The sequence below is a fragment of the Streptomyces lacrimifluminis genome, from assembly GCF_014646095.1.
GTDB classification, from domain to species: domain Bacteria; phylum Actinomycetota; class Actinomycetes; order Streptomycetales; family Streptomycetaceae; genus Streptomyces; species Streptomyces lacrimifluminis.
Map to the genome: position 1 here is coordinate 115,344 of NZ_BMMU01000014.1, position 99,036 is coordinate 214,379.

Sequence of the window (99,036 nt, forward strand, 5' to 3'; positions counted from 1 at the left end):
AGCGCATCGCGCCGTACGACGTCGTCCATGTCCAGGAGGACTTCAAGTACCACGCCACTCTCTACGCGGCGGACACCGCACACGCCTACCGCACCGCCACCAGCGGCGGCGCCGGCATCGGCAGCGGTCTCAACACGCTCGCGAAACTCCCCTACGACGAGGACGACTTCGAGCGGGTCGGCTGGAACTCCTGCACCTACGGCTCCGGTGACTGCCTGACCCCCAAGGGCTTCACATTCATGCGTGGCGCCTCGCCGAAGGCGTCTAAGCAGTGGACCCTCAACTGACCTGCGCCACCACATCGCACGTCGTCGGACCGGTCCCATGACCGGCTCGGCGACGGACGGTGTCGTCCGCCGGTGAGTGTGAGCAATCGGTGTACGGGGGCCAGGCCGACGGGTCCGTCGACACGGGCCGTGGCACGGGCGGTGGGGGCAAGTCACCGACGCCCTCCTCACCCCTGACTGTCAGCCGGGGAAGGGCCGGGCCAGATGGCCGAGGCGTCGTCGCGGTCGGGGTCCGGCAGGCGGACCGGTCGGACCGGGACGGTGTGGGTACGGCCCTTCGACGTGACCGTCCACGGGACGGCGTGGCCGGAGTAGCACAAGGTGGTCAGGACGAAGACGCCGTCGGCGTAGACCTCGACGTACTCGCCGATGGTGAGGATACGCAGGGCCGCGGCGGGTTCGGTCAGCACCGTCTCGCCCAGCCGGCTCCCGTGGGGGCCGGTGATCCAGAGGCTCTTGCCGTCGCAGCCGACGAGCAGCGCCGGACCGCCGCCGTCGAGGGTGTCGGTGCGCAGGGTGATCTCGACCCGGCCGGTGAGGGCGACGTCGCCGACCGCGTGCAGTGCGGCCTGTTCGGTCTCCTCGCCGAGCCAGGCGTCCAGGCCGGGCCACCATTCCAGGCGGGGTGCCTCGTCCGGGGAGGTGACCAGGAGTTTGGGCTGGGCGAGCATGCCGCGGCAGCGTTCACCGGAGTCGGTGAGGTTCACGCGTCGGGGGGTGGTGTGCAGTACGACGCGGGAGCCGTCGGGCGCGGGGACGACGCGGGGGGCGTAGGAGCCGGTCGGGCCGAGCGGGCCGCGGCGGGTCCACGGGCCCCGCAGGCGTGGCGCGGTCCATGCCTCGAAACCACGCGTCGAGCCGATGGCGCCCAGCAGGAGCCAGCTGCCGTCGTCGAGACGCTCCAGGACGGGGCACTCCAACTCGTCGATGTCGCCCGGGGATATGAGCGGCGGCTGGACGGTCCAGTGCTCCAGGTCGTCCGAGGTGGCCCAGGCGACGCATCCGCCGGCCTCGACGGGCAGTGCGGCGTCGGCGGCGCAGACCACCATGACCCAGCCCTCGGACTCGTCGTCGCGCACGACGAACGGGTCGCGCCAGCCCATGCGTTCACCGGTGCGGTACCAGCGCGCATCGGCCTCGACGACAGGCCTGGTGCCGTGCCGGCGCCAGCCGGTGCCGTCGGTGCGGTCGGAGTACGCGAGACCGACCGACTGCAGCGGCCACCCCTCCGGGGTGAGGCCGAGGACACCGGTGTAGAACATGGCCATTCCGTCGCCGTGCCGGACGGGGTGCATGGTCCACACGGCCTGCTGGTCGAAGCGGCCGGGCAGACCGTTGCCGAACGCGGTGCCACGGGGCTGCCAGGAGACCAGGTCGGTGGAGGTGGCCCTGCCGTAGGAGGTCTCCATCCGCAGGTGGTCGAACTCGGCGGTCCAAGGGCCCTGCAGGTGCAGTACGGCATAGGTGCCGTCGTCGTCGCGCAGCAGGGCGAAGTCGTTCACGCAGAGGCCGGGCGGGGCGTATCGCATGCATTTCCTGTCGGCTCGCAGCGCTCAAACGCATGCGCTGAGCATTGACAACGAAGGTCTCGCTTGAGAATCGGCCCCAGTAAAACTGAACGCAAACGCTTGCGCAACAGCGAGGCCGGGTTTACGGTCTCGTCACCCACAGATCACACCGGTGTGAAGCCGAGGGAGGAAGAAGCCGTGACGGTCAGCATCACCGACGTCGCCCGCGTCGCCGGGGTCTCCGCATCCACCGTGTCCCGCGCGCTGCGCGGTCGGCCCGGAGTCTCCGACGAGGTGCGGGCGCAGATCGCGGCCGTCGCCGGCCAACTCGGCTACACCGCCTCGCGGTCGGCCTCCAGCCTGGCCAGCGGGCGCACCTTCACCATCGGGGTCGTCGCCCCGCACATCGGCCGCTGGTTCTTCGGCACCGTGCTCGACGCGGCCGAGACGGTGTTCAGCGCGGCCGGCTACGACGTACTGCTGTACAACCTGGGTTCACCGGAGGCACGCAAACGCTTCTTCACCAGACTGCCGGTGCGCAAGCGGGTGGACGCCGTCCTCTCGCTGCTCATCCCCGACCTGGAGGAGGAAGAGGCGCTGCGCTCCCTCGGAGTGCCGCTGGCCACCACCGTCGGCGGCGCCCGGGACGGCTTCACCGTGGTCGGCATCGACGACCACGCCGGTGCCACCAGCGCCGTACGGCACCTGGTCAATCTCGGCCACCGGCGCATCGGCATGATCTCCGGGGAGAGTGAGCCGCTGCACTGGACCACTCCGATCGCCCGCCGTCAGGGATACCTGGACGTGCTGGCCGAGGCCGGCATCACCCACGACCCCGCGCTGGAGGCGGACGGTGGCTACACCGTCGAGGGCGGCGAGCGGGCGATGACCGAGTTGCTCGCCGTCTCCCGCCCGCCGACCGCGGTGTTCGCGCAGTCCGACGAGATGGCGATGGGTGCGCTGCGTGCCCTGCGCCGACATCGGCTGAGGGCGCCCGACGACGTGTCCGTGATCGGCTTCGACGACCACGAACTCGCCGAGGTCGTCGGGCTGACCACCATCGCGCAGCCGGTGCCGGCGCAGGGCGCGGAGGCCGCCCGGCTGCTGCTGCGACAACTCGACGAACCGGTTGCCGAGCCGGCCCCGACAGGCCATGTGCGGATGCCCATCCGCCTGGTGCTGCGCGAGACCACCGCTCCGCCGAGCCCTCGCAGTCCTCTGTGACCGCGGCCGTCCGTCAGTCACCGGACCGGCCCTCAACGAACCCAACTCTCCACACCCGCGCACCTCTAAGCGTCGAGCACCCGAACCCTCACCCAGCACGGAGGCACCGTCCATGAACACCGGAAGCAGAAGGCTCCGCCGCACGGTCTGTACGAGTCTGGCCCTCACCCTTCCCCTGGTCGCGCTGGCCGCCTGCGGTGGAGGTGGTGGCAGCGGCGCCTCCGCCGAGGAGGGCAGCGGCAAGGGGACGATCAGCGTCTGGGCCCACCAGGGTCAGGCGAGCGAGGCCGCCGCGCTGCAGAACGCGGTGAAGTCCTTCAACTCCTCGCAGAGCGCCGTCAAGGCCGAGCTGAAACTGATCCCCGAGAACGACTACACCAAGACCATCACAGCAACCAGCGCCTCCGAGCTGCCGGACGTGGTGGAGTTCGACGGCCCGACCATGGCCAGCTTCGTCTACAACAGCAAGCTCGCCCCGATCGACGACTACGTCTCCGCCAAGACCCTCGACAACGCCACCGACGCCATCAAGGCGCAGGGCGAGATCGACGGCAAGCACTACGGCCTGGGCATGTTCGACTCCGGCCTCGGCGTGTGGGGCAACAAGAAGCTGCTGGACGCGGCCGGAGTGAAGTACCCGACGAGCGTGTCCGACGCCTGGACCGCCGCCGAGTTCACGGCCGCTCTCAAGGCACTGAAGGCCAAGGACGCCGACGGCAAGGTTCTCGACGTCTCGGAGCAGTACGGTCTGGCCTCCGAGTGGGGCACCTACGGGTTCTCCCCGGTCGTCTGGTCGGCCGGCGGTGCCCTGCTGAAGGACGGCAAGGCCGAGGGTGCCCTCGACAGCCCTCAGGTGGTCTCGGCGATGAAGACCTTCCAGTCCTGGAAGACGGATGTCGACGCCAACACCGACGGAAACGCCTTCGCCAAGGGCAGGGTGGCGTTGAGCTGGGTCGGCAACTGGACGTACCCCGCCTACAGCGAGGCTCTCGGCTACGACCTCGTCGTCCTGCCGCTGCCCGACTTCGGCAACGGCCCCAAGACCGGCCAGGGCTCCTGGGCCTGGGGCATCGGCGCCGGCACCAAGAACGCCAAGGCCGCGGGCGCCTTCCTGGACTACCTCCTCAACGACACCAACGTCGGTGCCATGACGAAGGCCAACGGCTCGGTCCCCGCCACCAAGTCCACGCTCGCCAAGAGTGAGCTGTACAAGCAGGGCGGTCCGCTCCAGCTCTTCGCCGACCAGCTCGCCAAGCCGTGCGGCGACCGTGACATCAGTAAGTCCTGCGTCGCCGTCACCCGTCCGGTGACCGCCGGATATCCCACGGTCACCGCGAAGTTCTCCCAGGCCATGAACTCGATCTACAGCGGTACGGACCCGAAGTCGGCCCTGGAGAAGGCCGCCCGCTCCATCGACCAGGACTTCTCCGACAACGCCGGATACAAGATCCCGTAGGAACCGACGGCCGGGGCGGGCCCGCGACACGCCATGCCCGCCCCGTCAGGAAAAGGACCCACACCCGTGAATACCGTGGAACCCGCGCACACCGCGGCACCGGGCGCGGAGCACGCCTCCTCCGGGCCGTCCGTGAAGCTCCCGAGGGCGGGGCGCAAGAACCGGGACTGGCTGCACGGACTGCTCATGTCGGCCCCGGCCGTCGGCGGGCTGATCGCGTTCGTCGGCATCCCCTTCGGTTACGCCGTCGTGCTCTCCTTCTACAACGTGCGGCTCGGCTCCCCGCTGGAGCCGTCCTTCTTCGGCCTGGAGCACTACCGGCGCCTGTTCACCGACCCCGACCAGTCCGGCCCGTTCCTGCGGGCACTGCTGAACAACCTGACCTTCGCCGCGGTGGTCGTCCCCCTGCAGACAGGTATCGCCCTCGGCCTCGCGATCCTGCTCAACCGCAAGCTCAAGGCCATCGGCCTGTTCCGGTCCCTGTTCTTCATGCCGGTGGTCTTCCCGATGGCGCTGGTCGCCGTGATCTGGCGGCTGATCCTCGCGCGAAGCGAGCAGGGCATGCTCAACTCCCTGCTGGACACGGTGAGTTTCGGCAACTGGGGCGCCTTCGACTGGCTCGGCGACGGGGCCACCGCGATGGCCTCGATCATCGTGCTGTCGGTGTGGCAGGGCGTGGGCTTCCAGATGGTCATCCTGCTGGCCGGCCTTCAGCAGATCCCGGGTGAGCTGTACGAGGCCGCCGACCTGGACCGCGCGAGTCGCCTGCAGCAGTTCCGGCATGTCACCCTGCCCGGCATCCGCGGCACGCTCGTCTTCGTCGCGTTGCTGACCTCGGTGATGTCCTTCCGGGTCTTCGACCAGGTGTACATCCTCATCCGCGGCGGCGGTCTGGCCGAGGACGCCGCCCGCACGGTGATGTACCAGGCCGTCACCACCGCCTTCGACCAGAACAACGTCGGCCAGGCGTCCGCGATCACCGTCGTGTTCTTCCTGATCGTCCTCGTCCTGACGATCGTCCAGCGCCGCCTCGTCCGGCCCGACAACGAGGACTGACATCCATGGCCATGACCCGCACCCCCGTGCGCCTCGTCCTCGACTACGCCGTCCTCGGAGTCCTGGCGTTCGTCTTCGCCCTGCCCGCTCTCTACCTGTTCCTGGGCAGTCTCAAGCCGTCCGACGAGGTCCTGAACGGTCTGTCCGGCTTCCTGCCCACCGACCTGTCCTTCGACAACTACTCCGCCGTCCTGAGCAGCCTCAACTCCGACAGCACCGGCTACTTCTGGCAGTTCATGGGTGTCTCGGTGCTGCTGGCCTTCGTGGTGGTGACAGGCGGGCTGTTCGTCAACTCGATGGCGGCGTACGGCCTTTCCCTGCTGACGGGACGCGGCCGACGGGCCCTGTTCACCCTCGTCCTGCTGCTGATGCTGGTCCCGTTCGAGTCGGTGGCCGTTCCGCTCTTCTACATGTTCAACGGCCAGCGCAACACGACCTACATCCAGGCGCTGCCGTTCATCGCCAACGCCTTCTCCGTCTACCAGTTCCACACGTTCTTCCGGCAGATCCCGCCGAGCATCGAGGAGGCCGCCCGGCTGGACGGCGCGGGACCGTGGCGCACCTTCTTCGCGATCATCGTCCCGATGTCGAAGCCGGTGTTCGCCTCGGTCGCGATCCTCACCTTCCTCATCCAGTGGGGCTCCTTCCTGTGGCCGGTCCTGATGGTCTCCGATCCCTCGGTGCGCCCGCTCCCCCTGGAGATCAGCGTCTTCCAGGGGCAACAGCCCCCTGACTGGGGCCAGATCCTCGCCTTCGGGGTTCTGCTCGTGCTGCCCGTACTGGTGGTCTTCGTCTTCTTCCAGCGCTGGTTCGTCCAAGGCGTGGCCAGCTCCGCGGTCAAGGGCTGAGCGAGAGCCGACGTATCCCGTCGTAGCCGAGCGACCCGGGCGGGTAAGGACCGGGGCGGCGCCCCTATGACCTGGCCGGCGAACCGGGGGACGGATCTGCCCCTTTCATCAGGGCGATCCAGCCCCCGGTCGTCCTCGTCAGGCGTAGGGGTCGAACGTGATGTCGCTCGGCTTGGCCTTGTCGAGGTGGCCGGCGAACTTGGAGTCCTGGAGGGGGAAGTTCGCGTCGCCCCAGGCGGAGGCGTTCAGCGTGTCGCGCAGGTTGGACGCCAGGTTGTCCCAGGTGAGCAGGTTCTCCTGGTGCCAGGCGCCGGTGTCGTTCTCCGGGGTCTCGCCCCACTTGGCGAAGCGGAAGGCATGGGTGCTCGCGCCGTCCTTGTGGTAGACGATCTCGACGCGCGCGCCGCTCATCGGGACGTCGGCGATCGGGTGGGTGCTGAAGCCGCCGTGCGCGGAGGCGGACAGGTAGGACGGGTTGTCCGCGCCCTGCTGGGCCCAGACGACGACGCACTCCCAGTCGTGCCGGTGCCCGATGCCCGGCGAGGCCTCGTCCTTCTCGAAGTAGCTGGCGTAGACGATCCCGCACCAGCCGTTGTTGCACTTGGCCCGCGAGTAGGTGTTGGCGTGGCCGAGGTGGCCGTCGCGGCACTCGCCGGTGACCGGGCCGGTGGGCTTGAGTCCGCCGTTGAGGTTCCCGGCCGCGTCGACGGCGGCGGCCGGGTAGCAGCTGTCCGTGTCGTAGTCGTACACGGGCTCGAAGTACTGCTGGAAGGTGGTCGCGTTCTCGGGAAGGTTCTGCAGGACTCCCGCGGAGGCGCTGAAGGGCAGGGCGACAGTCAGGACGACTGCGCTGCCGACGACGGCGGCGGCTCTGGCGGGGCGAAAGGTCCGTCCGCTGCTGACGACTCGGGGCAAGGGGGGCTCCAGTCTTCGATCCGTTCATCCCGGACATGACATCCGGGTCGGGATGGAGACTGGCAGGCCGAGCGATCGATGGAAGGGCTTTCTGCCGAACTCACAGCGGCTCTTGACCCAACGGATCGGCGCGGGCGACCGCGCCGCACCGGCGGGCGAGCGGGTGTCTCGCCGGAGGCCAGTTGCCCGGCCGGTCAGCCGGTCGGCCCCCGCCCAGCTTGATCACCCGCCCATGAATGCTCACCGTCCGGTCGAGCGCTGCGCCATGTGCGTGCGGACGTCCCCACCCCTCGATGACCGAAGGCCGTCACCCGGTTTCGGCGCGGTAGTGTCCACCGGCGGTGGACGCCGCCGCGGATCGGCTGCGGCACATCATCGCCGAGCAGCCGACCAGTGCGGACCCACAGCCCCGGGGCTGCCGGTCCGGGGCTGCCTGTCCTGCGTGTGGCCACCGGCTCGCCGTACGCAGGACCGCCGAAGTACAGGCCGCCGCCGACATGCTCGGTGGCCTCGATGTCCCCTCTTGATCACGCCAGTCGGCAGAGACCCGCTGCACCGACTGTCCTGCGGGGAGGAGTACGGGGGTGACGTGTCGCGCCATGCTGCGAAGGGCCCGAGAGACCTTCCTGCTCGGCGCTCGCGAGCCGGACCTGCCTCTCGAACCGGCCGTTCCCGTGGTCGACACGCCAACCGGGTACCCAAGGAAGCGGCCCCTTCGGGCAGTCGACCTCCCGCGCCGTCGCCGAAGGTCCCAAACAGAACGACGAGCGCCCGCCCCAGCCTGCTCAGCAGCCACCACTACTGCACCGCCCTGCTGCCGGCGACATCAAACCCCTCTCCGAGTCCCCGACCCCACAGATCCCGACCCCGCCCCGAAACGCGATGAGCGGCCCCCGTCCGCGGTTCCTGGACGGCGACGCAGCGCCCCACCGACCCGACGCACCAGGAGTCGCGGTCCGGTGGTTCCCGTAGGACAACCTCAGCCCACGGCTACGGCTACGGCTCCACGGCGGCCAGTACCGGAACCAATCCACCTCCCCGATCCTTCATCGAACCGGTTCGCCGAAGCTAGCACCGAGGAAACCGGTCAGCAATCCCCTCGACATGAGTCTCGTGGGCCGGACACAGTCGGCCCACCCGGCCGGGCCGGGGTGTTCCCATCCACCGAATCTGCTCCCCAGCCCGTCGGCGAACAGGTGCACACCCAGGCAAGACAGACATTACTGCCCCACACGCCCACGTTTCCGGGCCGTTACAGGAAATGCGGTGAGAGGCGTTGACACTCGTTCGAGTTACTCCTACCTTCACTTCACGCGAACCGGTTCGACGGTCAGCGCCTGGCCGATTTCGTTCCCGAAATCATCGAACCGGTTCGATTCTCTCTCGGCAAGGAGTCCCGTGAACATCGGTGAGATCGCCCGGCGGGCCGGTGTCTCGCGAAGCACCGTGTCCTACGCCCTGAGCGGGAAACGCCCCGTGTCCGAGGACACCCGCCGGAAGATCCAGCAGGTCATCGACGAGCTGGGCTACCAGCCCAACGCGAGTGCACGGGCCCTGGCCAACGGCCGGACCAGCACCATCGGTCTGGTCTTCCCGCCGGCCGGGAACCACTACACCGGTATGCAGCTCGACTTCATCGGCAGTGTCACCGAGGCCGCAGCCGCGTACGACTACGACGTGCTGCTGTCGCCGAGCGGCGTGGACAGCGACCGGTCGTTCCAGCGGCTGCTGGGCGAGCGGCGGGTCGACGGCGCGATCCTGATGGAGATCCGGCTGCAGGACGACCGGCTCGACCATCTCACCGCGGTGGATTTCCCCTCCGTCACCATCGGCCGCACCGCCCGGCCGGAGGGCAGCTGGTGGGTGGGCCTGGACCACACGGCGCTGGCTGCGGCCTGTGTGCACCACCTCGCCGATCTGGGGCACCGCCGGATCGCCTTCGTCAACCGGCCCGAGCAACTGCTGCGGGCCGGGTACGAGTCGGCCCAGCGTGGGCTGGACGGGTTCACCAAGGCCGCGGCGGAACGCGGCCTCACCGTCCGGACGTACTGCTGCGGGGACGACGCCACGTCCGGCCTGACCTGTCTGGAACGGATCCTGTACGACGACCCCGCCACCACAGCACTGGTGACGCTGAACGAGGCCGCGCTCGGCGGCTTCTACCGGGGGCTGGCCCAGGCCGGCCGCCATGTGCCCCGCGACTTCTCCGTCACCGGAGTGGTGGCCGGCAGGTGGGCGGAGGCGGTGACCCCGCAGCTCACCGCGGCGGACGTGCCGGCGGAACAGATGGGCCGCCTCGCCGTCGACCTGCTCGTCCAGCGGCTCGACCACCCCGAGACACCGGCACGGAATCACCTGCTGGCGCCGCCGATCTCGTTGCGAGCGAGCACCGGACCCGTCGGCGCCGGACCCGCCGACCTGGCCCCGGACTTCGGCACGCCCACCCACCCCTGACCCTCGCCCCGCCCGCTCCTCCTCCTCAGCCTCAGCGCCATGTACCCGGTCGGCCAAGAAGCCCACCGCGCGGACTCAGCAAGCCCAGCAGCCCTCGATCACCCTCCTACGGCACACCTGTGTCGATCCCAGGGCACACCCGTGCCAAAACCCATGAGGAACACGCCATGAACCGATCCGCCAGAAGCCGTCTCACCGCCGCAGCCCTGACCGTCGCCGCCGTCACCGTCGGTGCAACCGCCTGCTCCTCCGGCTCGGGCGGCACCTCCACGAAGGCCGCGGACGGCGGCACGTACACGATCTGGGACCCGTACCCGCAGTTCGACAAGAGCTCGGCCTGGGCGAAGCTGCTGGCCGGCTGCGGCACCGAGGCCGGCGTGAAGATCAAGCGGACCTCGTTCGACACCAGTGACCTGACGAACAAGGCACTGCTTGCGGCCCAGCAGGACAACTCCGCGGACGTGCTCATCGTCGACAACCCGGTCGTGTCGACCCTGGCGGAGGCGGGCGTGCTGACCACGACCGACGACAACAAGCTGGACACCTCGCAGGCAAGCCCCAACCTCCTCGCGGCCGGCCAGTCGGGCGGGAAGACGTATGGCACGCCGATAGGCGCGAACACCCTTGCCCTGTACTACAACAAGGCCGTGCTGAAGGAGGCCGGAGTCGACATCGCCTCGGTCAAGGACTGGAAGTCGCTGACCGCGGCGCTCGCGAAGGTCAAGGCGGCGGGCAAGAAGGGCATCACGTTCTCCGCGATCGGCACGGAGGAGGGCAGCTTCCAGTTCCTGCCCTGGTTCTGGGGCTCCGGCGCCCAGCTGACCGCACTCGACTCCGACAGGGCCGTCTCCGCGCTGTCTCTGTGGAAGACCTGGCTGGACAAGGGCTACGCCCCCAACTCGGTCATCAACAACACCCAGACGACCAGTTGGCAGGAGTTCGCGAGCGGCGACTACGCGTTCAGCGAGAACGGCACCTGGCAGCTCGCCAACGCCGACAAGGCCGGCTTCGAATACGGGGTCATCCCCGTCCCGGCCGCCACGGGAGGCGACGCCGCGGCCCCGACGGGCGGTGAGTTCGTCACGATCCCGGTGCAGGGCGACACCGGCCGCTACGCCACTTCGCAGAAGCTCGTCTCCTGCCTGACGAACAGCCAGAACCTGCTCGACACCGACACGACGCTGTCCTACGTGGCCCCCACCACGGAGGTCCAGGACAAGCAGGTGGCCGCCAACCCGAACCTCCAGCCCTGGGTCGACGCGGTCAAGGCCGCCAAGGGGCGCACCAGCGACGACCTGGGCACCAAGTACCCGAAGATCTCGGAGCAGTTGTGGAAGGCGGTCCAGTCCGCCCTCAGCGGGTCGGCGTCGCCGAAGGACGCCCTCGACTCGGCACAGTCCGCCGTCAAGTAGCCAGGACTCCGACCAGCCGATGAAGCACACGACACAGTCGCCGGACCGTCGGCCGGTGCAGAGCCGGAACGGGGCGGCGACCGCCGCCCCGCCCCCGGCCCGTACCACGACCCGACGCCGGCCGGCCTCCCAGCAGTGGGCCGCCTGGGCCTTCCTCACCCCGGTCACCCTCTACCTCGTTCTCTTCTACGCCTATCCCCTCTACCGCAACATCGACCTGAGCCTGCGCAACTACACGGTCCGCTCCTTCGTCCAGGGCGACGCGCCGTTCACGGGCCTGGCCAACTACCGGACCGTCTTCGACGACCCGACCTTCGCCCCCGCCCTGCTGCACACCGTGGTGTTCACCACCGTGTGCCTGGTCCTCCAGTACGCGATCGGCCTGGCGCTCGCCGTCTTCTTCCACCAGCACTTCCCGCTCTCCGCCACCCTGCGCGCCCTGTTCCTGGTCCCCTGGCTGCTGCCGCTCATCGTGTCGGCCTCCACCTGGTCGTGGATGCTCAACAGCGACTCCGGCATCGTCAACGCCACCCTGCACGCCGTCGGCATCGACCCGGTGAACTGGCTGACCTCACCGTCCTGGGCGCTGACCTCGGTGATCATCGCGAACATCTGGATCGGCGTCCCCTTCAACCTGGTCGTGCTCCACAGCGGTCTGCAGTCCATCCCCACCAGCCTGTACGAGGCCGCCGCCCTCGACGGCGCGAACGCGTGGCAGCGCTTCTGGCGCATCACCTTCCCGCTCCTGCGCCCGGTGTCCGCCATCACCCTGCTCCTGGGCCTCGTCTACACGCTCAAGGTCTTCGACATCATCTGGATCATGACCAAGGGCGGCCCTGCCGACTCCTCCACCACCTTCGCCACCTGGTCCTACCAACTCGGCTTCGGCAACCTGCTGCCCGCCTTCGGCCCCGGAGCGGCCGTCGGCAACCTGCTCGTCGTCGCCGCCCTGGTCTTCGGCCTGATCTACGTGCGGGTCCAGCGAAAGCAGGCCATGTCATGACAGGAATCGCCATGAACCGACGCGGCCGTACGTGGAGCAAGACGACCGTCGGCGGGCGCACCTGGGGAAAGACGGCCCTGGGCCTCCTGCTGACCGCGGTCATGCTCTTCCCGGTCTACTGGATGCTCAACGTGTCCTTCACCCGCGACCAGGACATGCGCAAGTCCCCGCCGGACCTGTTCCCCGCCCACGCCACCCTGGAGGGCTACCGGGCCGTCATCGACCAGCAGCTGCCCTACCTCGGCACCAGCCTCGTCATCGGCCTCGGCACGGTGGCCCTGACCGTGGCACTGGCCGCGCCCGCCGGCTACGCGCTGGCCAAACTGCGTCCCCGCGGCGGCGGAATCCTCAACTTCGTCCTCCTGGCCGCCCAGATGATCCCCGGCATCATCATGGCGATGGGCTTCTACGCCATCTACCTCAGCCTCGGTCTGCTCCAGTCCGTCCCCGGCCTGATCGTCGCCGACTCCACCCTCGCCGTCCCCTTCGCCGTGCTCATCTTCACCGCGTTCATGTCGGGCATCCCCGGCGAGCTCCTCCAGGCCGCGAAGACCGACGGCGCCGGGCCGCTGCGCACCTTCTGGTCGATCGTCCTGCCGATGAGCCGCAACTCGATCGTCACGGTGTCCCTGTTCGCGTTCCTGTGGTCCTGGTCCGACTTCGTCTTCGCCAGCACCCTGGTCAACGGCGGCGCCCACGAGCCGATCACCCTGGGCATCTACCACTACATCGGCAACAACAACCAGCAGTGGAACGCCATCATGGCCACCGCGGTCGTGGCCTCGCTGCCGGCCGCGGTGATCCTCGTCCTGGCCCAGCGCTACGTCGCCGCCGGCGTGACCGCCGGTGCGGTCAAGGACTGAACCCTTCTCCGCAGCCGCCACCGGTCTCCCCCCTCTCGCCGGTACCGCGACGCCATGCCCGCGCGCGACGCGCCGGGGGAGGTTCCACCGCTCCGGCAGACCCCGGCCCCACCCACGAAGAAACGAGTAACTCCTCATGACCGCCGCCCGATCCGGCCCGGCCTTCGCCATCCATGACATTCCGTTCAGCACCTACGGATCGTGGTTCGACATCTCACCCGTGGTGGCGGAGAAGACCTACGCCGAGGACCTTCACCTGGTCTCCCACCAGAACGGCATGCACGCGGTCCTGCGTCTGGTCCCCCTCGACGTGGCGACGGGCGACCGGGCCGAGACCCAGGTGGAGACGACACCCGGCCTGCTCAGCTGGACCGGGGCGGGCGGGCGGGTCGAACTCGCCTACGCGGCGCCCGACACCGTACGTCTGCGCGGCGACGGCCTGGGCCTGCGCGTCACCGCGGCGGCCGAGGCCCTGACCCCCTTCTCCGGCACCTACTTCTTCCGCGACCCGGTGGACGGCGCCCACGTCTTCACCTCGTACGAGACCGGGCGCCGCTACCGGATCACCGTGCTGACCGGCGCCGCCGAGGTCTCGGGTACCCAGGACCTGGGCAGTGCCGAGCGCGGTCTCATGGTCACCGCCGGCGCCGGCCCCGACGGAACATGGGAGATCGCCGTCGAGGAACTCGACAACACGCGCCGGCCGTACACCGCGTCGTCGACGTTCAGCCAGGTCGTGGCGGCGGCGGAGCGCGCCTTCGGGGACTTCGCCGACGCGGTGGCGCCCTGGCGCTCGTCCGAGACCCCGGCCGCCGAACTCGCCGCGTACGTCCTGTGGTCGGCGGTGGTCGACCCGGCGGGTTTCGTCACCCGTCCCGCGGTGCTGATGTCCAAGCACTGGATGGACAAGGTCTGGAGCTGGGACCACTGCTTCAACGCCCTCGCGCTGGCCCCTGGGTCCCCCGCGCGGGCCTGGGACCAGTTCTCGCTGCCCTTCGACCACCAGGACGACAGCGGGGCCCTGCCGGACTCGATCACCCACTCCGAGATCCTCTACAACTTCGTCAAACCACCCATCCACGGCTGGACCCTGAACCACCTGCGCCGACGCCTCCCCGACCCCGTCGGCCGGGCGGAGCTCACCGAGACCTACCGCCGGCTGGAACGCTGGACCGACTTCTGGCTCACCGCGCGGCGCGCGCCGGGGGCCGCTTTGGCCCACTACCAGCACGGCAACGACAGCGGCTGGGACAACGCCACCACCTTCGACCCCGAGCGGGTGATCGTCACCGCCGATCTGGCCGCCTTCCTCACCCTCCAGCTGCGTGAACTCGCCGGTCTGGCCGCCGAACTGGGCCTTCCCGAGGATGCCCGCCGCTGGACACGCACCGCCGACGCGACCCAGACGGCGATGCTCGACGAGCTGTGGACCGGAGAACGGTTCGTCGCCCGCTCGGCCCAGGACGGCAGCACCTGGAGCAGCTCCAGCCTGCTCGATCTGATGCCGATCGTGCTGGGTGAGCATCTGCCGGAGGGCGTCAGCTCCGTGCTGGCCGACCGCATCGGGGCACACCTGACCGCGTACGGCCTGGCCACCGAGCTGCCTGCCTCACCGCACTACCTGCCCGACGGTTACTGGCGCGGGCCGATATGGGCCCCCGCCACCGTCCTCATCGAGGACGGTCTGCGCCGTGCCGGCCACCAGGGCCTCGCGGACGAGATCAGCGCCCGCTTCCGCGCCCTGTGCGAGACCAGTGGCTTCGCGGAGAACTTCGACGCCCTGACCGGGGCGGGCCTCCGTGACCGCGCCTACACCTGGACCGCCAGCAGCTACCTCCTCCTCGCCGAGGCCCACGAGCTCCGCCGCGCCGCGAAGACCGCGTCGGTCGGCGGATGACAGACCACCCGGGCGTCACGCCCGGGCCGCACTTCCCCTAAGAGACCCGCACATGCACACGCCCCGTATCCTTCCCCCGCCGGGACACACCGCCAGAACCGGCACCGGCGGAAGCCGTCGCCTCCGCGTCTTCCCCACGATCGCCGCACTGTGCGTGTCGCTGGCCGCCGTCACCCTCCCCACCACCGCGGCACAGGCCGCGGACACCACGGTCAGCGTCGACTTCGCCACCGCAGGAGGTGCCCCCGGCCATGGGGCCTCGGGCACGATCTACGGGATGACCGTGGACGGTTCGCTGCCGCAGGACCACTTACAAGGACATCAAGTGGAAGCTCATGCGGGCCGGCGGCGCCCAGCTCAACAGCGGCGGCTACGGCACCAGTGTGGCCGCCTACCAGACCCGCTGGGCCGCCACGCTCACCCAGTACAGCGGAGGGCCTGCGCGCCAACTGGGCCTCCGCCGGCAACCTGAACGACTTCCAGGCCAATCTGCTCACCAAGACCGGCAACCAGTACCTGCCCCTGGGTGAGTGGTTCCTGTACCGCTACTACGGCTCCCAGACCGGCAACATCGTCAACGTCATCCCGGGCAGCGGCACCGACGCCCTGGCCACCAAGGACAACACCGCCAGGAACGCCAAGATCCTGCTCGGCAGCAACGCAACACCGGCAACGTCACCGTCGGCCTCAGCCGGCTCGACACCACCTCGGTCGTCGAGAACGGCCGGGTCCGTGCGATCGTCCAGCGCATACCGAACAACGGGGGCGGTGCCGTGAGCGGCCCGGTCACCGTCTCCGACCAGACCCTGACCGTCAGCGGCAACGCCTCCTCCGTCAACGTCCCGTGGACGGACTCCAAGGACGGCTACACCGTGACCCTGCTCCCGCCGTCCAACACCGCGATCTCCACGGTCGCCGTCGCCCAGCACAGCAACCAGTGCCTGGACGACACCAACCTGTCCACCGCCAACGGCACGCAGTACCAGCAGTACCACTGCGAGGGCGGCTACCAGCAGATGTTCGACTTCAAGCCGGTGAGCGGCAAGCCGAACACCTACACCGTGGTCAACCAGCACAGCGCCAAGTGCCTGGACGTTGCAGGCGCCTCCACCACCGACGGCGCCGCGGTCGTCCAGAACACCTGCGGCAGCGGGACCACCCAGCAGTTCGCGCTTCACCCGGTGACCGCACTCGGCAACGGCAAGGACTACCAGCTGGTGTCTGCGCACAGCGGCAAGTGCGTCGACGTCAGCGAGATCTCCACCACGCCCGGCGCGAAGATCCACCAGTGGACCTGTGACGCCGCAAGTGCCCTGGCCACCAAGAAGAACCAGATCTGGCGTCTGCCCGGCAAGGCGTGACCAGCACCGGATCCCGCTGAGTCTGCCGGCCGCACCCACGGCAACAGGCCATCGGCGTTCTCGGGTCCGGTGACACACGACGCTGTGCAACTCCGTGAGGGGCAGTCGAATGATCCCGGCTGCCCCTGACCTCTTCTTCGGCGGTCCGGCGTCACGCTCCGGACCAGCGGACAGGAGCATCAGGGCGGTACGGAGATCCGTAGCGCCCGCGAGGACGCCGATGACGTCCGGCTGCTTGGCGGCCAAGCGGATCACACGTCCGGACGGCGACGCGCCTCATGACGAGGTCACCCGCCATGCGCACGACCAGGATGGCGACCGTGAAGGCGGTAGGGATCCCGGCAGCCGAAGCGGCGTTCGCTCCAGCGGTGTCGGCGGCACAGATGGCGGTCGCCAGCAGCAGAAGCCCGAAGGTCGCGGTGCTGATGGCCAGTTGCACTTCTGGAGTCACCCCCGGTGCAGCGGACGCCGAACCCAGCAGGCCGCCGACGAGCACCCTGCCGCTCCAGGCGTGGAAGAACGGCGCCGTGCGCCGAAGCGGGTGGCAGACCCTCACGGGTCCAGGCGTTCCGTCGGCCGGGTGGGTTGTCAGTGGTGGCAGGCAGGATGACGGGTATGACAACACCAGCTGCAGTGATCGTGGATGCCACCGCCTACGCGCAAGCGGTCGAGGACGCGACGAAGGCGTCGGCCGCCTACTACACGGGCGGCACCTCCGTGCTCGACGACGACGCCTACGACCGGCTGGTGCGCGGCATCGCGGCATGGGAGGCCGGCCATCCCGAGCAGGTGCTGCCCGATTCGCCGACCGGGAAGGTTGCCGGCGGCGCCGTGGACGGAGATGTCCCGCACACGGTCGCGATGCTGAGCCTGGACAACGTCTTCTCCCCCGATGAGTTCACCGCCTGGACGACGTCGCTGGCCAGACGTATCGGCAACGACGTCACCCGTTTCAGTGTCGAGCCGAAGCTCGACGGGCTCGCGATCGCCGCCCGTTACACCCAGGGTCGCCTCACCCGGCTGATCACACGCGGCGACGGGACGGCGGGGGAGGACGTCTCGCACGCCATCGGCACCATCGAGGGTCTGCCCGCCGAGCTCGCGGAACCGGTGACGGTCGAGGTGCGCGGCGAAGTTCTCATGACCACCGTCCAGTTCGAGTACGCGAACACCGCACGGACCACGCACGGCGGCCCGCCGTTCGCGAACCCGCGCGGCGCCTCGGCCGGCACCCTGCGAGCCAGGGACCGCGCCTACACCGTGCCGATGACGTTCTTCGGGTACGGGCTGCTCCCCATGCCGGGTACCGAGAAGGCGCTGGCCGGTCGGCTGGGTGAGCTCGCGCACAGTGACCTCATGGCCCTGGCCGGCGAGCTCGGGGTGAACACCACCATGACCACCGCTGTGCCGGGCATCACCGCCGACACCGTCGAGCAGGTGCTGGCCCGCGTCAAGGAGATCGCCGCGCTGCGGGCTGAGTTGCCGTTCGGGATCGACGGGATCGTCATCAAGGCCGACCTCGCCGCCGACCAGCAGACCGCCGGATCGGGGTCGAGGGCCCCGCGCTGGGCGATCGCCTACAAGCTCCCCGCCGTGGAGAAGATCACCCGCCTGCTGGCGGTGGAGTGGAACGTGGGCCGCACCGGGATCATCGCCCCGCGCGGCGTGCTGGAGCCGGTCGAGATCGACGGCGCCACCATCACCTACGCCACGCTCCACAACCCCGGCGACATCACCCGCCGCGACCTGCGTCTGGGCGACCACGTCATGGTCCACCGCGCCGGCGACGTCATCCCGCGCGTCGAAGCCCCTGTCGCCCACCTGCGCACCGGAGACGAGCAGCCCATCGTCTTCCCCGAGGTGTGTCCGCGGTGCGGGGCCGGCATCGACACCAGCGAGCAGCGCTGGCGGTGCGAGAACGGCCGTAACTGCCATCTGGTGGCTGCGCTCTCCTACGCCGCCGGCCGGGACCAGCTCGACATCGAAGGCCTTGGCCACACCCGTGTGGTCCAGCTCGTGGACGCCGGGCTGGTGAAGGATCTCGCCGACCTGTTCGCCCTCACCCGGGACCAGTTGCTCGGCCTGGAGCGGATGGGTGAGACGAGTACGGACAATCTCCTCGCCGCGATCGGCGCGGCGAAGGAGCAGCCGCTGTCGCGGGTGCTGTGCGCGCTCGGGGTGCGCGGCACCGGCCGCTCCATGTCCCGCCGGATCGCCCGGTACTTCGCCACCATGGACAACATCCGTACCGCAGACGCCGACACGATGCGGCAGGTCGAGGGCATCGGCGCCGAGAAGGCCCCCTCCATCGTCACCGAACTCGCCGAACTCGCCCCGCTCATCGACAAACTCGCCGCGGCCGGGGTGAACATGATCGAGCCCGGTGCCACCCCACCCGCCCCTGCTGTCGACGGCACCGATGACATCGCGGAGGCCCCTGAGCGGACGGATGGGCCGCTGACCGGGATGTCGGTCGTGGTGACCGGAGCGATGACCGGCGTGCTGGAGAAGCTCAGCCGCAACCAGATGAACGAACTCATCGAACGGGCCGGGGGCCGCTCCTCCTCCAGCGTCTCGAAGAAGACCAGCCTGGTCGTCGCCGGCGACGGTGCCGGATCCAAACGCGCCAAGGCCGAAACCCTCGGCATCCGACTGACCACCCCTGACGAATTCGCCGCCCTCATCACGGACTACGTCGACTGACCGGACTCCCGGTGTCGCAGGGTGCGCCGGCTCACACGGCGTTGGGTGCCAACGGCGGAACATCCAGTGGCGGTTGCCCGTTCTTCTGTATGTGGCTGCGGAGGGGACAGTGTCCCCGGGCCTCACCTATAGCCCATGGGGAAGATCGTTCGGCTGAAGCCCCATGGAGCCTCTCGCCGCGAGGCGACCGCCCTCCGCACGCCACCACCTACCGCCCCGGCTGGTCTCCCCCGTCCAGCCGGGGCTTCGTCCGTACCGCAGCGGTCCTTCGACGGCGAGCGCCGTATGCCGTGTACACCATCCCTACGGCTTCCGCGCCGACACCCGCCACATCAGCGTGGCGCCGCCACCCTCGGGATTGCCGAGGTCCCCGCCGTGGCCGGAGCGCTCTGTACAAGCACCTCGGGCCGGAGGAACCCGACGCCTCCACCGGCCTGATGGACCTGAGCGGGACGGAACTCCCCGACGGCGCCACGGCGTTCCCGCTCGGCCCGCTGCCCTTCACGCACGAGGTACGCGGACAACTCCTCCACGCCGGGGTCCCGGCGACGCAGCCGCCAAGGGGGCTTCGGACCCGCCCTCTGACTGCCCGACACGAGGGCCCGAGGAGGCGAAGGGCACGGAGGTCATCGACCGGCTCCAGGACTGGCTGCGCCACCACACCCACGGGGCCACCCGCACCTGGACCTGCGGGAACAGGGGGAACAGGGGGAACAGGGGGACACGAGGGTCAGCGAATGCGGGAGGGGCAGCGATCCCCCCGCAGCGGCGCCCGCCGGTGTCCTTCATCACCCGGGCCAGGAGATCACCGAGGATGCGGGTCGGCTCGGGCAGGGTGGTGCCGGGCTTGTCGACGGTCACGGCGAACTCGTCCAGCGGTGCGACGGGCAGGTCGCGCAGGAGCAGACCGCCGTTGGCGTACGGGGTGGCACCGAGCCGTTTGGTGCCGTCGGGGACGCAGGCGAGGACGTCTGCGGCAGGGCTGCCGTCCCGGGCCGAAGAGCTCCTGGGGCCGGTACGAGCGCAGCCAGGTCTCCAACTGCCGCAGGCGGTCGGGGTTCTCCGGAAGACGTCGGCTGGGGGTCATCCGGCGGCGGAACGGGTTCGGGTGACGGGTACCCGGCTGGTCGAGAGCAAGCCCACCCAGGGGGACTGGTACGACAACGACATCTCCGAGGCACTCCGGTACGCCGTGGAAGGCGACGGCAAGCGCCGGGCGCGGTGGCCGGGATCCGCCACCTGCGGCCGTGCGCGCACTTCCACGGGGTCACGTCCGCTCGGGTACGCCGGGCAACTCACCGCATGCGCGGAGTGGTCATGCGAAAGCCCGGGATGTCCGGGTGGAGGAGCATGACGCCCCGAAGATCACCGAGCCCACCCGTCACATCGCCGCCTATGGCGTTGCGTCTGACACTGCGTCAGACTTGCCCTCCCCCTGGCACCTTGACGCAAGAGAAGAGAGGTCTCTCATGGCTGCAACTCAACGCAGGAGCCGGAGAATCATGATGACGCCGGCGGAGCTGGACGAGTTCCTCGCCACCCAGCGCATGTGCCGAGTGGCCACCGTCTCGAGGGACGGTGCTCCGCATGTCAGTGCCCTCTGGTTCGCATGGGACGGCACCTCGTTGTGGCTGTATTCCATCGTGCGCAGCAAGCGATGGGCCGACCTTCGCCACGACCCGCGCGTCGCTGTCGTCGTCGACTCAGGCGAGGGGTACGGCGAACTGCGCGGGGTCGAACTGTCGGGCGCCGTGGAGTTCGTGGGCGAGATCCCCCGCAGCGGAGAACCCTGCGCCGAACTCGACGCGTTGGAGCCGGTGTTCGCCCGCAAGAACTTCGGTCTGGAGGCGATGCCGCACGACGGTCGGCATGCGTGGACCCGCCTGACTCCTTCGAAGACCGTCTCCTGGGACTTCCGCAAGCTGTAGAACCCCGCGTCCTGCCTGCCGGCCAGATGACGTTCGGGGACTCCCATGGCCGTTGGGCCGGACGCCGTGGCCGTTGCCTCCCGGAGCGGGCTCCCCCATATACCCTCACTGATACATCAACCTGCGCTCCCACACCCCCGCCCACGCTTTCCTCCACATTGCGCAAGAAGCGTAGGACGTGGACAACGACGGGCACCTCTTCGACGGAATGTCAGTACGAACGTTTCCGCTCTGGGCGTCGAACGAATCGGCCTCTCTTATCTGCACCGCGCCGACGTGCCCTGCCCGACCGGGGAAAGCGTCTCAACTCTCGAAGAAATGCGGAGAGAAGGGAAATCCGGGCGGATCGTGATTTCCCATGCGACTGCGTCTCGGAGTCGGCCTGGAATAACGATTTCCTCCGTGTACGCCGATGACTCTGTCGCCCAGGTGGGGCCGCCCGTATGATTGATGGCCAACGACCACGTTCGGCGCCCGGCGCCCCCCTGCGGCTGTCCGGTCGGGACAGACGGCTGGAGTACCTCGGCGTCGGCCGGGCACCTGGTTGTTCGGGCTCGTTCAGCAGCCCATGACGTTCCGCAATCATGGTCCAGTGGGAGATTCGGCGTGACACTCGGCGGCATACCTGCACCCCCCGCTCGCGACACCGCGCTTGATGCGGAAGCGCGCAAGCGGCGCCTGCGCCGTCGCCTGGAGCGACTGATAGGCGTGGCCGCCACCGAAGGCAACGAGCTGGTGCCCCTGCGCAACGGTGACGAGATCTTTCCCGCGATGCTCGGGGCGATCCGGTCGGCTCGGCACACCATCGACATGATGACGTTCGTTTACTGGCGTGGTCAGATCGCCCACGACTTCGCCGCCACCCTGGCCGACCGTGCCCGCGAGGGGGTACGTGTGCGACTGCTGCTCGACGGCTTCGGCGCCCAGAGGATCGAGCGGCGTTTGCTGGACCTCATGAGCACCGCGGGTGTCGAAGTGGCCTGGTTCCGCAAACCCGCATGGCTGTCACCGTTCAAGCAGAATCACCGCTGCCACCGCAAGGCCCTCGTCATCGACGAGCACACCGCCTTCACCGGCGGCGTCGGCATCGCGGAGGAATGGTGCGGCAATGCGCGCAACCCTTCCGAGTGGCGGGACACCCATGTCCAGGTACGCGGTCCGGCGGTCGACGGCATCGCTGCCGCGTTCGCGCAGAACTGGGCCGAGTGCCACAACGAACTCTTCGACGACCGTGACCGCTTCACGGACCAGCCGCAGGCCGGCTCGTCGGTGGTGCAGGTCGTTCGCGGCTCCGCGAGTATCGGCTGGCAGGACATGCAGACTCTGATCCGGGTCATGCTCAGCTCCGCCGAGGAAAGCTTCCGGCTGGCCACCGCCTACTTCGCTCCGGACCCCTATTTCATCGACCTGCTGTGCGAAACCGCTCGTCGCGGCGTGCGTGTCGAGATCCTGTTGCCCGGGCCTCACACCGACCAGCGCGCCTGTCAGCTCGCCGGTCAACACCACTACACACGCCTGCTGCAGGCCGGTGTGCGCATCCGTGAGTACCAGCCGACCATGATGCACGCCAAGACCATCACCGTGGACTCGGTTGCCACTCTCATCGGATCCACCAATTTCAACCGTCGGTCCATGGATCACGACGAAGAGGTGATGCTCGCCGTGCTGGACGAGGAGTTCACCGCTTCGCTCGAACGGGACTACGAGGCGGACCTCAAGAACAGTGTGGACATCGACGTCACTCGATGGAGGCGGCGAACGATGGTGCAACGCGTCAAGGAAGCCGCAGTAACCCCGCTGCGGCGCTTCCTGTGAGCTCAGAGTCCGGGCCCTTCTCCCCTACGGCACGGCTCCCCTACGGCCTGGCGGTTCCCGCCCGGGAGCCCGGTTCTGACGGGGGTTCACTCCGCCCACAGCACTTCTGACGCACGCGTTCAAGCCGCCCCGCGTACAAGGTCCGTATCGGCGTCGCCGCGGCCGGGAGTCACCCAAGGGACTTCCCCGGCCTCGCGCGCGTCGGCCGGGCGCGCGGCCGGCGGCGAGGCCGGGGACGGGTACAGGGCAGGAGGTCGCACGGGTTCCAGCGCGCGTGCCCGTCCCGCCCCCGACTGCCAGACGACTACCCCTGCCGCCGTTCGCGACTCCTGTGTACGGTGCAGCGTCCTCCACCCCGATCCATCCCCTCCACGTCCGGCATACGACGGGGCCCGGCCGCCATGTCGGCCGGGCCCCGGGATGAAGCCTCGCGTGCGGGTCAGATCAGATCAGGTCACCATCGGTACCAGCGGCCTCGGCCGCCACCGGCGGTGCTGGAGCGCATGACGAACCCCAGAAGCCACAGCACCAGAACAGCGACGGCTACCCACCAGAGAATCTTGACGGCGAAGCCGACACCGAAGAGGAGCAGGGCGAGGAGCAGAACAATCAACAGGGGAACCATGGCTATCAACCTCCTGCACCGTCGACTTCCCTGCAATTCCACGGCCATTCACCGATGAATCCGTGTTTATGAAGAGAATGCGGGGGCACTAGCGAGTTACCGCGACCGCGGTACACGATCTAGCAGGAGGTGCTTTTCCATGACTGCCGGCGAGAAGGCCAAGGCAAAGATCGAGCAGGCCGAGGGCAAGGCCAAGGAAGCCGTGGGAAGCGCCATCGGAAACGACCGTCTGGCCGCTGAGGGTCAGGTGGAAAAGAGCACGGGTGATGCCCGTGAGGCCAAGGAAAAGGTGAAGGACGCCTTCAAGCGCTAACTGCGCTTTCTCCCCTGAGAACCACGAAAGGGGCCTGCCCGGCGCGCTTCCGGGAAGGCCCCTTTTCGGGGATGTCGCCCGCTGGAGCGGTAATCCGATACACACAGTCGGGCGGCGGCACACGAAGGCCTGGACAAGTGACCGGAAAACGGAGGGTGGGAGCATCCGCGCCATGGATGATGCAGACGGTCACGGTCATACGGCTCGCTGGTGGACGGCACTGCGCCGGACGCCGGTGGCCGTCTGGAACGACGACGTCACGGACTGGGCCGCCGCGCTGACCTATTACGCGGTTCTGGCCCTCTTCCCGTTGCTGCTGGTGATCCTCTCGATCCTCGGTCTCGCCATGCCCACGGCCAAACCCGAGGTCATCGACCGTATGACGCAGGCCGTCCCGGTCGAGTCCCGCGCTCTGCTGCGGAGCACCCTGCGGGAGATGGCAGGACAGTCGTCAGCGGCATGGACGTTGATCTTCGTCGGAGGGACGGGAGCCCTGTGGTCGGGATGGAGCTACCTGAGCGTCTTCCGCCGGGCGATGTACTCCATGCACCGCATCGACGCGGACCGGCCGGTCTGGCGTACTGCTCCGCGCATCCTCGTCACGGCCCTGGTCCTGGTCACCCTGCTCCTCATGTCGACCCTCGCGTTGCTGCTCACCGGCAACCTGGCCCGGCGTCTGAGCGCGGCACTGGATCTGGGCACCGGACTCCAGTCGACGTGGGACGCACTGCGGTGGTCGGTGATAGCGGTCGTCGCCGTCGCCCTGGTGCTCGTCCTGTACCGTTCGGGCCCATCGCTCGCTCGCCCTGTCGGCCGGATGGCACCCGGCGGCACATTGGCGGTCGCGCTCCTGCTGGCCGTCTCACTCGGCTTCGCCGTCTACACATCACATGTCAGCACCTACGACCGGCTGTACGGCTCGCTGGCAGGCATCGTGGTCTTCCTGGTCTGGCTGTGGCTGTCGAACCTGGCACTTCTGGTCGGCGCCCAGTTCAACGCGGAGCTCGCGAAGCCGGAACAGGGGGAATGACCCGGTCTTCCGCGTTGCCTGCCTGAGGCAGACGGCCGCCCGTTGCCTCGGGCCGGATCCCTTGGACGCGACTGCGGGATCCTGCACGACCGGCAGGATCCCGCTGGGTCACTACTCACTGGCCGTCAGTGGGTGCTGAGCATGCCTTCGCGCAGACGGGCAAGGAGGCGCGTGATCAGGCGTGAGACATGCATCTGGGAGACGCCGAGGCGTTCGCCGATCTGCGCCTGGGTGAGCTCGTCGACGAAGCGCCAGTGGATGATCTGCCGGTCACGTTCGCTCAGTTCGGCGATCATCGGGGCGAGAGCGTGGAAGTCCTCGACCAGTCCGAGAGCCGCGTCCTCGTCACCGATGAAGTCCGCCAGCGCGGCCTCGCCGTCCTCGCTGCCGCTGATCGCCGCGTCCAGTGAGGCCGACCGGTATCCGTTGGAGGCCAGTTGGGCCTCGACGACCTCTTCCTCCGGAAGGCTCATCAGCTCGGACAGTTCACTGATCGTCGGCGTCCGCCCCAGCCGGGTGTGCAGCTCCTCGTTGGCGCGAGCCAGCTGGACACGGGCTTCCTGCAGACGACGGGGCACGTGCACGGCCCAGGAGGTGTCGCGGAAGAAGCGCTTGATCTCACCGACGATGTACGGCACGGCGAAGGAGGCGAACTCCACCTCACGGGTCAGTTCGAAGCGGTCGATCGCCTTGATCAGGCCGATCATGCCGACCTGGACGATGTCCTCCATCTCCTCCGGACCGCGACTGCGGAACCGGCCGGCCGCGTAGCGGACGAGGGACATGTTCATCTCGATCAGCGTGTTGCGCGCGTACTGGTACTCGGGCGTGCCCTCCTCCACCACCGTCAGCTGGTCGAAGAACACCTTCGACAACTCCCGCGCGTCCTTCGGCGCGACCTTGGAAGGGTCCGCGATCTCTGGAACGTCCACCCTCTGCTCGGCGGTCTGCACGGTGGTCGTCGTCATGATGCGCCCTTCCCGGTCGATCGGTATCGTCTTGGCCGGCCTTCGGCCGACACGCTCGCGCATACCCCGGTCTCCGAACCGCATTCCTCGAACTTTCGAATTTTTCGGTGCACCCTGCCCTCCCTGCCTCCGCACGGCTTCCGGGCCCGCGGTACGGAAGGCAGGCGCACGCCATCTTCGAGGTCGGCGGGATCCGTCACGCGAACCCGGCGATGTCCCGGAACTGACCACCAGGTGACCTGAGTCCGCAGGTCGGCGGCCCGGCGCATCAACGGGTACCGCGGTGCTCGTGATGCCGAACGGTCCGCTTTGCAACGAAAGATCACGAAGGATGGCGAAGCATGGCGAAGGATGGCGAAGGATCGATTCAGCGGAAGGTGGTGAGCAATGTGGAGGAGACGTGTGCTTGATGTGATTGAATCATGCAGAACTTGGCCAAGTGGCTTGATCTGATTGCCCGGCTGCCCCTGCCCCGTACTGCCGGCAGGACTGCCGTGCGCCGTGGTCATGTCAGCCCGAGGCCGGGCAGCTGCGTACGCCACTCCGAGTCGACGGTGCCGCCTGTCCTCGCGCACATGAAGGGACTTCGCATGACCGCCACCGTCTCCAACTTTCACTACGGTGCCGTGACCCCCGTGGCCGCCTACCTGATGGCCTGCCTCGGTGCGGCACTTGGTCTGCGATGCACGACGCGGTCGCTGCGGCGCTCCCACCGCAGAGCCGGCTGGCTGGCGCTGGGCGCCGTATCGATCGGCTGCGGCATCTGGACCATGCACTTCATCGCCATGATCGGTTTCAGCGTCCAGGGCGCTCTGGTCAGCTACGACCTGACGAAAACACTGCTCAGCCTCGCGGTCGCGATCGCCGTCGTCGCCGTCGGTGTCTTCCTCGTCGGCTACCGGGGCGGCTCACCGGTGAACCTGGGGATGGCGGGCACGATCACCGGGATCGGGGTCGCGGCCATGCACTATCTCGGCATGGCCGCCATCCACACCAACGGCAGCCTCCACTACAACGGCGGGACCGTGGCGCTGTCCGTCGGGATCGCCGTCGCTGCCGCCACCGCGGCGCTGTGGGCGGCGGTCTCCATCCATAAGCTGTGGGCCAGCCTGGGTGCGAGCCTGGTCATGGGCGTGGCCGTGACCGGTATGCACTACACCGGCATGGCCGCGGTCTCCGTCCACCTCACCGGCCAGTCCGCCGTCTCCCAGTCGTCCACCAGCCTGATGTCGTTCCTCCTGGCCATGCTCGCCGGCCCACTCACAGTGCTCCTGGTCGCCGGCGCGATCGTCATGTTCGACCCCGACATGATGCTCGGCGACGACGAATGGGACCGGCCGGCGTACACCCGCTACGGCGCCGGTGACGACCTTCCCGGCCACTCGGGTGCGTCGAGGGGCAACGCGGCTCTGGCGCGCTCCGTGACGCCCAGGGTCCCGAGGTAGGCGCGAACCGCCTGTGCGCGGCCCGTGCGGTCGGGGTGCCCTCGTTTCGCGGTTCGACCAGCCCGGGGAGGGGTTTGCCGTCGGTGGTGACGCCGACGAACGGCCTGTTGGTGGTCTGCTCGACCGGCGGCAGTCGGTGTCGCCGACGAGCTCCAGCATCGCCGCCACCCCGACTGCGTCCGAGAAGTCGACCGACCCGCGCCGCAGTGGCAGGTTCGCCGGGCGGGGGCCGTAGCCGAGCGCGCTCGTCGCGCCGTCGCCTCCGGCGCTTCCAGCCTGCTCGGGCCGGTGTGATCGTCGCCGTTCACGCTGAAGTGCACCCCCCTGCCCCAGGGCTTGTCCGGCTCCGGGACAGGTGCCGGCACAGCCAGGTGCTTTCCGGCACGTTGCCCGCGTCGTACCGCCGGTGCGGCACCCCTGCCGGAAGCATGACCAGCGTGTCCGGACCGACGGCATGCTTCTCGAGGACCACCTCGATATCGAAAGCAGCGCCAGCAGCGTCGTGATCACCGGTGCGAACAGGGACAGAACCAGCCGCGGGATCCATTCGGTGCTCCAGGCTATTTCTGAAACATCAGTCCGACCTCTATCCCATGGGCACCTCAGGGCTGCACCCAACTCCTGTAGATCACAACACCGCCATGGTTCATGGCGTCCGGATCAGAGGTGCGTCGGTGCGGGCGGCGATGTCCTCGGCGGTGACACCCGGCGCGCATTCCACCAGGGTGAGGCCCTCGGGTGTGACGTCGAGGACTCCGAGGTCGGTGATGACGCGGTGGACGCAGCGTTCGCCGGTGAGCGGGAGGGTGCACTCCCTGAGGATCTTCGGGCTGCCGTCCTTGGCGGTGTGTTCCATCAGGACGATGACCCGGCGGGCGCCGTGGACGAGGTCCATCGCGCCGCCCATGCCCTTGACCATCTTGCCGGGGATCATCCAGTTGGCCAGGTCGCCGACGGCGGAGACCTGCATCGCGCCGAGCACGGCGGTGTCGATGTGGCCACCCCGGATCATGCCGAAGGACAGGGCCGAGTCGAAGAAGGAGGCCCCCGGCAGCACCGTGACGGTCTCCTTGCCCGCGTTGATCAGGTCGGGGTCGACCTCGGCCTCGGTCGGGTACGGGCCCGTGCCCAGGATGCCGTTCTCGGAGTGCAGGACCACATGGACGTCGGGGGGAAGGTGGCCGGGGATGAGGGTGGGCAGACCGATACCGAGGTTGACGTAGGAACCGTCGGTGAGTTCGGCGGCGGCGCGGGCGGCCATCCGGTCCCGGGTCCAGCCCAGCCGCCTTCCGCTGGTGGTGCTCATGCGCGTACGGTCCCTCGAGCCGAAGACGTGGAAAGGGAAAGGTGCTCGATCTGCTTGTCGGCGGCCTCGGCCGGGGTGAGGACCACGATCCGCTGGACGAAGATGCCCGGCAGGTGGACTTCGTCCGGGCTCAACTCTCCCGGCTCCACGAGCTGTTCGACTTCGGCGACGGTGATCCGCCCGGCCGTCGCCGCGAGCGGGTTGAAGTTGGCGGCGGACTTACGGAAGACCAGGTTTCCGTGGCGGTCGCCGCGCCAGGCCCGTACGAGGGCGAAGTCGGTGGTGATGCCGTGCTCCAGGACGTACGCGCGGCCGGCGAAGTCGCGCGTTTCCCTGGGCGGGGAAGCCAGGGCGACCCTGCCGTCGGGCCGGTAGCGCCAGGGCAGGCCACCGCGGGCGACCTGGGTGCCCACCCCTGCCGGGGTGTAGAAGGCGGGGATGCCCGCTCCCCCGGCGCGCAGGCGTTCGGCCAGCGTGCCCTGCGGCACCAGCTCCACCTCCAGTTCGCCCGACAGGTACTGGCGGGCGAACTCCTTGTTCTCGCCCACGTAACTGCCCGTGACACGGGCGATCCGGCGGTCGGCCAGCAGGACTCCCAGTCCGCGCCCGTCCACACCGCAGTTGTTCGACACGACCTCCAGGCCGGTGGTGCCCTGGGCGTGGAGTGCCTGGATGAGCACGCCGGGGATGCCGCTGAGGCCGAAGCCGCCGACGGCCAGCGATGCGCCGTCGGGGATGTCGGCGACCGCGTCGGCGGCGTTCGCGCGGACCTTGTCCATGGGAGGAAGGGCCTTTCTGTCGTGTCTGTGGTGCCGTGCTCGCCGGCTCAGGCGTCCGCGCGGAGGGTGTCCGAGATCGACTTGGCGCCGCCGTGCGCGGTGAGGCCGCCGTCGACCGGGATCTCGGCCCCCGTGATGAAGGACGCCTCGTCGGAGAGAAGGAAGGCGACGAGCGGGGTGATCTCATCGACGGTTCCGGTGCGGCCGAGCGGTGTCTCGCGGATGTTCGCCTCTCGGAACGCGGGCACCGCGGACGCGGTCATCTCCGTCTCGATGAAGCCGGGGTGGATGGTGTTCACGCGGATACCGCGCGGGCCCAACTCCGTGGCTGCCGCCTTCGACAGGCCGCGCAGCGCCCACTTGCTGGCCGTGTAGGCGACCGGGTAGTGGCCGGTGAGCGCGGCGGACGAGCCGACGTTCACGATCGAGGAGCCGGGCGGCATCAGCGGGGCCAGGTGCTGGACGCCCAGCAGCGGGCCGGTGACGTTGACCGCGTGGACCCGGGCCATGTCCTCGGGGCGTACGTCACCGACGCGGGCGCGCCAGGTGACTCCGGCGTTGTTGACCAGGCCGTGCACCTGACCGTACGACGCCCGTAGCTCGGCGGCGAGTTCCGCCCAGTCCTTCTCGCTCGTGACGTCGAGACGGCGGCAGCCGGGTGCCTCGGTCACGTCGGTGGCGATCACCCGGGCGCCTTCGCGGGTCAGTGCCTCGGCCTCCGCGGCGCCCTGACCGCGGGCCGCACCCGTGACGACCACGACCTTGCCGAGGAGCCTCCTGGGCTGCTGATCGCTCACGGCCGTTCCCTCGTGCGGCGGCGGGCGACGGGAACGGTCACGGGCTCCGCGCCGGCCACCACGGTGTTGGAGACCGAGCCGATGCCCTCGACGGTGAGGGTGACCGTGTCACCGGGCTGCAGGGGAGCCGGGGACTGCTCACCCCGTCGCCCCCACAGCTCGGCGAGGCAGCCGCCGTTGCCGCAGGTCCCGGAGCCGAGGATGTCGCCGGGGCGGACGACGGTGCCGCGTGAGGCGTAGGCGACCATCTCCTCGAAGGTCCAGCTCATGTTGGACAGCAGATCCTCGCCCACGACCTCGCCGTTGATCTCGGCGGTGAGCGCCAGGCGCAGGAAGCCGTCCGCGTCGCGGTACCTCCCCAGCTCGTCGGCGGTGACGAGGTACGGACCGAGCGTGGTGGCGGTGTCCTTGCCCTTGCAGGGGCCGAGGCCGACCTTCATCTCGGCGGACTGCAGGTCCCGGGCCGACCAGTCGTTGAAGACGGTGTAGCCGACGATGTGGTCGCGGGCCTGCTCGGGGGTGAGGTCGCGGCCCTCCTCGCCGATCACGGCGGCGACCTCCAGCTCGAAGTCGAGCACGCTCGCCCCCGGCGGCATGGGAATGTCGTCGTGCGGCCCGTACATCGCGTAGGGGTTGCCGAAGTAGAACGTCGGGGCCGCGTACCACCGCTCCGGTACCCCGGCAGCCCCGTCCACGGACCGCCGTACGCCCTCGACGTGTTCCTCGAAGGTCACGAAGTCCCGCACGGTGGGCGGCTGGAGCGGCGGCAGCAGCCGTACCTCGGAGACGTGGGGACCGGCCGGGACGTCGAGGACCGCGGAGCCCGAGTCGAGCAGCCCGGGCAGGCCGCCTCCCTCGGCGAGCAGGCCGGTCAGTGAGCTGACGCCGGGCAGGGTGTGGAGCGTGCCGTCCTCTTCGACGACGGCCACCTGGCGTCGGTTGCGGTACTCGTACGTGGCGAAACGCATGGCGGTTTCCTGTCGGCGGTCAGCTGTCGGCGTGCGGGTGGGCACGAAGGCCGGGGGCGCGGCATGGGAGTCAGGGCAGTGACAGGGTCACCGCGCCCCCGGGGACTCGGGGCGTCGCCGGTCAGACCGGCGGGGCGACGAACACGCCGCGGTCGACGTCGTTGAAGGACTCCTTGGTGACCAGTTCGTTCATGGGGTTGGCGGTGCCCCACTGGTCGGTGACCTCGGGGTTCGAGAAGTCGTAGACGTGCGGGTGCCAGGTGTCCTCGTCCAGCACCTCCAACTCCGTCGTGTACTCGACGGTGTTGCCGTGCGGGTCGAGGAAGTAGGTGAAGGTGTTGTCGCCCGCCATGTGCCGGCCCGGACCCCAGATCTTGCGGGCACCGGAGCGCATCACCCGGCCGGAGCCGCGCATGTACTCGTCGATCCCGCGCATCTCGAAGGAGATGTGGTGCAGCGAGGTGTGCGGGCCCTTGGCGACGGCCATGGAGTGGTGCTGGTTGCTGATCCGCATGAAGTGCATGACGTCGCCGATGTGCGGATGGCCGAGCGTGTCGGACAGCCGGAAGCCGAGGTGCTCCTCGTACCACGCCTTGGTCCGGTCCAGGTCCGGCGAGTTGAGGACGACGTGCGACAGCTTGACCGGGATCGACTCCTTCTCCTCGATCTTGCGGTGCTGTCGGACCTCGACGTCGGCCAGGACCTCGATGGTGCGTCCGTCGACGTCGAAGAAGCGGAAGCCGTAACCGCCGCCGGGCGTTTCCACCTTGCCCGGCTGGGAGATCAACTGCACGCCACCGGCGAGGAGTTGTTCGGCCAGCGTGTCGACGTCGGCCGGGCTCGCGGCGCCGTAGGAGACGAGGTCGAGGCGCTTCTCGTCGGCCTTGCGCAGCCGCACGACGTACTGCTCGGGGCTGCCTTCGGCGGCGAGGAAGGAGATGCCGGAGTCCTCGGCGACCTTGGTCAGGCCCCAGACGCCGGCGTAGAAGTCGAGTTGTTTGTCGTAGTCGGGTACAGCGAGGTCGACGTGTCGGAGGTGGGTGAGCAGGCGGTTACTCATGGGGGGATCCTTTTCGGACGAGGTTGAGCAGGGCGGCGGCGTTTCCGCCGCGGACGGCATGGACGTCGTGGTCGGGCAGGTCGGCGGCGCGCAGCGCCCCGAGCGGATCGTCCGTGCCCATGTCGAAGGGGAAGTCGGAGCCGAGCAGGACCCGGTCGGCTCCGGCGTTCCGGATCAACTCCCGTAGTACGTGCGGGCCGTGGACGAGGGAGTCGAAGTACAGCTGCTTCAGATAGCTGCTCGGTTCCCGCTCGCAGCCCCGGGCGTCGGGGCGGACCCGCCAGGCGTGGTCGGAGCGGCCGATGTGGGTGGGCAGGTAGCCGCCGCCGTGCGCCGCGATCAGCTTCAGGTCCGGATGGCGGTCCAGGACGCCGGAGAAGATCAGGTGGGAGAGGGCGACCGCGTTCTCGGTTGGCTGGCCGACGGTGTTGGACAGGTACCACTGGTCCAGGCGATGGTCGAGGGTGCAGCCGAACGGGTGCAGGAAGAGGAGGGCGCCCGTCTCCTCCGCACAGGACCAGAGGGGTTCGTACACCGGATCCGACAGCTCGCGGCCGGGCGCGTGCGAGGAGATCTCCACGCCCCTCAGTCCCTGGTCCAGGGCGTGGTCGAGCAGGTCGACCGCGAGGTCGGGATGCTGGAGCGGTACCAGGCCCAGGCCGTGCAGCCGGTCGGGAGCCTTCGCACAGTGTGCGGCGGTGCCCTCGTTGGCCAGCCGACAGACCCTCTCGGCCAGTTGGGGCTCGGCCCAGTAGTGGTAGTGGGACGGCGAGGGGCTGACCAGTTGGACGTCCACGCCCTGCGCGTCCATGGCCGCCAGGCGCTCCGCGACGTCCGTCAGCCTCGGCACGCGCGCGCCGACCATCGGACCGTTCACGGTCAGGGCCGCCGGGCCGTTGCGGCGGGCGTCCAGGGCGCGGGCCTCGGCGAGGCCCGGGTGGCCTGCGACAGCCTCCTCGACCTCCGGGAGCATGAGGTGGGCGTGGACGTCGATGGTCGGCGCGGAGGATGCGGTGGCGGTCACGGGCGCTCCTTGAGGAGGTTCATGGTGCGGCCGACCAGCCCGGGCATGTCGGCGTCGCGCACGCCGTCCAGCTGCCACTGGCCGATCTGCATGGATGCCGCGACGACGGTGCGCACCCGGGGAATGCGGCGGTCGTGGTACGCCTGGAGCAGTTCGCCGTCCCAGTCCCGTCTGCTGGTGAGCAACTCGGCGAGGACGAGGGCGTCCTCCAGGGACATCGCGGCGCCCTGGGCCAGGGTGGGCGGGCAGCAGTGGGCGGCGTCACCGATGAGCACGACCCGGCCCCGGTGCCAGGAGTCCTCGACCAGCAGGTGGTCGAACCTGGTGTAGTTGACCTTCTTCGGGTCGGTGATGTGCTCGGTGATCTCCGGCCAGACCCCTCCGTAGCTCTGCGCCAGGCGGCGCATCTCGTCGGCGTAGGTGGCCGGGTCGATGGAGGCGCGGTCTCGGCACCCTTCGACGAGGTACGCGTAGATGGTGTTCTCGCTGGTCGGGCAGTAGCCGGCGATGTAGGCGGGGCCGCCGTAGGCGAGGTCGGTGCGAGTCACGCTCTCGGGCCGCGGGGCGGCGATGCGCCAGATGGCCATGCCGGTCGGCTCGGGTTTGTCCGTGATGCCGATCTCGGCGCGGGTGGCGGAGTGGAGACCGTCGGCGCCGATCACCAGGTCGTAGCGGCCCTCGCTGCCGTCGCTGAAGCGCACCGAGACGCCGTCGGCGTCCTGCTCCAGCGATCCGGCGGTGGTGCCGAGGCGAACGTCGGCACCGGAGGCGAGGACCGTGTCGATGAGGAGCTGCTGCAGCTGGGGACGCTGCATGCCGAGGGTGGCGGGCAGGTCCTCCCCGCCGGTCTGGATGTCCTCGGCGACGAACATGACGGTGCCGTCGGGGGCCGTCACGCCCAGCGAGCCGAAGGCGTATCCGCGTGCTTCCACCTGTTTCCACACGCCCAGTTCGCGCAGGACCCGCAGGGCGTTGCCCTGAAGGGTGATGCCGGAGCCGGTGGTGGCGTTCCAGTCGGGCTTGGCCTCGATCAGGTCGACCACGATGCCGGCCCTGCGCAGCAGGATGGTGACGGCGTTGCCCGAGGCGCCGCCGCCGATGACCAGGACGGTGGGTGTCCCGGGCGGAGGCTGGGGGAGAGTGCGGCTGTCAGCCATGTCGGGGATTCCTCCCGGGGTTGGGCCGCGCGACTTCGGGCGGCGGGGACTCGGTTCGCCCGCTGGGAGCACGGGCCAGAGGTGGGGACGGAGTTGGGGACGGGGGTGCGGGCCGGATGCGCCGATGCTGTCCGGGGAACGGCGCATCCGGCAGTAGTGCGGGTTACTTGACGGCGATCGGGCTGACCGGGGAGCCGACAGCTCCGGTGATGGGGAGGGGAGCGGCGGAGAGCCAGAACTCGTACACGCCGTCCGCCGCGCAGTCCGCAGCCAGCGCGTCGAGGTCCCACATCTCGCCGATCAGCAGGCCCATGTTGGGGATGACGACCTGGTGCAGCGGCTGGAAGGCGTTGTCGAACTCGTTGGGGCGGACCTCGAAACCCCAGGTGTCGGTGGCGATCGCGGCGATGTCGCTGCCGTGCAGCCATCCGGCGGTGGTGAACGACAGCCCGGGCGCGGGGCCGCCCGCGTAGTCGCCCCAGCCGTCCCTCCTGGCTCGTGCGAGCCGACCGGTACGGACAAGGACGATGTCGCCGCGGCCGACGGTCACCCCATGGGCCTCGGCGGTCGCGGTGAGGTGCTCCTCGGTGATGGCGAACCCGTCGGGCAGCTCGCCGTCCGTGCCGACGACCAGGCCCACGTCGAGCAGCGTGCCGCGGCCGGCCACGTACGGTGCCATGTGCTCGATGCCGGTGACGAGGTCGCCGTCTGAGGTGACCACCTTTTCGGAGTCCCGGCCGTTCCATGCCTTGCCGTGGTCGAAGATGTGGCCGAGCCCGTCCCACTGGGTCGAGCACTGCAGCGGCATGCTGATCACGTCGTCGGCGCCGCCGATGCCGTGCGGGAAGCCCTGGTTGCCGAGGGCGGCGTCGGTGCCGGTGTCGAGCATGGTGTGCACCGGGTTGGTGCGCCGGCGCCAGCCCTTCTGCGGCCCGTTCATGTCGAAGGACTGCGAGAGCGAGAAACTGGCGCCGCGCCGGACGAGCGCGGCACCTTCCCGGCGCTTGGCCTCGTCGAGGAGGTTCAGGGTGCCGAGCACGTCGTCCTCGCCCCAGCGCCCCCAGTTGGAGTACGCCTTGGCGGCCTCGGCGATCGCGCCCTCCGGGTCGCGCGGGTCCGGGATCATGCCGTTCCCTCCGCGACACAGCGGGTGCGCTGCACGCCCAGACCGGTGATGGATCCCTCCATGACGTCGCCGTCGCGCAGCAGGCGTCCCCAGTGGATGCCGTTGCCGGCCGGGCTGCCGGTCAACACCAGGTCACCGGGCAGGAGTTGGGCTGTCTGCGAGGCGTACGACACCAGCCGTGCGACCCCGAAGAGCATGTCCTTGGTGGACTCGTCCTGCATGGTCTCGCCGTTCAGCGTGAGCGTGACCCGCAGGTCACCGGTGTCGGCGATCGACTCGGCAGGTACGAGCCACGGGCCGAGCGGTGTGAAACCGGGAGCGTTCTTGCTTCGCAGCCAGTCGGTGCCGATGGCCTTCATGTCCCGGCGGAACACGGTGGCGCGGTCGGTGAGGTCGTTGGCGATGGTGTACCCGGCGACGTACTCCAGGGCCTCCTCGACCGTCACCCGGTAGGCGGGCCTGGCGATGACGGCCGCCAACTCCAGCTCCCAGTCCGGCTTTTCGGCCCAAGCGGGCAACGTGACGTCGTCGTAGGGGCCCGTGATCGCGCTCGGCAGACCGATGAACACGTACGGCAGGTCCTCGGCGGCCCGCCGGTCCATGACCGCAGCGATCTCCTCGCGCGCCTCCTCGACCGTACGGGGGTCGTCGGGAGAGCGGTGGGCGACCTCCAGGTCGATCACGTGCTGACGGTAGTTGGCGCCGGACTGGAAGATCTGCCGCGGCTCGATGGGGGCGTGCACCCGCAGGCCCTCCAGCGGGCGCCGGTCAAGGGCATCGTCGTCCGCCAGGGCGCGCAGGACGGGGAGAGTCTCCTCCCACCGCTCCACCACGGCGCGCAGACCCGACGGCGCCCAGTCCAGGGTGCTGCGCAGATCGAGTACCTGGTCCTTGACCAGGAGGCCGGGAAACGGCTCCCCGTCCTGGGCGGAGAACGTGCCGAGCGCGAACGGGCCGGCAGGTTGCGCGAGCATTGCCATCAGATTTCCTCCTGCTGGGTTGCGGTCTACTCTGGCCCCGATCGGCCAATCACGGAAATTAATCCTGTGGATGCGTCGAATCCATGCCATGGATGACTCTTGCTGCTAGGTGGTTGCCCGGTGAACCTGTCCCGACTCGACCTCAATCTGGTCCTCGCCCTTCGCGCGCTGCTGGAGGAACGCAATGTCACCCGGGCCGGCGAGCGCATCGGCCTCAGCCAGCCCGCCATGAGCGCCGCGCTGTCCCGGCTGCGCCGCCATTTCGACGACGAATTGCTCGCCCGGACCGGCAACGCCTACGAGCTGACTCCGCTCGGCGCCGCCCTGCGCGACCGCAGCGCCACCGCGTGCGACCTGCTGGAGCGGGTCTTCGCCAGCCAGGCCGACTTCGACCCGGCGGCGGAGAGCCGGGAGTTCACCCTCCTCGCCTCCGACTACGGGGCGGCCGTGTTCGGTGCCGCACTCTCCCGCACCCTCCACGAGGAGGCACCCGGCATCCGGATCACCTTCCAGCACCCGGCACCGTCCGTCGTGGAGAACACCGCCGCCGTGCTGAGCACCGTCGACGGACTCCTGATGCCGCACGGGGTCATCGACGGCTTCCCCGCCGTCGACCTCCACCAGGACCGCTGGCTGTGCCTGATCGCCGATGACCACCCCGAGGTCGGCGACGAACTCACCCTGGACCAGCTGGGGCGTCTGCCCTGGGCCGTCTACCAGCGTCCCTACGACGCCCCGGCGGCCCGCCAGCTCAGCATGATAGGGATCAGTCCCCAGGTGGAGGTGTCCGTGCAGACCTTCCAGCTGCTGCCGCCCATGGTCGAGGGCACCCGTCGGGTCGCGATGATCCAGGAGCGCCTGGCGCGCAAGGCGGTCCGCTCCGCCGCGGTGCGCGTCCTGCCCTGCCCCTTCGAGGCCGTACCGGTACGGGAGGCGATGTGGTGGCACCCGGTGCACGCTCAGGACGCGGGCCACATCTGGCTGCGGCAGAAGGCCGCGGAGGTGGGCGCGACGCTGGCGGGCAACGACTACGGCTACGACAAGGGCCCGGGAAAGGCCGTCTCCGCCGAACAGGACGCCGGGCCGCCGCCGGAGGGTCGGCTCTGATCCGGCCCGGCGGCAGCCCGTGAGTGACGCGTCCTCGGCGGTCGGCCCGCGCACCCTCAGGCCAACTGCTCCGGCAGCGGCCGGGGATCGACGGCGCCCGCGCGGCGGCGGGCCGCCCACAGCCCCGCCGCGACGAGGGCGGCGGCCAGCCCCAGCAGGCCCACCGCACCGGCGAGACTGCCGACCGCCGACTCCCCGGCGAGCAGCACCAGCGGGCAGACGAACTCGCCGCCGAAGAAGGCGGCCGTCCACAGCCCCGTGCCACGCCCACGGTCCTCGAACGACAGCCGGGACATCGCACTGGTCAGGAGGGCCGGCAGCAGCATGCCGGTGCCCACACAGTTGACCACCGCCCCGATGACCAGCAGCGGTGCGCTGTCCGCGAGGAACATCACGCCGAAGCCGGCCGCGCACACCGCGAGAACGGCGGGCAGCATCGGGTCGGGAGAACGCTTGAGCCGGGCGAAGGTGATCGCACCGCCCACGGTGGAGGCACTGGCGATCGCGGTGGCCAGACCGATCACGCCGGGGTTCTCCACCCCGAGGTCGTCGAGCAGGTACGCCATCTCCACCGGGACGGTGTAGAAGACCATCGCCCCGAAGAAGGTGAGGGCACAGATGCCCTCCAACTGCCGCCAGGGGAACGGGCGGCGGGCCTCCACCTCCGCCTCGGCCGGGGCCTCGTCGCCGGCCGCGCGGGCCGCCGGGTTGGGCAGCACGACGGCCATCAGGGGGGCGAGCACCAGGCTCACGGCGTACACCCAGAACGGCACACGCCAGCCCGCCGATCCGGCGGCGCCGCCGATCACGAAGAAGGCGGTGGCCGACGCCGAGGCGCACATGGTCTGCAGGGCGAGGTACTTCACCCGCTGCCGACCGGAGTAGTAGTCGCCGATCAGGGTCGTGCAGCAGGTCATGATCGCCGCCTCGGCGACCCCGACCAGGGCGCGGCTGGCGATGATCCCGCCCAGCGAGTCAAGCCACAGCGGTGCCGTGCCGAACAGCGCGTACAGGACGGTCGCCACGACCAGCAGGCGTTTGCGGCCCACCCGGTCCACGATCACACCGGCGAACGGGGCCAGCAGCGCCAGTGCCAGCGCCGGAACGGTCAACGCGAGGGGCACCAGTGCCTTGGCCCCCGGAACCGACGCGAAGTGGTCCTGCATTTTCGGCAGCACCGGGGCGATCAGTACCGCCCCCAGGATCGGCAGACAGCTGCCCGCCATAAGAAGGGTCACCCGCAGCAGATGGGCGCGGCCCGACGCGGCGACGGCTGACGGAGCGGGGGCCTCGACCGCGGCGGGAGGCGGCGGGGACACGGAACCAGGCATGGCGACTCCAGGGGACGGTGTGAGGGAGCGGGCATGCCTCACGTGCGCCGACGACGCACGGCATGCTGGGGAGCTCGCACGCCGGCGGTATCCGGACAGCGGCGTGCGGTAGCGACGACTATGGGGGCGCCGAGGCGCCGGTGCCATCCCCGGCGCGATCCGAATCCCGTATCCGGGCTATCCACGTGGTGGATGGGATGGGCAACCGTCACCTGAACGGAAGGCGTGCACGGGCCGCTCCGGCGCGCGAACAGCGGCGTCCTGGAACTCGGGACACCGCCCGCAGCGCCCGAGCCCGCAGCCGACACGGTCGCGCCCGCCAGGGCGTCAGCGGACAGGCAGCGGCAGGACGCGCCGATAGACGGCACTGCCACGGCCTCCACCTCGACGTGCACGACCATCAGCGCCGCGACGGCCAGCGGCCCCACTGCCGGGCCGGGCGTGTCGCCGACGAGCAGCGACAGGTCGGACGCGAACGACACGACCACGGGCACGGGCACCAGCCGCCGCAGCAACCCCACCGGGTTCCTGGCGACGCGACGGACGACCGCCCAGCCGATGGCGCCGAGAACGACGCCGGTCACCGTCAGCGGCGCGTACGCGGAGAGGTGCAGGGGACGGCGTAATGGGATCCGGTCGGTGGGCGGCCTGCCGGCACTGTCGTGCCGCCCGTCCGGTGATGATTCACTCGGATCACGGCTGTCAGGGCGGATTCAACCAGTCAGCAATTCGCCACCCTGACAACGGAGTTCGGCGCCGTTCTGCCCATCAGCCGCACCGGGCAGCCCCACAGGGCCCCCGGGAGATCCGGTACCTGCACGGCACGGCACGTGGCGGATGACCACCATGGACCACAGGTCACGCAGTTCCTCGCTCGGGGAAGCTCGCGATCAGGCGATGAGCTGATTGACGTGATTCGTTACCGTGTACGAGTTCACCCGTCCATCGCGCAAAGTCCCGAAAGATTGTCAACCGGCTTGAAATGCGATAAAAGCACCATCGCCGCGAGCCGCGAGCCGCGAGCCGCGAGCCGCGAGCCGCGAGCCGCGAGCCGCGAGCCGCGAGCCGCGAGCCGCGAGCCGCTGACCGGCTGCGGGAGCTGGTTTGTTAGAGGCGGCTGCCGTGTTCGGTAGCCAACCGCTTCGCGTGCCCGTGGGGCACGACGCCCACCGCTGGAGCACCTTCCACGGCGAGCGCACTCTTGTCGTCGCCGCCCGTACTGTCACCTCGACCGTACGGGTCCTCGAGACACTGCCCTCGCTCCTTCGCGACGACACCCGCGTGACCGTCGTCTTCGCCTTCGATCCCACCTCCGCGTTCAACGACGGCGTCCTCGACCTCCTCCGCGCCGCCGGGTGCCGAGTCGCCCCCTGGGAGCAGTTGGGGCACATCGCCCCCGACCTCATCCTGTCCGCCAGCGAGAACCTCGACGTCCCGGAGGGCGACTGCCCGGTGCTGGTGCTGCCGCACGGCGTCGGCTTCCAGAAACGCGTGCCGGATTCCCGGAGTCCGCACGAGCGGCTCTCCGGGGTCGTACCGGACTCCCTGCTGGAGACGGGACGCGCCTGGCTGGCGATCTCGCATCCGACGCAGGAGGAGCAACTGCTCGCCACCCACCCGAAGGCGGCCGGGCGCACCCTGCTGGTGGGCGACCCGTGCTTCGACGAGCTGGTCGGCAGCCGGTCGCACAGGAAGGCCTACCGAGAGGCGCTGGGTGTCGCGGAGCATCAGCGCCTGGTCATGGTCAGTTCGACCTGGAGGCGCACCTCGCTGCTGGGGAGTCACCCGGACCTGCTCCCCCGTCTCCTCGCCCAGCTGCCCTGTGACGAGTACCGGGTCGGCGCGATCATCCACCCCAATGTGTGGTCGGCCCACGGTGCCTGGCAGATCCGCTCCTTGCAGGCCGCCGCGCTGGACGCGGGACTGCTGCTGATGCCGACCGTCCACGCCTGGCGGCCCGCGCTCGTCGCAGCGGACGTCCTGGTGGGTGACCACGGCTCGGTGACGCTGTACGGGGCGGCGGCCGGTACACCGCTGCTGCTGGCCGCGTTCGGCGGAGACGCGGTACCCGGGACGGCCGTCCATGCCCTGTCGGCCGTCGCGCCCCGGCTCGACACCCGCGGAGACCTGCGCCGACAGGTGGAGGATGTCGTGCGCGAGCACACCCCCCAGCGGTACGCGGCGGTCGCGGCGCAGGCCTTCGCCGAGCCGGGACACGCCCTGGCCCGGCTCCGCACCGCCCTCTACCGTCTGCTGAAGCTCCCGGAGCCGTCCTCTCCCCCGCCGGCTCCCCTGGTGCTGCCGGTCCCGGATCCGTCCGCCACGCCGGTCACCTCGTGGCAGGTCACCACCGACGTCACCGGGGACAGCGCGGCACCGGCCGTCACCGTGCACCGCGTTCCGGCGACCGTCACCGCGTACGACACGACCCGCCCGGATTCCCCCACCAACTTCACCCACCTGGCCTGCGCGGACGACGAACGCGACCACCGTCTGACCGAGAGCGCCTCGGTACTCGTCCAGCGGCACCCGGCGCCCACGCCGATCGAAGCGCTGCGCTGGATCGAGGACACGCTCACCCAGCGGCCCGGAAGCCTTCTCGCGGCATCGGCAGTGCGCAGGGGCGCCTGTCTGGTCGGGCTCAGGGACGGCCGCATCGTGGAAGCGGCCGTCACCGGCCCGCTACTGGATCCGGGCCTGTCGACCGCGGTCGTCTACGCCTGCCTGCGCACGGGACTTCCGCTGGATGACGCCCAAGTGACGCTGCGGATCGGTGACATGCGGGACGAGGACGTCGTCCTGCGGCTTCGTGCGACCCAGCCGATCAAATGACCAGATGCCCAGATGGCCACCCTGCCGGGCGTCCGTCCGGAGGACCTGCCTCAATCGTGGAGGTCCTCCAGCCGCCGCCGCAGCTCCGCCGCCCTGGAGTGGTTGCCGAGCGCCTCGTGGCCGCTCCGCACTCCGCGCCCCGGCGGCGATCGGCGGCGTGTTCGGTCTCGTCCGTGTCAGGTGCCCAGTGCCGCGAGCACCACGGACCTGGCCTCCTCCTGGATCCGGTGCAGATGGTCCGGGCCGAGGAAGGACTCGGCGTAGATCTTGTAGACGTCCTCGGTGCCCGAAGGGCGGGCAGCGAACCAGGCGTTGGCGGTCGCCACCTTGATCCCGCCGAGGGCGGCGCCGTTGCCGGGGGCCTCGGTGAGCACCTTGGTGACCGGCTCGCCGGCGAGGGTGTTGGCGGTGACCTGACTCGGGGACAACTTGGCGAGCAGCGCCTTCTCCTCGCGGGAGGCCGGGGCGTCGACGCGCGCGTAGGCGGGGGCGCCGAAGCGGTCGGTGAGCTGCGCGTAGTGCTGCGACGGGGTCCGGCCCGTCACCGCCGTGATCTCGGAGGCGAGCAGAGCCAGGACGATGCCGTCCTTGTCGGTGGTCCACACCGAACCGTCACGGCGCAGGAAGGACGCGCCCGCCGACTCCTCGCCGCCGAAGCCGAGCGTTCCGTCGGACAGTCCGTCCACGAACCACTTGAATCCGACCGGGACTTCGACCAGTTGCCGGCCGACGTCCGCCGCGACCCGGTCGATCATGCTGGACGACACCAGCGTCTTGCCGATCCCGGCGCCGGCGGGCCACTGTTCCCGGTGCGAGAACAGGTACGAGATCGCCACGGCCAGATAGTGGTTGGGGTTCATGAGGCCCCCGTCCGGCGTGACGATGCCGTGCCGGTCGGCGTCGGCGTCGTTGCCCGTGGCGATGTCGAACCGGTCGCTCTGCTCGATGAGCGAGGCCATGGCGTACGGCGAGGAGCAGTCCATGCGGATCTTGCCGTCCCAGTCCAGCGTCATGAAGCGCCAGGTGGGGTCGGCGAGCGGGTTGACCACCGTCAGGTCGAGCCGGTGCTGTTCGGCGATCCGGCCCCAGTAGGCGACGGAGGCTCCGCCCAGCGGATCGGCGCCGATGCGCACGCCGGCGGACCGGATCGCCTCCAGGTCCAGCACGTTCGGCAGGTCGGCGACATAGGTGCCGAGGAAGTCGTGGCGGCCGGTGCCGGGTGCGGCCAGGGCGCGGGTGTAGGGGACGCGCCGTACGTCCTTCAGGCCGCCGGTGATGATCTGGTTGGCGCGGTCCTGGATCCAGGAGGTCGCCTCGGAACCGGCGGGACCGCCGTTCGGCGGGTTGTACTTGAAGCCGCCGTCGGCGGGCGGGTTGTGCGAGGGGGTGACCACCACGCCGTCGGCGAGGCCGGAGGTGCGACCGCGGTTGTGGGTGAGGATGGCGTGCGAGACGGCCGGGGTGGGCGTGTAGCCGTCGGTCTGGTCGATGAGGACGGTCACGTCGTTGGCGGCGAACACCTCCAGTGCCGTGATCCGCGCGGGTTCGGACAGAGCGTGGGTGTCGGCGCCGAGGAAGAGGGGGCCGTCGGTGCCCTGGGCGGCGCGGTACTCACAGATGGCCTGGCTGGTGGCCGCGATGTGGTCCTCGTTGAACGCCGCCGCGAGGGACGAGCCGCGGTGTCCCGAGGTGCCGAAGGCCACCCGTTGCCCGGGGTCGGCCGGGTCGGGGTGCAGCGCGTAGTACGCCGTGACCAGACGGGCCACATCGATGAGGTCCTGGGGTTCGGCGACCTGTCCCGCTCGCGCGTCCTGCATTTCCCGCTCCTCCGCAAGGGTCGACCGTTGGGTACGGCCCCATTCTTCCCTGTCCGGCCCGCCGGACGCCCACCGGGCGGCCGTTGTGGCCCGCGCCCGGCGGGTGCGACGATGCACATCGGCGAATGAAGGGACACCGACGTGAGTCACGAGGGCCAACGGCCGCCCGCCGCCGTGCTGTTCGATGCGCTGGGCCCCGACTACGAGAAGGCGTTCGCCCATGCGCCGGCGCACCTGGCCGCGCTGGACTGGCTGATCGAGCGGCTGCCGCCCGCCGCGCGAACGCTGGACGTGGGCAGCGGCACCGGTCGGCCCACCGCAGCCGCGCTCGTCGAGGCAGGGCACACGGTGCTGGGGGTCGACGTCTCGCCCGTCATGGTCGAACTCGCCGCCCGTCAGGTTCCCGAGGCCGAGTTCCGCTGTGGCGACATCCGGGATCTCCTCCTCGACGCGGACTCGCTCGACGGCGTGTGCGTGTTCTTCTCGCTGCTGCAGATGACCCGCGCCGAGCAGTCGGCCCTGACGCGGCGTCTGACCCTGGCCCTGAGGCCCGGCGGGCATCTGGTGCTGGCCACCGTGCCCGTGGACGTGGAGGACGTCGAGGTGGTCTTCATGGGACGGCCGGTCCGCGCAACGAGCTTCGGCGAGGAGGACTTCGTCGGCATGGCGGAGGCGGCGGGGCTGACGGTGCTGGCCCGGCACAGCACCGTCTTCACCCCGGACCACCCCGCCGCCGGTGCCGAGCCCCACCTCTTCCTGCACTGCCGACGCGACGGGACCGGGCGCTGACTCCGGTGCACTGTTCCCACCGGAGGATCACCGGCCTCGGCCTGTCGGCGGGGCCCGCGGCGGACCGGGCGACCTCGCCGGCTCGCCGCTGTCGGTGTGTGCCTCGGCCGCCCACCGCCACGACAGCCGGGCGCTGCTCCCTCCTCATGTGCGGGATCCCACCGACCCGCTCGCGCTTCGGCCCGTGCCGGGGAGGCCCGACAGAGCCTGCCGCGGACAGGGGGGCGGACGCTGCGGCGGAGCGTGGTGCGACCTCCGCGTTCCGGCGAACGCTGCGGCGTGGAGGGCGTCCTGTCCGCGGTCGTGCACCCCGGAGCCGGCAGGCGTCCCGCAGCGGGCGGGACGGGTCGTCCCCGGACACCTCCGAGGTGGTCAGGACCGCCCTACCTGGTGAGGATGGCACCGTTCCTGAAGGAGTCACCGCTGCCGCTGGACCGGTAGTGCCAGCCACCGACGGTCAGCTGCTTGCCGGAGGACACCACGGAGCTGACGCCGAGGGGGAACTGCGGATCGTTCTCGGGCAGGCCGAGCGACCGCCAGCCCTCGGTGGGCGTCCAGCTCATGCCGACAGCCGCGTCGTCGTTGCCGCCCACGACGGCGATTCCGCCGTTCGGCCGCAGGGTCACGGCCTGCAGTGAGAAGGTGCCCGCGGGCAGGGGCACCTGGGTCCACGAGGTGCCGTCCCAGTGCAGGGCCAGCCCCGCCGGGCGCTGCTTGTCGGTGTCACGGGACCATCCGACCGCCCAGACGTCCGTCGGTGTGCGGGCGGTGACGTCGAAGAGGACCGCCGAGTCGGGGAACGCCGGGGTGGGCGTCCGTGTCCACCGGTGTCCGTCCCAGTGCATGGCGACGGACTGGCCGGTGTCGTAGTCCATGCCGACTATCCAGACGTCGTTCGGTGCCAACTCCTCGACCTGGGTCGGGAGCCAGTTCGCCGACCCCGGTATCCGCACGGACCGCCACCGTCGGCCGTCCCAGTGCTGGACGACCGGAACGTGGGTGAAGGTGTCCTCCGTGTAGCCCTGGCCCACCGCCCAGGCTTCGCGGCCGGAGACCGAACTCACCGACAGCAAACTGGCGTGGACCGTCCCCGCAGGCAGACCCGAGTCGGCGGTCAGTTGCCAGGCGCCCGCCACATAGCGCCCGATCAGAGCGCCCCCGCCGTCCGGTCCCTGGTCACCGACGAAGAAGGCCGAGCCGTCCGCCGCGGTGGCGATGTCGTTGATTCTGCTGTCCCATGCGTCGGCCCCCCGCAGCACCGTCTGCTTCCACGCCCCGCCTCGGGCGAGGTCACGCTCGTACATGGTGGGCGTGAACCGGACGGAACCGTCCTCGGGATTCTCCACGACCTCGGCGCCACCGGCCCACGTCTTCGACGGGCTCGGCTGGGCCACAGTCATCACCGAGACCCGGCCCGTCGACGTCTCCGTCCACGAGCCGCCGTCGGCCGGCCCGGCCACGGCGGTTCCGCTGATCACCATCGTGATCGCCCCGACTGCTGCCAGTTGCCCCGCGATCCTTCGTCTGACCTTCATCGTGTTCTCTCCCGTCCCGGAGGAACCGCTCCCCCACATGTACTGATGCGACGGGGGAGGCGTTGTGTTTCACCTGCGCCCGTCCAGCGGCCGACCCGCCGTCAGTTCCCTCTCGTCGGCCATTCACGTGCAGGACAATCACCTCTGCGCGCGCAGGCCTGGACCAATGCCGTGCGAACCCTCATGATGACGACGCCATGACAATTCACCGTGCACGTCTCAGGAGGGTGACCGTGCCCCGAACCTTCGTCAGGGCCAGGGCCGCACTGGTCGCCGTTCTCCTCCTCGTGGTCCTGGCGCCCGTTGCCGAGGCGGCAGCCGGTCGGGAGCCCGCCCCCAGGGCCGGCACCCGACCCGAAGGCGTCGCGCCCGCGCCGGACTGGACGGCGCCGCTCAGCACCCGGGGTCGTTGGATCGTCGACGCGGACGGCGACCGGTTCAAGCTGCGCTCCGGTAACTGGCACGGAGCCAGCGGCACGTGGAACGGCTCGGGCAGCCCGGACGCGGACGCCGACCACCACGCGGGGGAGAACTCCGGCAGGATGCCGCTCGGCCTGGACCGTGCCCCCATGGCCGAGATCATCGCCGGTTTCCGGGAGATCGGGATCAACAGCATCCGGCTGCCCTTCTCCAACGAGATGATCCACGACAGCCGCCCCGTCACCGACGGTTCCGTGGCCGCCAATCCCTCCCTGCGCGGCATGACCCCGCTCCAGGTGTACGACGTCGCGGTACGGGAACTCACCGCCGCCGGGCTCGCGGTGATCCTGAACAACCACACCAACACCACACGCTGGTGCTGCGGAGTCGACGGCAACGAACGCTGGAACGCGAGCCAGTCCGCCGAGACCTGGGAGAACGACTGGCTCCTCATGGCGCGCCGCTACCGGAACAACCAGCGCGTAGTCGGCGCCGACCTCTACAACGAGGTGCGCCGCACCATCCTGGACGACCCCAACTGGGGGCTCGGCGACAACCACGACTGGTTCGCCGCCTCGCAGCGCGTCGGTGACCGCATCCTGACGGAAGCCGACCCCGACCTCCTCATCATCGTGGAGGGCATCAACTGGACCGGCATCCCCGTCGACGGACTCCCCCACGAACGCCCCACCCTGGAGCCCGCACGCCGTCTCTCGCACACGCTCGTCGACTCCGGCAAGCTCGTGTACTCCGCCCACTTCTACGACTACACGGGCCCCAACCACAGTGGCGCCACCGGCACGGGAGAGACCAGCGACCCCCGCTACCGCGACCTGAGCCCCGCCGAACTGATCAAGGTGCTGGACCGTCAGGCCTTCTTCGTGAGCGCGGAGACGAACACGCACGTCACCGCACCTGTCTGGATCAGCGAGTTCGGCGTCGGGGGCCGGGACGAGACCGGAAACAAGCAGCGAGCCTGGTTCGAGAACTTCGTCGACCATCTGATCCGCACCGACGCGGACTTCGCGTACTGGCCGCTCGTCGGCCGGCACGAGAACCGCAAGGGCAACGGCTGGGCACTGCTGCACTGGGACTCGTCGGGTCACCGTATGGGCGTCTACGACGGCGACGACTGGCGGGCCGACGCCTGGACACGGCTCATCGCGGCCCGAGGTCGCACCGGCCCGGTGGAGCCCGTGGCGGACTGGGCGATGCTCAGCCCCGACCACGGCGACTTCGTCGCCTCGCGACGCATGCGCGCGCTCCCCGACTGGAACTCCGGTGCCCGCAAGGCCGCGTGTCCCGACGGACAGCGGCTGCTCGGCCTCAGCCACACCGGCAACCGCGGCCTGTGCTCCGACGTGTCCACCGGCCCCCTGCGGGACCCGTCCCGCGGACATGTGGTGGTCGTCGACGAGCGGTATGTCGGGCCGGGCAACGACTGGGCGTCCGGGTACACCAAACTCCAGTGCGCCGACGGTCACTTCCTGACCGGCTACAGCGTCCGCGGTTCCGCCGTCTCCGCCGCCCTGTGCGCGGCGGCTCCGGTCGGCCGGCTCGGCACAGCAGGCCGCACCGTCTGGTTCGACCGAAGCGACAACAGGGGTCCGGCCGCCAAGGGGGGCGACTTCGCCCAGGGCCGCTACAAGGGCCAGTGCGCGGACGACGAGTACGCGGCCGGGATCGCGTACACGGCTCGGGTGGGCTCGGCGCGGACTCCGGACGCGCTGTACTGCCGAGAACTGAGCTGACCGGCCGCGCCGCCGGGAGCGCCGAGCCGTCTCACACCAGGGCGGGCGGAGACCGTTCGCCAGGCTCCGGGCCGGACCGGCCCGGAACACCGCTCCCCTCGACGCCGTCCTCAGCCGTCGGCTGCCCCCGTGCGCGGCTGCCGGTAGGGCCGAACCGCGCGGCGCGCTATGGCGAAACGGTGTGTCTCCGACGGGCCGTCGTAGATCCGGAACGGCCGTACCTCCCGGTAGAGGCGGGCCAGCGGAGCGTCGGCGGCCGAGATGCCGAGGGCTCCGCAGATCTGCACCGCCCGGTCGACCACCCGGTTCACCGCCTCCGCCACGAAGGTCTTGGACACCGAGGTGAGTTGCGGGGCGGCGGCGGAACCGGTGTCCAACTCCCAGGCGGTACGCAGGATCAGGGCGCGGCTCGCCTCGATGTCGATCTCGGAGTCGGCCAGCATCTGCTGGACCATGCCGAGGTCTCCCAGCGCGGAGCCGAACGCCATCCGGCTTCCCGCCCGTTCCAGCGCGACGTCCTGGGCGCGGCGGGCCGCTCCCAGCCAGCGCATGCAGTGGGTCATCCGGGCGGGGCCGAGGCGGACCTGCGCGCCCTCGAACCCGTGGTCCACCGAGCCGAGCACCTGCCGCTCCCCCACCACGCAGTCCTCGAAGACGATCTCGCTGTGCCCGGCGAAGAGCGACTCGTCGAGGGTCTCGATGTTCCGCACGATGCGCATACCGGGTGTGCCCGCGTCGACCAGGAACATGGTGGCGCCGCCCGGGTCGCCGGGGCTGCCGGAGGTACGGGCCATGACGATGGCGAAGCCCGCTCCGTCGGCGCCGGTGATGAACCACTTGCGTCCGTCGATCCGCCAGCCGCCGGGCACCCGGGTCGCGGTGGTCCGCAGGGAGCGGGGATCGGCACCCGCTCCCGGAGCCGGTTCGGTCATGGCGAAGCAGGACCGTGTCTCACCCGCGGCGAGGGGTCGCAGATACGTCTGCTTCTGTTCCTCGGTGGCCACCTTCTCCAGCAGATGCGTGTTGCCCTCGTCGGGGGCGGCGCAGTTCAGCGCCAGCGGTCCGAGCAGCGAGTAGCCCGCCGCTTCGAACACCACGGCCTGCCCGCGCAGGTCGAGCCCGTGTCCGCCCCACCGCGTCGGGACGTGCGGAGCGAACACACCCGCGTCGCGGGCTGCTTTCTGCAGGGTTTCCCGCAGTGCCTCGGGGGCGTCGTGCACGGACCCGCCGCACTCACGCTCGGCCGGGATGACCACCTCGCGTACGAACTCGGCCGTCGATGCGGCGAGTTGAGCGACAGTCGGGTCGACATCGAACTGGATGGGCACGGGATCTCCCGCCGACGGGCGTACGGGTATCGGCTCCCGTCGCGTTCTAGAAACTGTATAGCGTCTTCAGTATCTTGCCGGGAAGCACCCGGGACGGAAAGTGCCCGGGAAGACAATCCCCCGGCGACGGGAAGACGTCAGGAGAAACCCCCATGAGCCTCCCCGTGAGCACCGGCCCGGTGCGGATCGTGCGCCACCCCGACGGAGTCGTCGAGCTGAGACTGGACGATCCCGGGCGGGGCAACGCCCTGGATCTCGGCACGGCCGAGGCACTGCGGGACCGAGCCTTCGAGGTGGCCGCGGATCCCGGCGGCGCGGTCCTGCTGCGGGCGGCGGGCGACAGCTTCTGCGTGGGCGGTGACCTGCGCGCATTCGCCGGTCGTGGCGCGGAGACCGGCACCTATGTGCACGCCGTGGCGAGTGCCGCCCATGCCGCGATACAGGCCCTGTACGAACTGCCGGTGCCGTTGGTGACCGCCGTGCGCGGCGCGGCGGCGGGCGGTGGCATCGGTCTCGCCCTGGTGGGCGACATCGTCCTGGCGGCCCGGTCCGGGCGGTTCCGGCTGGCGTACACGGCGATCGGACTCACACCGGACTGCGGGGCGTCATGGTTCCTGCCGCGCCTGGTGGGCCCCCGTGGGGCGGCGGACCTCATCCTCACCAACCGGGTCCTGACCGGCGACGACGCCGAGCGGTGGGGCCTGGTCTCCCGGTGCGTCGACGACGGGGAACTGGACGACGCGGCACACCGGACCGCGGCCGAGCTGGCCGCCGGCGCCACTGGCGCACTGCGCGCCGCGAAGGCTCTGCTGCGCGTCGGCGCCGGGGACGAACTGCGCCGTCACCTGGCCGAGGAGGCGCGTTCGATCGCCGCCCTGGCGGACGGCCGCGAGGCACAGGACCGCATGGCGTCGTTCCTCGCGGCGCGGGGCCGCCCGAAGGCGGGCGACAGCCGCTCCGGGGCCAGGGAATCCGAAAGTGTTTCTTGAGTTCCTCTTCACTAACAGGCCCGCCTGGGCGTAACCTCCGGGCAACACAGATCCGAGGAACCGGTCACCACAGAACCGGGGAAAAGGTGTGGCGATGCCATCTGCTGCCGTGGACCTTCCGGACGCTCCCGACGAGCCCCTGACCGAGGCCGTCGTCGACCTCGTTCTGCGGGGTATGTGGCGCGGCCGGCCGGAGTCCGAGCACCGTCCGCTGGTCGACGCCGGGCTGGCGATGGTGAAGGGGCCGGTGGTGCTGCCGACCGAGCGCGCCAAGGCCGCCGCCGCCCAGCTCCTGCGGGTTCCCCCCGGCTCCGAACAGGAGGAGCGGACCACCGCGGCGTACGAGGCGTTCCTGCCGGTCAACCGGAAGATCCGCGATGTGTGCACCGCATGGCAGTGCCGCCCCGACGGCTCCGTCAACGACCACTCCGACGACGTCTACGACGCGGGGGTGCGCGAAGCACTGGAAGACGTGCACGAGGCCATCCAGCCCGTGCTGCGCCGACTGGACCAAGTGCTCGTGGGCAGCGGGGAGTACCTGACGGCCCTGGAGGAAGCCCTCGACCGCTTCGACGACGGCGCGCCCGCCTGGCTGGCCTCGCCGCTGTGCGACTCGTACCACACCGTGTGGATGCGCCTGCATCAGGAGCTGCTGCTCGTGCTGGGAATCAGCCGGGCCGAGGACGAGGCCCGCGAAGAGGAGCTGGTCACAAGGAGCCGGGGGTGAGCGTCACCGACCGCGAGGCGGACCCGCTCGCACAGCCCGGACCGCCTGTCGCCCCCTCCACCACCCCCGGGACCCCTGGCACCCTCGGCACCTCCGGGCCCCCGAGGACCTCCGCAGCCCCCGGGACCGCCGGGACCCACGGGCCCCTCGGACTCCCCGACGCCCCCCGTGACCTCGGGACCGCAGTGCCTTCCGCGACCCCCGGCCGGACCCTGGTGCCGTACGGGCAGGGACGGATCCGGGGCCTCGACGCGGACGAGCTGGGCGCGCACGGCGCGGCGATGGACCGGCTGGTCGCCCTCGGCCTGCCGGTCGTGCCCGGGCTCACCGTGCCCGCCGGCGCCGCCGCGTCGCTGTGCGAGACCGACACCGCCGAAGCCGCCGTGGCCCTGGTCGAACAGCTCGCGGGACGGCGTATCGGGGACACCGCCCGGCCGCTGCTGCTGCGCCTGTCGGCGAGCGCGCCCACCGACATCGCCGGGCTCCCGCCCGACCTGGCCTGTCTCGGCATCGCCCCCGCCCGTGCCGACGACCTGTGCGCCGTCATCGGGCGGGCGGACGCGCTGTACGAGGTGTGGGCCGCCACCGTGCGCATGATCGCCGAGTACGCCCTCGACGTGCCCGGGGCGGTGCTCGACGACGCCCTCCTGGACACGTCCGGGCCCCGGGAACGGCTGGAGACGCTGCTGTCGCTCGTGGCGGAACACGGCTCCGGGCCCTTCCCCGACGATCCGGCACAGCAGCTCGCACTGGCAGCGCGTGCTCTTCTCGCCCGGTGGGACTCGCCGCGTGCGAGAAGATCCCGCCGATCCCAGCGGCTCCCCGCCGAGCTGGCCGTCGCCCTGCATGTCCAGGCGCTGCGCATCGGCCCGGCGGACCACTCGGGCTACGGCACGGCCGTCAGCCGCGACCCCGAGACCGGACGCCTCGCTCCCCAGGGTTCCTTCTTCCGGGGGGTTCGCCGCAGCGCTCCGCCGCCGCACACCGGTGAACCGCTGGACCGGCTCGCGGGCGGCACCGCGCTGCTGGAGCACTCCCTGCTCACCCTGGAGCGGCATCTGCGTGCCCCGGTGTCGGTCGACTTCGAGGTGCGCGACGACGAGATCTCCCTGCTCGCCGCCTCCGCACAGCTCCGGCCACCACTGCGGGCCTCGGTATGTCTGGCCGCCGACCTGGCCCGGGACGGGGCGATCGGCCGCGAGGAGGCCGTCCGGCGGATCACACCCGCGCAGGTGCAGGAACTCCTGCACCCCCAGCTCCGGCTGACCGGCGGGGAGGAACTCCTGGTGAAGGGGCTGCCCGCCTCACCGGGGGCGGCGACCGGTGCGGTCGTCCTCTCCAGTGAACGTGCCCTCGAACTGGCCGCCGACGGTACCCGGGTCGTACTCGTGGCCGCCGAGACGACCCCGGCGGACGTCCCCGGGATGCTGGCCTCCAGCGCCGTGCTGACCGGCAGCGGCGGGATCGCCTCGCACGCCGCCGTGGTGGCGCGGGGCGCCGGCAAACCCGCCGTGTGCGGCGCCGAGGGACTGCGGGTGGACCTGGCCGCGGGGACGGTCCGATTCGGGGAACGGGTGGTCGGCGAGGGCGACCCGATCTCGCTGGACGGCCGTACCGGCGCCGTCTACGCGGGAACCCTGAGCGTCAGCATGGCAGGACCTCCGCCCGAACTGGCCACCCTGCTGGAGTGGGCGGACGACACACGCCGGCTGGGCGTGCGGGTCAACGCCGACACGGCCGCCGAGGTGGAGACGGCCCTCGCGCTGGGCGCGGAGGGTGTCGGACTGTGCCGTACGGAACACCAGTTCCTCGGCGAGCGGCTGCCGCTGATCCGCCGGGTGCTCCTGGCCGCTGACCCGACCGCCCGTGACGAGGCGCTGTCGGCCCTGGAGCGGGCCCAGCACGAGGACTTCACGGCACTGCTGGCCGCCGTAGGGAACCGCCCGGTGACCGTGCGCCTGCTGGACGCCCCGCTGCACGAGTTCCTGCCCTCCCCCGGGCAGGCCCTGGACGCGGCCGAGGAGCAGCGGGCCGACGCGTTGCGCGAGGCGAACCCGATGCTCGGGTTGCGCGGGGTACGGCTGGCGCTGCTGCACGAGCGGCTCTACCCGGCGCAGGCCGAGGCGCTGTTCACGGCATGGGCCGATGTCGCCGCCACCGGGATCCGGCCGGAGCTGGAGGTGATGATCCCACTGGTCAGTCTGCCCGAGGAACTGGCAGCCGCAGCCGCGTACGTACGCGGTGCCGCAGACGCGGTCGCCGCCCGCACCGGGGTGGAGGTCCCGTACCGGCTCGGCACGATGATCGAGACCCCCCGGGCCGCCCTGCTGGCCGGTGAACTCGCCGAGCACGCCGAGTTCTTCTCCTTCGGCACCAACGACCTCACTCAGCTCACCTACGGATTCTCCCGGGACGACGTCGAGCGCCAGGTGCTCGCCGACTACCAGGAGCGCGGGTTCCTCACCGCCAGCCCGTTCGCACGGCTCGACCCGCACGGGGTGGGTGCGCTGATCGCCCTGGCGGTCGAACGGGCACGGGAGGTACGGCCCGGCATCAAGCTGGGCGTGTGCGGTGAGCACGGCGGTGACCCCGAGTCGATCGCGTTCTGCGACGGCCTCGGCCTCGACTACGTCTCCTGTTCCGCGCACCGCGTGCCGGTGGCCCGGATGGCGGCTGCCCACAGTTCCCTGCGGGAGCGGTACGACGACAGCGGGAGCGCACGATGACAAGCACCGCCACCGACGGTACGGCCCTGTCGGACACCGAGCTGGAGGACCTGCGCGAGACCGTACGGTCGGTGTGCGCGGACGCCGGCGGCACCGCCGCGGTACGCGGGTTGTCCGAGGAGGCACCCGGCATCGACGCCGGGTTGTGGGACGCCCTCGGCCGGCAGGTCGGTCTCGCGGCCCTCGGCCTGCCCGAGGCGGCCGGAGGCATGGGCGGGCTCGCCGAGATCGCCGTCGTCTGCGAGGAACTGGGCAGGACACTGGCACCGGTACCGCTGCTGTCCTCCACGGTGCTGGCCGGTCAGGTGCTGGCCGCCTGCGGTACGGCCGACAAGGCGCTGGCCAAGCTCGCCGAAGGCACTGTGCACGCCCTGGCGGTGGCCGCGCCCGACGGGGCGTGGCGGGCCGACGCCGTTCCGGTGGGCGTCTCCTGGCGGGGCAGCGTCCCGCTGCTGGACGGCACCGCGCCGTTCGTTCTCGACGGCGCCGACGCCGAGGCGCTGGTGGTTGCCGCGGCCGGGACCGACGGCGTGGACCTCTTCCTGGCCGACCCGCGCGAGCCGGGGGTCACGGTGCGCCGGGTGCCCACCCTGGACCTCAGCCGGGGCCAGGCGGTGGTCACCTTCTCCGGCGCCCGGGTGCGGGCGCTGACCGCCGGCGGTGAGGGGGCTGACGTCGTCTCCCGCGCCCTGGACGTGGCCCTGGTGGCGCTGGCCGCCGAGCAACTGGGCGGCGCGCAGGCCGCGTTGGACATGACGGTGGCCCATGTCCGCGACCGTACCCAGTTCGGCCGGGCGATCGGCGGCTTCCAGGCGGTCAAGCACGCCTGCGCCGACATGCTGCTCCAGGTCGAGGCCGCACGGTCGGCCGTGGTGCGCGCGGTCCGGGCGGACGGCTCGTCTCAGTCGCTGGCCGAGGCGGCGGCGGTGGCACAGGCGTGGTGCGGCGAGGCGTTCGTCTCCGTCGCCGCCGAATGCGTGCAGCTCCACGGCGGTATGGGCTTCACCTGGGAACACGACGCGCACCTGTACTTCCGGCGCGCCCAGTCCGACGCCGTCCTCCTGGGCGGCGCCGCACACCATAGGGAACGGCTGGCCGGCCTGCTGGGCTGGTGACACGGAAGAAGGGAGGGACCATGACCACCAGGCTGATCGAGGAGTCGTTGTTCGAGAACCGGGGGAATCCGGAGTTCGACGACGGGGATCCACCGCGTCTCACGGGCGCCCGCTGCTCCGGGTGCGGCACCGTCGTCTTCCCCCGGCAGGACTCGTGTCCCCGGTGTTCGGGCGGGGCGATGTCCGCGCGGACACTGCCGGTGAGCGGGCGTGTGTGGTCGTGGACGCGCCAGGCGTTCCCGCCGAAGCCGCCGTACCGGACGCCGGCCGACGGCCACCGGCCTTACCACGTGGGCTATGTGGATCTCGGTGAGGTGCTGGTCGAGGCACTGTTGGCGGTTTCCCGCGCGGAGGTCCGGATCGGTCTGCCGGTCCGGCTGACCACGGTGCCCGCGTACCGGGACGAGGACGGAACCGAGGTGGTGACGTTCGCGTTCCGCCCGGAGCGGGACGGGGAGCGATGAGCCGGCGCGACGACGTGTACGTGGTCGGATGCGGGATGCGCCCCTTCGGCCGCGACGAGAGCGTCACCGGAATGGACATGGCCGAGCGGGCGGTGCGCGAGGCGCTGGCCGACGCCGGTGTCGCCTGGGACGACATCGGCTACGCGGCCGGCGGCTCCGACGTGTCCGGCAAACCCGACACACTCGTGGGCCGGCTGGGCCTGACCGGCGTGCCGTTCGTCAATGTGCAGAACGGCTGCGCGACCGGGGCCTCCGCCGTGCTCGCGGTGGCCAACGCGTTGCGGGCGGGCGAGGCCTCCCTGGGACTGGCCGTGGGGTTCGACAAGCATGAGCGGGGCGCGTTCCACGTGTCCGCCGCCCGCTACGGTCTTGGCGACTGGTACGCCGAGTCCGGCATGATGCTCACCACCCAGTTCTTCGCGCTGAAGACCCAGCGGTACCTGTACGAGTACGGGATCTCGGAACGCGCACTGGCGATGGTCGCCGCGCGGGCCTTCCGCAACGGCTCGCACCACCCCCTCGCCTGGCGTCGCAAGCCGCTGACGGAGCAGGAGATCCTCGACTCCGCCGAGGTCAGTCCCCCGCTCACCCAGTACATGTTCTGCTCGCCCGGACAGGGCGCGGCGGCCTTGGTGCTGGCACTCGGCGACCGGGCGTTCGATCTGTGCGAACGACCGGTGAAACTGGCGTCGTTGGCCTTCCGGACCCGGCGGTTCGGTTCGTTCGAGGTGTTCTCGCCCTGGCTGCCGCCGGGACCGCACCACAGCCCGAGCATCGACGCCGCGGAGGCGGCCTTCCGCACGGCGGGAGTACGGCCCGCCGATGTCCGGGTCGCGCAGTTGCAGGACACCGACAGCGGCTCGGAACTGATCCACCTCGCGGAGACCGGGCTGTGCGGCCACGGCGAGCAGGAGGAGCTGCTGGCCGCCGGGGTCACCCATGCCACGGGCCGGATACCGGTCAACACCGACGGCGGCTGTCTGGCCGGCGGGGAGCCCGTCGGCGCCTCCGGGCTCCGTCAGTTCCACGAGGTCGTACGACAGTTGCAGGGCCGCGCGCCCGGCCTGCAGGTACCTGGCGGTCCCCGGGTGGGCTTCACCCATGTGTACGGTGCGCCGGGGATCAGCGCGTGCTCGGTCCTGACGGTGTGAGAGGCGGCGGTCGAGGCATGGGAACTCCGGTCGGTATCCCGCTTTCCGGATCTCCGAGGCGGGGCTCGACGCCCTGACCCCACTGTTCGCGGCCGAGGCCGGGGCAGGGCGTCCTGGTCAACTCCGTCGACCCCGGCGGCCCCGCGGTGGGACGGGCGGCCTCTCCGTCCCACGTGGTCCGAAGGAGGGCGCCGACGCCCTGGTTTGGCCGCTCCCGTTCCAGAGGACCACGGGCAGGGCAGACTGTTCGCCGGCCGCGAGCCGCTTCCCGGGTGAACCGGTGCGCCGCCTCAGATCGGTGAGGTGACCGACTCCGTCGGCTGCTGCTCGGTCGCGACGATGCGCAGTGCCAGTGCCCTGACCGCCTCCAGGACGGACCGGGAGGGGAGCTGGGACAGCGGTCCTCCCTCCGCCCGCAGTGCGGTGACGAGCATGGTCGTACTGATCAGCGTGCGGACCGCGAGCGCCTGGGCCGCGTGCCGGGCCTTCGCCGCCCGGGGGCTGCGTGTGGTGCCCTCGGGCAGATAGTCGTAGCCGCGCTGGATGTGCCGCTGCTCGAACTCGTCCCGCAGCACCTTGACGTTGCCGTTGGCGGAGGCGACCTGGACCTGGTAGAGCCGGGCCTCGTCGGGGTTCTGCTCCACCCACTCCCACACCGCGTCGATGACCCTGACCAGGCCCTCCGCGTCCCCCGGCTCGGACTCCGGCCGGGCCGCTTCCACGACCGCGTTCAGCTGGTCGAAGACCCGGCGCATGGCCAGTTCGAGGAGTTCGTCCTTGCCGTCGAAGTGGTAGTAGACGGCCGTGGGCACCACCTGGGCCTCGTCGGCGATGTCCTGGATGCTGGTCTCCGCGAAGCCGTTGCGGCCGAACACCCGCACGGCGGCGGTGATGATGTGCTGCCGCCGCGAGGGGCGGTGGGCGGGCTGCTTGCCGTTCTTCGTGGTGGCCATCATGCTCCCTGCCTGCTGCCGTGACCCCATGTCCGAGGGCCCTGCGTACTGACCAGTGTATTCAGTAACTCCCACGGGCCGGTCGCATAATTCCCGCTGCTCATTGGCCTTCAGGGTAACGAGGTCCCGGCATACTTGACAGCATGACGACATCCGGAACCCGCGCCGCTCACCGTCCCTCGCGCAAGCAGTGGGTGATCGAGGCGGCCACGGAGTTGTTCGCCACTCAGTCGCCGGACGAGGTGACGGTGGCCGACATCGCCGCGCGGGCCGAGATGACCTCGGCGGCGGTGTACTACCACTTCTCCTCCAAGGACCAGGTCCTGGCGGCGGCCATGCGTGCGTTCGCCGCCGCGCTGCGCGAGCAGTTGGAGGCGATCACGCAGGCCCACGAACCCGGTTCGGACATCGGAGCGTCCGTCACCACGCTGCTGGCCTGGATGGGCGAGTACCGGTCCGCCGCCACCGTGTTCTTCGTGTCGTCGGCCGGCATGAGCCAGGACGCGGAGGCACTGCGCCAGGAGAGCCGCACGGAGTTGCTGCAGGAGTTGGTACGGCTGATCCGCAAGGCCCGTGCGTCCGTCTCCGACGCCGAGGCGGCGGTGATCGGTCTGGGTCTGCTGGCACTGCTGGAGACCGCCGCGATCTCCCAGGTCCGGGGGGACGACGTGTACCGGTCGCTGGGGCACCGTTCCTTCGTCCGTGAGGTCGGCGATCTCGCGGAACGGATCACCGACCCGGCCACCTAGGGTCTGTCGTTTGGAGCACGCCTGGGCCGCGGGGTGTGGTGCGCACTCCCCGGGAGGGGGGACCCCCAGCCGCGTTGTCGTCGGTTGCCGACTCCCCCACTCCCGACTCCGCTCGACCGGGAGGACCCCCATCGCGTCGACGCCCTCCTCCGCCTCGCAGCCGCACGCACCACACCCCGCCCCCACCGGCAGACAACGGCACCGCAACCCGAAGTCAGCGTGATCCAGACAACAGACCCTGGGCCTCGCGGACTGGGGATCACACCAACAGGCGGAGGGGCTTGCTCAGCAACTCTCCGACCGTGCGCAGGTACTCGGCGGCGGGCGCCCCGTCGACGGCCCGGTGGTCGAAGGTGAGGCTCAGGGTGAGCACCCGTGTCCGCAGTGGCCGGTCGTCCACCCACTCGACGCCGTCCCTGAGTCTTCCCACCCCCAAGATCGCGACATTGCCGGGGTTGATCACCGGGGTGAAGAAGTCGACGCCGTAGCCGCCGAGCGAGGTGACGGTGAAAGTGGCCCCTTCCAGCTGGGCGGGGGAGATTCGCCCCTCCCGCGCGGCCTGGGCCAGGGCCTTCGACCTGCGGGCGATCTCGGGCAGCGACAACGTCACCGCGTCCTCGATCACAGGGACCATGAGACCTCCCGGAACGGCCACGGCGAAGCCCAGGTGGATGCCGTCGAGCAGATGGATGCCGTCCTCCCGCACCGTCGCGTTGAGCAGCGGGTGCTCGCGCAGGGCCAGGGCGGCGGCCTTCAGAAGGAAATCGCCCAGGCTGGGCACCGCCAGTGTGCTGTCGGCCCACTCCTCCTTGAGCCGGTCCCGCAGGGACACCACGGCGTCCATCCGCACCTCGTAGCCGTGCGTCAGCTGAGCCATCTCCTGGAGGCTCGCATGCATCCTGCGGGCGATCGTGCCGCGCATCCCGGTGAGCGGGATGACGTCGCCGGGCTGCGGAGCCGCCGCGTTACGGCGGACAGGCGCCGGGGTGACCGCGTCGAGGTCCGACCGGCGGATCCGGCCGCCGGGCCCGGTGCCGTTCACCGCGGAGAGGTCGATGTCCCGTTCCTTCGCCAGCTTGCGGACCAGCGGCGAGGTAGGGGTACCGCCCGGAGGGGCCAGTGCGATGGGGATGTCGGGGAGCGCCGCGAGGAACTCCTCCACGTCCTCGGAGACGATCCGTCCGCCCCGCCCCGTGCCGCGTACGGCGGTGACGTCGATGTCGGCGGCTGCGGCGACCCGCCGGGCATTGGGTGAGGCCAGCAGACGGCAACCGGCGCCAACCGCGGAGGGGACTGCGGCGGCACCGAGCCCCTCGCCGGTTCCGGTGAGGGCAGGCAGGACACCCGTACCCGCACCACCGCCGAGGTCAGGCACGGCGGTGGCACCCGCGGCGCCGCCGGTCGGGGCGGGCTCGGCGGCCGTGGCCGCGCTGGACCCGGACCCGGCGGGCATCGGCGTACCCCCCGGGTCCGGTGGCTGCTCGCCCTCGGCCAGCAGCCAGCCGATGAGGGCCCCGGCCGGCAGGGTGACGCCCGCCGGGACCACAGGGTGGAACAGTCCCCCGGCCTCCGCCTCCACATCCACATCGACCTTGTCGGTGGCCAGCCGCAGCAGCGCGTCGCCCTCGGCGACGGCCGCGCCGGTGGACACCAGCCATTCGTCGATCGTGCCTTCCTGCATGGTCAGGCCGATCTTCGGCAGCAGAACCTCGACGGCCACGTCCGTCACGACCTTTCGAGGAGACGCCGGCAGCCCTGGGCGATGCGGGCGCGATCGGGCACGTAGGCCTTCTCCAGAACGGGAGAGAAGGGGACCGGCGAGAAGGGGGCCCCGATGCGCAGGACCGGCGCGTCGAGGTAGTCGAAGACGACGTCCTGGATCTGGGCGGCGATCTCCGCTCCGAGCCCGCCGAAGGTGACGGCCTCATGGACGACGAGCACCCGGTTGGTGCGGCGCACGGAGGCGAACATCGTCTCGGTGTCCAGCGGCTGCACGGTACGGGGGTCGATCACCTCGATCTCCACGCCCTCGGCGGCGAGTTCGTCGGCCGCCGCGAGGGCCTCCCCCACCATGCGGCCGAGGGCGATCACGGTGACGTCGGAGCCCTGCCGTGCGGTGTGCGCCTGACCCAGCGGGATGCCGTAGATCTCCTCGGGCACCTCGCCGGTGCTGCCGAGCAGGACCTTGTTGAGCATCACGACGACCGGGTTGTCGTCCCGGATGGCCGCGACGGTCAGGCCCTTGGCGGTGTACGCGTCGCTCGGCATCACCACCTTGAGGCCGGGTACGTGGGCCAGCCAGGCCTCCAGGCTCTGGCTGTGCTGGGCGGCGGCACCGAGGCCGGCGCCGGAGGCGGTGGTGATGGTGAGCGGCACGGAGAGCGCACCGCCGAACATGTACTTCATCTTGGCTGCCTGGTTGACGATCTGGTCCAGGCAGACACCGATGAAGTCCATGAACATCAGGTCGACCACGGGGCGCAGACCCCGGGCGGCGGCTCCCACACCGAGGCCGACGAGGGCGGCCTCCGAGATCGGGGTGTCGATCATGCGGCGGGGGCCGAACTCGTCGAGCAGGTTGTCGAACATGCGGAACACGCCGCCGTATCCGGCCACGTCCTCGCCTGCGACGAAGACGTTCTCGTCCTCGCGCATGGCCTGCGCGAGTCCCTCGTTGAAGGCCTTGACGTAGCTGAGTTTGCGCGTGGCGACGGCCGGCGCTTCGGTGGTGGTGGTCGTCACAGTCATGGCGGTCATGGCGGTCATCCCGAGTAGACGTTGAGCAGCAGGTCGGCGGGGTCGGGCAGCGGGCTCGCCTCGGCGTACGCGATGGCCGCGGCGATCTCGTCGCGGGTGCGCTGCCATACGTCGTCCAGCTCCGTACGGGTCGCGGTGCCGTCGGCGACCGCACGGGCCTCGATCAGGTCGATGGGGTCGCGGGTCTTCCACTCGGCGACCTCCTCGTCCGAGCGGTAGGGGTGCCGCAGACCCTTGACGCCCTGGTGGTCGAAGAAGCGGTAGGTCTTGGCCTCGATCATCATCGGGCCCGCGCCGGACCGGGCCCGTTCCACGGCCTCGGCGGCGGCGCGGTGGACGGCGACGGCGTCCATGCCGTCGACGATCACACTGGGCATGCCGTAGGCGGCGGCCCGGTCGGCGACATCCGTGATCAGCATGTGCGCGGACTGCGGGGTGAACTCGGCGTATCCGTTGTTCTCGCAGACGAAGATCACGGGCAGGCCGAGGATCGCGGCCATGTTGGCGCCCTCGTGCCAGGCGCCGATGTTGGTGGCGCCGTCGCCGAAGAAGGTCACGGCGACGTTGTCCTCGCCCTTGTAGCGGGCGGCGAAGGCGGCGCCCACGGCGATCGGGACGCCGGCCCCGACGATGCCGTTGGCGCCGAGCATGCCGCGAGTGAGGTCGTTGATGTGCATACTGCCGCCGCGGCCGAGGCAGGCGCCGGTGACCCGGCCGTACAGCTCGGCGTACATCTCGCGGAAGCCGACGCCCTTGGCCACGGCGTGTCCGTGGCCGCGGTGGGTGGAGGTGATCTGGTCGTCGTCGCGCAGGGCCGCCATCACCCCGGCGGCCACGGCTTCCTGGCCGACATAGAGGTGCAGGAAGCCGGGCAGCTTGCCCGCCTCCATGAGTTTGCCCGCCTCGGTCTCGAACAGCCGGATGCGCACCATGCGCTCGTGCAGGTCCTTGATGACCAGCGGGCTGATCTGCGGGCCGGCCTGCGATCCGGCCTGCGGGGATTTCTTCGACGCCGTCGACGCTCGTTGAGCCATCGTCCGCCCCTTCGTCCGAGGGAGGTTGCCAAGCAATCGGACTTACTTGTGCTGGTCTACAGTAACCAGCACGGGGCACCTTACTGAACAGCGTCTCTAATTACTATGCCCCGGAGCTGGGTCACTTCCCCGGGCGTCCACCAACTCCACGGCGTTGCCCTCCGGATCGGCCCAGAAGCTGATCCGCCGGCCGCGCGCGAGGACGACGACCGGATCCGACAGGGGCCTGGCCCCCGCGGCCGACAGCGCCGCCACCACCGGGTCCAAGTCGTCCACGTGGAAGGTGAGATACGACAGCCCCGGACGCCCGGTCGACAAGGGCTCCACAGGTGGCGACACCGGGACCGCCCCCTGGTCCGACCGGGGAAGGATCAACTTGACACACCCCCCTGAGGGCACCCGCAGCCAGACGACCACCAGCTCGCCGCCGAGCCCTGCCGGACCCCCGATCGACTCCGGTACGCGCGAGCGGTGCTCGACGCGACAGCCGATGACGTCGCAGTAGAAGCGCTCCATCACCCGCACGTCCCGCACCACCACACCCACCTCGAACGGCCGGGTCACGACCATCACACCCACCCCCACGCGACAGCGAGCTGCGACTTCGACACTTTCTATTGACAGAGCACACTAAGTCCTGTTGTCGTTTCGGACACAACCCAGCTGTCGCATTCAGAAGCCGGTCACCGGCTCGCGGCTGGGGAGAATGTGAGGACATCGTGGTCCAGACCAGTTCGCCGGAGATTCGTGAAACAGGCGCCGAGCGCAGGTCGCCGGTCTCGGCTCCGTCCGTTCCGGGCGCCCCCTCGACCCCCGAATACTCGTCGTGGATCAGCCAGGACCGATCCACCGACGCGGCATCGGAGACGATGCGGCGAGAGGCGGCGGAACTCGTCGAGCGGGTGATGGCGCACTACCGCGCCAACACCACGCACGAGGCGGACGGCCAGTGGACGGAACCCGTGGCCAACTACCTCGACGCCGACCGCTGGCAGCGCGAGACGGACGCCGTCCACCGGAGCGTCCCGCTGCCGCTCGCCATGTCCTGTGAGCTGCCCGGGCCGAACACCTACAAGGCGATCGACGTGCTCGGCATCCCCGTGCTGATCACCCGCGACCGGCAGGGCACCGTGCACGCGATGATCAACGCCTGTCGGCACCGGGGAGCCAAGCTCCTCGAACCCGGCTGCGGGGTCTCGAAGCGGATCACCTGCCCGTACCACTCCTGGTCCTACGACCTGGCCGGGGAGCTGCGGGGCGTGTACGCCGAGAAGACCTTCGGCGAGGTTCCGCGGGAGGGCCGCAGTCTCGTCCGGCTCCCGGCCGGGGAGCGCGCGGGCATCGTGTTCGTCTCGCTGGACCCGGCGGCCGAGCCCGACCTGGACGGCTGGCTGGGCGATCTGCTGCCGCTGCTGGAGGGCCTCCGGCTGGCGGAGTGCCACCACTACTCCACCGGCGAGCTGACCAGCCCCAACTGGAAGGTCACCCTCGACGGGTATCTGGAGACGTACCACTTCGCCTCGCTGCACCCCAAGACGGTGTTCGAGACGAACCTCTCCAACATGATGGCCCACGACACCTGGGGCCCCCACCAGCGCATCGCGCCGGCCCTGCGCCCCATCGCGCAGGCGGTCGACCTGCCGCCGGACCAGCGGGACCCCGGCGACTGTGTCGGCCCCATCTACTGGCTCTTCCCGGGCCTCGCCATCGCCGGTGGCTGGCGGCAGAAGATCGCCGTGTCCCTGGTGCTCCCCCGGACGGCGACCGAGTCGGTGACCCAGCAGATCATCCTGCTGCGGGAACCGGCGGTCACCGACGAGGAACGCCGGACCGCCGACCGGTTCGGCGAGTGGTTCCACGAGGTGGTCCGCGACGAGGACTACGCGACCACCTACGGAGTCCAGCAGGGCCTGAAGGCCCTCGACGGGACCGACTTCGTCTTCGGACGCAACGAGCCCGGACTCCAGCACTTCCACCGCACCATTCACCAGCACCTGGACAGAGGCGCCACAGCAGCCCCCAGAGCCACCAGGTGAACAACCAACAACACTCGCGGGAGAACACCATGGTGGCTACGGGCAGCCTCGACGGACGTGTCGCGGTGATCACGGGCAGCACGCGCAGTATCGGCCGCGCCATCGCCGAGGCCTTCCTGGCCGACGGCGCGACGGTCGTGGTCAGCGGCCGTTCGGAGGTCAAGGGCAAGCAGGCTCTGGAGGAGATGGGCGCCGGGGACCGGGCCGTCTTCCACCCCTGCGACGCGAACAGCCAGGAGGACATCGAGGGCCTCGCCGACTTCGCCGCCGAGCGCTTCGGCAGGCTCGACATCTGGGTCAACAACGTGGGCGGCAGCTCCGGCTTCGCCCCGATCCACCAGCTCAGCGACGAGGCGTGGCACGACGCCCTCAATCTGAACATCAACGGCTACTTCTACGGCACCCGCCGGGCACTGCCGAAGATGCTGGAGGGCGGCTGGGGTCGCATCATCAACATCTCGTCCGTGGAGGGCAAGCAGGCCAACAAGCCCGCGATCAGCCACTACATCACCAACAAGCACGCCATCCACGGCCTGACCAAGGCGACCGCCTTCGAGTACGGCACCCAGGGCATCACCTGCAACGCCATCTGCCCCGGCGCCGTCGACACCGACCTCATGCGGGCCGCGGGTCCCGCCGCGGCGGAGGCCGAGGGCATCTCGTACGAGGAGTGGCTGGGCCGTTTCGCCGAACATGCCGCCACCAAGAAGATCACCACGGTCGGGCAGGTCGCGGCGGTCGCGACGCTGCTCGCGAGCGAGGCGGGCGCGGGTATCACCGGCACGCTGATCAGCGTCGACGGCGGCACGGCACAGTGGTAGGCGGGGCAGGCGCGGTTACGGACGGCGGGAGACCTCGGTCATGAAGAGCTGGATCACGGACTGGCAGCGCAGTGAGCGGCTGCCGCACTACACCCGGGCCAACGCGGGCGAGACTCTCCCGGACCCCGCCAGCCCGCTGGGCTGGACCCTGGTCTGGGGACGCGGTCTGCAGGGCTGGCGCAACGGCTTCGTCGGGTTCGGCATCTACCGCGAGGAGGAGGTGGCCGGCCCCCGACCGCCCTTCGTGGGCATGTTCGGCGGCCACTTCTATCTGAACCTGTCCCACATGCGGCTGTTCGGCATCCGGATGGGCCAGACCGCGGACCAGATCGACGCGGCCTTCGTCGGCCAGCGCTCCGACACGCCGGTGTACGTGGCGCACCCGGACGACCAGGACGAGGAGCTGACCGGCAAGGCGGGCGCGACGCTCGGGCGGATGCTCGGCCAGGCCGGCTTCCCCGAGGCGGACGCCGACCGGGACCGGCTGCGCGCCCTGCGCCACTCGCGCCCCGACCTGACACAGCTGTCCGACGCCGAACTGGTGGCGTACGCACGGTCGTTGCTGGACGAGGTGGAGACGACCTTCCAGCGGCACGTCGAGTCGTCGCTGCCCGCGTCCGTCGGACCGGCGATCCTGGGCCCGCTGTGCGCGAGCGTGGGCCGCCCCGGCGCCATGCTCGACCTGATCGGCGGTCTGGGCGACGTCGACTCCGCCTCCCCCTCGACAGGGCTGTGGACGCTGTCCCGCCAGGTGGCGGCCTCGGCCGAGCTGACCGCGCTGTTCGACCGGGGCACGGCCGCGGTCGAGCAGGCGCTCGTTGCCGCGACCGGGGACCTGAAGGCGTTCCGTGACTCCTTCGAGGAGTTCCTGGCGGAGTCCGGCGACCGCGGCCCCAACGAGTGGGACATCCACGCGCTGTCCTGGGAGGCGGCGCCCGTCCAGGCACTGGCCCTGGTCGACCGCATCCGGCACAGTGCCGACGACGACTCCCCGGCCGCCCGCCGGACGCGGCTCACCGAGGGGCGCGAGCGGACGGCGCGCGAGATCCGGGCCGCGCTGCCCGAGGAGACGCAGCCCATGTTCGACGCCGGCATGCACGCCTCCCAGGTGTGGATCCCGGCCCGCGAGCGCACCAAGGCGAACTGCGTCACCGTCGTCAACGAGATCCGCATGGCCGTACGGGAGCTCGGTCGCCGCGGCGTCGAGGCGGGGATCTTCGCCAGGCCCGAGGACGTGATGATGCTGCTGGACACGGAACTCGACGACTATGTCGCCGCCCCGGCGTCCTTCGGGCCAGTGATCGCACAGCGGCTCGATGAGTACGCGGGCCTGTACGAGCTGGAGCCGCCGTTCTTCGTCGCCGAGGACGCGCAGACCGAGATCGACACCTGGCCGCGTCGCGCCGAGGAGCGGACCCCGGCGGCCGTCGAGGGCGATGTGCTCGGCGGTGTGGGCGGCAGCCACGGCACGTACACCGGCAGGGTGCGGGTGGTCACCGACCCGGCCTCGTGCGAGGCGCTGGAGCCCGGCGAGGTCCTGGTCGCGCCGATCACGGACGCGGCCTGGACACCGCTGTTCCTGGTCGCCGGCGCGGCCGTCGTGGACGTGGGCGCGCTCAACAGTCACGCCGTGGTGGTCTGCCGTGAGCTGGGCATCCCGGCCGTGATCTCCGTCGAGAGCGGGACGCGACGCCTGCGGGACGGCATGGTGATCACGGTCGACGGTGAGCGGGGCACGGTCACCGTGGACAGTGTCCCGGTGCCGCTCGGCAGCTGAGTACGCCGCGGGCCCGTCGCTGCCTTCCCCATCAGCGGCGGGCCCGCGGTCACGACCGCGAAAGGAACGCGTGACTCTCATGGCCGAGGAAATCATCGTCGCCGGCTGGATGGACTACGAGCCCGGCGACCGCGCCACGATGCTGGAGGCCCTCGTCGAACTGGGCCGACGGACCCGCGAGGAGGAGCCGGGCTGCCTGGACTACGCCATGACCGCCGATCCCGGCGACGAGGGGCGGATCCGGGTGTACGAGCACTGGACCTCCCAGCAGGCCCTCGACGAGCACTTCGCCACTCCGCACATCAAGGACTTCCGGACGGCCGTGGCGGGGCTGGCCCGGGTCGGGGTCTCCCTGACGTCCCACACGGTGGCCGCGTCCCGCCCCATGCGGTGAACACGCCCCACGCGGGAAAACGGCGCCCCCTGCCAGGGGGCGCCGTTTTTTCAGCACGCTCGCTCAGTGGGAGTCGTCCAGCCGCACGAGCATCTTGCCGATGTTGCCCCCGCCCAGCAGGGACAGCAGCGCCCCCGCGGCGTTCTCCAGGCCGTCCACGACCGTCTCACGCGCGGTGATCCGGCCCTCGGCGAGCCAGCCCGCGACCCGTCGCTCGAACTCCGGTCGCAGGTCGTCGTGGTCGCGGACGATGAAGCCGCGCAGGGTCAGCCGCTTGAGGACCGCCTGGATCAACTGGTTGATGTCCGCGGACCGTTGGCCGGACAGTCGGTCACCGCCGAACTGCGACATCATGCCGCACAGGGCGACCCGGCCGCCGGTCCGCAGCGCGTGCAGGGCGGCGGCGAGCTGCTCACCGCCGACGTTGTCGAAGTACACGTCGATGCCGTCGGGCGCCAGCCGGGCCAGCGCGTCACGTACCGGCTCGGCACGGTAGTCGGCGGCGGCGTCGTAGCCGAACTCCTTCACCAGCAGGGCGCACTTGTCCGGCCCTCCGGCGGTGCCGAGGACACGCTCCGCGCCCAGCAGACGCGCGAACTGGCCGGCGGCGGTGCCGACGGCGCCGGCCGCCGCCGAGACGAAAACGGTGTCGCCGGGGCGCAGCTCCACGATCCGGGTCAGGCCCACGTACGCGGTGAACCCGGTCTGCCCGAGCAGCCCCAACCAGGTGGGCAGCGGGGCGAGTCCGGGGTCGATACGACCCGCGCCGTCGGTGTCCGCCGCGTCCAGCACGGCCCGCTCCCGCCAGCCGAGCTGATGGCGTACGTACGTGCCTGGCGGCACTGCGGCGCAGCGGCTCTCCTCCACGACACCGAGGGCGCGGCCGTCGAGCGGCGCGCCCGGGGTGAAGTTGTGCGTGTAGTGCTTCTCGGTGCTCTCCAGGCGCCCGCGCATGGACGGGTCGACGCTCATGTAGAGGTTGCGCACGAGCAACTGCCCCTCCCCCAGGGGCGGCAGCGGTCGTTCCTCGACGGCGAAGTCGGTCGGAAGCGGCTCCCCAACGGGCCGACGCACCAGACAGACCACCCGGGTCGTACGCGGCGGCGTCACCGGATCACTGCTCCGGCTGCGGGGGCGTACGCCGCTGGGCGAGGCGGCCGACCCAGCCGGCCATCTGGAGGTCGGCGTGGCGCAGTTCGCCGGACTGCCACCGGGCCTGGAAGTCGAAGACGCCCTGCGCCCCGGTCCCGGGGTCGGTGACCTCGACCAGTCCGTCCTCGGTGAGCCGGTACACATGCCCGGTCAGCGGGTGGATCACTTGCTTGGACACGGGGGCCTCACTCCTGCACTCGGCGGCGCACGCCGCGCTTGGTCACGGTCACCGGGCCCTCGACCCGGAGCCGGCAGGCGAGCCGGGTCAGGCCGTCCACCGGCCTGCGCAGGGCCTCGATGCCCTCGCGCTCCAGCGGGCCCACCGGGGAACAGTTCTCGGCGCCCTCCTCCACCTGCACGAAGCAGGTACGGCAGGTGCCCTTGCCGCCGCAGACGGTGGGCCAGCGGTAGCCGAGTCGCTGGGCGGCGGTGAACAGGTCCTCACCGTCGAGGACTTCGAGCTCCTCGCCCAGGGGCCTGACCGCCACCCGGTGGGTCACTTGTCCATCCACTGGTCGAGCGTCCGGTTGAAGTGACGGATGCGGCTCTCCTGGTAGTTGGCCAGCGTGATGCCGGGCTTGCGCATCGCCTTCAGGCCCTGCTGGACGTAGGGCAGGTTCTCGCAGTCCTGGTCGAAGACCGGCCCGAGCACGCCCAGTTCGGGGATGTCGGCGAAGAGCATCTCCTCCGGCACCCAGCGGATCTTCGCCGGCGGCGGGATCTCGCCGGGCCGCTTCGGGGACGACATGAAGATGATCTCGGCGGTGCAGGAGTCGGGGTCGAGGCCGTTGGGCCGGAACCGGTAGATGATGTTCGACTTGGCACCGCCCCAGGGGTTGAAGTTGGGGAACAGCAAGTAGTTGATGGCGTCCAGCAGTTCGGTGTCCGGTGTGGCCGAGAAGTCCTGCGTCGAGGTGGCGGCCAGCTGTTCGCGCATCCGCTCGGCGAGGACCTGGCGGGCGGTGCCGCCGGGCGGGACGGCCGGCAGTTCCTCGCCCTCCCGCATCACCAGGTCACGGCCCTGGGCGGCGGCGTAGAACGCGCGCGAGTCGTAGAAGGTCTCCAGGACGTCCTGCTCCGTGACGGAGTCCGCCACGTGCGGGCTGGGAGCGCCCTGGATGTTGATCATCCGGTTCCAGTTCGGCTGGTCCGCCATGACGTCGTACTGCGAGTTGGCGTCGGCGAGCCACGGCAGCATCTGCGGGTGGGTGGCGATCACGTGGAAGGACTCGATGAACGCGTCCTGGGCGATCTTCCAGTTGCAGGGCAGCACCTTGCCGATGTGCAGCGACTTGTAACGGTTCTCCAGCGGCCAGATGTAGTACTCGTCGAAGGTGCCGCGGTAACTGTCGAAGGACTCGGCGTACGGGTCCATGTTGATGAAGACGAAGCCGCGCCAGGTCGCCACCTGCGCCTCGGGAAGGGCGAACTTCTCGGGGGTGACGTGCGGGAAGTCCCAGGCGCAGGGCGGGGTCTGCATGGTGCCGTCGAGGTTCCAGGCGAAGCCGTGGAACGAGCAGCGGAACTCGCTGACGTTGCCGCCGCCGGTGCGCAGTTTGCGTCCGCGGTGCAGGCAGACGTTGACGTAGGCACGGATCTCGTCGGGGGCCGTGCGGACGACGATGAGGGAGTCGTCTCCGATCTCGTAGACCTCGTGGTCGCCGACCTCGGGTATCTCGCTCTCCAGGCAGGCGAACTGCCACACGCGCCGCCAGACCTGCCGCATCTCGCGTTCGGCCCACTCCCGGGACGTGAAGCGGGCGGTGTCGATGTCCTCGCTGCCCAGGTGGTCGTTCCGCTCGTACCGCAGGGCGGGGGGAACGGGCCGGCTGTCCTGGTCGAGGTAGTCCTGGACGGTGGGCCCGGGGCACCGCGCAGCGGCCGGCTCCGATGTTGCGTCCATCATCTCTCCTCCGACAGAAACTTTAGAGTGAGTGTAGTTACCAGTCGCGGCCAGGAGCAACAGTCGCGTTGACGAGCGAACCCCGATCCGTACGAGATCATCATGCAATTTGAGTGTTTTCCTGGAATTTCTTGCGGCGACCCTCTGCCCAAGCCCGCTGCGGCATGTCACACTCCGAGCCACTTGAGGCTGTAGGTCCTCATAAGTTTCTCCGTTCCGGGACGATCTCTGCCGTTCCGGCCCCGTCTCGCGGCGTTCCCGCCCCGGGGCACCACACCATCGGTCCGCCTGACCGAGCCGACCGCCGCGAACGCGCAAGCGACGCGGGTCCCGGCAGCGCAGGCGACACACCTCGGGAGTACTCAACGATGAGTTCCAGACCCCGCCACGCGGTCCGCCGTACCCTCACCGCGATCGTCCCCGTCGCCTCCCTGCTCACCCTGGCGGCGTGCGGCAGCGGCGCCACCACCGCCGACTCGACGCAGGCGGCGGCACCCGGCTCCCCCGGCCTGACCGCGGCCCGCGCTGCCCTGGCGACGTTCTCCGAGCGCCCGGCCGCGATCTCCGTGACCCAGCCCGTCGGCAAGCCGATTCCCCGGGGCAAGAAGATCGACTTCATCCTCTGCGGTGTCCAGTCCTGCAAGGACCTCGCCGACTTCTTCACCGAGGCCGCCGGGGAACTCGGCTGGCAGGTGAAGCAGATCGCCACCCAGGGCACCCCGGAGTCCGTCCAGGCCGCCTACGAACAGGCCCTGCGCGACAAGCCGGACGCCGTCATCGCCTCCGGCTTCCCGCGTGCCGTCTACGCCAAGCAGCTGGCGCAGCTGAAGGCCGCCGACATCCCCGTCATCCAGTCCAACGCCGACGACGTGCTGGGCGACGGCATCTCCCTGCTGAAGAACGGCCCGGAAGACGTCGCCGTCCAGGGCGAGATGCTCGCTTCCTGGGTGGTGGCGAACAGCGGTGCCAAGGCGGACACCGTCTACTTCGATCTGCCGGCGTACACGATCCTCAAGCCCGTCAAGGACTCCTTCGCCACCAAATACAAGGAGTGGTGCGCCGGTTGCGGGCTGGACAACGTCGACGTACCGATCACCTCGGTGGGCAAGGACATGCCGGACCGGGTGGTGTCCTACCTCCGGTCGCACCCGAAGGTGACCCATGTCGTCTTCTCACTGGGTCTGCTCAACGTCGGCGTGCCGGCCGCGCTGAAGACCGCAGGCGTCACCGGCAAACACATCGTGGTCAACGTCGGTGACGCGCAGAACTACCAGTACATCCAGAGCGGTCTCACCGACGGCGCCATGGCGCTGAACTCGCACGAGACGGCGTGGCTCCAGGCCGACGCGCTGGCCCGGCACTTCACCGGCCAGCCCATGGACGTGGACCAGCAGGCGGCGCTGCCCAACATGCTCGTCACCAAGGACAACCTGCCCTCGGCCGACGGCGACTTCCCGATCGTCGAGGACTACCAGAAGCAGTTCAAGGCCCTGTGGGGACTGAGTTGACCGGGCCCGTGCGGACCGGTCCGGTGCTGCGGGTGGCCGCCCTGTCGAAGAGATTCGGCGCCACCCAGGCCCTCACCGACGTCGACCTGGAGGTCGCGCCCGGCGAGATCCACGCCCTGATCGGCCCCAACGGCTCCGGCAAGTCCACCCTCATCAAGATCCTCGCCGGTTACCACCACGCGGAGCCCGGCGCGGTGGCCGAACTCGACGGCGAGCCCTTCGACCTCGGCCAGGTGACGGCCTCCCGCCACGACCGGCTCCGGTTCGTCCACCAGGAACTGGGGCTGGTGGGCGAGTTGAGCGCCATCGACAACCTCGCCCTCAGTCACGGCTTCGCCCGCACGGCCCTCGGCAACATCCGCTGGCCGGAGATGGAGCGGCGGACGACCGCCCTCGTCGAGCGGTTCGGCCTCGGCATCGACGTACGCCGGCCCCTGTCGGCGGCGACCCCCGTCCAGCGCACGGTGGTGGCCATCGCCGCCGCGCTGCAGGGCTGGGAGGGACACCGCGGTGTCCTGGTGCTCGACGAGCCAACCGCCGTACTCCCGCCCGGTGAGGTGGCCCGCCTGTTCGACATCGTGCGGGAGGTCCGCGACGCCGGCGCCGGCGTCCTGTACGTGTCGCACCGGATGGACGAGATCTTCGCGCTCGCCGACCGGGTCACCGTGATCCGCGGCGGACGCCGGATCGCCACCCACCCGGTCGCCGACCTCACTCCGCGCTCACTGGCGGAGCTGATGGCGGGCGAGGAGACGGAGACCGACCACCGTCCCGCGCCTCCTTCCGACCGCGCCGACCCCGTGCTGGAGGTCCGCGACCTGTGGGCCGGGCCGCTGCGGGGGGTCGGCTTCGACCTGGCCAGGGGTGAGCGCCTCGGCATCACGGGCCTGGTCGGTTCCGGCCACGAGATCGTGCCGTACGCGGTGTGCGGGGCCCATGCCGGGCGGGTGAGCGGCAGGCTGCGGCTGCCGGAACGCTCCGAGCGGTGGACCGAGGCACGCGACGCCGACGGACTGGGCCTCCCTCTGGTCCCGGCGGACCGTGCGGGCGAAGGGGTGATCGGTGATTTCTCGGTCGGCGAGAACCTCACCCTGCCGCTCCTTGACCGGCTGCGCGCCCGCTCCGGCCGGCTGGGCCGGCGCCGCGAGTCCGCGCTGGCGGAGGACTGGATCCGACGGGTCGGCGTGCACACGGCCGGCCGCCGCCCTGCCAGTGCAAGGATCACCACCCTCAGCGGCGGCAACCAGCAGAAGGTCGTCATGGCCCGCTGCCTGGCCCAGCGTCCACCCGTACTGACACTGTGCGAACCCACGGCGGGCGTGGACATCGCCACCCGCCTCCAGCTGTACGACCTGATAGAGCGTCAGGCCGACGAGGGCATGGGCGTCATCGTGTCCTCCTCCGACACACAGGACCTGCTCGCGCTGTGCACCCGCGTCCTGGTGGTGCGGGACGGCCGGATCGCCCGGGAGATCAGCGGCCGGGACATCACCGAGTCCGCACTCGTGCACGCCATGGAAGGAACCGAGTGACATGACGTCCACCCCGACCCGGAAGGCGGAGCTCCCGCCGTCCGCACCGGAGAGTTCCACGGTGTCCGCACCGGGGACAGTCGTCCGACGGGCGGTGGCCGCCCTGTCGTTCCGCACCATCGGCGCCGTGTACGTGTGGCTGGTGATCGTCGTGCTCTTCTCCGTGTGGGCGCCGGACACGTTCCCGACCGCCATCACGGTCAAGCAGGTCCTGAACGGCAACGCCGTGGCGGGCCTGGTGGCGCTGAGCGTCGTACCGCCGCTGGCCGCACGGGTCTTCGACCTGTCGATCGCCTACACCATGTCGCTCACCAGCGTGCTGGCCGCGTATTTCATGGTCTCCTCAGGACTCGGTCCCGGCGCGGCCATCGCTCTGGCGATGACCGCCGCGCTGCTGGTCGGAGTCGTGAACGGAATCGTGGTGGTGGTCCTGCGCGTCGACTCGTTCATCGCCACCCTGGCCACCGGCGCACTGATCCAGTCCCTGATCACCATGGTCACCAACGACAGCTCGATCACCGGTGTGCAACTGCTCGCCGAGCCGTTCGCGAGCATCGCCCAACTGGACGTGGGCGGCATCACCCTGCCGGTGCTGTATCTGCTGCTCGCCGCCCTCGCCATCTGGTTCCTGCTGGAACACACCGCCACCGGGCGCCGGTTGTACGCGACCGGTTTCAACGCGGACGCAGCCCGGCTGCAGGGCGTGCGCACAGACCGGCTGCGCTTTCTGACCCTGGTGGCGTCCGCGCTGCTCTCCGGTTTCGCCGGCGTCGTCTTCGCCTCCTCCGTGGGCTCCGGTTCCCCGACGGCGGGCACCCCGTACCTGCTGTCCGCGTACGCCGCCGCGTTCGTCGGGGCGACCCAGTTGCGCGCGGGCCGCTTCAACGCCTGGGGCACGGTCCTCGCGGTCCTCCTGCTCGGCACGGGCATCACGGGCCTCGGGCTCGCCACCAGCGCGCAGTGGGCCGCGAGCCTGTTCACCGGCTCGGTCCTCATCGTGGCGCTGGTCCTCACGGGTGGCCGGATCGCCCTGCCCGCCGTGCTGCGGCGCCGGACAGGGCCTCGGCCGGATATCACTACGGGCAAGGAGGTCTGACGATGAAGGCTGTTCAGTACCGGCGGGTGGGGCACGCCCCCGAGGTCGTGGAGGTTCCGGTGCCCGAACCCGGCCCGGGCCAGGTTCTGTTGAAAGTGACGGCGGCGGGGCTCTGCCACTCCGATCTGGCGGTCATGGGCTGGCCCGAGGACCGGTTTCCCTACGCCCTGCCGATGACACTCGGTCACGAGGGTGTCGGGACGGTGGCGGCGGTGGGCGCCGGTGTCGGCGGCCTGGCGGAGGGCGAGGCGGTGGCGGTGTACGGGCCGTGGGGCTGCGGGCGCTGCCACCAGTGCGCCGAGGGCAAGGAGAACTGTTGTCCGCACGCCGCCGGACTCGGCATCCTGCCGCCGGGACTCGGTTGGCCCGGCGCCCTGGCCGAGTACGTACTGGTGGACTCACCCCGCCACCTGGTTCCGCTCCATGGCGTCGACCCCGTCCAGGCCGCGCCCCTCACCGACGCCGGGCTGACCCCGTATCACGCGATCAGCAGGTCGCTGCCGAAGCTGCTGCCCGGCAGCACGGCGGTGGTGATCGGCGTCGGCGGTCTGGGGCATCTCGCCGTGCAGCTGCTGCGCGCGCTGACCCCGGCCCGGGTGGTCGCCCTCGACGTGAGCAAGGACAAGCTGGGGCTGGCGGCCATGGTGGGGGCCCACGAGACGTTGCTCTCCGACGGCGATGCGGCCACGCGGATCCGGGAACTCACCGGCGGTACAGGCGCGGCGGTCGTCCTGGACTTCGTCGGAGCCGAGTCGACGCTCGCCGTCGCCGCCGCGTCGGTGGCGGTGGCGGGCGATGTCACCGTCGTCGGCCTCGGCGGGGGCACACTGGCCGTCGGCTTCGGGGGCGGGCTGCCGTTCGAGGTGTCGGCATCCTTCCCCTACTGGGGCAGCCGGACGGAGCTCATGGAGGTCCTGGAACTCGCGCGGCAGGGTCTCGTGTCCTCCCACGTCGAGACCTTCACGCTGGAACAGGCACCTGAGGCGTACGAGCGTCTGCACGCCGGTGACATCAACGGCCGCGCGGTGGTGCTGCCGCACACCTTTAGCCCCTCCGGCGTTTGAGGAGCGGAGGTCCAGGGGGCAGAGCCCCCTGGTGACGCTCAGCGGCCGGCCGGATCCCCGGCCGGCCCACTCACATCCACCGTCCGCTCTACGCACCGCCGCAGCACCGTCAGGAACTCCGGTGTCTCCCAGGGGCCCCCGTCCACGCGCCCGGTGTCGTCCACGCCGAGGTCCTGCATGTCGTAGCGGCCCCGGCAGTGGCCGAGGGTGAAGTAGCAGACCTCGCCGAGACCGTGCCGCTTGAGATACAGCACCGGTCGGGGCACGTTGTCGAGAGCCGCCGTGTCGCCCTCGGCGAAACCGCGGCACGGCCCCGTGAACTCGGCGTGCAGCAGCACCTCCAGCTCTCCGTGCAGCTCGCACACGTACAGCTCGTCGGTGACCGTGAAGGGCCCGATCCCGGCGACCAGCGGATGGTCGGGCCGGGTCACCCGCACCTCGTACGGCTCGATCGGCGGGTGGGCCAGGAACTGGCTGCCGAGCACCTCTGCCAGCTCCCCGAGGATCCGGGGAGTCGTGAACATCCGCGGCCCCTCACCCGTCGACGGCTCGATCACCGAGTTGGTGCCGTGCAGGGCGAGCCAGCGCCCGCCCCGCTCGGCGAACCGGGCCAGTGCGGCCCGCTGTGCCGGGCCCGGCCGGACGTCGCAGGTGTAGGTGACCAGCAGGTCGGCCCGGTCGAGGGCGTTCACGCAGTCGTAGTCCTGGTACACCGTGGTGCGCACCCTCGGATGCTCGCCGAGCAGCTCCAGCAGCCGCAGCCGCGCGTGGTCGAAGTCGTGCCAGCGCCCGCCGCAGACGAGCACGGCGTCCAGGCGGCCGGCCGGGCCCGCCACGGCTCAGTACTGGACGCGGGTGAGCAGCCCGCCGTCCACCACGAGGTTGACCCCGACACAGAACGAGCCGGTCCGCCCGAGCAGGAACGCCACCGCCGCGGCCACGTCCTCGGCGGTGCCGTAGCGGCCGATCGGCAGCTTGGCGAGCACCTCCTCGTACACCTCGGGGCGGCTGGTGCGGATGGTCTCCCAGGCGCCGCCGGGGAAGTCGATCGGGCCGGGCGAGACGGTGTTGACCCGGATGCCCCTGGGCGCGAGGGCGTGCGCGAGGCCCGAGGCGTGCTGGACGACGGCAGCCTTGAGCGCGGAGTACGAGTTCGCGCCGGCCGGGCGCGCGGTGTCGGAGGCGTTGGTGGTGCCGATGGCCACGACGGCGGCCCGGTCGGAGGCCTCCAGGTGGGGAAGGGCCGCCTCGACGAGTCCGGCGAACGGGATCAGGTCGCCGCGCAGGCTGGCCTCCCAGGACTCGGGGCCCTTCACGTTGCCCGCCGACACGTTGGACACCAGCAGGTCGAGCCCGCCGAGTTCACCGGCGGCCCGCTCGACGAAGCCCGCGAGCGCGGCCGGGTCGGTGACGTCGACCGCCTCCGCGAAGACGGTGGCCCCCTCGCCGCGCAGTTCGGCGGCTGCCTTGGCCAGCCCTTCCTCGCCGCGGGCGCACAGGGCCAGTGCGCAGCCCTCTGCCGCCAGTGTTGCGGCGATCGCCCGGCCGATGCCCCGGCTCGCACCGGTCACCAGCGCCTTCGCGCCTGTCAGTCCCAGATCCATCGTCGTCACTCCTTTGTGCGGGGGATGTTGCGGGCTGTGTCGCAAGGTGTGTGGGGTGAAACGGTCCCGGTCACTCAGTTGCCGGGAAGCTGCGAGAAGGGCGCCCGGTCGACCCGTGGCTCCGGCGGCAGCTTCAGCACTCGCTCACCGATCAGGTTGCGCTGGATCTGGTCGGTGCCTCCGGCCAGCCGGTAGCCGGGGGCGCCGAGGAGATGCTGCGCCCAGCCGAAGGTGCCGGGTTCCCCGGTGTCGGCGCTGATGCGCGCCCCCATCAGCTCGGCGGCGACCTGTCCCGTGCGGGTGAGCAGGTCGGAGGCCATGAGCTTGGTCAACGACGCCTCCGGACCCGGTCGGCCGCCGGCGGCGCTGGTCCTGGCGACCCGGTCGACGGTGGCCGCGCGCAGGGCGGCACGTACGTACAGGTCGGCGAGGCGCTGGCGGACCAGTGGGTCCGAGGTGCGGTCGAGGGAGCGGGCGAGCGCCAGTACGTCCGTGAAGGTGCCGCCCTTGCGGCGGTTGCCGCTGCCGGAGGCGGTCCGTTCGAAGGCGAGGGTGGTGGTGGCGACCTCCCAGCCCTGGCCCGGGCGCCCGATCCGGAGCCGGTCCGGGACGCGTACGCCGCTGAGGAACACCTCGTTGAAGGAGGCGCCGCCGCTCATCTGCCGGATGGGGCGCACCTCCACCCCGGGGGCGTCCATCGGGACCAGGAAAGCGGTGATGCCCGCCTGTTTGACGACGTCCGGGTCGGTGCGGGCGAGCAGCAGACCGTAGTCGGCGAACTGGGCGCCCGAGGTCCACACCTTCTGACCGTCGATCACCCATGCGTCGCCGTCCTGGTCCCGCCGTGCGCGGGTGCGCACGCCCGCGAGGTCGGATCCGGCACCGGGCTCGCTGAAGAGCTGGCAGGCCAGCAGGTCGGTGCGCAGGAACGCCCGGGCGTGGTCGCGGAGTTGTTCGTCCGTCCCGAAGAGGGAGACGGCCATGGCGACCAGCCGAACGGTGACGCTGATGAGTTCGGTGGACGGCGGCACCTCGAAGGCGGACTCCTCCTGGGCGAAGACGGCCACGTGAGCGGCGGTCAGGCCCGCGCCGCCCTTGTCGGCGGGGAGGGTCAGCGCCTGGTATCCGGCGTCGAAGCGGGCCCTCTGGTAGACGCGGCAGCGCTCCAGCAGCCGGCGTTCCTCGTCCTCGGGGAGGTTGTGGAACACGGCGAGGTCGGCGGACTCCGCGGTGGCCCGAGGTGCTCGCGCCGGTTCGAGCACGGTGGCCAGCCACTGCCGGACCTGTGTGCGCCATGCGTCCGGATCGGGCTGGGACATGACTCCTCCTCGGTCACTTACCAGACGACAGATTCAGTAACGCGGAGGAGCTGCGTGCGCTCACCCCGCTGGAACATGGGGGTATACCTCCGTCTGGGGTCAGAGTGTTCCGTACTTTCTTGATAAACGCTACAGTCACCGCATTCCCTCTCCCCTCGAATCGGGAGAGGCCCGCGGAGCCGCCGGAGGAGCCATGTCGCTGCTGCCACTCGACCGTCGCGCCCAGGAGGCCCCCGACGAGCCCGCCCTGGCGGACGACCGGGGCGTGCTGTCCTGGTCCGCCCTCGCCGACCAGGTGGCACGGGCTGCGGTTCGGCTGCTGGAGTTCGCGCCCGGCCCCGACGACCGGATCGCCGTCCTCGGTGACAACGCGATTCCGACGCTGGTGGCCCATCTGGCGGGCCTGCGCGCCGGAGTGGGGACCGTGGCCGCGTCCCGGAGCCTCACATCGGGCGAGCTCGTGGACCAGATCATCGACGCTGGCGTGACCGGGATCATCGCCGGACCCGCCGGCGCGGGGGCCGCCCTCGACGCGGCCCGGGAGCTGGGTCTGCCGGTCGTGACGCACGGAACCCCGGAGTCCGGGCACGCCTTCGACTGGGAGCTGTGGCTGGCCGCCGCCCCAGCCAGGCGCATCATCCCGACAGGCCGGCCCGCCCGGCCGCCGCTCGTCTACACCTCGGGCACCACCGGGCGGGCGCGCGGCACCGAGGTGCGCTGGGTCAGCAGCCCGGTCGCCGACAGCTCCGCCTATCTCGCCGCGATGTCAGCCCGGCCCGGATTCCCGGCGGGACCGCACCTGGTGTGCGGCCCCCTCCAGCACAACGCGCCGCTGACCTCACTGCGCCACCTGGCGGCCGGTCAGCCGGTGGTCGTCCTCGGCAGATACGACGCGGAGACGTTCCTCAGCCGGGTGCAGAATTGGCAGGTCACCTCGACCGTGATGGTGCCCACCCACTTCCAACGGCTGCTCGCCCTCCCGGAGGTGGTCCGCGCCCAGTACGACGTCTCCAGCCTGCGGCAGGTCTCCCACACCGGCTCCGCGTGTCCGCCGGACGTGAAGCGAGCCATGATCGACTGGTTCGGTCCGGTGCTGACCGAGTCGTACGGCGCCAGCGAGGCGGGCACCGTGGCCCGTATCAGCAGCACCGAGTGGCTGGCACACCCGGGCTCGGTCGGGCGGGTCCGGCCCCCGTTCGAGGTCCTGGTCACGGACGACGACGGCAGGCAACTGCCGTCCGGCGAACGCGGGTTGCTGGCTTTCCGGGCGCCCGACGACCAGGGCGTCCGCTACCACGCGGACCCGGACAAGACCAAGGCCGCCTATCTCTCCCCCGGCGTCTTCACGCTCGGCGACATCGGCTATGTCGACGCGGACGGCTACATCTTCATCACCGACCGGGCCGCGGACGTCGTGGTCTCCGGCGGCGTGAACCTGTACCCGGCCGAGAGCGAGGCGGTACTGCGGCAGCACCCGGCCGTCGTCGAACTCGCGGTGATCGGCGTGCCCGACCCGGACTTCGGCGAGTCGCTGCGGGCACTGGTCGTGGCGGCGGGGGACGAACCGCCGGCCGACGAGCTGGACCGTTTCTGCCGCGAGCACCTCGCCGCCTACAAGTGTCCGAAGTCCTACGAGTTCGTCCCCGAACTCCTGCGCAACGCGATGGGCAAGCTCGACAAACGCGCGATGCGCCGCCCCTACTGGAGCTCGGAACGGACCATCGCCGGCTGAGCCGACCCACCCGCCCCCTCACCCGTACGAAGGATCGTCCATGACCGAACTCCTCCTCATCCGGCACGGCCTCCCCATGGCGGGCGTGTTCGACCCGAGCCTGTCCCCGGAAGGCACCGCTCAGGCCGAGCGTCTCGCCCGCTGGCTCGCGCACGAGGGCATCGACGCCCTCTACTCCAGCCCGTTCCGACGTGCGCGCGAGACGGCCGCGCCCCTGGAGCGCCTCACCGCCATGACCGCCACCGTCCTCGACGACCTGCGCGAGTGGGACACGGACGTGTCCCAGCCCTACACGCCACCGGAGCAGATCGGGACGGACGACCCCAGGGCGGCGGCGCTCGCCGAGGGACGCTACGAGGACTTCGTGCCCGACCTCGACTGGGACGCCTTCCGGGCGCGTGCCGTGCGGGCCATGGACACCGTCTTCGACGCCCATCCGGGTGGGCGGGTCGCGGTCGTGTGCCACGGCGGCATCACCAACACCTATCTGGCGACGGTGCTCGGCCTGCCCACGATGTTCTGGTTCCACCCCGGCTACACCTCCGTCAGCCGGGTGCGGCGCATGCCCGGCGGCCGGATCGTTCTCCACTCGGTGAACGAGACGGCCCACATGATCGCCGAACGCGCCGTCGACGCGGTCGTCTGATATCCGCCCCACACCCAACCAGGAGGTTCCGGTCATGCCCGGATCCGTCATCGTCGCCGGCTCCAGGACACCCGTCGGCAAGCTGATGGGCGCCCTGAGGACCCTGTCCGCGGTCGACCTGGGCGCCCACGCCATCGGCGCGGCACTGGCCTCCGTCCGTCTGGACCCGGCGGCCGTGGAAGCCGTCGTCATGGGGCATGTCGTGCAGGCAGGGGCCGGCCCCAACTCGGCACGCCAGGCGGCGATCCGCGCCGGCATTCCGTTCTCCGTCCCCGCGAGCACGGTCAACAAGCTCTGTCTGTCCGGTCTGCACGCCATCGCCCTGGCGGACCTCATGGTTGCCTCCGGCCGCCACGAGGTGGTCGTCGCGGGCGGCATGGAGTCCATGTCGGGCGCCCCGCACCTGCTGCGCGGAGCACGCACCGGCTGGAAGTACGGCTCGGCCACGGCCGAGGACGCCCTCGACCGCGACGCCCTGATCTGTGCCTTCGACGGCGTCTCCATGGGCGCGGCCACCGAGCGCTATCAGCGGCCGCTGGCCCTGACCCGCGAGGAACAGGACGAGTACAGCGCGCTGTCCCACCAACGGGCCGCCCGCGCCCAGGAGTCGGGCGCGCTGGGCGAGGAGATCACCCCCGTCACCCTCACCGGACGCGGGGGCGAGACGGTGGTGGACGCCGACGAGGGCGTACGGCCGGGGAGCACCTCCGAGAGTCTGGCGCGCCTCAAGCCGGCGTTCTCCGGTGCGGGCACCATCACCGCGGGCAACTCGTCACAACTCTCCGACGGCGCCGCGGCCGTCGTCGTGACGAGTGCGGAGCGCGCCCGGCGCGAGGGCCTGACGCCGCTCGCCGAGATCGGCGCCTACGGCACGGTCGCCGGCCCCGATCCCTCGCTGCTCGTTCAGCCGGCCGGCGCGGTCCGCGACGCCCTGTCCCGGGACAGCCGACTGAAAACCGCCGATCTGCAGCTGTTCGAGATCAACGAGGCGTTCGCCGGAGTGGCCCTGGCCTCCGTACGGGAGCTGGGCATCCCACTCGACAAGGTGAACGTCAACGGCGGAGCCATCGCGCTCGGGCACCCGGTCGGCATGACCGGCGCCAGGCTGGTGCTGACCCTCGCGGCGGAACTGCGGCGGCGGGGAGGCGGCAGCGGAGCGGCTGCCCTGTGCGGGGGCGGCGGCCAGGGCGACGCCCTGTTGCTGCACGTACCGACGCGGACCTGAATCCAGGAGCTGAACCATCATGAACGACCAGTTGCCCCCGGCCCCGACGACCCTCACGGTGGCGGCACGCACCCTCGCCGCGGACGGCGTCGTCTCCCTCACCCTGCGCCGACCCGACGGCGGAGCACTGCCCGCCTGGACACCGGGCGCGCACATCGACGTACTCCTGGACGGCGCAGACGGCGGCACCCTGATCCGTCAGTACTCCCTGTGCGGGCACCCGGCCGAACGCGCGGCCTGGCAGATCGCCGTGCTGCGGGAGCCGCAGAGCCGGGGCGGCTCGGCTTACGTCCACGACCGGCTGCGCGAAGGCGCCACCGTGCGGGTCCGCGGACCGCGGAACAACTTTCCGCTGCGGCCCGCCGCCCGCCAGCTGTTCATCGCCGGGGGCGTCGGCATCACGCCCATCCTGCCCATGGTCGAGGCCGCCGAGGCCGCGGGAGCCGACTGGCGTCTGCTGTACGGCGGCCGTACGCGGACCTCCATGGCGTTCCTGGACCGCCTCGCCCCGTACGGGGAGCGTGTCCTCGTCCGGCCACAGGACGAGTACGGCCTGCTGGACCTCGGCGCGTACGTCGGCGCGCCCGAGGAGGACACGCTGGTGCACGCCTGTGGTCCCGAACCCTTGCTGCAAGCGGTTCAGGACCGGTGTGCGGGCTGGCCGCCCGGCACGCTGGGCGTCGAGCGGTTCGCCCCGGCCCGGACGGCCGGGAAGGGGGCCCCGGCCGAGGTGTTCGAGGTGGAGCTCGCCCGATCCGGACTCACCCTCACCGTGCCGGCCGACCGCTCGGTACTCGAAACCGTCGAGGAGGCCGGGATCGCGGTCGGCTTCTCCTGCCGGGAAGGCACGTGCGGCACCTGCGAGACCGACGTACTCGACGGCAAGCCCGACCACCGTGACTCGCTGCTGACCGAGGACGAGCAGGCCGCCGGAGACACCATGCTCATCTGTGTCTCCCGCTCGTACGGGGGGCGCCTGGTCCTCGATCTGTGACGCCGATCGCGTCCAGCGACGACCAGGGCACCCCCGTACCCCTTCGGTCGGGCACTACCCCGGCCTGGCAGGGGAGGCCCTTATGAAGGTTCCGCGCCGACCCGTGCACCCGGTCCGAGACCGGAACCGGAGTGACGGGCCTGGTGGCGCGGTGTTCAGTACTGCTCGGTCTCCACGAAGCCGCCGTCCGCGTCGTTGTCCGCACCGAAGGCGTCGGCGGCGGCGGTCGGGTTGAATCCGGGCGGGCTGTCCTTCAGGGCCAGGCCCATGTCGGCCAGCTTCGCCTTGACCTCGTCGATGGACTTCGCACCGAAGTTGCGGATGTCCAGCAGGTCGGCCTCGGAGCGGGCGACGAGCTCGCCCACCGAGTGGACGCCCTCGCGCTTCAGGCAGTTGTACGAACGGACGGTGAGGTCGAGCTCCTCGATCGGCAGCACCAGATCGGCGGCGAGGGCGGCGTCCGTCGGGGACGGGCCCATGTCGATGCCCTCGGCGTCGATGTTGAGCTCGCGGGCGAGCCCGAACAGCTCGACGAGCGTCTTACCGGCCGACGCCATGGCGTCACGGGGACGCATGGCCTGCTTGGTCTCGATGTCGACGATCAGCTTGTCGAAGTCGGTGCGCTGCTCGACACGCGTGGCCTCGACCTTGTACGTGACCTTCAGAACCGGCGAGTAGATCGAGTCGACCGGGATACGCCCGATCTCCTGACCGACCTGCTTGTTCTGCACGGCGGAGACGTAGCCGCGACCGCGCTCGACGGTCAGCTCCATCTCCAGCTTGCCCTTGCCATTGAGCGTGGCGAGGACGAGGTCGGGGTTGTGCACCTCGACACCGGCCGGCGGCGCGATGTCGGCGGCGGTGACGATGCCCGGGCCCTGCTTGCGCAGGTACATCACAACCGGCTCGTCCTGCTCCGAGGAGACGACCAGCTGCTTGATGTTGAGGATCAGGTCGGTGACGTCCTCCTTGACGCCCGGCACGGTGGTGAACTCGTGCAGAACGCCGTCGACACGGATGGACGTGACCGCCGCACCCGGGATCGAGGAGAGGAGCGTACGGCGCAGAGAGTTCCCGAGGGTGTAGCCGAAGCCCGGCTCCAGCGGCTCGATGACGAACCGCGAGCGGAACTCGTCGACGACTTCTTCGGTCAGGGATGGACGCTGAGCAATCAGCACGGGGTGTTGCCTCCAGTGGTTAGGCGCCCGCTATGTGACGCCGTAGACATAGAAAGGGTACGGGCGCCAGAGGCCCCGCAGTCTCCACGGGGGTCCAACGGAACGTGCCCCGAGCCGGCGAGGAGGCTCCGGGCCTCCCTGCCGACCGCCGCGCGCAAGGCGTTCCGGGCCATGACGGAACAGCCGCCGGGCGCGGACGACGGCACGAAATCCCTGTTCAGGGGGTTGCTGTCATGGCGCGGGAGGCTCACACGTCCGCCCAGAACGCCGACGGACATCCGCCGGCACGGCAGCTCCGGCCTTCCAGCACCAGCCGGAGTTCCCGAAGGATTCCTCCGTTCGGGCGGAGTCGCAGGGACGGGAGCGCGCTCGAAACGCCGAGGGACAGCAGCCGAGGGACAGCAGGAGGGCAGGCCCCGTACGGACCGCAGCGCAACCGTGCCGCCCTCGTGCGCTTCCTCCCGGACCGGAAGAAACCCTCTGGCCGTCCGAACCGTGCACGTGGCCCTCCCACCGCACACCGAGAAACCGATCGGTTTTCACCACGTCCGGGTCGGTTGACCTCACAGCATGGCCACCGAGGCGAAGCCAAGCACCAGAGAGCGGCTACTGGGGGCGGCGGCCACGCTCACCTACCGGGACGGCGTCGATATCGGCGTCGAGGCGTTGTGCAAGGCGGCGGGGGTGTCGAAGCGCTCCCTGTACCAGCTGTTCGAGAGCAAGGACGAGCTGCTGGCAGCGAGCCTGGAGGAACGTGCCTCCGACTTCGCGGCGACCCTTCTGCCCGCGCCGGACGACGGCCGGTCACCCCGCGAGCGGATCCTGCATGTCTTCGAACAGGTGGAGTCGCAGGCAGGTGCGGCCGAGTTCCATGGCTGCCGGTACCTGGCCGTTCAGATCGAGCTCAAGGACCAGAACCACCCCGCGAGCCGGGTGGCCCATAGGGTCAAGGCGAACCTGACGGCGTTCTTCCGTGCCGAGGCGGAACGGGGTGGGGCGAGCGACCCCGACCTGCTGTCCCGCCAGCTCAGCCTGGTCTTCGACGGCGCCAGCGCCCGTGCGGGGATCAGGGCCGACAGCCTGACCGGACTCGTGGCACCCACCGTGGCCGTCCTCCTCGATGCGGCCGACCTCCACTGACCCCCTTTCACGCCACCCCGATGGCCACGCCCTCCGGGCCGACGCCCGCCACCGGCGGCCGAAGCACCCCCATCGGCTCCACGCTTTCCCTGCGACTGCCACGAGGGACGCCCCGCATCCACGACGGGAGCGCCCCAGGGACGCACCCGGGCCGGCCGCGCGCACCGCTCTCCGCAGGCACCGCGAAACTCCCACCCCGCGCCCACAGCACGCCCGCTCGACCGGACCCCGTACCAGCAAGCAGTGCGCCAGGGTCTCCGCGCTGAACAACGCGGGGAACGTCATCACCCTCACCCGTGAGTTCCTCGCCTCGCTCCGCGACGGCGTACGGGTCGACCAGGGTTATCCGAACAGGCGCCGCTGGATCTCACGCCGATAGTCCTCCAGGGTCCTGTCGAGGTGTGCCGCGGTGGCCTCGGCGGCTTCCTCGGGGCGGCCGTCGCGGATGGCCCGGTAGATCGCCTCGTGTTCCTCGACAGCGAATCCGGTGTTCTCGCCCAGCGTGTCGTGGATGCCGATGGCGCTGGACTGCCGCTGCAGCCGGCGCGCGTCACGCACGGCGCTGGCGAGGAAGGTGTTGTGCGAGGCGGCGGTCACGGCCGCGTGGAAGTCGTCGTCAGCCTGGTTGAAGACGTCGACCTGGCCGTGGACGAACCCGTGCCGGCACTGCTGCATGGCGACCTCGATGGTGCGCAGCTCGGAAGGCGTGGCACGGGTGGCCGCGAGGCTGCCGGCGGCCATCTCCTGGACCCTGCGGAACTCGAACAGCATCAGGACGTGGTCGATGTCCACGGGACGGAAGAAACCTCCCCACCGGCTGGTGATGAGCATTCCCTCGTCGTCCGCGACGAACAGCCCTCGCCCCTTGTGGGCCCGCACCCGGCCGAGCGCCGAGAGGATCTTCACGGCTTCCCGCACCACCGCCCTGCTGGTGTTCAGCGTCTGGGCCAGATCGATCTCCGTGGGCAGCCGGTCACCCGCCACCATCCGCGCCTCGGCGATGTACTCGAGGATCCGCTCCGCCACGATCTCGTACCCGGGGCGGTAGTCACGCCGCTCGCTCGAGCCGTTCACCGCTGCTGCCGCAACGGGAAGGGGCTGCGCCGGCAAGGCCTCTTGGGTCGCTGGCGTGTCGTTCATCTGTGCTGCCTCCGGGATGACTGCGGCGAACGCGACTGATCGCTGGTGAGCCTCACTTATCGTACCTCAGCCAACAATAAGTCCTACTCATTCTTCAGATGCTCCCGCCGTAAGCCCGTGAAGTGGTGAGAAAATAAGCGACTTATGGTGCATAAAGTCACTCAACTCTTGCGCCAGTGCCCATAACCCCGCCAAAAGAACGCTGCACAACCCCTTGACGAACCCATCAATAAGGCGGCTAATTTCTTCCGCGGAGGCGTTGGTCCCGTCGCCTTCAGCGCCCGACGCCCGCCCGGGACGGCTCGGCGTCACCCCATCCATGCGCACTCAGTGGAGTCACTCATGACCGTCAACAAGCCTTCGTCCAGCCAGCAGAGAGCCGTCAGCCGCAGACGTTCGGCTTCGCTGGCCGGGTGCGCTGCCACGGTGCTGCTGACCGTTTCCGCCTGTGGCGGAGGCACGGCCGGTACGACCGACAAGGACGGCTTCGCCCAGGCGCCGCAGAAGGACGGCGCGTTGACCGTCTGGGTGGACGCGACCCGCATGGACGCCGCGAAGCTGTACCAGAAGCTGCACCCGGAGGTGAAGCTGGACATCGTCAGCTACGACGGCAACGCCAACGGCTCGAACTACCTCCAGACCAAGGTCCAGCTCTTCAACCGCACCGGCAAGGGCTGGCCGGACGTCGTCTTCAGCTCCCAGAACAACGAGGTCAGCTGGGCGGTCGACGCCGGCTTCGCCGCACCCCTGAACAAGGGTCTGGTCGACTCTGCCACCCTGGGGCAGTTCGCGAAGGGCGCCAACGACGTCTGCACGGTCGACGGCACCGTCTACTGCCTGCGCAACGACCTCTCCCAGGCGGTGCTCTGGTACAACGCGCCGCTGCTGAAGCAGTTCGGCTACACGGTGCCGACGACCTGGGAGGAGTACCAGCAGCTCGGTCAGAAGGTCGCCAAGGAGCATCCCGGGTTCCTCGTCGGCGACGCCGGTGACTCCTTCACCCCCGAGATCTACCTGTGGGCGAGCAAGTGCGGCGCCAATGACATCACCGGGCCCAAGTCCGTCACGGTGAACACCACCAGTGAGGCCTGCACCAGGATGGCCAAGCTGCTGGACGTGCTGATCAAGAACAGGTCCATGTCCATCAGCGGCGTCTTCAGCACCGACTTCGGCAAGAACCAGGCCGACAAGGTCCTGCTCATGCCGGGCCCTGCCTGGTTCGGCGGCGCGGTCTTCCGGGACACCCTCAAGACGCCGGCCAAGCAGATCGCGGCGGCTCCCCTCCCGCAGTGGCAGGGAGACGGCTCGCCCTCCACCGGCAACGTCGGCGGCGGCACCTGGCTGCTGTCCCAGCACTCCACCCACATCAAGGCGGCCACCGACTTCCTGAAGTGGGTCACCACCGACAACGCCTACCAGGGCGAGAAGGCCCCCGGCTACCCGGCCTACGCACCCGCGGCCGAGGCCTGGCTGAAGGGGCAGAACGCCTCCGGCTACTTCGCCAGTGACCTGAGCGCACTCAAGGACGCCTCGTCCCAGGTCTGGCCGAAGTGGGGCTCGGGCCAGTTCAGCCAGGAGGCCATCTGGGCCGCCACCGTCAAGCCCGGCATCACCCAGGGCAAGTCCATCGTCTCGATGCTGCCCGCCTGGCAAAACTCCATCACCAAGTACGCCCAGTCCAACGGATACAAGGTCTCCCAGTGACCGCCGCCCGTCCCTCGGCCGGCTCTGCCCACCGACGCCCTCACGGCGTCGCCCGGCAGAGCCGCGCCGGCGTCGCCTTCGTCGCCGGCTACGTGCTTCTGCTGATCGCGTTCGGCATCCTGCCGACCGGGTACGCCGTCTACTTCGCCTTCACCGACGCCGGGGGCGGTTTCAGCGGCTTCACCAACTTCCTCACCACGGCACAGGACTTCCGCTTCATGGACGCCGTCGGCCATGTCGCGCTGTACCTCCTCTTCTGGCTGGTCTCGCTCGTGGTGTTCGTGGTGGCCCTGGCGCTGCTGCTGCACCGTCTCGCCTCGGGCGCCGTCAGCAAGTCCCTGCGTTTCCTCTTCTACATCCCCGGAGCCCTCGCCGGCGCCGCGAGCGTGCTGGTGTGGCTGTTCATGCTCGACCCGGCGGTGAGCCCGGTCAGCTCCCTGCTGGGCTTGCTGGGATTCGACACCTTCGGTGAGGTCATCGCACCCGGCAATCTGCCGCTGCTGTTCACGATCATCGCGTTCTGGACCGGTGCGGGTGGCTGGATCGTCGTCATCTACGGCGCGCTGAACAACATCCCCAGGGACGTCATGGAAGCCGCGCGCATCGACGGCGCGAGCGCCTGGCAGACAGCCTGGCGGGTGCAGATCCCCATGCTCCGCAAGTGGATCGTGTACATGGTGATCCTTGCCTTCGCGGGCGGCGCCCAGCTGTTCGTGGAACCGCAGTTGCTCTCCCTCGCCAGCGTGGGCGTCGCCGGACGCGACTACTCGCTGAACCAGCTGACGTACGACTTCGCCTTCCAGATGAACAACATCAACGGCGCCGCCGCGGTCTCGGTGGAGCTCCTGGTCGTCAGCGTGTCGGCAGCCGCGGTCTTCGTCGCACGGTCGGGGTTCTTCGATGCCGACTAGGACCCCCGCCGGACCGGCCATCACACCCCGCACGGAACGGGAGCCAGGCGTCATGGGCCGAACGCACGACCAGGTCTCCGAGCGGCGGTGCTCCCGCTCCCCGCGTCGCCTCGCGCCCCGCCTGCTGATCGGGTCCTTGCTGGCCGTGTTCATGGTGTTCTTCGTGCTGCCGGTGCTGTGGCTCGTCCTCGCGGCGACCAAGACCGACCAGCAACTCGTCCACGGCAGCCCGCTGTCCTTCGGCTCCTGGCACACCCTCAGGGCCAACTGGGACGCCCTCACGGCGTTCCAGGACAACGCCATCATGCAGTGGCTCGGCAACTCCACGCTCTACGCGGTGATATCGCTGGCCATCACCCTCTGCGTGGCAGTCCCGGCGGGGTACGCCCTGGCGATGACCGAGTTCCGCGGCCGGCACACGCTGCTCGTCTCGACGCTGGTCGTGATGCTCATGCCGACCGCGACACTGGTGGTGCCGCTGTTCCTGGAGATCAACGCGGTGCACCTGATCGGCACGATGTGGTCGATCATCCTGCCGTACTCGTTCTACCCGTTCGGCGTGTACCTGACGTACATCTACTTCACCACCGCCGTGCCGAACGACCTGCTGGCGGCTGCGCGGATGGACGGCTGCTCGGAGTTCGGCGTCTTCCGGCACATCGCGCTGCCGCTGGCGACCCCGGTCATCGCACTCGTGGGCTTCTTCAGCTTCGTCGCCAACTGGACCAACTACTTCCTGCCCTACGTGATGCTGCCCGAGAGCGACCAGATGCCGATCCAGGTGGGCGTCGGAAGCCTGCTCAGCAACGTGCCGTCGTTCAACCCGGCCGTGGGTACAACCGCGATCGAGCGCCCGCAGCTGGCGCTGGCCACGCTGATCGCCATCACACCGGTACTGGTCGTCTTCCTGTTCGCCCAGCGCTTCCTGGTCAGCGGGATGCTCGCCGGAGCCACCAAGGAGTAGGCCCCGCCAACGCCCTCCTCCCCACGCCCCGGGCCGGTCCCTTCCGCCCAGCGGTCGTTCCCTGCGTGCGCACCCCGCCACCACCCCGAACGGAGATCCTTCCCATGCCCTTCAGCTCTTCCGACCGCGCCTCGGGTGAGGACGCTCCGGCCCCCGCCCGCCCGGCCGCGCCGCCCGACATCCAGGCCAGCGTGCCGGTGCTCGAACCACCCGGCTGGGCCGTGTCCCAGCGGGCCCTGTTCGACCTGCTCGACCACGCCTGGCGCCGCTTCGCCCGCGACTTCACCGGCCCGGACGGACGTCTGAACTACACCGGCCGGCTCACCACCCGCGACGGCGTGGACGACTTCTACGAAGTGTTCTTCAACTGGCCGCAGCTGTACCTCCTCGGCGGCGCCGACGATCTGCTGCCCGCCAGTGAGAAACACTGGGAGGGCGTGACCCGGCAGCTCACCGAACTGGACATGCTGCGGGACGAGTACGAACGCGGCTACGACTGGTTCCACCAGGGCGAGAGCCTGCTCCTGCTCTATTTCCTGTGCATGGCCGCCCCCGAGCGCTGGTCCGAACGCGCCCTGCGGTTCGCCGAGTTGTACGTCGACCCGGCCAAGGACAACTACGACCCCGAACACCGCGTCATCACCCGCCCGCACAACGGCAGCGACCCCGGCCGTCAGGGCCTGTTCGACGGCGACGTCTATCCCTGGCTGCTGAAGGAGGCCGAGACCTACGGGTTTCCGCTCGAGTGGATCCCCGAGGCGGACGGCGGGCCGTTCCCGCTCTCCGCGGATCCGCGTCTCGGCCCGCAGATGCGGGACCGGATGGCCGTCGGCGACACCGCGGTCAATCTCGCCGCGGCGGGACTGGTCCTCAACGCCTGGATCCTGTCCGGCGACGCGCGCTACCGCGACTGGATCGTCGAGTACGTGGGCGTGTGGCACGAGCGCACACGGGCGAACGACGGGATCGTCCCGGACAACGCCGGCCCGGACGGAACCGTCGGCAGCCTGCTGGAGGGCCGCTGGTACGGCGGCCACTACGGCTGGTCCTGGCCGCACGGCTGGCACAGCGTCGGCCACGCGGCCTGCGTGGCGGCCCTCGCGGCGGCGACGGTCACCGGGGACGACGACCACCTCTCCATGGTCGCGACCTCGCTCGACGCCCTGATCGAACGCGGCAAGGTGATGCCCCACACGGAGGCGGACTCCAGCCTGCGCTCCAAATGGGTGGCCGAACTCGGCCCGGACGCCCACACACCCACGCTGCACCTGCCGTTCCGGCACAACGACTCGGGCTGGTTCGACTACAACCCGGCGACCGCGCCCGTACCTGTCGCACTGTGGCACCACACGGCCTCCGACACCGACCGCGCCCGGCTGGAAGGGCTGCGCGAGGCCAGCGGAATCGACTGGCGCACCGTCCGGCCGTTCCGCTCCAAGGAGGAGTCCGGACACGAGAAGGCGTGGTTCGCCTTCCTCGCCGGCGACGACCCCGACTACCCGGAGCGTATCCTCGCCACCGCCCAGGCCCAGATCCGCCACCGCCTCAGGCGCATCGACCGCTACCGCGACCTGGACGTGCCCGAGGCCGACATCCACGTGTGGCAGCAGTGCAACCCCGTGGCCACCGAGGCCCTGGTCCAGCTGACCTGGGGCGGCCCCCAGGTGCTGTACAACGGCGGCCTGCAGCAGGCCCGGCTGCGCTACCACGACGCCGAGACCCGCCGCGCCGGCCTGCCGCCGGACGTGGCCGCACTGGTCACCTCCATCGCCCCCGAGGCGACCACCGTGGAACTGGTCAACCTCGCCCCCGAGACGGACCGCACGGTGATCGTCCAGGCAGGCGCCTTCGCCGAGCACACCATCACCGCCGTCCGGTACACGACCTGCGCGGACGACGGCTGGATCGGTGACATGTACGACTACGGCCACACCGAGCCGGTCGTCACCGAGGCGGAGACATCCTGCGACAGCGCCTTCCTGACCGTACGGCTGCCAGCGTCCACCCGCATCCGGCTCGTCCTGCGGCTGCGCCTGCGCACCAACACCCCCAGCTACCGCACCCCGTTCGACACCCCGGCCCACGAGCCCTCCTCGGCCACGGAGGAGCACCCGGCATGAAACGCCTCGCCCAGACCATCAGGCTCCGTCCCGAGCACCGGCAGGAGTATCTCGACCTGCACTCCGCCGTCTGGCCCGGCGTCGAAGCGGCCCTGCACCGGGCGCAGATCCGCAACTTCGGCATCTTCCTGGGCGGTGACGTGCTGTTCGCCTACCTCGAGTACCACGGCGACGACTTCGAGGCAGACATGGCCGCTTTGGAGGCCGACCCCGAGACCCAGCAGTGGTGGAAACTCACCGACCCGTGCCAGGAACCCTGGCCCGACCGGGGCGACTCGCGCCAGTGGACGGAACTCTCCGAGATCTGGCATCTCCACCCGCCAGGCGGGGACACCACCGTCTGACCCGGCCCGCGCCGGACCGACCCGACTTGGAGCCCGCCGTGACCTCCACCCCCACCCCCGTCCTCATCGACGCCCACCACCATCTGTGGGATCTCGACCGGCGTCCGCAGCCCTGGCTCGACGATCCCGACCTGGCATCGATCAGCCGTACCTTCACCCCCGGCGACCTGCGCTCCACCGCCACCGCCCCGATCGCGGGCCGTCATCTGCACAGCACGGTGGTCGTGCAGTGCATGCCGATGGTGCCCGAGACCGAGGACCTGCTCGTCCTCGCGGAGCAGGAGCCGCTGATCGGGGCCGTGGTCGGCTGGGCCGACCTGACCTCCCCGGCGATCGGCGAGACGCTGGACCGGCTGCTCGCCGGGCCCGGCGGCGACCGTCTGCGTTCCCTGCGCCATCTCGTCCAGGGGGAGATGAACCCTCGCTGGCTGCAACGCCCTGACGTGGAGCGAGGGTTGGCGACGGTCAGGGACCGCGGGCTCTCCTACGACGTACTGGTCCGCAGCCACCAGCTCGACCAGGCGATTCTGCTGGCCGAACGGTTTCCCGAGCTGCCACAGGTGCTCGACCACGCGGGCAAACCACCCATCGCCCAGGGCGAACTGGCGGATTGGCGAAGCCAGTTGCAGCAGCTGGCCGCACACCCGCAGGTGGTCTGCAAGCTCTCGGGACTGATCACCGAGGCCGATCACGACACCTGGACCACCACCGACATCCGCCCCGTCTGGGACGTCCTGCTCACCGCCTTCGGACCGGACCGGCTGATGTTCGGCTCCGACTGGCCGGTCGCCAACCTCGCGGGCGGCTGGAACCGCTGGGCAGCCACCGTGGACGAACTCCTCACCGGTTGTGCCGAGTACGAGATCCACGCGCTCCTCGCCGGCACGGCGACCGCCTTCTACCGCCTTCCCACCCCCCGCTGACGATCGCCGTCCGCGCTACAGGCCGCCGACGAACCCATGCCCACACGCGCCGCCCTCCGAGACCAAGGCATCATCGGCGCCATCGGCGCGGGCATGAGCCAGTCCGCCCTCGACGGCCTGCTCCCCACGGCCCAGGAACTGGGCAGGAGCGTGGTCGCGGTCGGCGTCTTCAACTCCGGGCTCCTCTCCCGCGGGCGCCAGCCCCCAGGAACTCTGGGACGAACTCCGGTGCCAAGGGCTGATCAGGCCCGACGTCCCGACCGGAAGCGGCACCCAGGAGCCGCCCGCCCGGTGACAACACTCGCGGGGCGAGTGCGCGATGTCCGTCACCGGTACAGGCGTCCCGGCAAAAGCGGGACAACCAGCAGAAAGTGGTGCGCAGATGTGTCTACGGCGGGTCCGCCCCGGACGCATCTGCGCAGGAGTGTCACACAGGCTGCACACACACTCTCGAATGCCTCGCTACGTTTGCTCCCGGCTCGCTCACCCGTGCGAGAGTGAACACAGGAAGATCGTAGATGGACTACTGCTCCACGTGCTGTCGGCATCTCAACGGCGCCCTCGTGTGCCCCGGATGCGGCGCCTACGCCCCCGACATCGCTCCTCTCGCCGACGGAACGCCCGCACCGGCCACCGCGACGGGCGCGGCAGCGCGGCAAGCCCCTGTCCACCTGTGGAACGAGACGGATTCCGGCGCCGAGGAATGCGACCAGACCCCGCAGGAACACCCGTACGACAGTGCGGACGCTCCCGCCCCCGCGCCTCAGGGGCGGGCGGCGCGGCGCCGTCAGCGGGAGCGCTGGAAGAAGACGCAGCGCAAGGCCCTGGTCGCCACCGCGGTCGCCCTGGTCGGCGGAGGGATGACCGTGTCCTCACTGAACCGCCAGGCCCCGGACCGAACGCAGGCGGCCTCCGCGCCGGACAGGGAACCCATGGGGATCGCGGAGGAGCAGGTCACGGAGCCCACCCCCGTCTCCTCCACCCCGACCGACCCGCACCGGGCCAAGCACACTTCGTCCGCCACCCGGTCGTCCACGGCCGACGTGCCGCGCGAACAGGCCGCCGCCCCCCGGGCCACGCCGGCGACACAGGTGATCCAGCAGAAGAGCGTCCGGGTTCCGCTGACCGCGGTGAAGGCCTCGCCCGCGTCGCAGGCGGCCTCCACCATGTCCGATGCCACGGACACCGCTCCGGAGACCACGGCCACGCCCACACCCCCGGCCGCCGACGGCACCGGCACCTCGACCTCGGACACGGACACATCGGCGGCGACTCCCTCGCCGTCCGAGTCCTCCCCGACGCCCCCGTCCACCTCGTCGCCCTCAGAGCTCTGTGTGCTCGGCCTGGTGTGCATCAGCTGATCCCGCGCACGGAGACGGACCCGGCCCGTGTCGGCCGCCACCGGTTCGGGCTCGGTCATGCCCTGAGAAACGCGACGTGGTCGGCAACCTGGCGCGGTGGAGGCGTCGGGTGTGGCCAGGTGGATGAAACCGGGCTCGACCACCGCGCCTGATGACTTCGCCCATCGACGCACAGGCGTCGGCGGCCGAGTCGAGACCGGGGGAGCCGACCGCGGGGGGCTGTCCACCGCGGCCGACTCCCGTGCGTACGACGGTCAGCTGATGCGGTGCACTCGCTGGGTGGTCAGCTCGTAGCGGGCGCCGACGATGGTCAGGGCGCCCGAGTCCACCTTCGCGGCGAGGTCGGGCTCCGCCGCGAGCCGTGCCCGTATGAGCCGAATGTTGGCGTCGATCGTCGCGTCGACGCGCGCGTCGCCCGTCTTGCCGCGATCGATGGCCGGGCTGATCTGGTCGGCCAGGTACTGGATGTGCGCGGGCAGTTCCTCGCCCGACAAGTCCGCCTGGACCGTGGCCTTCACTGCTCCGCACGACTGGTGGCCGAGCACCATGAGCAGGGGGATCCCCAGTTCGAGCACGCCGTACGCGAGGCTGCCGAGCACGGCCTCGTCGAGGACCTGCCCCCCGCTGCGTATGGTCATCAGATCGCCGAGGCCCTGATCGAAGACCACCTCCGGAGGTACTCGGGAGTCGATGCAGCCAAGGACGAGAGCGAAGGGGTGCTGACCGGTCGTCAGCGCCTGTCGGACGGCGGGAGACTCGTCGGGATGCTGCTGCCGGAGGGTGCGCCAGCGGCGGTTGCCCGCGGACAGCTCCCGCAGAGCCTCCTCTGCGGTGGTGGGCCGCTTTCGCGGAGTGGCGGTGGGGGGTACGGCGGCCGCGGGTTCGGCGCCGACGGCCAGGCCGGCGCCGAGAACGGCGGTCCCGGTGAGCGCGGCGCGCAGAAGTGAGCGCCGAGCGGGGGGTGTCACGCCGGAGACCGGGGCGACGGATGCCGTCCGCTGCGAGTGGACGGCACTGTGGGGTGCTGGATCAGAGTTCACGGAAGGGAACGTACGTCCGACATAACTCCCCTCCCTGTTCGAATTGCTGATTCATGATCAAACGTTGAAGCTTTCTTGGCGGCTCCGGGAGAATCCCTTGACAGGGACTCGATCACCCAAGGGGTACGCGGCTCTCCACTACCGAACGCGCGTCCGGTAATGAGAGGGGCATGCCCATGGGCACTTACGTGTCGATCAGGGGGTGGCTGGAGTGCGTGCCCGGTGGGGTCGGTCACCACGGCGGCCGAGCCGGTGACGACGACGCTCCGGCCGGAATGGGTGTCCGCGTCGGCCTCGAAGGCAGCCACCGACCCGTCGACCGCGCGCACCGGCTCCGAGTCCGCGGACGTGCGCAGCAGCACCGCGGCGTCGTCGTCCAGGCCGAAGTCGACCGGAAGGACCGCGGGAAGGGGCCGGCGTGCGCCGGGCGGGAGGCAGGAGCGAAGGGCCGACGGTCCCGGGCACACGGAGGACCGGCCCCGGCCGGAGGACGACGGCCGCGTCCTGGGCGTTCCCGCCGAGCCGACCTAGTCCTCGGCGGGAAACACCCTGGTCACCCTGCCCCGGGGGTCCGCCTCCAGGAAGCCGGACCCGTAGTCGTCACTCAGGTAGACGGCCAGTCCGGCCGGTGTGTCGAAGGTGTCGTTGGGCAGCTTCAGCAACATGTAGCGCAATTTCGGAACGTCGACGTTCAGCTTCTTCTCCGCCTCCTTCAGGAGCGCGGGAACCTTGTCCCAGTCGAAGCCGGCGAGACCGATCGGCTGGTCGCCACCGGTCAGGGAACCGCTGATGATCTGCTTCTGTACGTCCTCGCCCCGGCGGTAGGTGTAGGAGTCGTACTTGGTGTTGCTGCCGTCGACCATCAACCGGGCGATGGCGTAGTCCTCGTACACGGCGAAGTGGCCGAACCTGTCCCGGCCTGTCGCCTTCTCCAGTTCCTTGATCGCGGTGCGGATGCCGGTCGGGGTGAGCAGCGTGGCGGTCCGGGCCTCCTTTGACTGCTGGGCCGCGGGGGTGGCCGTGGTCGGCTGCGGGGCCGGGGTGGACGTCGTGGATTCCGAGGCGCCCGCGTCCGCGTCACCCGAGTCGCCTCCGACAGGCAGCAGCCACCACACGAGGGCGGCGGCGAGCGAAACTCCCGAGACTCCCCACAGGACCCTCGGGCCAGGGGCGCGTCGGCGGGCCGCCGGTACGGGTGCCGTCATCGGCTGGAGCGTGATCGGCCCGGGGAGGACCGGCGGCGGCCCGAACCCGGCCGGAACGGCCGCAGGCACCGCATCGACAGCGGCAAAGCGACCAGGAGTGGTCGGCGCGACAGGAGCCCCACCGTGCGCGAAGTACCCGGCGGGCCCAGCGGAGGTACGCGGGTCTGAAGGTGCCGAGGGGGCGGACGGCGGGCCCAGCGGGTAGGAGGTGGGCTCGTCCCTCGATGCCGTGGAGTCGAACGGAGCCGATTCGATCTCGGCCAGCTGCCGGTCCAGCACCGCGGCGGACGGCCGCGCCGCAGGGTCTCGCACCAGGACGCCCATCAGCACCTCACCGAGGTCACCGGCCCGTACCGGCGGTGGCACCTCGTCGTGGAGGACCGCGGCGAGGGTGGCCAGGGTGGTGCCCCGGCGCAGCGGGTGGTGGCCCTCCACGGCGGTGTACAGCATCATCGCCAGCGACCACAGGTCGGAGGCGGCACCGCCCTCGTGCCCCGAGATGCGCTCGGGTGCCATGAAGTCGGCCGTGCCGATGATGGAGCCCGTGGCGGTGAGGCTGGTCGCCTCGCGGATCGCGGCGATGCCGAAGTCGGTGAGCACCGGGCGCCCGTCGGGCCGCAGGAGTACGTTGGCGGGCTTGACGTCCCGGTGCTCGATACCGGCGTCGTGTGCCGCGGTGAGCGCGGCCAGCACTCCCCGGCCGGTCCGCGCCGCCTCGGCCGGCGTCATCGGCGCCCGGGCCAGCCGGTCGGCCAGCGAGCCGCCGCTGACCAGTTCCATCACGATCCACGGGTAGGTGCCCTCACCCCCGTCGACGATGTGGTGGATGGTGACGACGTTCGGGTGGTCGATCCGGGCCAGGGCCCGGGCCTCACGCAGCACCCGCTCGCGCAGCAGGCGCGCGCCCTCGGGGTCGTACTCGGCGAGGTCCCGGTCGGGCGGGCGGACCTCCTTGACCGCCACGAGCCTGTGGAGCACCACGTCCCTGGCCCGCCAGACGGTCCCCATCCCGCCTCCGCCGAGACGGGCCTCCAACTCGAAGCGCCCGTCGACAACCCGTCGCCCGGTGCCTCTGTCTGCCTCACTCATGCACGGGAGCCTAAACGCCGTCACCGACACCGTTCGAGCGGTGCCCACCGTCACCTGCGGCCGATCGCTGCGAACCCACCCCAACTGGCGTTCGGAGCAAGGACGTTGCTCCGTTACTTGCGCTTCGCGGCAAGATTGCCCGGGCCCGCAGCGCCGTCATGGCCGGCACGTGGGCCGATGCGCGTTCCCGCGCCACCGACCCGGACACGCGGGTCACCCTCCCGCAGTGTCACCGTGAGTTCGCCGGGGCGGCCCAGATCCTCGCCCTGGTGCAGGGTGAGGACGGTGTCCTCGGGGACCAGACCGAGCTCACGGGCGTACGCCCCGAACGCGGCGGCTGCCGCGCCGGTCGCCGGGTCCTCGACGACGCCGCCGACGGGGAACGGGTCACGGACGTGGAAGACGGTTGCCGACTCCCGCCACACCAACTGGGTCGTGGTCAGGTCCAAGCGGTGCATCAGGGCTTCGAGGCGCTCGAAGTCGTACGCGAGATCCGTGAGGCGGGCGCGTGTCGCCGCCGCGAGAACGAGATGGCGGGCTCCGGCGAAGGCGATGCGGGGCGGGAAGGCAGGGTCGAGATCGGCGGCCGGCCAGTCGAGCGCGGCCAGTGCCTCCGCAAGGTCGGCGTCGGCGATCTCCTCGATCTGCGGCTCGACGCTGGTCAGCGTGGCGCGGAGCGTCCCACCCTCCTCGGTCACCACCACCGGCACGATGCCGGCGCGGGTGGCGAACACCAGCTCTCCGGGGCCCCGGCGCTCGGCGAGAGCGACAGCGGTCGCGACGGTCGCGTGCCCGCAGAACGGCACCTCGGCCCTGGGACTGAAGTAGCGGATGCTGTACGCCCTGCCCTCCTGGCCTCCCAGGCCCTCCGGCGGCGCGGTCAGGAACGCGGACTCCGAGTATCCGAGGTCGGCGGCGATGGCCAGCATGTCGCTGTCGTCCAGGCCGGTGGCGTCCAGCACAACGCCGGCGGGGTTTCCGCCGGCGGGGGAAGTGGAGAAGGCGGTGTAACGCAGCACCTCGGGCCTCGGCGTGTTCGTCGTCATGCTCGTGGCAACACGGGACGGGGCCATCGCTGTTCCCGGACACCGGTGGCGAGCGACGCGGCACAGCCCGGGTCGCGGTCAGGAGCGCCCACGCCACCGTCACCCCTCCCCGGAAGCCCACGACCCGCGGAACGCGGGCAGCGCGGGCAGCGCGGGCAGCGCGGGCAGCGCGGGCAGCGCGGGCA

Annotated in this window: 84 protein-coding genes and 3 pseudogenes (1 of these 87 cut by a window edge); 51 read left to right on the plus strand and 36 right to left on the minus strand. The window is 70.5% G+C overall.

Going from position 1 to position 99,036, the window contains the following annotated elements:
• A pseudogene (locus tag IEY89_RS21680) lies at nucleotides 1-265 on the plus strand (exonuclease/endonuclease/phosphatase family protein) (its annotated part extends 187 nt beyond the left edge of the window); the annotation flags it as partial.
• Between the two features lie 189 nt (nucleotides 266-454).
• Here IEY89_RS21680 and IEY89_RS21685 read toward each other — a convergent pair.
• Entirely contained in the window at nucleotides 455-1,816 is a 1,362-nt protein-coding gene (locus IEY89_RS21685) for a glycoside hydrolase family protein (RefSeq protein WP_189149112.1), read from the minus strand.
• Between the two features lie 177 nt (nucleotides 1,817-1,993).
• Here IEY89_RS21685 and IEY89_RS21690 point away from each other — a divergent pair, with 177 nt between their 5' ends.
• From IEY89_RS21690 to IEY89_RS21705, 4 genes are all read left to right on the plus strand, one after another.
• Nucleotides 1,994-3,019, plus strand: a complete 1,026-nt coding sequence (locus IEY89_RS21690) for a LacI family DNA-binding transcriptional regulator (protein ID WP_189149113.1) — start codon at nucleotides 1,994-1,996, stop codon at nucleotides 3,017-3,019.
• Nucleotides 3,020-3,131: 112 nt separating this feature from the next.
• Nucleotides 3,132-4,475 carry an ABC transporter substrate-binding protein gene (locus IEY89_RS21695; protein ID WP_189149114.1) on the plus strand — a complete coding sequence of 448 codons (1,344 nt, stop codon included), beginning with the start codon at nucleotides 3,132-3,134 and terminating at the stop codon, nucleotides 4,473-4,475.
• Nucleotides 4,476-4,541: 66 nt separating this feature from the next.
• Nucleotides 4,542-5,531: a carbohydrate ABC transporter permease gene (locus IEY89_RS21700; RefSeq protein ID WP_189149115.1), complete on the plus strand. Its 990-nt coding sequence runs from the start codon at nucleotides 4,542-4,544 to the stop codon at nucleotides 5,529-5,531.
• Nucleotides 5,532-5,536: 5 nt separating this feature from the next.
• The gene (locus IEY89_RS21705; protein WP_189149116.1) at nucleotides 5,537-6,379 is read left to right on the plus strand and encodes a carbohydrate ABC transporter permease; all 843 of its coding nucleotides are present in this window, start codon (nucleotides 5,537-5,539) and stop codon (nucleotides 6,377-6,379) included.
• Nucleotides 6,380-6,517: 138 nt separating this feature from the next.
• Here the strand turns inward: IEY89_RS21705 and IEY89_RS21710 are convergent, their stop codons facing one another.
• Nucleotides 6,518-7,294: an NPP1 family protein gene (locus IEY89_RS21710; protein WP_189149117.1), complete on the minus strand. Its 777-nt coding sequence runs from the start codon at nucleotides 7,292-7,294 to the stop codon at nucleotides 6,518-6,520.
• 1,398 nt (nucleotides 7,295-8,692) lie between these two features.
• Between IEY89_RS21710 and IEY89_RS21715 the strand changes: the two genes are divergently transcribed.
• The 11 genes from IEY89_RS21715 (at nucleotide 8,693) to IEY89_RS21760 (ending at nucleotide 22,730) form a co-directional block, all read left to right on the plus strand.
• Complete coding sequence (locus IEY89_RS21715; RefSeq protein WP_189149118.1) at nucleotides 8,693-9,748, plus strand: LacI family DNA-binding transcriptional regulator; 1,056 nt, start codon at nucleotides 8,693-8,695, stop codon at nucleotides 9,746-9,748.
• A 167-nt stretch (nucleotides 9,749-9,915) separates the two neighbouring features.
• On the plus strand, nucleotides 9,916-11,160 hold the full coding sequence (locus tag IEY89_RS21720) for a sugar ABC transporter substrate-binding protein (protein WP_189149119.1): 1,245 nt from the start codon (nucleotides 9,916-9,918) through the stop codon (nucleotides 11,158-11,160).
• Between the two features lie 19 nt (nucleotides 11,161-11,179).
• Entirely contained in the window at nucleotides 11,180-12,163 is a 984-nt protein-coding gene (locus tag IEY89_RS21725) for a carbohydrate ABC transporter permease (RefSeq protein WP_189149120.1), read from the plus strand.
• An 11-nt stretch (nucleotides 12,164-12,174) separates the two neighbouring features.
• On the plus strand, nucleotides 12,175-13,026 hold the full coding sequence (locus tag IEY89_RS21730) for a carbohydrate ABC transporter permease (protein ID WP_189149198.1): 852 nt from the start codon (nucleotides 12,175-12,177) through the stop codon (nucleotides 13,024-13,026).
• 136 nt (nucleotides 13,027-13,162) lie between these two features.
• The gene (locus IEY89_RS21735; protein ID WP_189149121.1) at nucleotides 13,163-14,923 is read left to right on the plus strand and encodes an amylo-alpha-1,6-glucosidase; all 1,761 of its coding nucleotides are present in this window, start codon (nucleotides 13,163-13,165) and stop codon (nucleotides 14,921-14,923) included.
• 381 nt (nucleotides 14,924-15,304) lie between these two features.
• On the plus strand, nucleotides 15,305-15,700 hold the full coding sequence (locus IEY89_RS40790; RefSeq protein ID WP_229695348.1) for a hypothetical protein: 396 nt from the start codon (nucleotides 15,305-15,307) through the stop codon (nucleotides 15,698-15,700).
• On the plus strand, nucleotides 15,697-16,284 hold the full coding sequence (locus IEY89_RS40795; protein WP_229695349.1) for an RICIN domain-containing protein: 588 nt from the start codon (nucleotides 15,697-15,699) through the stop codon (nucleotides 16,282-16,284). Before IEY89_RS40790 ends, IEY89_RS40795 begins: the two co-directional genes overlap by 4 nt.
• Nucleotides 16,285-16,899: 615 nt before the next feature.
• A complete protein-coding gene (gene ligA, locus IEY89_RS21745) occupies nucleotides 16,900-18,987 on the plus strand; it encodes an NAD-dependent DNA ligase LigA (protein WP_229695350.1) in 2,088 nt (695 codons plus the stop codon).
• A 1,469-nt stretch (nucleotides 18,988-20,456) separates the two neighbouring features.
• On the plus strand, nucleotides 20,457-20,915 hold the full coding sequence (locus tag IEY89_RS21750) for a pyridoxamine 5'-phosphate oxidase family protein (RefSeq protein WP_189149123.1): 459 nt from the start codon (nucleotides 20,457-20,459) through the stop codon (nucleotides 20,913-20,915).
• Nucleotides 20,916-20,960: 45 nt separating this feature from the next.
• A complete protein-coding gene (locus tag IEY89_RS41950) occupies nucleotides 20,961-21,362 on the plus strand; it encodes an aldo/keto reductase (protein ID WP_189149124.1) in 402 nt (133 codons plus the stop codon).
• A gap of 159 nt (nucleotides 21,363-21,521) precedes the next feature.
• The gene (locus IEY89_RS21760) at nucleotides 21,522-22,730 is read left to right on the plus strand and encodes a phospholipase D-like domain-containing protein (RefSeq protein WP_373287274.1); all 1,209 of its coding nucleotides are present in this window, start codon (nucleotides 21,522-21,524) and stop codon (nucleotides 22,728-22,730) included.
• A gap of 454 nt (nucleotides 22,731-23,184) precedes the next feature.
• Here the strand turns inward: IEY89_RS21760 and IEY89_RS21765 are convergent, their stop codons facing one another.
• A complete protein-coding gene (locus IEY89_RS21765) occupies nucleotides 23,185-23,355 on the minus strand; it encodes a hydrophobic protein (RefSeq protein WP_189149125.1) in 171 nt (56 codons plus the stop codon).
• A 139-nt stretch (nucleotides 23,356-23,494) separates the two neighbouring features.
• On the opposite strand from IEY89_RS21765, the gene IEY89_RS21770 reads away from it, so the two are divergent.
• Both IEY89_RS21770 and IEY89_RS21775 read left to right on the plus strand, forming a co-directional pair.
• Nucleotides 23,495-23,668: a CsbD family protein gene (locus IEY89_RS21770; protein ID WP_189149126.1), complete on the plus strand. Its 174-nt coding sequence runs from the start codon at nucleotides 23,495-23,497 to the stop codon at nucleotides 23,666-23,668.
• Between the two features lie 172 nt (nucleotides 23,669-23,840).
• Nucleotides 23,841-24,698, plus strand: a complete 858-nt coding sequence (locus IEY89_RS21775; protein WP_189149127.1) for a YihY/virulence factor BrkB family protein — start codon at nucleotides 23,841-23,843, stop codon at nucleotides 24,696-24,698.
• Between the two features lie 125 nt (nucleotides 24,699-24,823).
• Here the strand turns inward: IEY89_RS21775 and IEY89_RS21780 are convergent, their stop codons facing one another.
• The gene (locus IEY89_RS21780; protein WP_189149128.1) at nucleotides 24,824-25,666 is read right to left on the minus strand and encodes an RNA polymerase sigma factor SigF; all 843 of its coding nucleotides are present in this window, start codon (nucleotides 25,664-25,666) and stop codon (nucleotides 24,824-24,826) included.
• Between the two features lie 590 nt (nucleotides 25,667-26,256).
• On the opposite strand from IEY89_RS21780, the gene IEY89_RS21785 reads away from it, so the two are divergent.
• Nucleotides 26,257-27,111 carry an MHYT domain-containing protein gene (locus IEY89_RS21785; protein ID WP_189149129.1) on the plus strand — a complete coding sequence of 285 codons (855 nt, stop codon included), beginning with the start codon at nucleotides 26,257-26,259 and terminating at the stop codon, nucleotides 27,109-27,111.
• Between the two features lie 646 nt (nucleotides 27,112-27,757).
• Here the strand turns inward: IEY89_RS21785 and IEY89_RS21790 are convergent.
• The 9 genes from IEY89_RS21790 to IEY89_RS21830 all read right to left on the minus strand — a co-directional run bounded on the left by IEY89_RS21790 (nucleotide 27,758) and on the right by IEY89_RS21830 (nucleotide 36,308).
• Nucleotides 27,758-28,393: a CoA transferase subunit B gene (locus IEY89_RS21790; protein WP_308437459.1), complete on the minus strand. Its 636-nt coding sequence runs from the start codon at nucleotides 28,391-28,393 to the stop codon at nucleotides 27,758-27,760.
• Between the two features lie 20 nt (nucleotides 28,394-28,413).
• Nucleotides 28,414-29,196 carry a CoA transferase subunit A gene (locus IEY89_RS21795; protein ID WP_189149131.1) on the minus strand — a complete coding sequence of 261 codons (783 nt, stop codon included), beginning with the start codon at nucleotides 29,194-29,196 and terminating at the stop codon, nucleotides 28,414-28,416.
• Nucleotides 29,197-29,243: 47 nt separating this feature from the next.
• Entirely contained in the window at nucleotides 29,244-29,993 is a 750-nt protein-coding gene (locus IEY89_RS21800) for an SDR family NAD(P)-dependent oxidoreductase (RefSeq protein WP_189149132.1), read from the minus strand.
• Entirely contained in the window at nucleotides 29,990-30,961 is a 972-nt protein-coding gene (locus tag IEY89_RS21805; RefSeq protein WP_189149133.1) for a fumarylacetoacetate hydrolase family protein, read from the minus strand. Before IEY89_RS21805 ends, IEY89_RS21800 begins: the two co-directional genes overlap by 4 nt.
• 121 nt (nucleotides 30,962-31,082) lie before the next feature.
• On the minus strand, nucleotides 31,083-32,021 hold the full coding sequence (locus IEY89_RS21810; protein ID WP_189149134.1) for a VOC family protein: 939 nt from the start codon (nucleotides 32,019-32,021) through the stop codon (nucleotides 31,083-31,085).
• A complete protein-coding gene (locus IEY89_RS21815; protein ID WP_189149135.1) occupies nucleotides 32,014-33,045 on the minus strand; it encodes an amidohydrolase family protein in 1,032 nt (343 codons plus the stop codon). The genes IEY89_RS21810 and IEY89_RS21815 overlap by 8 nt, the downstream gene beginning before the upstream one ends.
• A complete protein-coding gene (locus IEY89_RS21820; RefSeq protein ID WP_189149136.1) occupies nucleotides 33,042-34,202 on the minus strand; it encodes an FAD-dependent oxidoreductase in 1,161 nt (386 codons plus the stop codon). Before IEY89_RS21820 ends, IEY89_RS21815 begins: the two co-directional genes overlap by 4 nt.
• Nucleotides 34,203-34,365: 163 nt before the next feature.
• Nucleotides 34,366-35,328, minus strand: coding sequence for a cyclase family protein (locus IEY89_RS21825; RefSeq protein WP_189149137.1), 963 nt, complete (start codon nucleotides 35,326-35,328; stop codon nucleotides 34,366-34,368).
• Entirely contained in the window at nucleotides 35,325-36,308 is a 984-nt protein-coding gene (locus IEY89_RS21830) for a fumarylacetoacetate hydrolase family protein (RefSeq protein ID WP_189149138.1), read from the minus strand. The genes IEY89_RS21825 and IEY89_RS21830 overlap by 4 nt, the downstream gene beginning before the upstream one ends.
• A 120-nt stretch (nucleotides 36,309-36,428) precedes the next feature.
• Here IEY89_RS21830 and IEY89_RS21835 point away from each other — a divergent pair, with 120 nt between their 5' ends.
• Complete coding sequence (locus IEY89_RS21835; protein WP_229695351.1) at nucleotides 36,429-37,415, plus strand: LysR family transcriptional regulator; 987 nt, start codon at nucleotides 36,429-36,431, stop codon at nucleotides 37,413-37,415.
• A gap of 56 nt (nucleotides 37,416-37,471) precedes the next feature.
• On the opposite strand, the gene IEY89_RS21840 is transcribed toward IEY89_RS21835, so the two are convergent.
• Nucleotides 37,472-38,746 carry an MFS transporter gene (locus IEY89_RS21840; protein WP_189149139.1) on the minus strand — a complete coding sequence of 425 codons (1,275 nt, stop codon included), beginning with the start codon at nucleotides 38,744-38,746 and terminating at the stop codon, nucleotides 37,472-37,474.
• 38 nt (nucleotides 38,747-38,784) lie between these two features.
• Nucleotides 38,785-39,330: a hypothetical protein gene (locus IEY89_RS21845; protein WP_189149140.1), complete on the minus strand. Its 546-nt coding sequence runs from the start codon at nucleotides 39,328-39,330 to the stop codon at nucleotides 38,785-38,787.
• 562 nt (nucleotides 39,331-39,892) lie between these two features.
• On the opposite strand from IEY89_RS21845, the gene IEY89_RS21850 reads away from it, so the two are divergent.
• Nucleotides 39,893-41,578: a hypothetical protein gene (locus IEY89_RS21850; RefSeq protein ID WP_189149141.1), complete on the plus strand. Its 1,686-nt coding sequence runs from the start codon at nucleotides 39,893-39,895 to the stop codon at nucleotides 41,576-41,578.
• Nucleotides 41,579-41,754: 176 nt separating this feature from the next.
• Here IEY89_RS21850 and pgm read toward each other — a convergent pair whose 3' ends face one another.
• A complete protein-coding gene (gene pgm, locus IEY89_RS21855) occupies nucleotides 41,755-43,395 on the minus strand; it encodes a phosphoglucomutase (alpha-D-glucose-1,6-bisphosphate-dependent) (protein ID WP_189149142.1) in 1,641 nt (546 codons plus the stop codon).
• A 141-nt stretch (nucleotides 43,396-43,536) separates the two neighbouring features.
• Here pgm and IEY89_RS21860 point away from each other — a divergent pair, with 141 nt between their 5' ends.
• Nucleotides 43,537-44,184, plus strand: a complete 648-nt coding sequence (locus IEY89_RS21860; protein WP_189149143.1) for a class I SAM-dependent methyltransferase — start codon at nucleotides 43,537-43,539, stop codon at nucleotides 44,182-44,184.
• Nucleotides 44,185-44,567: 383 nt separating this feature from the next.
• Here the strand turns inward: IEY89_RS21860 and IEY89_RS21865 are convergent, their stop codons facing one another.
• Complete coding sequence (locus IEY89_RS21865; RefSeq protein ID WP_189149144.1) at nucleotides 44,568-45,719, minus strand: hypothetical protein; 1,152 nt, start codon at nucleotides 45,717-45,719, stop codon at nucleotides 44,568-44,570.
• A gap of 197 nt (nucleotides 45,720-45,916) precedes the next feature.
• Between IEY89_RS21865 and IEY89_RS21870 the strand changes: the two genes are divergently transcribed.
• Nucleotides 45,917-47,890 (plus strand): glycoside hydrolase family 5 protein, encoded by a 1,974-nt coding sequence (locus IEY89_RS21870; protein WP_189149145.1) that lies wholly within the window; start codon nucleotides 45,917-45,919, stop codon nucleotides 47,888-47,890.
• A gap of 110 nt (nucleotides 47,891-48,000) precedes the next feature.
• On the opposite strand, the gene IEY89_RS21875 is transcribed toward IEY89_RS21870, so the two are convergent.
• The gene (locus IEY89_RS21875; RefSeq protein WP_189149146.1) at nucleotides 48,001-49,218 is read right to left on the minus strand and encodes an acyl-CoA dehydrogenase family protein; all 1,218 of its coding nucleotides are present in this window, start codon (nucleotides 49,216-49,218) and stop codon (nucleotides 48,001-48,003) included.
• Nucleotides 49,219-49,370: 152 nt separating this feature from the next.
• On the opposite strand from IEY89_RS21875, the gene IEY89_RS21880 reads away from it, so the two are divergent.
• The 6 genes from IEY89_RS21880 (at nucleotide 49,371) to IEY89_RS21905 (ending at nucleotide 56,390) form a co-directional block, all read left to right on the plus strand.
• Nucleotides 49,371-50,207, plus strand: a complete 837-nt coding sequence (locus IEY89_RS21880; RefSeq protein ID WP_189149147.1) for an enoyl-CoA hydratase/isomerase family protein — start codon at nucleotides 49,371-49,373, stop codon at nucleotides 50,205-50,207.
• Nucleotides 50,208-50,301: 94 nt separating this feature from the next.
• Complete coding sequence (locus tag IEY89_RS21885; protein WP_229695353.1) at nucleotides 50,302-50,934, plus strand: hypothetical protein; 633 nt, start codon at nucleotides 50,302-50,304, stop codon at nucleotides 50,932-50,934.
• Entirely contained in the window at nucleotides 50,931-53,660 is a 2,730-nt protein-coding gene (locus tag IEY89_RS21890) for a putative PEP-binding protein (protein WP_229695354.1), read from the plus strand. Before IEY89_RS21885 ends, IEY89_RS21890 begins: the two co-directional genes overlap by 4 nt.
• Nucleotides 53,657-54,775, plus strand: a complete 1,119-nt coding sequence (locus IEY89_RS21895) for an acyl-CoA dehydrogenase family protein (RefSeq protein ID WP_189149148.1) — start codon at nucleotides 53,657-53,659, stop codon at nucleotides 54,773-54,775. The genes IEY89_RS21890 and IEY89_RS21895 overlap by 4 nt, the downstream gene beginning before the upstream one ends.
• A 20-nt stretch (nucleotides 54,776-54,795) precedes the next feature.
• A complete protein-coding gene (locus IEY89_RS21900) occupies nucleotides 54,796-55,239 on the plus strand; it encodes a Zn-ribbon domain-containing OB-fold protein (protein ID WP_189149149.1) in 444 nt (147 codons plus the stop codon).
• Entirely contained in the window at nucleotides 55,236-56,390 is a 1,155-nt protein-coding gene (locus IEY89_RS21905; RefSeq protein ID WP_189149150.1) for a thiolase family protein, read from the plus strand. Before IEY89_RS21900 ends, IEY89_RS21905 begins: the two co-directional genes overlap by 4 nt.
• A 290-nt stretch (nucleotides 56,391-56,680) precedes the next feature.
• On the opposite strand, the gene IEY89_RS21910 is transcribed toward IEY89_RS21905, so the two are convergent.
• Nucleotides 56,681-57,346 (minus strand): TetR/AcrR family transcriptional regulator, encoded by a 666-nt coding sequence (locus tag IEY89_RS21910; RefSeq protein WP_189149151.1) that lies wholly within the window; start codon nucleotides 57,344-57,346, stop codon nucleotides 56,681-56,683.
• A 140-nt stretch (nucleotides 57,347-57,486) separates the two neighbouring features.
• Here IEY89_RS21910 and IEY89_RS21915 point away from each other — a divergent pair, with 140 nt between their 5' ends.
• Nucleotides 57,487-58,092: a TetR/AcrR family transcriptional regulator gene (locus IEY89_RS21915; RefSeq protein ID WP_189149152.1), complete on the plus strand. Its 606-nt coding sequence runs from the start codon at nucleotides 57,487-57,489 to the stop codon at nucleotides 58,090-58,092.
• Nucleotides 58,093-58,351: 259 nt separating this feature from the next.
• Here IEY89_RS21915 and IEY89_RS41520 read toward each other — a convergent pair whose 3' ends face one another.
• From IEY89_RS41520 to IEY89_RS21935, 4 genes are all read right to left on the minus strand, one after another.
• The gene (locus IEY89_RS41520) at nucleotides 58,352-59,812 is read right to left on the minus strand and encodes a dihydrolipoamide acetyltransferase family protein (protein ID WP_189149153.1); all 1,461 of its coding nucleotides are present in this window, start codon (nucleotides 59,810-59,812) and stop codon (nucleotides 58,352-58,354) included.
• A gap of 5 nt (nucleotides 59,813-59,817) precedes the next feature.
• Nucleotides 59,818-60,849 (minus strand): alpha-ketoacid dehydrogenase subunit beta, encoded by a 1,032-nt coding sequence (locus IEY89_RS21925; RefSeq protein ID WP_229695355.1) that lies wholly within the window; start codon nucleotides 60,847-60,849, stop codon nucleotides 59,818-59,820.
• A 5-nt stretch (nucleotides 60,850-60,854) separates the two neighbouring features.
• Entirely contained in the window at nucleotides 60,855-61,883 is a 1,029-nt protein-coding gene (locus IEY89_RS21930; protein ID WP_308437458.1) for a thiamine pyrophosphate-dependent dehydrogenase E1 component subunit alpha, read from the minus strand.
• A 96-nt stretch (nucleotides 61,884-61,979) separates the two neighbouring features.
• Nucleotides 61,980-62,453, minus strand: coding sequence for a VOC family protein (locus tag IEY89_RS21935; protein ID WP_189149154.1), 474 nt, complete (start codon nucleotides 62,451-62,453; stop codon nucleotides 61,980-61,982).
• Nucleotides 62,454-62,602: 149 nt separating this feature from the next.
• On the opposite strand from IEY89_RS21935, the gene IEY89_RS21940 reads away from it, so the two are divergent.
• The 4 genes from IEY89_RS21940 (at nucleotide 62,603) to IEY89_RS21955 (ending at nucleotide 66,911) form a co-directional block, all read left to right on the plus strand.
• Nucleotides 62,603-63,919 (plus strand): aromatic ring-hydroxylating oxygenase subunit alpha, encoded by a 1,317-nt coding sequence (locus tag IEY89_RS21940; RefSeq protein WP_189149155.1) that lies wholly within the window; start codon nucleotides 62,603-62,605, stop codon nucleotides 63,917-63,919.
• Between the two features lie 29 nt (nucleotides 63,920-63,948).
• Nucleotides 63,949-64,740 carry an SDR family NAD(P)-dependent oxidoreductase gene (locus tag IEY89_RS21945; RefSeq protein WP_189149156.1) on the plus strand — a complete coding sequence of 264 codons (792 nt, stop codon included), beginning with the start codon at nucleotides 63,949-63,951 and terminating at the stop codon, nucleotides 64,738-64,740.
• 40 nt (nucleotides 64,741-64,780) lie between these two features.
• Nucleotides 64,781-66,517: a PEP-utilizing enzyme gene (locus IEY89_RS21950; protein WP_189149157.1), complete on the plus strand. Its 1,737-nt coding sequence runs from the start codon at nucleotides 64,781-64,783 to the stop codon at nucleotides 66,515-66,517.
• Nucleotides 66,518-66,596: 79 nt separating this feature from the next.
• Nucleotides 66,597-66,911: a putative quinol monooxygenase gene (locus IEY89_RS21955; protein WP_189149158.1), complete on the plus strand. Its 315-nt coding sequence runs from the start codon at nucleotides 66,597-66,599 to the stop codon at nucleotides 66,909-66,911.
• 63 nt (nucleotides 66,912-66,974) lie between these two features.
• Here the strand turns inward: IEY89_RS21955 and IEY89_RS21960 are convergent, their stop codons facing one another.
• The 4 genes from IEY89_RS21960 to IEY89_RS21975 are packed head-to-tail and all read right to left on the minus strand — an operon-like array spanning nucleotide 66,975 to nucleotide 69,969.
• Nucleotides 66,975-67,985, minus strand: coding sequence for an NADP-dependent oxidoreductase (locus IEY89_RS21960; RefSeq protein WP_229695356.1), 1,011 nt, complete (start codon nucleotides 67,983-67,985; stop codon nucleotides 66,975-66,977).
• Nucleotides 67,986-68,025: 40 nt separating this feature from the next.
• Complete coding sequence (locus tag IEY89_RS21965; RefSeq protein WP_189149160.1) at nucleotides 68,026-68,241, minus strand: transposase; 216 nt, start codon at nucleotides 68,239-68,241, stop codon at nucleotides 68,026-68,028.
• Nucleotides 68,242-68,248: 7 nt separating this feature from the next.
• The gene (locus IEY89_RS21970) at nucleotides 68,249-68,575 is read right to left on the minus strand and encodes a 2Fe-2S iron-sulfur cluster-binding protein (RefSeq protein WP_229695357.1); all 327 of its coding nucleotides are present in this window, start codon (nucleotides 68,573-68,575) and stop codon (nucleotides 68,249-68,251) included.
• Nucleotides 68,560-69,969, minus strand: a complete 1,410-nt coding sequence (locus IEY89_RS21975) for an aromatic ring-hydroxylating oxygenase subunit alpha (protein WP_189149161.1) — start codon at nucleotides 69,967-69,969, stop codon at nucleotides 68,560-68,562. The genes IEY89_RS21970 and IEY89_RS21975 overlap by 16 nt, the downstream gene beginning before the upstream one ends.
• Before the next feature lie 365 nt (nucleotides 69,970-70,334).
• Between IEY89_RS21975 and IEY89_RS21980 the strand changes: the two genes are divergently transcribed.
• Genes IEY89_RS21980 through IEY89_RS21995 form a run of 4 tightly spaced genes read left to right on the plus strand, consistent with a single transcriptional unit; the run spans nucleotide 70,335 to nucleotide 75,166 of the window.
• A complete protein-coding gene (locus IEY89_RS21980) occupies nucleotides 70,335-71,474 on the plus strand; it encodes a substrate-binding domain-containing protein (RefSeq protein ID WP_189149162.1) in 1,140 nt (379 codons plus the stop codon).
• Nucleotides 71,471-73,006: a sugar ABC transporter ATP-binding protein gene (locus tag IEY89_RS21985; protein WP_189149163.1), complete on the plus strand. Its 1,536-nt coding sequence runs from the start codon at nucleotides 71,471-71,473 to the stop codon at nucleotides 73,004-73,006. Before IEY89_RS21980 ends, IEY89_RS21985 begins: the two co-directional genes overlap by 4 nt.
• Nucleotide 73,007: 1 nt before the next feature.
• Nucleotides 73,008-74,102, plus strand: a complete 1,095-nt coding sequence (locus IEY89_RS21990; protein ID WP_189149164.1) for an ABC transporter permease — start codon at nucleotides 73,008-73,010, stop codon at nucleotides 74,100-74,102.
• A 2-nt stretch (nucleotides 74,103-74,104) separates the two neighbouring features.
• The gene (locus tag IEY89_RS21995; RefSeq protein WP_189149165.1) at nucleotides 74,105-75,166 is read left to right on the plus strand and encodes an NAD(P)-dependent alcohol dehydrogenase; all 1,062 of its coding nucleotides are present in this window, start codon (nucleotides 74,105-74,107) and stop codon (nucleotides 75,164-75,166) included.
• A 38-nt stretch (nucleotides 75,167-75,204) separates the two neighbouring features.
• Here IEY89_RS21995 and IEY89_RS22000 read toward each other — a convergent pair whose 3' ends face one another.
• The 3 genes from IEY89_RS22000 to IEY89_RS22010 all read right to left on the minus strand — a co-directional run bounded on the left by IEY89_RS22000 (nucleotide 75,205) and on the right by IEY89_RS22010 (nucleotide 78,089).
• Entirely contained in the window at nucleotides 75,205-76,002 is a 798-nt protein-coding gene (locus IEY89_RS22000; RefSeq protein ID WP_189149166.1) for a ThuA domain-containing protein, read from the minus strand.
• A gap of 3 nt (nucleotides 76,003-76,005) precedes the next feature.
• Nucleotides 76,006-76,770, minus strand: a complete 765-nt coding sequence (locus IEY89_RS22005) for an SDR family NAD(P)-dependent oxidoreductase (protein ID WP_189149167.1) — start codon at nucleotides 76,768-76,770, stop codon at nucleotides 76,006-76,008.
• 74 nt (nucleotides 76,771-76,844) lie between these two features.
• On the minus strand, nucleotides 76,845-78,089 hold the full coding sequence (locus tag IEY89_RS22010; protein ID WP_189149168.1) for an acyl-CoA dehydrogenase family protein: 1,245 nt from the start codon (nucleotides 78,087-78,089) through the stop codon (nucleotides 76,845-76,847).
• A gap of 193 nt (nucleotides 78,090-78,282) precedes the next feature.
• On the opposite strand from IEY89_RS22010, the gene IEY89_RS22015 reads away from it, so the two are divergent.
• From IEY89_RS22015 to IEY89_RS22030, 4 genes are read left to right on the plus strand one after another with little or no spacing between them, the layout of a single operon-like run.
• The gene (locus IEY89_RS22015; RefSeq protein WP_189149169.1) at nucleotides 78,283-79,821 is read left to right on the plus strand and encodes an AMP-binding protein; all 1,539 of its coding nucleotides are present in this window, start codon (nucleotides 78,283-78,285) and stop codon (nucleotides 79,819-79,821) included.
• Between the two features lie 40 nt (nucleotides 79,822-79,861).
• Complete coding sequence (locus IEY89_RS22020) at nucleotides 79,862-80,467, plus strand: histidine phosphatase family protein (protein ID WP_189149170.1); 606 nt, start codon at nucleotides 79,862-79,864, stop codon at nucleotides 80,465-80,467.
• 34 nt (nucleotides 80,468-80,501) lie between these two features.
• On the plus strand, nucleotides 80,502-81,692 hold the full coding sequence (locus tag IEY89_RS22025) for an acetyl-CoA C-acyltransferase (RefSeq protein WP_189149171.1): 1,191 nt from the start codon (nucleotides 80,502-80,504) through the stop codon (nucleotides 81,690-81,692).
• Nucleotides 81,693-81,711: 19 nt separating this feature from the next.
• Nucleotides 81,712-82,686, plus strand: a complete 975-nt coding sequence (locus IEY89_RS22030; protein WP_189149172.1) for a PDR/VanB family oxidoreductase — start codon at nucleotides 81,712-81,714, stop codon at nucleotides 82,684-82,686.
• A gap of 155 nt (nucleotides 82,687-82,841) precedes the next feature.
• Here IEY89_RS22030 and IEY89_RS22035 read toward each other — a convergent pair whose 3' ends face one another.
• The gene (locus IEY89_RS22035; protein ID WP_189149173.1) at nucleotides 82,842-83,864 is read right to left on the minus strand and encodes a DNA-directed RNA polymerase subunit alpha; all 1,023 of its coding nucleotides are present in this window, start codon (nucleotides 83,862-83,864) and stop codon (nucleotides 82,842-82,844) included.
• A 570-nt stretch (nucleotides 83,865-84,434) separates the two neighbouring features.
• Here IEY89_RS22035 and IEY89_RS22040 point away from each other — a divergent pair.
• Entirely contained in the window at nucleotides 84,435-85,004 is a 570-nt protein-coding gene (locus tag IEY89_RS22040) for a TetR/AcrR family transcriptional regulator (RefSeq protein WP_189149174.1), read from the plus strand.
• 342 nt (nucleotides 85,005-85,346) lie between these two features.
• Here IEY89_RS22040 and IEY89_RS22045 read toward each other — a convergent pair whose 3' ends face one another.
• Nucleotides 85,347-86,144, minus strand: coding sequence for a FadR/GntR family transcriptional regulator (locus IEY89_RS22045; RefSeq protein WP_189149175.1), 798 nt, complete (start codon nucleotides 86,142-86,144; stop codon nucleotides 85,347-85,349).
• Nucleotides 86,145-86,486: 342 nt separating this feature from the next.
• On the opposite strand from IEY89_RS22045, the gene IEY89_RS22050 reads away from it, so the two are divergent.
• The 8 genes and pseudogenes from IEY89_RS22050 (at nucleotide 86,487) to IEY89_RS22080 (ending at nucleotide 94,471) form a co-directional block, all read left to right on the plus strand.
• Nucleotides 86,487-87,848, plus strand: coding sequence for an ABC transporter substrate-binding protein (locus IEY89_RS22050; RefSeq protein ID WP_189149176.1), 1,362 nt, complete (start codon nucleotides 86,487-86,489; stop codon nucleotides 87,846-87,848).
• The gene (locus IEY89_RS22055) at nucleotides 87,845-88,759 is read left to right on the plus strand and encodes a carbohydrate ABC transporter permease (protein ID WP_189149177.1); all 915 of its coding nucleotides are present in this window, start codon (nucleotides 87,845-87,847) and stop codon (nucleotides 88,757-88,759) included. The genes IEY89_RS22050 and IEY89_RS22055 overlap by 4 nt, the downstream gene beginning before the upstream one ends.
• A 52-nt stretch (nucleotides 88,760-88,811) precedes the next feature.
• Nucleotides 88,812-89,723, plus strand: a complete 912-nt coding sequence (locus tag IEY89_RS22060) for a carbohydrate ABC transporter permease (protein ID WP_229695358.1) — start codon at nucleotides 88,812-88,814, stop codon at nucleotides 89,721-89,723.
• Between the two features lie 104 nt (nucleotides 89,724-89,827).
• Nucleotides 89,828-91,843, plus strand: coding sequence for a DUF8034 domain-containing protein (locus IEY89_RS22065; protein ID WP_189149178.1), 2,016 nt, complete (start codon nucleotides 89,828-89,830; stop codon nucleotides 91,841-91,843).
• The gene (locus IEY89_RS22070; protein ID WP_189149179.1) at nucleotides 91,840-92,187 is read left to right on the plus strand and encodes an L-rhamnose mutarotase; all 348 of its coding nucleotides are present in this window, start codon (nucleotides 91,840-91,842) and stop codon (nucleotides 92,185-92,187) included. The genes IEY89_RS22065 and IEY89_RS22070 overlap by 4 nt, the downstream gene beginning before the upstream one ends.
• A gap of 38 nt (nucleotides 92,188-92,225) precedes the next feature.
• A complete protein-coding gene (locus tag IEY89_RS22075; RefSeq protein WP_189149180.1) occupies nucleotides 92,226-93,110 on the plus strand; it encodes an amidohydrolase family protein in 885 nt (294 codons plus the stop codon).
• An 18-nt stretch (nucleotides 93,111-93,128) separates the two neighbouring features.
• Nucleotides 93,129-93,320, plus strand: a pseudogene (locus IEY89_RS40815) (aldo/keto reductase); the annotation flags it as partial.
• Between the two features lie 308 nt (nucleotides 93,321-93,628).
• Nucleotides 93,629-94,471 (plus strand): SCO2400 family protein, encoded by an 843-nt coding sequence (locus IEY89_RS22080; RefSeq protein ID WP_189149181.1) that lies wholly within the window; start codon nucleotides 93,629-93,631, stop codon nucleotides 94,469-94,471.
• 254 nt (nucleotides 94,472-94,725) lie between these two features.
• Here the strand turns inward: IEY89_RS22080 and IEY89_RS22085 are convergent, their stop codons facing one another.
• The 4 genes and pseudogenes from IEY89_RS22085 to IEY89_RS22100 form a co-directional block, all read right to left on the minus strand.
• On the minus strand, nucleotides 94,726-95,511 hold the full coding sequence (locus IEY89_RS22085; RefSeq protein WP_189149182.1) for a carbonic anhydrase: 786 nt from the start codon (nucleotides 95,509-95,511) through the stop codon (nucleotides 94,726-94,728).
• A 221-nt stretch (nucleotides 95,512-95,732) separates the two neighbouring features.
• Nucleotides 95,733-95,930 (minus strand): annotated as a pseudogene (locus IEY89_RS22090) (pyridoxamine 5'-phosphate oxidase family protein); the annotation flags it as partial.
• Nucleotides 95,931-96,038: 108 nt separating this feature from the next.
• A complete protein-coding gene (locus IEY89_RS22095) occupies nucleotides 96,039-97,805 on the minus strand; it encodes a serine/threonine-protein kinase (protein WP_189149183.1) in 1,767 nt (588 codons plus the stop codon).
• Between the two features lie 113 nt (nucleotides 97,806-97,918).
• Nucleotides 97,919-98,851 carry a PhzF family phenazine biosynthesis isomerase gene (locus tag IEY89_RS22100; protein ID WP_189149184.1) on the minus strand — a complete coding sequence of 311 codons (933 nt, stop codon included), beginning with the start codon at nucleotides 98,849-98,851 and terminating at the stop codon, nucleotides 97,919-97,921.
• Between the last annotated feature and the right edge of the window lie 185 nt (nucleotides 98,852-99,036).

Coding starts and splice junctions, on each gene's coding strand:
- IEY89_RS21685 (WP_189149112.1), bottom strand. CDS start 1,816: ATGCGATACGCCCCGCCCGGCCTCTGCGTGAACGACTTCGCCCTGCTG.
- IEY89_RS21695 (WP_189149114.1), top strand. CDS start 3,132: ATGAACACCGGAAGCAGAAGGCTCCGCCGCACGGTCTGTACGAGTCTG.
- IEY89_RS21705 (WP_189149116.1), top strand. CDS start 5,537: ATGGCCATGACCCGCACCCCCGTGCGCCTCGTCCTCGACTACGCCGTC.
- IEY89_RS21720 (WP_189149119.1), top strand. CDS start 9,916: ATGAACCGATCCGCCAGAAGCCGTCTCACCGCCGCAGCCCTGACCGTC.
- IEY89_RS21725 (WP_189149120.1), top strand. CDS start 11,180: ATGAAGCACACGACACAGTCGCCGGACCGTCGGCCGGTGCAGAGCCGG.
- IEY89_RS21730 (WP_189149198.1), top strand. CDS start 12,175: ATGAACCGACGCGGCCGTACGTGGAGCAAGACGACCGTCGGCGGGCGC.
- IEY89_RS21735 (WP_189149121.1), top strand. CDS start 13,163: ATGACCGCCGCCCGATCCGGCCCGGCCTTCGCCATCCATGACATTCCG.
- ligA (WP_229695350.1), top strand. CDS start 16,900: ATGACAACACCAGCTGCAGTGATCGTGGATGCCACCGCCTACGCGCAA.
- IEY89_RS21750 (WP_189149123.1), top strand. CDS start 20,457: ATGGCTGCAACTCAACGCAGGAGCCGGAGAATCATGATGACGCCGGCG.
- IEY89_RS41950 (WP_189149124.1), top strand. CDS start 20,961: ATGGCCGTTGGGCCGGACGCCGTGGCCGTTGCCTCCCGGAGCGGGCTC.
- IEY89_RS21765 (WP_189149125.1), bottom strand. CDS start 23,355: ATGGTTCCCCTGTTGATTGTTCTGCTCCTCGCCCTGCTCCTCTTCGGT.
- IEY89_RS21770 (WP_189149126.1), top strand. CDS start 23,495: ATGACTGCCGGCGAGAAGGCCAAGGCAAAGATCGAGCAGGCCGAGGGC.
- IEY89_RS21775 (WP_189149127.1), top strand. CDS start 23,841: ATGGATGATGCAGACGGTCACGGTCATACGGCTCGCTGGTGGACGGCA.
- IEY89_RS21780 (WP_189149128.1), bottom strand. CDS start 25,666: ATGACGACGACCACCGTGCAGACCGCCGAGCAGAGGGTGGACGTTCCA.
- IEY89_RS21785 (WP_189149129.1), top strand. CDS start 26,257: ATGACCGCCACCGTCTCCAACTTTCACTACGGTGCCGTGACCCCCGTG.
- IEY89_RS21795 (WP_189149131.1), bottom strand. CDS start 29,196: ATGGACAAGGTCCGCGCGAACGCCGCCGACGCGGTCGCCGACATCCCC.
- IEY89_RS21805 (WP_189149133.1), bottom strand. CDS start 30,961: ATGCGTTTCGCCACGTACGAGTACCGCAACCGACGCCAGGTGGCCGTC.
- IEY89_RS21810 (WP_189149134.1), bottom strand. CDS start 32,021: ATGAGTAACCGCCTGCTCACCCACCTCCGACACGTCGACCTCGCTGTA.
- IEY89_RS21820 (WP_189149136.1), bottom strand. CDS start 34,202: ATGGCTGACAGCCGCACTCTCCCCCAGCCTCCGCCCGGGACACCCACC.
- IEY89_RS21825 (WP_189149137.1), bottom strand. CDS start 35,328: ATGATCCCGGACCCGCGCGACCCGGAGGGCGCGATCGCCGAGGCCGCC.
- IEY89_RS21830 (WP_189149138.1), bottom strand. CDS start 36,308: ATGGCAATGCTCGCGCAACCTGCCGGCCCGTTCGCGCTCGGCACGTTC.
- IEY89_RS21840 (WP_189149139.1), bottom strand. CDS start 38,746: ATGCCTGGTTCCGTGTCCCCGCCGCCTCCCGCCGCGGTCGAGGCCCCC.
- pgm (WP_189149142.1), bottom strand. CDS start 43,395: ATGCAGGACGCGCGAGCGGGACAGGTCGCCGAACCCCAGGACCTCATC.
- IEY89_RS21865 (WP_189149144.1), bottom strand. CDS start 45,719: ATGAAGGTCAGACGAAGGATCGCGGGGCAACTGGCAGCAGTCGGGGCG.
- IEY89_RS21870 (WP_189149145.1), top strand. CDS start 45,917: ATGACAATTCACCGTGCACGTCTCAGGAGGGTGACCGTGCCCCGAACC.
- IEY89_RS21880 (WP_189149147.1), top strand. CDS start 49,371: ATGAGCCTCCCCGTGAGCACCGGCCCGGTGCGGATCGTGCGCCACCCC.
- IEY89_RS21885 (WP_229695353.1), top strand. CDS start 50,302: ATGCCATCTGCTGCCGTGGACCTTCCGGACGCTCCCGACGAGCCCCTG.
- IEY89_RS21895 (WP_189149148.1), top strand. CDS start 53,657: ATGACAAGCACCGCCACCGACGGTACGGCCCTGTCGGACACCGAGCTG.
- IEY89_RS21900 (WP_189149149.1), top strand. CDS start 54,796: ATGACCACCAGGCTGATCGAGGAGTCGTTGTTCGAGAACCGGGGGAAT.
- IEY89_RS21905 (WP_189149150.1), top strand. CDS start 55,236: ATGAGCCGGCGCGACGACGTGTACGTGGTCGGATGCGGGATGCGCCCC.
- IEY89_RS21910 (WP_189149151.1), bottom strand. CDS start 57,346: ATGATGGCCACCACGAAGAACGGCAAGCAGCCCGCCCACCGCCCCTCG.
- IEY89_RS21915 (WP_189149152.1), top strand. CDS start 57,487: ATGACGACATCCGGAACCCGCGCCGCTCACCGTCCCTCGCGCAAGCAG.
- IEY89_RS21925 (WP_229695355.1), bottom strand. CDS start 60,849: ATGACCGCCATGACTGTGACGACCACCACCACCGAAGCGCCGGCCGTC.
- IEY89_RS21930 (WP_308437458.1), bottom strand. CDS start 61,883: ATGGCTCAACGAGCGTCGACGGCGTCGAAGAAATCCCCGCAGGCCGGA.
- IEY89_RS21935 (WP_189149154.1), bottom strand. CDS start 62,453: ATGGTCGTGACCCGGCCGTTCGAGGTGGGTGTGGTGGTGCGGGACGTG.
- IEY89_RS21945 (WP_189149156.1), top strand. CDS start 63,949: ATGGTGGCTACGGGCAGCCTCGACGGACGTGTCGCGGTGATCACGGGC.
- IEY89_RS21950 (WP_189149157.1), top strand. CDS start 64,781: ATGAAGAGCTGGATCACGGACTGGCAGCGCAGTGAGCGGCTGCCGCAC.
- IEY89_RS21955 (WP_189149158.1), top strand. CDS start 66,597: ATGGCCGAGGAAATCATCGTCGCCGGCTGGATGGACTACGAGCCCGGC.
- IEY89_RS21975 (WP_189149161.1), bottom strand. CDS start 69,969: ATGATGGACGCAACATCGGAGCCGGCCGCTGCGCGGTGCCCCGGGCCC.
- IEY89_RS21980 (WP_189149162.1), top strand. CDS start 70,335: ATGAGTTCCAGACCCCGCCACGCGGTCCGCCGTACCCTCACCGCGATC.
- IEY89_RS21990 (WP_189149164.1), top strand. CDS start 73,008: ATGACGTCCACCCCGACCCGGAAGGCGGAGCTCCCGCCGTCCGCACCG.
- IEY89_RS21995 (WP_189149165.1), top strand. CDS start 74,105: ATGAAGGCTGTTCAGTACCGGCGGGTGGGGCACGCCCCCGAGGTCGTG.
- IEY89_RS22005 (WP_189149167.1), bottom strand. CDS start 76,770: ATGGATCTGGGACTGACAGGCGCGAAGGCGCTGGTGACCGGTGCGAGC.
- IEY89_RS22010 (WP_189149168.1), bottom strand. CDS start 78,089: ATGTCCCAGCCCGATCCGGACGCATGGCGCACACAGGTCCGGCAGTGG.
- IEY89_RS22015 (WP_189149169.1), top strand. CDS start 78,283: ATGTCGCTGCTGCCACTCGACCGTCGCGCCCAGGAGGCCCCCGACGAG.
- IEY89_RS22020 (WP_189149170.1), top strand. CDS start 79,862: ATGACCGAACTCCTCCTCATCCGGCACGGCCTCCCCATGGCGGGCGTG.
- IEY89_RS22025 (WP_189149171.1), top strand. CDS start 80,502: ATGCCCGGATCCGTCATCGTCGCCGGCTCCAGGACACCCGTCGGCAAG.
- IEY89_RS22030 (WP_189149172.1), top strand. CDS start 81,712: ATGAACGACCAGTTGCCCCCGGCCCCGACGACCCTCACGGTGGCGGCA.
- IEY89_RS22040 (WP_189149174.1), top strand. CDS start 84,435: ATGGCCACCGAGGCGAAGCCAAGCACCAGAGAGCGGCTACTGGGGGCG.
- IEY89_RS22045 (WP_189149175.1), bottom strand. CDS start 86,144: ATGAACGACACGCCAGCGACCCAAGAGGCCTTGCCGGCGCAGCCCCTT.
- IEY89_RS22050 (WP_189149176.1), top strand. CDS start 86,487: ATGACCGTCAACAAGCCTTCGTCCAGCCAGCAGAGAGCCGTCAGCCGC.
- IEY89_RS22060 (WP_229695358.1), top strand. CDS start 88,812: ATGGGCCGAACGCACGACCAGGTCTCCGAGCGGCGGTGCTCCCGCTCC.
- IEY89_RS22065 (WP_189149178.1), top strand. CDS start 89,828: ATGCCCTTCAGCTCTTCCGACCGCGCCTCGGGTGAGGACGCTCCGGCC.
- IEY89_RS22070 (WP_189149179.1), top strand. CDS start 91,840: ATGAAACGCCTCGCCCAGACCATCAGGCTCCGTCCCGAGCACCGGCAG.
- IEY89_RS22080 (WP_189149181.1), top strand. CDS start 93,629: ATGGACTACTGCTCCACGTGCTGTCGGCATCTCAACGGCGCCCTCGTG.
- IEY89_RS22095 (WP_189149183.1), bottom strand. CDS start 97,805: ATGAGTGAGGCAGACAGAGGCACCGGGCGACGGGTTGTCGACGGGCGC.
- IEY89_RS22100 (WP_189149184.1), bottom strand. CDS start 98,851: ATGACGACGAACACGCCGAGGCCCGAGGTGCTGCGTTACACCGCCTTC.